Below are 113,521 nucleotides of genomic sequence, written 5' to 3'. Positions count from 1 at the left end.
CCCGCTCACTGACCGCGCACGTCGCCCCACCTGGCCGACAACTGTGCACAGATGTATCGCTCCGATATAGTGGAAAGTCGCATCTATCGGTTAGGTTCTGTACACAATCAGGAGGTGAAGCCCGTGCTGGAGCTGGCAATCCTCGGGCTGCTCCTGGACGCGCCCATGCACGGATACGAGCTGCGCAAGCGGCTGACGGGCCTGCTCGGGGCCTTTCGTGCCTTCTCCTACGGATCGCTCTACCCGACGCTGCGCCGCATGCAGGCCGACGGGTTGATCGCCGAGGAGATCCCAGCGGGCGCGACGACACGCCGCGCGCGCCGGGTCTACCAACTGACTCCGGCCGGGCGGGAGCGGTTCAGCGAGTTGCTCGCCGACACCGGACCGCAGAACTACACCGACGACGGCTTCGGCGTTCATCTGGCTTTCTTCAGCCGCACCCCCGCGGAAGCGCGGATGCGGATCCTGGAGGGCAGGCGGCGTCAGGTCGAGGAGCGCCGGGAGGGGCTCCGGGAGGCGATCAAGAAGGCCGGCGGGTCATTGGATCGCTACACCCGGCAGCTCCATCAACTCGGGCTCGAATCAAGCGAGCGCGAAGTGCGCTGGCTCAACGAGTTGATTGCGGCGGAGCAATCGACGAAGGCGGCACCACAGAAAGAGGGAAATATCGGCCATGAGTGACGTCAAGAAGGCGGACAACGCCACAGCGGTTCGCGTCGCCATCGTGGGTGTGGGAAACTGCGCCTCTTCGCTGGTCCAAGGCGTGCAGTACTACAAGGACGCGGACGAGTCCTCGACCGTTCCCGGCCTGATGCATGTCAAGTTCGGGCCGTACCACGTGCGCGACGTCAAGTTCGTCGCAGCGTTCGACGTGGACGCGAAGAAAGTCGGCTTCGACCTGGCCGAGGCGATCTTCGCCAGCGAGAACAACACGATCAAGATCTCCGACGTGCCGCCGAGCGACGTCGTCGTACAGCGCGGGCCGACCCTCGACGGCATCGGCAAGTACTACGCGGAGACCATCGAGCTGTCCGAGGCCGAGCCGGTCGACGTGGTGCGGGTCCTGAAGGACAACAACGTCGACGTGCTGGTGTCCTACCTGCCGGTGGGCTCGGAGGAGGCCGACAAGTTCTACGCGCAGTGCGCGATCGATGCGGGTGTCGCGTTCGTCAACGCGCTGCCGGTGTTCATCGCCTCCGACCCGGTGTGGGCGGAGAAGTTCACCAAGGCCGGTGTCCCCATCGTCGGTGACGACATCAAGAGCCAGGTCGGCGCGACCATCACCCACCGCGTGATGGCCAAGCTGTTCGAGGATCGCGGCGTGCAGCTCGATCGCACCATGCAGCTCAACGTCGGCGGCAACATGGACTTCAAGAACATGCTCGAGCGCGAGCGCCTGGAGTCGAAGAAGATCTCCAAGACCCAAGCCGTCACCAGCAACCTCAAGAAGGAGCTCGGTGCCAACGACGTGCACATCGGCCCGTCCGACCATGTCGGCTGGCTCGACGACCGCAAGTGGGCCTACGTCCGCCTGGAGGGCCGCGCCTTCGGTGACGTGCCGCTGAACCTGGAGTACAAGCTCGAGGTGTGGGATTCGCCGAACTCCGCGGGCATCATCATCGACGCGGTGCGCGCGGCGAAGATCGCCAAGGACCGCGGCATCGGCGGACCGGTCATTCCGGCCTCGGCCTACTTGATGAAGTCCCCGCCGAAGCAGCTCGCCGACGACATCGCGCGCGCCCAGTTGGAAGCTTTCATCATCGGCGCGGAGTAGGCACCGCACCGGCAGGAGGTCGGCCGACGGCGACATGCCCTCGGCCGACCTGCCCGGCGACTACCGACCCCGGTAGACGTCTCTCCGCCAGCCGCTTCACCACGAGGATCACCAATACGCCGTTGTCCAGCCGGTACGCGACCCGGTATCTGCCGACGCGCAGCCGGAACAGGTCGTCGTGGCCGGACAACTGTGGTTGCCCGGTCAGTCCAGCGAGACGTAGACCTCCACCGAGGCCGGGCCGGTGTAGCGCTCCACCTCGGCGGTGTGGGAGCGGGTGATGGTTCCGGTGTTCTCGGCCTTCGCCACCTGTGCCCAGGCGGTGCGCAGCAGGTCGTAGGGCTTGTCGGCGACGACGAACTTGGCGTAGCGGCCCTGCGGGATGATGGTGAGCACATCGCCGGGGTCCAACTCGTCCATCCCGCCGATCTCGTAGCCGAGCACGGCGACCGCGTGATCGTTCTGGCCGACGTAGGCCGCCACCCGCGGCACGTTCTTCTCCCGCGCCAGATAGCGATCCCACGTGAAGTTCACCAGGTCCAGGTCACGCGCGGTCACCTCGCGTCCGGCCAGCGGCACGGTCAGGCCCGCGACCATGCTCTGCGGCAATGTGACGATCTCGAAATCCACTGTCTGTTCCTACCCGTTGCCCTGATCGTCTGCCAATGCCACGAAAACTTCCGCTGTCCGCGCGTCCGGATAGTGTTCCCAGTCGCCGGTGTAAGCGCGTACGAGCCGCCCCGCGGCCTCCGCGTCCCATACCGCTCGCCAGATGCTCACAATGGTGTCGCCGAGATTGTCTCCGGCCGCGATGAACCGGGCGAAGCGCCCGGCGGGTACCCGGGCGAGCACGTCCCCGGGCTGCAGGTCGGCCAAGCTGTGGCAGCGATAGCCGACGATATGGGTCAGGTACGAATTGATCTCCGGCGCGTGGTCGACATAGGCCGTGGTCGGCGGCCCGGGCAGCGTGCGGGCGAGGTTGCGCTTCCACGCCTCTTCGACTTTCGCGCGACGCGGCCCCTCGACCGCGAGCGCGGGGCTGCGCAGCACTGTTCCCGCCACCAGCGTCTCGGGTTGGTCAACGACATTGAAATCCACCGGCGTAGCCCCTATGTCTCGTCTGTCCTCGATTTGCGTCGGCCCCGGTGCCCTCCATGGTGACGCAGGCTACCGCCTCCGGGCCCGTCGCTCGCGCCGCGCTGTCGTCGCTCGGGCGCATATCCTTCCGCATCGTTCTCGCGGTTTCGGCGTCGGCCCGTTCGACGCACTCGCTGTTCGCTCTCACTCTGGCAAACGATGCTGCCATGTCGTGCGTTCCTCCGGGCCACGGAAGGTCACAGCATCATCGCTATCCAGGAACCGGGATGCTCAGACCCGGGAAGATCTCCACCTCGCTGGGCGGTTGCGCGCTGGGCGGGATGGTGACGGCGGGTTCGCGCTGCGGTGACGGCTGCGGAGGATTCAGGATGTCGTAGGGACCGCCGGAGGGCGGCTTGCTCGTAGTCGGCCGGGCCGGGGCTTGCGTTCCCGGGGCCTGCGCGCCCGGGAACTGTTCGATCGGGGTGCCGTCGAGCGCGTCGTCCATGACCTGTTTCCAGATGTCGGCGGGCAGGCCCGAGCCGTAGATGTCGGCGCCGCGCGCGGTGCGGATCGGTTGCGGCTGATCGGTTCCGATCCACACCGCCGTGGACAGTGACGGGGTGAAGCCGATCATCCACGCGTCTTTGTTCAGCTCGCTCGCGCCGAACTGCGTGGTACCGGTCTTGGCGGCCGATGGGCGGTTGTTCATCAGCGCGTGCCCGTTGGAGTAGGCCGCGATCGGGAGCATCGCCTCGACGGTGTTCTCCGCGATTGTCTTGGAGATGCGCTGCTGACCCGCGGGCAGTTGCTCGCCGACCTTCTGCTCGCCACGGTCCAAAAGCACCCGTCCGTCACCGGTCACCACCCGCTGCACGAAATAGGGCCGGTGGTAGACACCCGACGCTCCGATCGTGGCGTACGCCGAGGCCATATCGATCGGCCGGACCGAATACTGTCCGAGGACAATCCCATTCAGTGGTTTGCCGCCGTCCTCGGTGAGGGTCTTGCCCGCTACGCCGGGCAGTTCCTCCGGAATTCCCGCCGCGTGCGCAGCGTCCGCGATGGCTTGCGGACCGTCGAACATCGTCATGGTCAGCCGGTAGAAGCTGGTGTTCAGCGAGCGTTTGAGCGCCTCGGCCAGGGTGCACTTGCCGCACGACTCGCCGTCCACATTGGTGATCCGGATGCCACGGTCGGTCACCGGGGAGCTGTCCAGCACCCGGGACAGCGGAATGCTCTGCTGTTGCGCGGCGATCGCCGCGAAGACCTTGAACGCCGAGCCGGTCTGCAACGGCGCCTGCGCGAAGTCGAAGCCGGTGCCGTCGTAGCCGCCGAAGTACGCGCGGACCGCGCCGGATCGCGGATCGATCGACACCACCGCCGTGCGCAGTTCCGGCGGCTGCGCACCGAGCCGGTCCCGCACCGCGCTCAGCACCGCGTGCTGTGCCTTGGCGTCGATGGTGGTGGTGATCCGCAGCGCGCCCTTGTTCAAGTCGCGCTCGCTGATACCGGAGTCACGCAACTCGCGCACCACCTGGTTGCGGATCAGGCCCTCCGGGCCGCGAGCCACGTTCTCGTCCGGGATCTGGGTGAGCGGGATGATCGGCGGAAAGGTGGTCGCGTCCCGGTCACCCGGCGCGAGCGCGCCCATCTCGACCATTCCGTCGAGCACGTATCGCCAGCGCGCCTTCAGGTCCGCCAGGTGGGTTTCGGGGTCCAGAATCGAGGGCGTCCGGATCAGCGCCGCGAGCACCGCCCCCTCCGCGAGGGTCAGCTGATTCACCTGCTTGTCGAAGTAGACCCGGGCCGCCGCGCCGATGCCGTACGACCCGCGGCCGTAGTAGATGGTGTTGAGGTAGGCGGCGAGGATGTCGTCTTTGCTCCACTGCCGCGCCATCTTCGCCGCGATGATCAGCTCGCGCATCTTACGGGTGACCGTGCGCTCGGAGCCCAGGAAGGCGTTCTTGACGTACTGCTGGGTGATCGTGGATCCGCCGCCCGCGTTGTCCTTGCCGAGCAGGTTGTCTCGCGCGGCGCGCAGGAAACCGGAAGTCGAATAACCGGGATTGGTGTAGAAATCGCGATCCTCCGCCGCGAGCACCGCGTCGCGCACCGGCCGCGGCACCTCGGACAACGGCACCGGCGTCCGATTCCCGTCCGGCGGGACGATTTTCGTGAGCACGGTGCTGCCGTCGGCGGCGAGGACGGTCGCGACCTGATTCGTCTGCACCGCAGTCGGATCCGGGATCTCGGCGCTCCAGTACGCCAGGACCGACAGCAGTGCGGGCAGCACGCCGAAGAGGATGAACAGGGCCAGCAGCAGGCGGCGAATGCGCTCGGCCCGGCTGCGCGGCGGTCGATCCGGCTGCGGCGGGCGCGCAGCGGGCGGTCGTGCTTTCCGGGGGGCCGCCTCGCGCTCGCGGCGCGCCCGCGCGTTTCGCTTCGCCGCACCCGGCCGCTCCGTCCAGCCCGCGATCGAGGCATACGGTGCGGTTCCAGGAGCCCCCTTGGCGCCACGCCTGCGTACACGCGGTTTGCGGAACGAGCTCACGATCATCTCCTCCCGGAGCGTCGGACGAACTCACCTGCACGAACGGAAAAGAGCGTCGAAAAACAGAGTTTACCCTGTTCGTTCCCTGCCCGGCTTTCCCCTTTTCGGGCGGGGCGCTGGAATGGTTTTCGCCCGCCGAGCCACCCGATCAGATGATCGCGTACTGCCGGGCAACGCTGCTGTCGATCCCTGCGGGCAGGCAGTTCTCGGTGTACGGCTGGTAGACAGTCGCCCGGCCGGGTACCGTGCGGCCGCATCAACCGCACTGGCGCGCGGCCCTGCAGCACCGCGCGTGGGCACGGCCCCCGCCGGCAAGACGGCGAAATCGTCTATCCACGGCGATCCCCCAACGCCACCACACCAGCTCAACCACAGGTTTCGAGCGAAGCGAGACCGAGCCTGTTCCGTTCGCGGCCCGGCTCGTGTTCGAGCGGCCGCCGCGTCCGCGACGAAGTCGCCAGCGGCGGTCGCTCGAACACGAGCCATAAAGGGGCCGCGAACACGCCGCGACGAAGTCGCGGCCAGACAACTCAGCTCTTGACGCCGCCCGCGGTGAGTCCGGAGATGATCCGGCGCTGGAAGATCAGCACCATGATGACCAGCGGGATGGTGACGATGGTGCCCGCCGCCATGATGGCCGCGTACGGCTGCACCAGCGGGTTGTTGCCGGAGAAGCGGGCGATGGCGACGGTGACCGGTTCGGTCTTGTCGCTGGAAAGCAAACGGGCGAGCAGGTATTCGTTGACCGCCGCGATGAAGGCGAGGATCGCGGTGGTGAATACGGCGGGAGCGGCCAGGGGCAGCATCACCAAGCGGAAGGCCTGCAGTTTGGTGGCGCCGTCGATCCGCGCGGCTTCTTCTAGTTCCCACGGCAGTTCGGTGAAGAAGGAGGCGAGGATGTAGACCGTCATCGGCAGCACGAACGAGATGTTCGGGATGATCATCGCCTGGTACTCGCCGATCCAGCCGAGGTTGGTGAACAGCTGGAACAGCGGTGTCACGAGGACGACCACCGGGAACATCGAGGCGCTGAGGATGAGTCCGGACACCACGTACTTACCGTGGAAGGTGAGCCGGGCCAGCGCGTACGCGGCCAGCACGCCGATCACCAGCGCGATCAACGTCGTGATCGAGCCGATGATGATGCTGTTGACCAGCGCCTTGCCGAAGTCGTTGCCGCGGCTGGTGTCGAACGCGTTGCGGAAGTTCTCCAGCGTGACGTGGGTCGGCCACGGGGTGTTGTCGAAGGTGTAGTCGGGATCGCGGAAGGCGGTGACCGCCATCCAGTAGAACGGCGCCAGCCCCCAGACCAGCACGATCAGCGCGCCCAGGTACAGCCGTACCGAGCCGATGCGCTTGGTCCACGGCACGGGCGCCGCGGCGGGCTTGCTGGTCGTGGCCTTCTCCGCTGTCTGCACGGACATCAGTGCGCCTCCCGCTGCTCTTCCTGGGTGCGAACCGCGTTGGCGCCCAAGATCTTCACCAGCACGAACGCTACGGCGAAGATCAAAAGGAAGGTGATCGTGGACAGCGCGGCCGCGCTGTTGGGGCCTTGCCGGACCTGATCGACCACCAGGATCGACACCGTGCGGGTGGCGGGGTTGCCCAGCGTCATGATCGCGGGCAGGTCGTACATCCGCAGCGCGTCCATGGTGCGGAACAGCACCGCGACCAGCAGGGCGGGCTTCAGCAGCGGCAGCGTGATCTGGGTGAATCGCTGCCAGGCCGAGGCGCCGTCGACGCGAGCCGCCTCGTACACGTCGGCCGGGATCACTTGCAGACCGGCCAGCAGCAGCAGCGCCATGAACGGCGTGGTCTTCCAGACGTCGGCCGCGATCACCGCGATCCGGGCGGGCCAGGGGTCCGAAGTCCACAGGATGTGCGTGCCGAGTACGCGGTTCACCACGCCGTCGTACTGGAACATGAACTCCCACAACCGCGCGGTGACGGCGGTCGGGATGGCCCACGGGATCAGCACGGCCGCGCGCAGCAGCGCCCGGCCGCGGAAGGTCTTGCCCATCACCATGGCCATGCCGAGACCGAGCGTGGCCTCCAGCGCGACGGTGACGACCGTGAAGAACAGTGTGACGCCGATGGCCAGCCAGAACTGCGAGCCGAGGTTGCCGGTGGGGCACGGCACCGTCTCGCCGGTCGCGACCTGGCACTGTTGCAGCAGCCAGTGCGTGTAGTTGGCGAACCCGGCGTTGCCGCCTTCGACGAACATGCCGGTCGCCGGGTCGAGCCCCGAGTCCTTCTGGAAGGACATCCACAGCGCGCGGATCACGGGATACCCGATGACGACCGCGAGCGCGATCAGTACGGGGGTGACGAACAGCCACGCTTTCCCGGAGCGGCGAAGCTCCAGGGCCGACCTGGCGGCGAAGCCGCGCCTGGCCGCGACGAATTCGTCTTTCGGCACGCTAGTCGCCGTTCCCGAAGGATCCGACACCGTTTCTCTCCTGCGGGTTCGTCGGGTCCGTTGCGTTCAACCGCTCACGATCCGGCGGTCTCGATACCCTTTTGCATACCGGTGATCGCGTCGTCGACGGACTTGGTTCCGTTCAACGCAGCATAGGCGTTGTCCTGGATGGCCTTGCTCACGGCGGGGTAGAACGGCGTCACCGGGCGCGGCACCGCGCTGGCGATGGAGTCCTTGAGCGCGGGCAGGTACGGCATCTTCGCGATCAGCGCCGGGTCGTCGTACATGGACGCGCGCACCGAGGGCAGTGCGCCCGCGGCGACGATGTGCTGGGCGTCCTCGCTGATCAGGAAGCGCAGGAAGTCCAGGGCGGTGGCCTTGTTCTTGGAGTACGCGCTGATCGCCGCGTTGTAGCCGCCGAGCGTGGAGGCGCCGACGCCGTTCTCTCCCGGCAGCGGGGCGACCGCGAACTTGTCCTTCACGGCGGAAGCCTCGCTGCCGACGTCACCGAAGGTGGACGGCCACGAGCGCAGGAACATCAGCTTGCCTTGCGCGAAGGCGTTGCTGGACTCGGGCTCCTTGAAGGTGATGGCCTCTTTGGGGATGTCGCCGTTGTTGTAGGCGTCCACCAGGACCTTCAGTCCGGCGCGGGACTGCGGGCTGTTCACCGTGGGGGTCTTGCCGTCGGCGCCGACGAAGCTGCCGCCGTAGGCGTTGATCACCTCGGCCGCGTTCACGGTCAGGCCCTCGTAGGGCGCGAACTGACCCGCGTAGCAGCCGATGTTCTGCTGGCGCGCGATGGGGCACTGGGCCAGCAGCTCGTTCCAGGTCTTGGGCGGGTTCGGCACCAGGTCCTTGCGGTAGAACAGCAGACCGCCGTTGGTGTTGCGGGGAGCGGCGTAGAGCGTGTTGTTGTAGGTGGCGCTGGCGACCGGCGGGGACAGCAGTGCGCTGGTGTCGATGGCGAAGGAGTCCTTCAGCGGCTGGATCCAGCCCTTGGCGGCGAACTCCGCGGTCCACGGCACGTCCAGGGCGACCACGTCGTAGTTGGACTGCTTGGAACGCATGTGCTCGACCAGGTCGTCGTACTGCTGGGAGGCGTCGTTCGACTGCTCCTTGAACGTCACCTGCTCGTCCGGGTGCGCGGCGTTCCAGCGCTCGATCAGCTGCTTGACCGCGCCGGTCTCGGTGGTGTCCTTGCCCTCGACGTAGGTGATCGGGCCGCGCCCGGTGAGGTTCTGGCTGATCGGGCTGCCACTGTTGTCGCTGGAACAGGCGCTGGTGAACGTCGCGGTCAGCAGTCCGACCGAGGCGAGGGCCACCGCGGCCCGCGGTACGAGCGACGAACGTAGGAACGTCACCTTCTTCACAGCCATCGCAAACACTCCAGGATCGTTCGTGAGCGGCAGCACACCCTGCCGGTGCACAAGGCAAGATACATGGTGTCGACCCGGCGTGCGGGACAGTGGCCGGAAGTCGCCCACTAGGCTGGGGCGCGATGTCTTCGCCGAACGCGGTTCCCGATCGGATGCTCACACGCATCGGTGGGCTGCTGCGCAAGGCCGAGTCCACGGACAACGAACACGAGGCCGAAGCGTTTCTCGCCGCGGCTCAACGGCTGGCCACGAAGTCGTCCATCGACCTCGCCGTGGCGCGGGCGCACATCGTGGGACGCGAGCGCAAGCCCACGCCGGTGCAGCGGATCATTCCGATCGGTGAGCCGGGCAAACGCGGGTTGCGCACCTATGTCCAGCTTTTCGTCGCGATCGCGGCGGCGAACGACGTGCGCTGTGACGTTGCCCGGACTTCGACGCAGGTCTACGCCTACGGGTTCGACTCCGATATCGATACCTGCGAGGCGCTCTACGCCAGTCTGCTCGTGCAGATGGTGCGCGCGTCCGATCAGTACATCAAGTCGGGCGCTTACCGATCGGCCACCGTCGAGAAGATCGTGGTGGAGAAGCGGTGGGGTCGGCAGGTGCGACGCCGGGTGCAGGCGCCGGTCGCGGGTGTGACGGCGCGGCTGAATTTCCAGATGGCGTTCGCGGCGCGGATCGGGCGGCGGCTGTCGGAGGTGAAGGCGGAGGTCGAAGCCGAAGTGTTGCCGCGGGACGCGGAGGCGGCCGGGACGGCGCTCGCGTTGCGGAACAAGGAGATCGAACTCACCGACTTCTACGCGAAGACGTCTGAGGCGCGCGGCACCTGGCGCGGGCCGCAGGCGTCGACGGGGCATTCGGCGGCGGCGAGGGCGGCGGGGGATCGCGCGGGCCGGGCCGCGCGGATCGGCACTTCTCCCGAACTGCCTGCGGCCCGTGGGAAGTTGACCTCATCCGAGGGCGGTTGACCAGCGTGAATGTCACGGGATGCCCTGGGCGAGCGTCTGCCCGGGTTCGGTCGGCGCTACTCGGCGACCAGCCGATGCCCACCGTCGGATCGGCCGCGCGGCGATGACCGCGCGCGACAGCCAGCGTGCCAAGGTCTACGACGCCGAGCAGTTGGTACGCGGGGTGTTCGATCGCGCGGACGAGCACGGTGTGCGCACCGTCGAGCTGTATGGTTCACAGCTCACGTTGCCGATCGAGCGCCGGTTCGCCTCGGTGGAATCGGTGCAGAGTTATACGGACAAGGTGCTCGCGCTCAATTGGGTACGGGCGCGCTGGGAGCAGGCCGCCGTGGCGGTGCGCGTTCGCTCACGCGCCGGAACAACGGCCGCGCATTACGAGGCGGCCGGGAACGTCCTTGCAGTACCCCTGCACACCGGCGGCACCGCTTGGGCCCTGCGGGAACTGGTGATCCTGCACGAACTGGCGCATCACCTGGGGTCCACGCCCGCGTCGGTGGCCGCGCACGGCCCGGAATTCTGCGACCGCTATGTGGAACTGGTCGACGGCGTCATCGGCCCCGAGGCGGCGTTGCTGCTGCGCACCACCATGCTCGGCTGCGGCGTGCGGATCGGGTGAGTCCGCCGCCGACGGTGTGAATCAGCGAGTGAGTCGCGCTATCGCGCCGGCCGGAGCAGGGCGGTGGCGCGGGCCAGGCGATCCTGCCACCACGCGGTGCGGTCGGCGTCGGGGTGGCGATGGCTTTCCAGCAGTTCCGGTTCCGGCTCGGGTGGCGTGCGCAAGACCGGGAGGTAGCCGTCCACCGCACGCAGGGATCCGCGCGTCACATCCCCGGTGAGCAGGCTCAATGTGCCCAGGCCGCAGGCGAAGTCGAGTTCGGGGAGCGCGCCGGCCAGGGCCAGCTGCGCGGCGAGGCCGACGCTGGTCTCCAGGGCGGAGGAGACCACGCAGGGCAGCCCGGCCGCCTCGGCCACCTGCAGGGCGCGGCGGACTCCGCCGAGCGGCGTGCATTTGAGGACAGCGATATCGGCGGCCCCGGCGACCGCGACTCGCATCGGGTCCTCGGCGCGGCGGATGGATTCGTCGGCGGCGATGCGCACGTCCACGCGGCGGCGCACGGCGGCGAGTTCCTCGATGGTCCGGCACGGCTGTTCGGCGTACTCCAGCCCGCCCGCGGCCTTGTCGATCAGCTGGATGTGGCGCACCGCGGTGTCGACGTCCCAGACCGCGTTGGCGTCGATCCGGATCGCGCCGTTCGGGCCGAGCGCGTCGCGCACCGCTTCCACTCTGGCCAGATCCTCGGCGAGCGATTCCGGGTGGTCGGCGATCTTCACCTTCGCGGTGCGGCAGCCGGATCGGGCCACGATCGCGTGCGCCTGTTGCGGGTCGACCGCGGGGACGGTGCAATTGATCGGAATGCGATCCCGCACCGGCTCGGGCCAGCCCGTCGTCACCTGCTCCATGGCGGTGGCCAGCCAGGCGGCTGCCTCTCGGTCGTCGTATTCGGGAAACGGACAGAACTCGCCCCAGCCGAGCGGCCCGTGGATCAGCATGCCCTCGCGCACCGTGATGCCACGGAAACGGGTGCGCATCGGAATGGCGTAGACGATGTTCTGTGCTGCGGAGTCGCTCATCGCCGACCAGCTTATTCGGCCACGGCGGCCGACCGGGGGATTGCGCAGGGGCACTCGAGTAGTTTCCCGGAGTCGGCGAGGCGCGCGAGACGGGATCGTTGGCGTCATGATCCACACCGGCACCCCGCCGCCCTGGCCTTACGGCGCGCCTCCCTTGCCGCCGGTAGGGCAGCGGCCGGTACGAACCTGGGATGTCGTACTCGCCATCGTGCTGTACTGCGTCGCGGTTGTCCTCGGTCTGGCCGCCGCCTATTGCACCGTCTTCTTCGCCTTCGCCGCCGATCCGTGCGGTCAGGACAACTGCCGCGCCGATTATCTCGGCTGGGCGTTCGTGGTGTCGTGGGGCGGGACGGCGCTCGCGATCGTCGGCGTCACCGCGATCCTTATTCTGGCCGCGATCAAGCGCTGGTACCTGTGGTATTGGCCGGTGCTGGCGATGGTGCTGATCGTCGCGTCCTTCGCCGGCGGCGTCGCGCTCGCGTCCCAGGTGTACACCGGCGTTTGAGATGCCGTGCCGCCGTGGAACGGTCATGCTGAAGCAATGGCGTGGCACATCCGGCGGCGAACGGCCGATGCCTTGCGCGTGGCGCTGGGTTCGCTGATCGTCCTCGGATTCGGCTGGGTGATGGCCGCTTTCGTCCCGCTCTACGAAGTGCTCGTGCGCGACGGACACGACGGCCGAGGCGTCGGGTACCTGCCGTGGGCGCAAGTGATCGCCTGGGCGGGCATCGTGGCGTCGGTGCTGGCGGCGGTCGTCTCGGCCCTGGAGAAAGTGCGCGATCGGAAGCCGATCGCCTGGACCCCGCTGATCGCGGTCCCGCTGATCCTCGAGTCCTGGCTGGTCGGCTTCCTGATCGCGGTGGTGCTCGTCTCCTGGTGACGCTGCGGGTCACAACCTTTCGACGATGGTGGCGTTGGCCAGGCCGCCTGCCTCGCACATGGTTTGCAGGCCGTAGCGGGCTCCGCGGTCCCGCATGGCGTGGACCAGCGTGGTCATCAGGCGTGCGCCGGACGCGCCGAGCGGGTGTCCGATCGCGATCGCGCCGCCGTTGACGTTGACCTTCGCCAGGTCCGCCCCGGTGTCGTGCGCCCAGGCCAGGACCACCGGCGAGAACGCCTCGTTGATCTCGATCAGGTCGATGTCGGATAGCTGCAAACCGGCCCGTTGCAGGACTTTTCTGGTTGCCGGGATCACCGCGGTGAGCATCAGCAGCGGGTCGTCACCGGCCACCGCGAAGCTGTGCAGCCGGGCGAGCGGCGTCAGCCCGAGTTCCTTCGCGCGCTCGCTGGTCATGATGAGCACCGCCGCGCTGCCGTCGCTGACCTGGCTGGCGTTCGCGGCCGTGATGTCCCAGCCGATCTGCGGGAAGCGGGCGGCCATGGCCGGGTCGTAATAGGCGGGACGGAGTGCGGCCAGCGTCGCCGGCGTGCTGCCGACCCGGATGCCCTCGTCGGCGGTGAGTCCGTTGATCGGCGCGAGTTCCCGCGCGAACAGGCCGTTCTTGGTGGCGAGCGCGGCCTTCTCGTGGCTGGCGAGCGCGAACTCGTCCAGTTGGGTGCGGGTGAGTCCCCACTTCGCCGCGATCAGTTCCGCGCTGATGCCCTGACTTACCAGCCCGTCCGGGTATCGCTCGGCGAAGCCGACGCCGGAGATGTCGTGCGAACCGACCAGATTGGCGCCCATGGGAATCCGGCCCATCGACTCCACGCCCGCGGCGACCACGATGTCGTAGGCGCCCGCGATCACGCCTTGCGCGGCGAAGTGGATCGCCTGCTGGCTGCTGCCGCACTGCCGGTCGACGGTGGTCGCCGGGACGGATTCGGGATATCCGGCGGCCAGCGCGGCTCGCCTGGTCATGTTCGCGCCTTGCTCGCCGAACTGGGTGACGACGCCGCCGATCACGTCGTCGATGAGTGCGGGATCGATGCCGCTGCGGTTCACCACCTCGCGCAGGCTGTGGGCCAGCAGATCAACCGCATTGACGTCGTGCAGCGCGCCGTTCGGCTTTCCTTTGCCGATCGGCGTGCGTACCGCTTCGACAATCACCGCGTCTCTCATGGTGCTTCCTTCCGGACCGAGAGCCGGGCCGCCATGCCTGGCTCTATCAACACATAGTCAGATTACGCCTGGCAATAGTTGACACAAGTCAGCATCGGTATGATGTTCGTCATGGCAGCAGTGATGGAAGGACCGTTGGCGGATCTCGGCGCGTGGAAGGCCGAGGAATGCTCGATCGCCAAGGCGATGGACATCGTCGGCACCCGCTCGGCGGTGCTGATCCTGCGCGAGGCGTACTACGGCACCCGGCGGTTCGACGGGTTCGCCAGCCGGGTCGGCATCACCGACGCGGCCGCGGCGGCTCAGTTGCGCAAGCTCACCGAGGCGGGCTTGCTCGCGAAACGGCCGTACCAGGAGGAGGGCAAGCGCACCCGGCACGAGTATGTGCTCACCCGGATGGGACGAGATCTACTGCCCGCCGTGCTGGCACTCATGCAGTGGGGCGACGCCTACTTGCAGCCGGGGCCCGCCCCCCTGCTCTTGGTCGAGGAGGCGAGCGGCGCTCCGGTGCGGGTGCAGGTGCGCAGCGAGTCCGGCCGCGAGATCGAGCTCGAGGAATTGGGCGTACGGCTCAACGAGGAGTATGTCCGGCAGCGGCGCGAACGTCGTCGATCGGATGTGACGGATTGATGCCGCCGCGCGGCGCCGAGCCGGACGGCCGGGCCGTCCACCGGCGACGACGCGACCACACGTGAGCCGGGGATGCCGGACGACCGAGCGGCGATGTCACGGTGATCGACCCGGCCGTGGATCGAGCGGAGAGCTGTGCGGCCGCTCGTCCGGGCGGCGATCCGCGCACCCCCGGCGGTGGGCTCAGTTCAGCCGGGCTCCGTCGGTGTGGAAGAAGTAGACGTGCTCCGGCGTGGTGGCCAGCCGCAGCCGGGTGCCCTTCGCGGGCGGATTGCGCCAGTCCGCCCGCGAGACGATGGTTTCGCCCGCGCCTTCGGCGACGGTGCGGCCGTAGATGTAGGCGTCGGAACCGAGTTCCTCCACCACGTCGACCTCCATCTCGATGCCGGAACCGTTACCCAGTTCGAAGTGCTCCGGGCGGATGCCGACCGTCACGGTGCCGCCCGCCTCGTCCGCGACCGTGCGCGGCAGCGCGATCGCGTGCCCGCCCAGTTCCACCCGGCCGTCGGTGACCGGAAGAGTGAACAGGTTCATGGCGGGCGAGCCCATGAACCCCGCGACGAACACGTTGGCCGGATCGCGATAGAGGTCGCGCGGAGTGGCGCACTGCTGCAACAGGCCGTCCTTCAGCACGGCGACCCGATCGCCCATCGTCATCGCCTCGACCTGGTCGTGGGTGACGTACACCGTGGTGGTGCCGAGCCTGCGCTGCAACTGCGCGATCTGGGTGCGGGTCTGCACGCGCAACTTGGCGTCCAGGTTGGACAGCGGCTCGTCCATCAGGAACACCCGCGGCTGGCGCACGATGGCGCGGCCCATCGCCACCCGCTGACGCTGCCCGCCGGACAGCGCCTTCGGCTTGCGTTCGAGGAAGGGCTCCAGGTCCAGCAGCTTGGCCGCCTCCAGAACCCGCTTCTCCTTCTCCGCTTTGGCCACCTTGGCCAGCTTCAGCGCGAAGCCCATGTTCTCCGCGACGGTCATGTGCGGGTAGAGCGCGTAGTTCTGGAACACCATGGCGATATCGCGTTCCTTCGGCTCGGCGTGCGTGACGTCGTCGTCGCCGATCAGGATGCGGCCCCCGTCGACCTCCTCCAGCCCGGCGAGCATGCGCAACGAGGTCGACTTCCCGCAGCCGGAGGGACCGACCAGGACGAGGAACTCGCCGTCCTCGATCTCCAGATTCAGCCGATCCACCGCGGGTTGGGCGGCACCGGGGTACAGCCGCGTCGCGTTGTCGAAGGTCACAGTGGCCATGACGAATTCACATCCCATCCCGGCAGGAACGTGCCGGACGATCCGAGTAAGGGTCCGGCGATCCTATCGGGCGGGTCGGCGACGAGCCACGTGCCACTGCGGCAGGCATCTGAGCTGCGCTTTCGCGCACATGCTGCGAACCGGCGGGCCGACCGTCATCGTCGGTGCCGAATCGAGCGCCTGCCTGCGGTGGAATCCTGCGACGAAGCGCGCGCGGGTAAGTCGGAAGCATCGTGTGGCAGCCTGCGGCAACCGCGGCGCGCCGGTAGCCTCGGGGCCGGGGTGGGGCGAGCGACGAGGAGAATGCCATGAGTCGGCCAGTTCGTATCGGAGTCCAGCTACAGCCGCAGCACGCGCCGGAGTACCGGCTCATCCGGGACGCGGTGTTGCGGTGCGAGGACGCGGGCGTCGACATCGTGTTCAACTGGGACCACTTCTACCCGCTCACCGGCGATCCCGACGGCGCGCATTTCGAGTGTTGGACAATGCTGGGCGCGTTCGCCGAACAGACCGAGCGGGTGGAGATCGGCGCGCTGGTCACCGGCGGCGGCTACCGCAATCCGGACCTGCTGGCCGACATGGCGCGCACCGTCGACCACATCAGCGGCGGGCGGCTCATCCTCGGCATCGGCGCGGGCTGGTTCGAGAAGGACTACGCCGAGTACGGCTACGAATTCGGCACCGCGGGCAGCAGGCTGGAACTGCTGAAGGAGACCTTGGCCCGGATCAGCGCCCGGCTGCCGAAGCTCAATCCGCGCCCGACCCGCGCCCTGCCGATTCTGATCGGCGGCGGTGGCGAGAAGAAGACCTTGCGGCTGGTCGCGCAGTACGCCGATATGTGGCACACCTTCGCCGACCTGGACGTGCTCGCGCACAAGAACAAGGTGCTCGCCGAGCATTGCGCCGCGGTCGGCACCGACCAGGCGCGCATCGAGCGCTCGGTGCAGTGGCCGGGATTGGAGAAGGCGCCCGCGTTCGTCGACGCGGGAGTGACCACCTTCACCATCGGGGCCAGTGGACCGGATTACGACCTGAGCGAGGTCGAGAAGGCCGTGCGATGGCGCGACGAGGTGAACCCGGAACCGGTGAGCGGATTGGCCTGAGCGCTGGTCGTTGCGCGACGGCGGTGTCCGCTCCGGCCATGGGGATGCCATCGGCGGACGATGTCCGACCGCGCCCACTAGGGTTGTCCGTCATGGCTGTTCTGCCCGCTGTGCGGTCTCGCGCGTTGATCGCCGTGATATTGCTTGCCGTCGGTCTCAGCGTGACGGCGTGCGGTTCCGGCTCCGACGACGCGGCCACGGCGCGCAATCTCTGCGCACCGCCCGGCCCGGCCGCCGCCTCGGCCGCGCCGACCAATCTGGCCTCCTCGGCCGCCGCGGGCAGCGACCGCTACACCACCGCGACCACCGCGCCGCTGACCTCGATCGACGTCTCGAAACTCGGCTTGATCACGCCGGGCAAGCTCAGCGTCGGCACGCTCTCCGACGCCCCGCCCAGCATCTGCGTCGACCGGCAGGGCACATTCACCGGCTTCGACAACGAGCTGTTGAAGGCGATCGGCGCGAAGCTCGGCCTCCAGGTGGAGTTCTCCGGCACCGAGTTCGCCGGGCTGCTCGCCCAGGTATCCGGGGGCCGTTTCGATGTGGGCTCATCCAACATCACCACCACCGATGCGCGCCGCGGGCTGGTCGGCTTCACCAACGGCTACGACTTCGGCTACTTCTCCCTGGTGGTGCCGACCGGCAGCGCGATCAAGGGGTTCGCCGACCTGAACCGGAACACGCGGATCGCGGTGGTGCAGGGCACCGTGCAGGACGAGTTCGTGGTGAACCAGCTGCATCTGGACCCGGTGAAGTTCCCGGACTACAACACCGCCTACGCCAACCTGAAGTCCGGCCAGGTGGACGCCTGGGTGGCTCCGTCCGCCCAAGCCGAAGGCGCGATCAAACCGGGTGACGGAACCTCGGTGTCACAGAACACCTTCAGCCTGGACAACTTCGTCGGCTACGCGGTCGCCAAGAACAACCAGCCGTTGATCGACGCGCTCAACAGCGGTCTGGACGCGGTGATCGCGGACGGCACCTACGCCAGGCTCTACACCGAGTGGGTGCCACGGGAGCTGCCGCCGGGCTGGAAGCCGGGCTCGCGGGCCGCGCCCGCGCCGCAGCTGCCGGACTTCGCCGCGCTCGCCGCGGGCAAGCACAAGGACGAGACGGAGCAGAACGCGCCGAAATCCACGCTGCGGCAATTGCGGGACACGTTCTTCGACTGGTCGTTGTACCGCAAGGCTTTTCCCGATCTGTTGACGACCGGCCTGCCCAATACGCTGATCCTCGCCGTGTTCTCGGGTGCGCTCGGCACCGTGATCGGCATGCTGCTCGCGGTCGCCGGTATTTCCCGGACCCGCTGGTTGCGCTGGCCCGCGCGGGTGTACACCGATATCTTCCGCGGCTTGCCCGCCGTGGTGATCATCCTGCTGATCGGTCTCGGCGTCGGTCCGGTGGTGCGCAACCTCACCGGCAACAACCCGTACTGGCTGGGTGCGGTCGCGCTGGCGTTGCTCGCCTCGGCCTACATCGGTGAGATCTTCCGCTCCGGCATCCAATCGGTCGAGGCCGGTCAGCTGGAGGCGGCGCGCGCCATCGGGTTCGGTTACCGCCGAGCGATGACGCTGGTGGTGATCCCGCAGGGCGTGCGCCGGGTGCTTCCCGCTTTGATGAACCAGTTCATCGCTTTGATCAAGGATTCCTCGCTGATCTACTTCCTCGGCTTGCTCGCCACCCAGCGCGAGCTGTTCGCCGTGGGCCGCGATCTCAACGCGCAGACCGGGAATCTCTCACCGCTGGTGGCCGCCGGGCTGGTCTATCTGCTGCTCACCATTCCGCTCACCCACCTGGTCAACTACATCGACCGCCGGATGCGGACCGGCCGACCCGACCGGCCGATCGACCAGGTCGAGGCGGCCACGATCACGGAAGGGCGCGGATAGATGAGTGCCTCTCTCACCGGTACCGGACTGCATCTGACGCTCGGGCACAACCACGTGCTGCGCGGAATCGACATCCACGTCGACGCGGGCAAGACCGTCACCGTCATCGGTCCGTCCGGGTCGGGCAAGTCGACGCTGTTGCGGGTGCTGAACCGGTTGTACGAGCCCGATCAGGGCGACGTGCTGTTGGACGGCAAGTCCGTGCTCACCGAGAATCCGGACCGGTTGCGTCAGCGCATCGGCATGGTGTTCCAGCATTTCAACCTGTTCCCGCACAAGACCGTCGCGGAGAACGTCGCGCTGGGTCCGCGCAAACTGCGCGGCCTGTCCAAGGACCAGGCGCGAGCGTTGGCCGTCGAACAGTTGGAGATCGTCGGTCTGGCCGACAAGGCCGATTCGCGTCCCGCGAACCTGTCCGGCGGGCAGCAGCAGCGCGTCGCCATCGCGCGGGCGCTGGCCATGCGGCCGGAGATCATGTTTTTCGACGAGGCCACCTCGGCGCTGGACCCCGAGCTGGTGAAGGGCGTGCTCGGCCTGATCACCGACCTCGCCTCCGGCGGTATGTCGATGGTCGTGGTGACCCACGAGATGGGTTTCGCCCGCACGGTGTCCGACAGCGTGGTGTTCATGGACCAGGGGCAGGTGGTGGAGACCGGCACGCCCGACGCCTTGTTCGACGACGCCCAGACCCCGCGCTTGCGGAGGTTCCTCGCCCAAGTGCTCTGAGGCGGTTCAGCACACTGACGGCAATCTGAATTGATGCGCAGCTGCTAATGTATTTGTCGTCAGGATTCCAGCTATCCGCGCAAGGAGAGAGAGGGGAATTCGATGACCACAGCACACGCCCAGCACACCGGCCACGATCATGTGCACGGCCCGGGCTGCGGGCACACGGCGTTCCAGCACGGCGATCACATCGACTACGCCCATGATGGTCATCTCCATCGCGAACACGCAGGTCACTACGACGAGTGCGAGCGCTCCGAGCACACCGAATGCCGCGATCACCCGCACCGGCACGGCCCCAACTGCGGCCACGAGGCCGTCCAGCACGGCGACCACGTCGATTACGTGCACGACGGCCACCGCCACGCCGCGCACGACGGCCACTTCGACGAGCACTGATTCGCGTCCCGCACTGCGCCGGATCTTCGAGCTGGTACGCGAACCTGCGGAAGGACCCGCACGTCACCGTCGAGGTGGACGTCGAGGTGGACACAGTGATCATCCGGCGCCGGCCACCCCGTTGACCGGCGACGGCCGCGCCCGCACCTGGGCGATGCTGAAGCACACATACCCGTTCTTCGCAGAACACGAGATGAGACGCCCCGGGTCATCCCGGTGGCCGCTCTCACGGGTGTGACGAGCCCGGGCTAGCGGCAGGCGCGCGTGTCGGTGCCGCCGGCCGTGGCATCGACGCGCCTGCCGGCGACCAGGTCGAGCAGCGCGGTCAGGTTGTCCGGGTCGGCGGGGTCCAGGGTCCCTTCCGGTAGCGACAGTTCGGTGAGCTGTTGCCCCCGGTGGAAGGCGGCGGGGCGCAGCGGCGGCGCGTCGTCGGGTTGTCCAAGGATGGTGGCGAGATTTCCGTCGTTGTCGTAGACGGCGTAGTAGCGCATTGTGATGAGCTCCTCAGAAGCCGGTCGAGGCGGGTGTCCGACTGGTGTTGCTACTTCTCCTGATCGCGAATCGTGATGGCTGACGGCGTTCGAGCTTATCCACACGGTCGAAGCTGGGTGTCGGTTTGCGCGCTAGTTGCGTTACCCGTTTTCGCGCGATCAGCGCGGAATCGGTGCACGTAGACCGCTATATGGAGACCATTCGGCATGGTTTGCCCGGTTCAGGCGCACACGGTGGCGAAGGCTGCCCAGAGCACGGGGGAATGCTCGATCCGGCCGGAATCGCGCCACGCGGCGAGACGGTCGCGCTGCCATGCGGAGATGGCGGTCACCGGGTCGGGTTGTTCGTGCGCGTCATCGATGGCACAGACGGCTTCTTGCAGCGGGAGGGCCCGCGCGGGTGCGCCCGCGATGCGCTGGAAGGCGAAATCGGTGGGCAGCGGCCACCGGCCGGCGGTGACCAGTTCCGCGCCGCCGGTGATCATCGCGGCGGTCAAGCCGAGCGCCTCGCTGAACCGCAGGTCGCCACCGCTCTCACAGGCGATCAGCGCGACCCGGCTCGGCATCGGCCACAGTCGCGGTCCGGCAACCGGTTCCGGATCGATGGTGTGCGTGCCCAGCAGCAGGTCTTTGGCCGAAAGCGGCCGGTGGGTGCGGGATGGTTCGGCGAAGCCGATGGTGTCGGCGGTACAGGCGAGGTGTAATTCGGCGTCCTCGCTGCGACCGGATTCGGGCGCCGCGGCGGTGACGTGCCCGACGTAGAGCAAGCGGCTCGCGCCCGCGCGCAGGACAGAGCCGAGCCACTCGCGATCGACATCCGTACGCCGGAAGGCTTCGACCGGGTTCGCTACCGCGGGCCGCAGGCGGTCGTTGCCTGCGTAACTCGCCATCCGCCGCGCGAGCGGGGCTTCGGGAGTCATCCGGCCCAGCACCGAGCCGAGCGTCGAATCGGCGCGGAAGCCGGGAATGCGCGGATCGAGCACCGCGACGACCGGATGCGCCGCGGTCTCCGTCCAGGTGCGCGCGATTCGTCCGGGCGCTTGCACGACGCTCGCCGGAGCGAGCAGGCTGACGTCGGCGATGTCGATCAGCCGGACATCGCGATCCGGCGCGATGAGTTCCCACGGCACCTGGGCGACACGCGGTGCGGGTTGTAGCCGGATATGCGGGCGCACGCCGCGCTGCCACAGTTCATACAGCTGTGCGGCCAGGCCGTAGGGCAGCAGGGCTCGGGAAAGCGCCTGTGCGACGGCATACTCCCGCTCGTAGTCGGCGAACGCGCCGGTGGTGAGCGCGCGCTCGAGGCCGCCGGGCTCGGCGGGACGCGGTAGCGCGGCGGCGAGCAGTCCGACCGCCCGCGTCGCCTCGTCCACCGGAAGCACTCCCACGCCGCGGGGAGCGCTTTCGTCGACCCATCGCCACGACACGTAGATGTCTCCCGCGTCCGCCATGCGGACCAGCACCGTCGGTCGCGTCATACCGTCAGCACCCGATCGTCGCGGATCACGCGGCCGTAGCGCTGCTCGGCCGCGGCGATGAACGGCTCGAGCGCGATCCGGCCTTCCGCGGCCAGGGCCAGCCGCGGCGGCGGAGCGACCGGCAGGCCCGCTCCGGCGGCGACCCCGGCCAGGGCGGCGCCCAGTTGCAGGGCGGCGCTGCCGGGATGATCGGTGAAGTCCTCCGGCGGGTCCGGCAGCTCGAGCGGAAGCCGGGTGGGAGTTACCCGTTCGGTGCGATCGAGCGCCAAACTCGTGCCGGCGCACTGTGTTTCGACCAAATCGGCGACGAGGACGCCGTTGCCGCAGAGGTAGGCGAAGCGGAACGCCAACCGCATCGCGGGGTCGGCGATCTGCCGGTTCCACTGCTCGCGCTGGGTGCCGTTCGGCAACGTGTGGCGCACGGCGTCGATAGCCAGGGCGGCGGGAACGGCGATCCCCACGGCGTGCGCGAGCAGCTGCGCGGGCGGCGAATCGGTCGCGTCGATCGCGCCCTCCAGCAGCGTCGCGTGCCAGAAATCGAGCTGGGCGCAGTGCAGGCCGAGGCCACGCTCGGCGTAGATCGTGAACGCCGCGGCGAGCAGCTGCTCGCATTCGCCGGATCGTCCGGACTTGAACGCCACGGTGGCGGAACGAATGCGCAGGTCGGCGGCGTCGAGTACGGCTCCGGACGCGACGAAATACGCCAGGCTCCGCTCGTAGAGTTCTCGGGCGCCCGCCAGATCGCCGCGGCCTTCGGCGAGAAATCCCATGGTCTTGAGGCCGACCCCGGCCCGGTGGCCCAGCCCGGCCTGCTCGAAATACGCCTGACTGGATCGCAACGGCGCCTGCGCCTCGTCGTACCGCTCGAGGCGAACGAGCATGATGGCGAGATTCTGTTCGGTCTCGGCGACCGCGTTGCGATCGCCCGCGGACTCGAACGCGGCCAGCGCTTGCCGCGCTAAATCGACGGCCAGGTCGTGGCGGCCGGTCTCGAAGTAGGTCGCGGCGAGATTCAGCAACGGATGACCGGCCAGCTGCGGCGCGAAACGCCGTGCGGCCGACAGCGATTCGGTGGCCAGATCGGCGGCGTAGGCCCAGTTCTGCCGGTGCAACGCGACGGCGGTCAGCGAGAGCAGGCACGCCACCCGCAGTACACCGAGATCGGTGTCGGTGTTGTCGGCGAGTAACGCGCGTGCCTGCTCCAGCGCCGCCTGCGCCGCGTCGAGATCGCCCAGATGCTGAAGCGCCTGCGACATGTTGACCAGGGCGTTCGGGCGCAATCGCGGTGCGTGCTCGGGCATCTCGGCCAGCGCCGAACGGTAGAGCGCGAGCGAGGCGGCGTGGTCGCCGAGTTCGTCGGCCATGCTCGCGGCGTTGATGATCGCGCCCAGCCGGATATCGCCGGTGGTTCGTTCGGCGGCGTCCTCGAACAGGCGTTTCGCCTCGGCCGGGTCGCCGCGGGTGTACGCGGCGGCGCCCGCGGCGAGCAGTTCCCGGCCGTCGTCCGGCGTGTCCTCGGCCATATCAGAAATCCGACTCCGAACCGGCGGCAGCGATTTCCGCCAGCAGGAGCGCGTCGACGGGATCGCCGGCGGTGTCGTCCGAGCGGTTCAGCCGCGCCGTGACGAGGTCGCGAATCCGCGTGCGCCGGGTGGCCGCGTCCGGCTCCTGCTCGTCCACGCCGACGCCCGGGACGTAGATGTGCACGGTCACGCCCGCTTCCGCACCGGCCGGGGCCGTGGTCTCGGCCCGCCAGAGCTCACCATCGCGCGTCAAGGGCACGTCGGCGGCGTCGGCCGGAGTGCGGATTCCGGCACGGGGATGCAGATGTGCGGGGATGTCCGCCGGTGCGAGTGGAGCGGCGACCGCGCTCACCCGCACGATCGTGGTCCCGGCCGCGCGCACCACTTCCCAGGACACGGCGCGTTCCGAGGCGTCCAGCAGGCCGGGTGGGCAGCGCTGCCAGTCCCAGCCTTCGGTGCCCCGGGCCAGGACGAGAGCGCCGGGCGCGACGACGGTGGCCGGTCCGGCGGCCAGCGCGTAGTCCTCCGCGCGGCCGAGTGTTGCGGTGGTCGAGCGTTCGTCGGCAGCCGCGTCGGCGCCGTCGACGATCAGGTCGCATTCCTCGCTCAGTGTGGCTATCTCGTCTTCCAGCAGGTCTTCGTCCAGCGGCGCGATGCCGTCCAGCGTCGACGCGGGCCACCAGCGTGCCGCCCAACGGGCGTAACCGAGCCGCCAGGCACGCGCGGTGAGCTCGGGCAGCGCTGGTTCGGCCGGATACTCCCCTTCGTCCGCCTCGTCGACAGCGACGGCCACCTCCGGGCCGTACACCGCCCAGATCCACTCCTGGGCGAGGACGAGGTCGTCGAGCACCGCCGCCGGGGTCACCTGCCCGCTGAGCAGGCTCCAGGTCAAGTGCCCGCCCGAAACCTCGAGCACCAGCACGTCCACCCCGGCCGCGTCGTCCACGACGGTCGGAGCGTCCTGCGGCGCGATGATCCACAGGCCGTCGCGGCGGCTGACGCGTACGGTGGTGCTCATCAGCTCGCCTTCGATTCCGCCGCGTCCGGCTCACCCGCGTTCGCCCGCACACTCAACGCCCGCTTGACCCGCGTGCGATGGTCCAGGATCACCGAACGCGCCACACCGTCGAGCAGATCCCACAGCTCGTCCGGATCGTGGACGGCGAACTCCCGGACATCCCTGCCGTGCAGACGGACCCACAAACGCCGCAGGTACGGCTGCCACGGCGTGCGCAGCTCGGCGGCGATGGCGGCCAATGGACCGGTCGGCGGCTCGGCCGGCACCACCACCAGCCGCCGCGCCTGCAACACGTAGGCTTCGCGTCGCCAACGGCTGTTGACTACCTGATGCGCCGTGGATCGTCTTGGCTCCGTAGCCGTTTCGGCCAGGTGCAGCTGCGGCCCGCCCGTCGCCGGTGCGCGGCGATGTTCGATGGGCGCCAAACCGGTCGCCAGCGCGGTCCCCGCCGTCGCTGTCACGCGCAGGGACTCCTCCAGCAGTGCCCACGGTGCGCAGCTGCGGGCGATCTCGGCGCCGACCAGCTCGGGGATCGGCGGCAACTCCGCGCGCTCGGTGGACGCCTGCAGCACGGTGAACACCCGCTCGTACACGGTCCGATCGAACGGAAGCCCGAGGGTCGATTTCGAGGCCGAAGAACCGATCGCGGGGCGCAGCGGCACCGGATGCTCGGTCAGTCCTAATTCTTGGGCGGATGCGTCCTGCCACAGCCGGATTCCCGTGTGCGTACCGGCATGGGCCGCGACCAGCCGGTCCAGGGTCTGCTGTCCGTCGGCGTCCGTGCCGCGCCGCGCCGCGGCGCACGCCTCCAGCAGCGCGTCCACCTCCGCGTCGTGGTCGCCGCCCGGCGGGCCGGTGAGCGGACGCCGCCGCCAGGCCAGCTCGAGCAGGCCGGCCAGCTCCCGTTCCCGGTCGTGATCGGTGAGGTATTCCTTCAGCGCCTGCGTGGTGCGTCCCGCGGTGTATTCGTGAATCTCGCGCAACGCGTCCTCAGCGACTGCGCGCGCTCGCGCCGGATTCGGCATACCCGAGGTGGTCGCCAGCTCGAAACAGCGTTGGAAGTACAGATCCTGCGGGTGCCCCTCGGTGATCCGCAGCGTCCGCCGCACCTGCTTGAGCACCGTGAACCAGGCCGCCGTCGCACGCAGCACGTCGGCCGCGGCCTGAATGCGCGCCTCCAGCAGCACCGCGCCGTCGGCCGTCAGGATCGGCCCCGCGCACAACGGATGCTGCACCGGCCGGATCACCAACGGGTCGAGCACGAGTTTCACCGTCCGGCGCAGCGGGCCTCCGTGCGGGCCGCTGAGCGGTTCGACGCCCTCGAACCTGCGCCACACCTCATCGAGCACCATGGCGCGCGGTCGTCGCATGCGTGCAGTGTATTTGCCGCGACTTCGTCCCGGCGTGTGTGGCGTACCACACACCCTTGCATTCGGCGCCTAAGGTCTGACTCGGTCCGCCCATCCGGGGCAGCTGAGTGGAGGGATTCGAAGAATGCAGTTCGAGAAAATCCGCGCTGCCGTTTTCCTGGCCGTCTCGGCCGTGGGTATCACCGCGGCAACCGCCCATGCGGAGCCGGTCGCCACGGAGCAGCCGACTGCGGTGACCGCGGGAGACACGATCTCCGGTGTGGATCACGGAATCACCTACCAGATCACCGTTTCGCCAGTCGACCGAGTCGTTACCACCACCGTCGAGAACGGTCGGTTCGAGCTCGCGCGCAACGGTGCGGTGGTGCTCGAGTCCGGCGACGGAGCGGCGGTGACCGAAGTGCCGCGACAGTACGCCGTCGACGGGCATTCCATCGCGATCGCGCAGCACATCGGTGCGGACGGCCACACCCTGACCTCGACACCGACCCCGACGGCAGAAGACAACACGCAACCGAAGGACATCAGCTCCTACGACCGGCTCAAGGAGCAGATCAACAAGAACCTCCCCGGCGTCGTCACCGGCGCCATCGTGGGCGGCCTCCTCGGGGCGTGTGTGATCCTGGTATGGGGAGTCAGCATCCCTCTGGGTGCGCTGATCGGTGGAACCATCGGCGGATACGCCATGGGCGGGCCGGAATTCCTCGACGCCGTACAGGGGTTCATCGCCAACCAGGGCAGGTGAAACAGCCGCCGGTTGGCCGGGGTTGAGGAGCATCCGCGCGAAATCGGGTAGTAATCGCTGATATCGGCCGCGTCGCCCTTCAATTTGGACTTTGCGAGAACGATTTCGGCCGGGCGGCGACTTGTCACAGCGACTGCGCTGACGGCCGCGTGCATCAGGCGCATCAACAGCTGCGGTCGGTATCTGGGGTTCGCCGTGCAACGCTTGGACCGTGGTCGAGCCACCGAGCGAGTGGCCGGACATCCCTACGTTCGTCATGTCCGAGGCAGGCGGCGAAATCCGGAGCCGGTGCCCCGTCGATCGCCACCGCCAGGCACACATCCAGCTGCTCCCGGTGCGACGACGCCTGCTCTCGGGTGTGGGCGAGTCGGTGATTGCGCCGCACGGAAGATTGCGTGCGGCTTGGACAATCACTCGCTGACCAAGACCTGTTGACGCCGAGGCGACTGGGTCAGTACGCGTTGGCGGTGCAGAGCACCTCGCTGATCTTCGTCCCCGACTTGTCCGCGGAACCGACCTTGGCCAAAAGCGCCGGCGGGTAGTAGTCGGCGAGGCTGCTGTAGGCACCGGACAGTGCGGCCGAGGGGGTGCGGCCCGATCCGGTGCCCACCGCGTTGTCGGTGTAGACGAGCGCGCCGCATCCGTTCGACCATTCGACCAGGATCTCGCAGTCGGAGACGCCGTCCTGACTGCACGTGGCGAGCGCCTCGTCGATGGCTTGGGCGCGGCTCGGCGCATCGATACTGGTGGCGTAGCTCCAGTCCTCGACACTGAACGCGATCGCGCCGTAGAGACCAGCCGCATTCGCCGCGCCGGCACCGATTACCGATCCGGCTACCGCAAGACCCATCGCCGCGACCGCTCCGACGGCCTTACCCATGAACTTCATCGAGCACTTTCCTCTGTCAACACATGTGGAACTAAACTTGACGCATCATGGCGGATCGCCGTCCGATTCGTCCAATTCAACCGGGCGGGTCACACTCCCGGAGGCCCTGCGTGTAACTCGCAGCGTTTGGTGGCGCTGCTCTCGTACTGTCGGATGGTGCGGAAGTAGTTGCCTGACAGCAGTGGCGACTCGTCATCGAGCCGGTTAGGTCGGCTACGGTCTGTCGCGAGACGAGGGGAGTTGCCTGTGCGGCGTTCGGTGGGGCCAGTGTCCCGGATATCTATTCTGGTTTTCGCGCTGAGTCTTTCGGGCGGGTACGCGGCCGCCGAAAGTGGCAGCTACAACCTCGAATTCGGTCCGACACCGCTGGCCCGCACAGCCGATCCGAGTGAATCCGCACCGGTGCCCGCGGCCATCGCGGATCAGAGTCTGGCCTGGAAGCCGTGTGGCGAAACAGGGCTTCAGGACTTCCTGGATGGCGAGGTATGGGCGGCGGCGCGTACGCCGCTGCTCGACGGGTTGCAGTGCGCGAGCGTGCAGACGCCGCTGGATTGGTCGGATCCCGCAGCAGGGCCGACCGTAAGTTTCGAGATTTCGCGGCTGCCGGGACGAGGCATGAGACGTCCCCTGCTGACGAGTCCTGGAGGCCCCGGAGCCGGCACCCTGCTCAATCCCATCCAGTGGGCCACCGCTATTCCGGAGCTACGTGACTCCTATGACCTCATCGGATTCGACCCGCGCGGCACAAGCCTGTCCAGCACCGCGGCCGACTGTGACGCGAACAGTTCCGGCGATCCGCAGCTGCTGGCGACCGGCCGCAACGACGACGCCGACATCCTCGATTTCTCGCCGGCTTCGGTACACCGACAGCTGTCGCAGGCCAAAGCATGGATCCAGTCTTGCGTGCAGCGGTCGGCGCGGACGCCGACCGGCAGCACTGTCCTCGGTGCTGTCGACTACTGGCAGACGGTGCGGGACCTGGATCTGGTGCGGTCACTGCTGGGCGCGCCGAAGTGGAGCTACCTCGGCGCCTCCCAGGGGACGGCGCTCGGGCTGGAGTTGGCGCGCACGTTCCCCGGCCATATCGACCGGCTGGTGCTCGACTCGAGCATCGATCCGGCCCGCTCCCTCGCCGACGCGCACCGAGACCGCGTCCTGCACCAGCAGCGGACGATCGAGGACGCGTTCGCCCCGTGGCTCGCCACCCGCGGCACACCTTTCGGAGAAAGTCCTGAGGCCGTCCTCGTCGCGATCACGCGGATGCGTGCCGACCTGACGGCCCACCCCCTCGCGCTGCCCCTCGATCGAACCTTCAGCGGAAACGACTTGAACACAGTCCTCTTCAGTGTCGGCAACGGACCGTATGAGGTATTGGAGCGGAAGTTACTCACCCTGCGCGCCGCGATGGATAGCCCGTCTCTCGCCGCACAGCTGAACACAGCCGTGACCTTTCGCCTACCGCCACTGACCGACGAGTTCAATGGAGATCTCGTCCAGGCCGGCTCCCGAGTCGGCTGGTGGACCGCACGCAACTGCAACGACGCTGGCTGGAGCCACGACCTCGACGAGGTCGTCGCCACCGCACAACAACTCGCGGCCCAAGCGCCGCTGACCTACCTCGGCATGGGTTTCACCGCGGCCTGCGCCTTCTGGCCCGAACCACACCACGACCCGAACCCAGCACCTCTCGATCACATCACATCCGCCCTGCTGATCAGCAACGAGAAGGATCCGGTAACACCGATCTCCGGAGCTCGAGCTGCACACGCCGCTATCCCTGATTCCCGGCTCGTCACAGTCCCCGGCACACAGCATCACCTGGTCCTGCCACAAACCATGCCCAATGGCTTACCAGGCTCGATCCCCACCACCAGCACCTGCGCCACCTCCGCAGTCATCGAATACCTCATGTACGGCCGACTTCCGGACACCGATACAGCCTGCCGACCCGACCGATAACGACTCGTTCATCGAGCGGCGCTGGAGACCCGCGCAGCGAATCAGGTTCACTGCGGACCGCAGTTCGCCTAGCTGCACAAATTCAGTATCCAGGCGCGGGAAGGACACCCTGAGTGGCCCGAGCTACTGCTCGATGCCATACGTTGCCGGGCACGGCGATTAGGGTGTGCCCGTGAGTGATACAGAGCTGGACGAAGCATTCGACACCGCTACCTGGGCGGCGATCGAATCGGCGTGGACGTCGTGGGGTCGCATCGATCAGGACGTCATCGCACCGTTGATCAACCCGGCCTTCATGGGTGGACCTGCCTGGCCCGCTCTGCGTCAGGCGCACTCGATCACTCGACGCACCGACGCGATCCTGCTGGCCAGCAGCGGTCTGGCCGACCCAACCGCATGGGACGACGACGAGCCCACCAACGGCTTCGAACTCGAGGTGTATGCGATCGCCGACGATCTGCCGGTCGACAGCGACACGATGACCGTCGCGGGGTCCTGGTTGGGCAGGCTGGTGATGGACGTGTCGAATCAGGCGGCCCACCTCGGATTCCAGTTCACCGACAGACTCACGCAATACGGTGTGGTCACCATGGCACTGCCACACGTGGAGCTGCCCGACGCGCCGGACACCTACATCGACAGCGAGCACGGGGCGGTGGTGATGATCGGGTTGACCGACGCCGAGATCCCGGACACGGTCACCGGCCCCCTGTCATCGATCCGGCTGGTCAACGTCAAACTGCTTACGCGCGCCGAAGGTCGCTTCTGCATAGATCACCCGGAAGGCGGCGCGTACGCCCGCAACGAGTTGGCGCGGCGGTTCGCCGAGCAGGGCCGTCCGCTCCACTCGAGCCTGGACCGTCCATCTGTCGTCTGAACCGCAACCAACCTGAGGTCCAGGTACACGTAAGTGGTTCACGGCCCGTCGTACAGTCTCTCGTTCGGCAACCGCCGTAAGCCGGTCGTGTCGCCGGGGATCACCTCTACGGAGTCGACGAATCGGCGCTGGTACTGCTCCTGGAGGAACCATAGTGCGGAGGTGAGGCAGGCCGCGAAGTCCAGCCGGTGTCCGTCGATCACCACCGCCAGGCGCACGTCCGGTTGCTCCGGGTGTGGTGACATCTGCTCTCGGGTGTGGGCCGGTTGGTGATCGCCCCGAATGGCAGAGCCATTGCGGGCGGAGGTACCGGCCGGTACACCCCCGGCACCCTCCGATTTCCGGATTTTGTAGGCGAGGACGTTGGTGTCGTAACACGGTTCGCTCGACTCGGCTTGGGTGTCGGCATCGCCGTCGGCCACCATCGTTTTCGAACACCTCCCACGAAACGGCGGCGCGGAGCCGCGGCAGAACTGCGGAGTTATATGTGTATTGCTGTCACGCTTCCGAGCGGCAGCGGCTGAGCCGGAATCAGCTCCGCGCGGACCCACGGATCGCGGCGAGGCTCGGTGAGGTCACACATGCGCTCGATATCGGAGTCGGATGGAAGCGGTCTGCTCGCCGCCCGCTCCAAATAGAGCTTTTCCGTGCGGGTGACGCGGTCCTCCAGGATCGCCGTGCTCACGGAGAAACAGAGCGCAAGCCATGAGAAGACCCCGAATGCGATGAGTACAGCCATCATCGCGCTACCGCGGACCATGCCCGCACGGCAGCGATGACAGCGAGACCGGACGGAAGGAAGGCATTGCGAGCCGGGACAATCCATTGCCGGATCGAGCCGTTCGGGCTGGGAGATGGAAGCGCGATCACGGCACCCTCTCGCGCGATGCTCACATCCCTACGGAACATCTCAGCGAACAACTTGACGTCGTCGTCTTCGATGTCGGGACGCACGAGGAATGTCCAGCGGTCCGAACGTGGGTGTCCGACAATAGGTCCGAGCGCGCCGCCGCTGCTCTGCAGGTGCGCTTTCACCGCTCGGCCCAGCCTGCTGGGCATCGTCACCGCCCACACCGATCCGGCGCGCAGCACGATCCGGCCGAGTTCCGGTGGGTCGATCACGGCGTTGAAGCCGCAATTCCTGCGATAGAACATGCAGCGGGACCGTGGTGTGTCCCCGAATGTTCCTTCATCCATCGTTAGACCTCAACTCACATCGACTGGCGGGTTGGGTGCGCCCGGCCCGGCCACCCCTGCTGGGAGGTGAACCGGCGTAGGGAACGTGAGCGCAAGATCGCCGTCACCTGCTCACGCCGCCGGGCGCACCACCAAGGAGACACCCAAAGACCGAGTCGCTGCGACGATTTCAGCACGAACGTTTCCAAAAATCTGGTGCTGTTTTAGTTGTTGGTGCATCCTTGTTCGAGTTGCAACACCCTCCGGAAGGTCGAGATGGCAACAGATTCCACAATCGCCCGGCGCATGCTGGGCATGCAGCTGGAGACGCTGCGCGAGCGTGCCGACATCACCAGAGAGGCCGCGGCTACCGCGATCGCCTCGGCTCGATCGACGATCTGGAAGATGGAGACCGGTCAACCCGTCCGCTTCAACCCGGTCCTGATCGAGCGACTGTGTCAGCTCTACAACGCCACTGAGAAGGAAACCCAGGTTGTCCTGGAACTGGTGAAGGAGACCAAGGGTGCGAAAGGTTGGTGGCAGGCATTCACCGACGACACGATCCCAAAGGACTTCAACCTGTTCGTCGGCCTAGAAGATGCCGCCAACCGGATCACGTCGTATCAGACCATTGTCTTGCCGGGCCTGCTTCTAACCGACGATTACCGGCGAGCGATCATCTGGGCCGAGTACCCGAACAAGCCCGCGGAAGACGTTGAGCGGCACTTGGAGGTCGGCCGGAAGCGCCAATCGCGGCTCACTTCCGAGAAGAACCCGCTCACTATGGATGTGTTCGTTGACGAGTCCGCCCTTCACCGCACTGCCGGAAGCGCCTCGGTCATGACTGCGCAGCTTCATCACCTCGCCGACATCGGTCAGCTGGCGAATATCGCGATACGCGTTGTGCCTGCATCGACCGGTATCTACCGCGCGCTGCTGATCGGTTCCTTCGTCCTGCTTGATTTCCCGCGGCACTCCACCGCAGACCTGACCATGCCCCCGGTGGTCTACCTCCAAGGCTTTCTCGGCGACCTGTACCTTGAGGGAAACGACGAGGTGCGGGAGTACCGTCAAGTCTCCGCCGAGCTGGACCGCCTGGCACTGGACCAGGCTGCTAGCCGAAATCTCGTCCTCCAGGTTGCAAAGGAGTATGAACGGTGAACGTTGATCTATCCGGCGCGGTGTGGTTCAAGAGCACCCGTAGCGGGACCAAGGATTGCGTCGAGGTCGCGCATCTTGGAGGCGGCATGGTCGGTGTGCGTGACTCGAAGAACCCGACCGGTCCGGCGCTGGTGTTCACCCCCGGTGAGTGGGACGCGTTCACCGCTGGCGTGCACGCTGGCGAGTTCAGGCGTCCGTAGCAGTTAGCCGCTGTCCCCGGCTGAAATCTCGTCTTTCAGGAAACGCCCTCTACCAGCGCAAATTGGTAAACCGTGGATCAGTTCTCCCAAGTGCTTCGTTCGTGGTTCCACGTCGCTTCGTGATCAGCAGCGGGGAGCGAGCTGAGGATTCGGCTGTAGCAGCAGCTCGCCGCAGCGAGTGCTACGTCGAAGTCGTGGTAGTCGGCAGCGAGCGGACTATTGCGCGCCGTAGCTGCCCACCGGGCCGGCCAGGTGGAGCCGGGGCTTTCGAGGGTGGTGGGCAGTGAAGGGATAGCGCGGAGGGCTCTTTCGTGCTCGAGGGCGGTGACAGTCGAGGACAGATCGATTGTGAGGAAGCCGCTGATCAACAGGAGATCCACCAGGTCGCGGTAGCGCCCTGACTCCGTACCGACCGCGCCGTAGATCTCATACATTGCGCAGATCTTGTCGGCGATCTGGTCGGCGAGCGGATAGAGCTGGGCTGTGGTCTCCTGCGAGAAATCGTCGGTGTCGACCAATCGGGGGATGGGACGGCGCTCGATTCGTCCGGCCAGGGTCCGCGTCGTGATGCTCGTTCTGACGGCATGGGGCGAGCGCGATGACGAGCTCATCGGTCGGTGCTACTCCTCTGATTGCGTTGCGCGCGGGTAACTTTCCAGGATATCCGGGTCAATCTTGCTCAGGCTTTCCGCTGCCTGCCGCAGGGATCTCGAGGTGTCGGGATCGATCTTGCGCAGTTGTGCGACGGCGGCTCGCAGGATGGATTCGAAAGCGGGAGCTTCTGAGTGGCGTCTCGCGATGTCCGCCATCGCCAGCGTGTTGACCGGTACTCCTGCTTGCACGATGAGTGCGTCGAGGAAGCCATGCCCGTCCAGCGCTCGATGCCCATAGCCGAAGGCGTGGGGCGCCAGTACCGCGACGACCTCTTCGATAGTCGTCAGGTTGCGAGTGAGCGCGTCCCGAACGATCGAAGCGAGATGGCCGGAATCGAGAGCCGCCGCGGCGAGGTCGCTGATAGTGCGGGTGGGGGTGGTTACTGGTAGCTCATCGACTATCTGCCAGTCATCGCGGGTGAGTTGGCCGCGATGGACAGTGATGTCGGGCAGCGACAGCCGGATTCGCCGGGTAGCGGTCAGTTCCACGACATCGGCGTCCAGATCGCCCAGTCGGTGCAGTGCGGCGGCTGTTCGATGGGACAGCACTCCGGTGGGCACGTCCTGTTCCAGGCGTTGCCACGCCACCAGGCCCGGATTCAGTGCCAGCCACGCCACTCGCATCTCCAGATGCTCGTCGTGCGGAACACGGGAGAGCCGATAGAGGCCATGATGAAGCCGCTCCAGTACCCCGGAGTCGGTGAGGCGCTTGAGCTGTTGCGGGGTCACTGATGCGACTTCCCGCGCCTGTCGACTGGTGACCAGGCCTCGCTGTTCTGCCGCCAGAGAAATCAGCTCAGCCACGAGAGTATCGGCAGCCATGTCACGATAATAGCCAAATTCGGCTACTTATTTGCCATATAAATTAATTATTGCGCCAAGCTTCATAACCTTGGTGCCATTCAGCATCTTGTTCCGGTCGTGCCCATCCCGCCCAGGTGTCGAGCCGGTTTTCCAGAGGGAAGATCCGGTCCGCCGGAGCTCGCCCGGTGCGGTCACACGTCCTCTACCAGCGCAAACGCGGAAAACCTGGGATCGGTAGGGCGCGAATCGTTCCTACCTTTTACTCAACGGCCCCACCGGAGGGCCGGAGGAACCGAAACCAGGGGCGCCGCCCCGCTGACGACAAGGACACACCATGAACACCACTTCGCTCCGCATCGCCGCCGCCGCTGTCGCAGCCACCGCCGCGGTGGTCGTGCTCACCGGATGCGGTGACAGCAAGGGCAGCTCGCCCGCCGCGCCCGCGCCGTCCTCGGCGCAGCCGGCCGCCCCGGCGGGGAAGTCGGTCGCTTCGGTCGACGGCAAGGCCTTCGACGCGAAGTTCACCACCACCTGCGCCAAGCAGGGCGGCACGCTGGCGCTCGCGCTGACCGACACCGCCAACGCCGCCTACGGCAACCTCTCGGTGAGCGCGACCATCACCGACGCGAACACCGTGCAGGCGGTCGCGATCGCGGGCAGCAAGGGCGGCGACAACGGCCTGCCCTACGCGGTGGGCTTCGGCAACGGCATGCCGGGCGGCTCCGCGAAGGTCGTCAAGGACGGCAACACCTACAAGGTCACCGGCGAGGGTGTGGGCGCCCCCGACCTGACCAACCCGCTGGCCGGGCCGAAGACGTCGAAGTTCGACATCACCTTCGCCTGCTCGTCCATCGTCGGCGCCTGATCGCCGCAGGTCCTGCTTCGCCCCGTCATCCCGGTCGGCTACGGGATGACGGGGCGGCGAATCCCGAAACTTCGCATCACCAGCATCACCAAAGGAAACGTCATGAAGAAGATCCGTCTGATCGCCCTCGCTCTCGGCGCCGCCGCGATCGGCTACTACGTCTACCACGCCGTCACCTACGTCCCGACCAGCGAATGGGAGCCCGCCGGAATGGGCTGGCTCGGCATCGAAATGGCGCTGCCGATCATCGCGCTCACCTTGGTCCCGATAGTTTTCGCGTTCACCGGTGAAGGCATCATGAGCGCGCTGACCGGCCGCAACAGCGCGGAGTTCCGCGAGGGCCTGACCGGGCTCGGCACCGTCCGATCGGTACGGCAGACCGGCGTCACCGTCAACGACCAGCCGCAGGTCCACGTCGAGTTCAGCGTCGAAGGGGCGGACGGCAAGATCTTCCACTCTTCCGCGAGGATGATCGTGCCGCTCACCGAACTGGCCCTGCTGCGCGCCGGGGTGGTGCTGCCCGTGCGCTACCTGCCCGGCCGGACCGACAAGGTCGAGGTCGACCTGTCCGGCGACGCCTCCGCCGCGCAGCACGCGATGAACGAGTCCCTGATCCGCAAGGGCATCACCACGCGGCACAAGCTCGACATCGCCGAGCGCGGCATCGCCACCCAGGCGGTGGTGCGGTCGCTGTCGGTCACCGGCACCATCCGCGACGGTCACTCCGAGGTCGAGCTCGGCCTGGTCGTCACCCGGCCCGACGGGACGAGCTTTTCCACCGAGGTGACGAAGTTCCTGGCACCGGCCAGCGTCGGCCAGGTGCAGGTGGGCCGCGTCCTGCGGGCGCACTACCTGCCCGAGAACGAGAGCGAGGTCGTCATCGCCCTTTCGGTGAACGCCTGATGGGTGCGCCGGACGAAGTCGCCGTCCGAGACCCCATGCCGCGTCGATTCGAGATCCTCGAGTCGGCGCGGCATTGCCGTTTCCAGCTCTGGTGGTCCGGCAATTTGAGGGTTACCTAATTGGGCGGTTGTTCATTTGGTCGTCTTTTCCGGATTGTCCGGATCGTCTACCGTGCGGCCATCGGCCCAACCCAGGAGTCACTGTGAGTCTTCAGCCACTCGCCCTTTTCGTGAAGCACGACGGACAGTCGTCGCGCGCTGCCGTGACCTGTGAATACAAGTGCGCGAACGCGTGCTTCCACGAGGCGCCCAACACCTCTTCGGGCGCCTACTTCGGCGACATCGTCAGCTCCCTGAACCGGCGCGGACTGATCAAGGGCGGTGCCGCCGCCGTGCTCGCGGTCGGTGCGGCCAGCGCGCTCGCCGCCTGCGGGGACGACAGTGAGCCGACCACCGCGGGGTCCACCACGCCCGCGGGCCCGCCCGGAACCGGCACCGACTTCACCGCCGTCGCGCCGAACAAGGAAGACGCCGTGGTGATCCCGGACGGCTACGAGCAGTCCGTCGTGATCCGCTGGGGCGATCCGCTGTTCCCGGACGCGCCCGCCTTCGATTTCGACAAGCAGACCGCCGCCGCGCAGGCCAAACAGTTCGGCTACAACAACGACTTCGCCGCCCTGCTGCCGATCGAGGGCCAGGCCAACGGCTACCTGCTGGTGGTGAATCACGAGTACACCACCAGCCCGCACATGTTCCGCGGCTACAACAAGGACGCGCCGACCGACGAGCAGATCGCGGTCACCATGGCCGCACACGGTTTGACCGTGGTGGAAGTGAAGGGCGAAGCCGGCTCCGGCAAGCTCGTTCCCACCTTCGGCAAGTACAACCGCAGGATCACCGCGAGCACCGAGTTCAAGCTGACCGGTCCCGCCGCGGGCAGCGACTTCGTCAAGACGTCGGCCGATCCGACCGGCACCAAGGTGCTGGGCACCTTCGCCAACTGCTCCGGCGGCCTGACGCCGTGGGGCACCGTGCTGTCCGGCGAGGAGAACTTCCACGGCTACTTCGCCAACGCGGACAAGGTGACCGAGCCGGCCGCCGCGGCGCGGCTGAAGCGCTACGGTTTCGCCGCGGGCAAGACCACCAACCAGTGGGAGCGTGCGGACAAGCGTTTCGATCTCGGGCAGGAACCCAACGAGGCCAACCGATTCGGGTACGTCATCGAAGTCGACCCGTGGGATCCGAACTCCACGCCGATCAAGCACAGCGCGATGGGCCGGGTGAAGCACGAGGCCGCCACCATCTATGTCACGAAGAACGGCGACGTCGTCTCCTACACCGGTGACGACGAGAAGTTCGACTACATGTACAAGTTCGTGTCCTCGCGCAAAATCCAGCCGGGCACCGGCGCGGCGAGCATGCGGCACAACCTGACCATCCTGGACGCGGGCACGCTGTATGTCGCCAAGCTCGCGGGCGATCACGCGGACAAGATCGACGGCACCGGCGCCAAGCCGTCCGACAAGGGCTTCACCGGCACCGGCCAGTGGATTCCGCTGCTGGAGACCGGTGCGGACGGCAAGGGCAAGTCGCTGGTCGAGGGCATGAGCGCGGAAGAGGTCGCGGTCTTCACCCGCCTGGCCGCCGACAAGGTGGGCGCCACCAAGATGGACCGCCCGGAGGACTTCGAGGCCAACCCCTACACCGGCAAGGTGTACGTCGCGCTGACCAACAACGACAACCGCGGCGCGGACGGCAAGCAGGGTCCCGACGAGGCGAACCCGCGCAAGCTGAACAAGAACGGCCAGATCCTGGAGATCGACGACAACCACACCGGCACCACGTTCACCTGGTCGCTGCTGCTGGTCTGCGGCGATCCCGTGGCGGCCGACACCTACTTCGCCGGTTACGACAAGTCCAAGGTCAGCCCGATCTCCTGCCCGGACAACCTGGCCTTCGATCCGTACGGCAACCTGTGGATCGCCACCGACGGCAACGCGCTGAAGTCGAACGACGGGCTGTTCTCCGTGGTGCTCGACGGCCCGAATCGCGGCCAGACCAAGCAGTTCCTCACCGTCCCGCGCGGTGCGGAGACCTGCGGTCCGGTGGTCAGCGAGGCGCGGGTCATGGTGTGCGTGCAGCATCCGGGCGAGGCCGACGACGCCACTCCGGAGAACCCGTTGTCGCACTGGCCCGATGGCGGCACGGCCCAGCCCCGCCCCTCGGTCGTGGCGGTCTGGAAGAAGGCCGGCGGCCGCATCGGGGTCTGATACCACAGCCGCGGCACCCCCGGCCCCCTGCGACCACGGCCACCCTCCGCGGCTGTTCCCATGAGTGGGGCCGCTACCCGACTGGGCGGGTAGCGGCCTCACTCTCACCCACTGCCGGTGCCACTTATATTGGCGTAACCGGCGAAATCGCCTTGGGCGCCGCTGTAGACGTTGAGGTCGACACGGCCCGCTATACCGGGGATGGTGCCGCTGTCGGTGGTCTGCCAGAACGTCCAGGTGGACCAGCCGCCGGGGACCTCGGGTTGGGGATTGCCGCGATAGTCGGCGATCCACAGCGGGTACTCGGCGAACTCGTGGGTGTCGGCCATCGCGGTGCGCCAGAACACGGGATAGGTGTAGACGATCGGGGCGCGGCCAGTGAGCGTTTCCACGGTGTTCAGGTAGCGGCGGGTCCAGTCGATCAGCGCCGCCGGGCCGAGACCGCCGGTGTTCTCCAGGTCGAGCACCGGCGGCAGATCGAGCGGGCCGTTCTGGCCCAGCACCACCGCCGCGTACAGCGCGGCTTGCGGTTCGGGCGGCAGGTTGGGCCTGGCGTAGTGGTAGGTGCCACGAGCCAGTCCGGCCGCGCGCATCAGCAGACTGTCGGGAACGAAGTACGGGTTGATGTAGTTGAGCCCCTCGGTGGCCTTGACCATCGCGAAGTTGTGGCCGGAACGCTTGACCGCGAACCAGTCGATCAGGGTTTCGTCGGTGTGCTGCCATGAGGAGACGTCCGGACCGGTCGGCGCGGCGGTCGCGGGTGGTGTGGCGACGAAGAAGCCGGACAGCGTGATCAGTGACAGCGCCGCGCTTCGGCGAGTGGTCGACCTCCAGATGTCCATGACGGAGGACGATAGCCATTCGCTCTGGCTGTTACCAGTGTGACAGCTGGGGTGTCAGACTTGTTTTGAGCTCTCACCCCAGCCAATCCAGCACCGACGCCGCCGTCCACGACTGCTGCATGCTGCCCAGCGGTTCGCCGGTGAACGGCTCGTAGTACTCGGCGAAGCTGCCGTCGCTGGCTTGGCGCAGGCCCTCGGCGCGCAGCATGAACGAGCGCTCGGCCCAGCCGCGCCGGGCGAAGACCCAGGAGAACAGCCAGCTCATCACCGGCCACACCGGTCCACGCCAATACTCGCGGGAACGGAAATCCTTGGACACCGGCGAAGTCGAGGGCGGCAGCGCGTAGCGCAGATCCGGGTGACCGCAGAAGCGTGGGCCCTCGAACAGGCGCAACAGAGCGCGCTCGGTGTCGCGGGGGAGGCCGCCGCACAGCAGCGGCGCGAACATCGACAGCGTCTCGGTGTTGATCCACCGCTGCAACCGCACGTCGAAGTCGCGGGCCGCGCCGGTGCGCGCGTCGGTCGTCGCCACGACTCCCGCACGGAACCGATCGGCCCACGCGTAGAGATCGCGCACGTCGGCGTGCGGCTGCTTGTACTCCTCGCCGATATTGGCCAGCACCTCGCAGGCCAGCGCGAAGATTCCGGTGACGAACACGTCCTCGACGGCGAAGCTCATGGTCGAGGCGAGCTGATAGTCGTCGTAGCCCGCTCGGCGCATCTGCTCGACCAGCCATAGATAGCGGTCGTACTCGCGGTCGGTGGGGCGCTGGGTCGGATCGGAGACCACCAGCACGTCCTCGCGGCGATAGGGCGGCAGGTCGCCGGGGACCACGTGCTCGTAGGCGCGATCCCAGCGCGGCGAGTTGTCCATCCCGGACTCCCAGCCGTGATACAGCGTGATGCGGCCGGTCTCCTTGGGATCGCGGGCGTGCGCCAGCCACCGGTGCCAGCGCACCAGATCCGGCCAGCGCCGGTTGAGGAACTCCTCGGCCACGGACCTGGTGCTGCGGCCGTGCCTGCGGGAATGGTCCAGGATCCGCTGCACCGCGATGGCGTGCACAGGCGGCTGGGTGATCCCCGAGGTGTCCGGTCCGTCGGGCGCGTTGGCCGCCAGCTTGCGGCACTCCCAGCGGGCCGGGCCGGGAAAGTAACCGTCCACGCCGTTGGCGAAGACGATGTGCGGGATCATGCCGTTCTTCCACTGCGCGGACAGCAGAGTGTCCAGCTCGACCACGGCCCGCTCCACGCTCAGCGGCGCGAGCCCGACCGCGACGAACGCGGCGTCCCAGCTCCACATGTGTGGGTACAGCCGGGGCGCCGCGCTGGTCATCGTGCCCAGGTCGTTGCCGCGCAGCAGGTAGCTGGCGCGGGCCGCGAGCTGCGTGGGAGTGAAACCCGGATGTGCCATCTTCCTATTCTGCGATGTCACCGGCAGATATGCCCGCTCAGCGGTGTCCGTTTCATTCCCCTCCGATCGGTCCGTGGCCGGTTCGTGTTTCACCCAGCCGGTTACGGTGGGCCCATGACTTCCGCCGCGATCACGAAACCCACCGCGTTGATCACCGGCGCCGGCCGCGGCCTCGGCGCCGCGATCGCGCGGGAACTCGCGCCGACCCACGACCTGCTCCTCGGCGCGCGATCGGCGCAATCGCTGCGCGGCATCCTGGCGGAGTTGCCCGCCGCGCAGGGCTGGCCGGTCGAGTTGACCGATTACGCCGCCCTCGCCGACGCGGTCGCGCCGATCCGGAACCTCAATGTGCTGGTGCACAACGCGGGCATCGCCGATCTCGGCACGATCGCGGAATCCACCGTCGAGCAGTGGCGAAACACGTTGGAAGCCAACCTTATCGCGGTCGCCGAACTCACCCGGCTGCTGCTGCCCGCGCTGCGGGCGGGCCAGGGGCACGTGGTGCTGATCAACTCGGGTGCGGGCCTGCGCGCCAACGCGGGCTGGGCCTCCTACGCGGCGAGCAAGTTCGGATTGCGCGCCTTCGGTGACGCGTTGCGCCAGGAGGAGCCGCGACTGCGGGTGACCTCGATCCATCCGGGTCGTATCGACACCGACATGCAGCGGGCGATCATCGCGGGCGAGGGGCGCGAGTACCGGGCCGAGGACTTCCTCACGCCGGAGACCGTGGCGTACACGGTGCGTACTGCCATCGACACCCCGCGTGACGCGCATCCCACCGAGGTCGTGCTCCGGCCGTACTGATTCCGGACTTTCTACCGTCGCTCGCGCGGCCGAAGCGTTCGCTCGACTGTCTGCGCCCGCCGAGGCCGTGTGCCGGTCGTACTGATCCGGACGCACCCGGCGGCGCTCTCCCAGCCGAAGCGTGCCTTCGGCGGTCGGCGTGCACGTCGCCGATCGGATTGCGCCCGTAGCGCCTCGAGCTGGTCGGCCGGCTGCGCCCGAGCCTGCGTGCAGCTTGCCGCCGAGGAAGACGGGCGCGCCGATGACCCTCACCGCCGCGCTCTCGCACCTGTCATTCGCCCGGCCGACGATGCGGGTTCAGGTTCCCGTCAAGTTCGCTCGTTAGCGTCCGGCCCGCCCCCGAGGGTTGGTCGCGGGGAGGTTCGAGCGAGCAAGAGGGATCGGGTTGTGGATAGACGTCGCATGCTGGCGTTGCTGACAGCGGGCGCGGCGGTCGCGCTGACCGGATGCGCGGTGGCCGAGGGCGACCCGATCGAAAGCGGTTCGGCGGGCGGCGTTCCGGCGCCGCCCGCGCCCCCAGCGGCGCCGTTGCTGCCGCCCCCGCCCGGCGGGCCGAAGACGCCGATCCCGGCGAGTACGATCACCGCGCTGCCCGGGCCGGGTCGCAGCATGGCGCTCACCGTGGACGACGGAGCCAGCCCCGAGGTGGTCGGCGCCTACATCCGATTCGCCAAGGACACCGGCGCACGGTTCACCTTCTTCGTGACCGCCTACTACGACTCCTGGGCGATCCATCGGAACGCGTTGCGGCCCTTGGTGGAATCCGGGCAGATCCAGCTCGGTAACCACACCTGGGATCACCCGGACCTGACCAGCCTCTCCGCGTCGGCGGTCGCCGCGCAACTACAGCAGGCGAAGACCTACCTGCGTCAGAACTTCGGGGTGGACGGCACCCCGTACTTTCGGCCGCCGTTCGGCAGGCACAACGCCACGGTCGACCGGGTGGCCGCCGACCTCGGCTACACCGTGCCCACCATGTGGTACGGCTCACTGTCCGATTCCGGTGTGATCACCGAGGAGTACCTGATCGAATGCGCGCGGCAGTACTTCCAGCCGCAGACGATCGTCATCGGGCACGCCAACGCGCCCGCCGTCACCCACTGCTACGGACAGCTGGTCGACATCATCAAGGAGCGCAACCTGTCCATGGTCACGCTCGACGACGTGTTGCTCCCGCCGCGCTGATCCGCCGTCAGGCGACGATGTTCACCAGGCGCCCCGGCACCACGATCAGCTTGCGCGGCGGCTTTCCGTCCAGCAGCGCGGCGATCTTCTCGTCGGCCAGCGCCGCCGCCTCGATCGCCGCGTTGTCCGCGTCGGCCGCCACCTGAATCCGGCTGCGTACCTTGCCGTTCACCTGGATCGGGTACTCCACCGACTCCTGTACCAGCAGTGCCGGATCGGCGACGGGGAAGGGGCCGTGCGCCAGCGAGGCGGTGTGGCCCAAGCGGTCCCACAGTTCCTCGGCGATGTGCGGGGCCAGCGGCGCCAGCATCAGCACCAGCGGCTCCACCACCGAGCGCGGCGCGCCGTCCGGGTAGCTCTTGGTCAGGTGGTTGGTCAGCTCGATCAGTTTGGCGCCCGCCGTGTTGTCGCGCAGCGCGGCGAAATCCTCGTCCACGCCCGCGATCGTCCGGTGCAGCAGGCGCAGCGTCTCCTCGCTCGCGGCGGCATCGGTGACCCGCACCGCGCCGGTCTCCTCGTTCACCACCAGACGCCAGACGCGCTGCAGGAACCGGTGCGCGCCGACGACGTCCTTGGTCGCCCACGGCCGCGAGGTGTCCAGCGGACCCATCGCCATCTCGTAGAAGCGGAAGGTGTCGGCGCCGTACAGATCGCACATCTCGTCCGGGGAGATGGCGTTCTTCAGCGATTTGCCGATCTTGCCGTACTCTTGGCGCACCTCGATCTCGGCGCCGGTGGCGTCGGTCCAGAAGAACTTGCCGTCACGCTCGACCACCTCGGCGGCGGGCACGTACGCGCCGCGCGGGTCGGTGTAGGCGTGCGCCTGGATGTAGCCCTGGTTGAACAGCCGCCGGTACGGCTCGCTCGCGGACACGTCACCCAAGTCGAACAGCACCTTCTGCCAGAACCGGGCATACAGCAGGTGCAGGACCGCGTGCTCGACCCCGCCGACGTACAGGTCGACGCCGCCCGGATCGCTCGGCCCGCCGATCTCGGCGCGCGGGCCCAGCCAGTACGCCTCGTTCTCCTTCGCGCAGAACGTCTCGGTGTTCGTCGGGTCGGCGTAGCGGAGCTCGTACCAGGAACTGCCCGCCCACTGCGGCATCACGTTGGTGTCGCGGCGGTAGCGCTTGCGCCCGTCGCCGAGATCCAGTTCCACTTCCACCCAGTCGGTCGCCTTGGCCAGCGGCGGGGAGGGTTCGGAATTCGCGTCGTCCGGATCGAACGTCACCGGGGCGAAGTCGTCCAGCTCCGGCAGCAACACCGGCAGCATGGATTCCGGCAGCGCGTGCGGCGCGCCCTGCTCGTCGTACACGATCGGGAACGGCTCGCCCCAATAGCGCTGACGTGCGAACAACCAGTCCCGCAGCTTGTACTGGATGGTGCCCTTGCCGTGGCCGTCGGCCTCCAGCCGGGCGATCATCGCCGCTTTGGCCTCCTCGACGGACATACCGTCGAGGTAATCGGAGTTCACCAGCGCGCCTTCGCCCGCGTGCGCGCCCTGCTCCAGATCGCCGCCGCTGATCACCTCGACGATCGGCAGCCCGAGGACGGACGCGAATTCCCAGTCGCGATGGTCGTGCCCGGGGACGGCCATGATGGCGCCGGTGCCGTAGCCGCTGAGCACATAGTCGGCGATGAAGATCGGCACGGCCGCGCCATTGGCCGGGTTGATCGCGTAATTGCCCAGGAAGACGCCGGTCTTCTCCTTGCTCTCCTGACGCTCCAGATCCGATTTGGCCGCGATCGACTTGCGGTAGGCCGCCACGGCCTCGGCCGGTGTCGCGGCACCCTCGTTGGTCCACCTGGGATCGGTGCCGGCCGGCCACGCGGCGGCGGTCAGCTTGTCGACCAGTTCGTGTTCCGGCGCGAGCACCACGTAGGTGGCGCCGAACAGCGTGTCGGGCCGGGTGGTGAAGACCTCGATCTGCTCGCCGTCGGCGTCGAACTTCACCTGCGCGCCCCGGGATCGTCCGATCCAGTTGCGCTGCATGGCCTTGACGTTCTCCGGCCAGTCCAACCGATCCAGGTCGTCGACCAGCCGATCGGAGTAGGCGGTGATGCGCATCATCCACTGCCGCAAGTGCTTACGGAATACCGGGAAGTTGCCGCGTTCGCTGCGGCCGTCGGCGGTGACTTCCTCGTTGGCCAGCACGGTGCCGAGACCGGGGCACCAGTTGACCATCGAATCGGTCTGGTACACCAGGCGATACGAGTCCAGCAGCGTGTTCCGCTCGGCGGGCGGCATCGCGTCCCAGGACTTGCCGTCCGGCACGGCCCGTGCGCCGGACGCGAACTCGGCCGCCAGCTCGGCGATCGGGCGGGCCCGGTTCACCTGCGTGTCGTACCAGGCGTTGTAGATCCGCAGGAAGATCCACTGCGTCCAGCGGTAGTACTCCGGATCGGTGGTCGAGAACGAGCGGCGCCGGTCGTGGCCGAGACCGAGGCGGTCCAGCTGGCGCTGCATCGTGGCGATGTTCGACTCGGTGGTGTCGCGCGGGTGCGCGCCGGTCTGCACCGCGTACTGCTCGGCGGGCAGGCCGAACGCGTCGTAGCCCAGGGCGTGCAGCACGTTGCGCCCGTGCATGCGGTGGTAGCGGGCGAAGACATCCGTGGCGATGTAGCCGAGCGGATGCCCGACGTGCAGGCCCGCGCCCGACGGGTACGGGAACATGTCCTGGATGAACAGCTTGTCGGCCGGCGTAGGACCGGCGAGCGGCCCCACCGGGTTCGGTGCGTGGAAGGTTCCGCGTTCGGCCCACGTCCGCTGCCACCGGCGCTCGATGCGGCCGGCAAGCTCCGCGTTGTACCGGTGCTCAGGTACATCGCTGTCGGTTGCACGTGTGTCTTGCACGGTCCTGCCTTCTTGTGGTCGCCGATCCCCGACAAACTTCGTCTATCAGGGTAGAACGTCGCATCGGCTGGACCGAGAATCGGGCCCGCCCGCGGTTGCAGTCGGGTTCCCCGGGCACCGCCCGTCGGCGGGCGCGCGGCGCCGATGCGCTAGCCTGCATGGGTGTTCGTCGTCGCTCTCGTCCTGTTCGTGCCGGCTGTGGTCGCCGTCGCAACCGGAGCACTCGGGCTGGCCGGTCGGTTGCCCCGCAATCGCTTCTTCGGGGTCCACACCGAGGCCGCACTGTCCACGGACGAGACCTTCCGCGTCGCCAACCGGGTCGCCGCTCCCACCTCGATCGCGGCCGGGGCGCTGCTGTTCGCCGGTGGTCTGGTCGGGTTGGCCGCGGGTGGTGTGATCGCCTTCGTCGTCGCGGCCTGCGCCGCCCTTGTCGCGCTGTTCACCCTCGGTGCCGGTGCGAATGCCGCCGCGCAGGCGGCCGAAGCCATCGCTCCGCCGCCGCCGACCGGTGGTTGCGGCAGCTCCTGCGGCGCCTGCTCCCTCCGCGACGCCTGCCAGCCCGCTGGGTGAGCTCGATCACCCCGCGTCCGCGCACTCCGGCGGCGGGATGCTGCGGGACAACGGACTGTCGACCGGCGTGAAGTAGAGCACGCACAGCAATACCGGCACAGTTCCGAGATTGCGCGCCACATGCGGGTAGCGCGCCCCGCTCGGTTCCCGGAATATCCGCCAACGCCGGTAGGTGAACGGCACGCAGTCCGCACCGGGATGATCCAGCGTCCCCCGTGCGACCAAAACGAACAATGTCCCGTCGTGGTAGTGCCACCCGCTGCTGCCGCCCGGCTCGATGAGCGTCTGGCGTAGCACCAACGCCCACCGTCGGAAAGCGAGCCGGAACAGGACCCGACTGGCCGTCCCTCGGGCGGGCGGCGCGTTCACCTCGAATTCGGACCACACGCTTCGATCGAACCATCCGCCGCGCCTGGCACGGGTCCTGCGTACTGCACGGCTGCCCGCGCCGACACTTCGATTACGTCGGTCGACGACTGCTGGGTGTGGCGACCGCACTCGCACCCAGCCGCGCGGCGGCGAGTTCGGCGCTGCCGCAGACGGCCTCGGACGGTGGCTGTGGGCCACCGGAGGTGAGGTCGATACGTGCGGAGCCGACCGGCCTGCCGGGGAACCGGCAACCGCGGACCCCGTCGGCAACGAGCGCCCGGCGGCATATTCGACGCAGGCCCGGTCTGCGGTTATGGCATCGCTTGTGGCGGACCGGCGGTCAGGGCCCGCAGCACCGCATCGTCGGACGACGGGTCGCCGACAGCGATGCGGGCGCTGCCATCGGAGTAGGACTTCGCGGCTATGCCCGCGCGGCGCAGCGCTGTGGTCGCACCGGGGCCGGGAATGTACAGAAAGTTCGCATGGCTTTCCGGTATCGCGAATCCGCGGGCCAGGAGCGCGCAGCGCAGTGCGTCGCGCTGCTCGGCGATGCGCAAGGTGCGGGCGGCGAGTTCGGGTTCGGCGGCGTAGGAGGCGGCGACCGCGGCGACCGCCGCGGCACTCATCCCGAAGGGCAATTGCAGTGTGCCGATCCGCGCGATCAACTCGGGTCGGCCGAAGGCGTAGCCGACGCGCAGCCCCGCCAAGCCGTACGCCTTCGAAAAGGTGCGCAGGACGATCAGATTGGGATGCTTCGCGATCAGCGCCCGCGGGTCGACGGATGCGGTGGCGCCGAGGAATTCGACGTACGCCTCGTCCAGCACGACCGGAACCCGGCTGGGCACATCGGACAGGAACGCCTTCAGCTCGTCGGCCGGGACGACCGTCCCGGTGGGATTGTGCGGACGGCACACCACGAGCAGTGCGGTGCGCCGGTCGACGGCCCGCCGCATTGCCCGCAGATCCTGGTTCCCCGCCGAATCCAGCGGCACCGGCACCGCGGTGACGCCGGTCATCTCGGCCATGATCGGATACCCGTCGAACGTCGGCGCGCTGTAGACGATCTCCGCCCCCGGCGTGGTCAGGGTTTGCAGGATCTGTAGTGCCACGCCGGTCGCCCCCGCTCCGACCACGACTTGGTCGGCCCGCACACCGAGGTGCTCGGCGATCAGCGCCGGCAGGCGCCGCGGCAGGAACTCCGGGTACCGATTGATCTGAGCCAGCGTCAGGTGCACCGCCCGCAGCACCGAGGGCAGCGGCGGGAACGGATTTTCGCTCAGGGCGAGGTCGAAGCGGGTCGGTACCCGATGCGTCCGATACCGGTGCGAGGGCCGGGTACCGTCGACGACGCGTACGCTCATCGCGCGGCTCCCCAGCGGACGGCGGCCGCGCCGGCGAAGTCGCCCGCGTGCGCGAACGCCGCCAGCAGGACCAGCGATCCGTTGGGCAACCGTCCCGCCCGGTTCTCCACGTCCAGGGTCACCGGGATGCCGGCGGCAAACAGGTTTCCGCAGGAGTCGAAGGTATCGGGGTGGCGATGCGGCGGAAGCTCCAGCGCATCGTGCCAGTTGCGCAGGAACAACCGGTTCGGCTGATTGGTGACGAACGTGTCGACGTCGCGTCCGGCCACACCGATCCGATCGCACACCGCGAGGGCGACTTCCGGAACGAGCCGATTGCCCCTGGCGAACACCTTGGCGACCTTGGACTCGGTGAAGCTGACGCATCCCTGGCCCTCGCCCGGCTCCCAGTACTTGCGCTCGCCGTTGGTGGAGAACGCCATGTCTCCGGCGAATTCGGGATAGGTCCGGCATTCGATGTCGAGAATCGGCGCGCTGTCGTCCTTGCGGAGCAGTCCGACACCGCAGCCGTCGCCTGGCACCGGAGCCTGCGCCAGCTTGCGGATCTCGGTCTGGGTGAACACCGGCCCGGCACAGTTCTGGGTCGCGGCGATCAGCGCGGTACGGGCGGGCGTGGTCTGCAAGACCATGCGGGCCATCGCCATCATGTGCACGAACGCCGCGCACCCGCCGTTGTGCACGTCGTAGACGTAGGAGGGCTGGATGCCGAGCCGTCGCGCCACCTCGGGCCCGCAGCCGAGCACGGGGTTGTCCGGCAGCTGGGTGTGGGTGATCAGGACGTCGACTTCGGCGATCGCGTCGGCGCCGTTGCGTTCGATCAGCGGTGCGACGGCGCGCTCCACCATGTCCACCGCGGTCTCGTCGCGCGCGACGTGGTGGCGGCCCTTGGGTGCGCGGAACATGACGTTCTTCGCCATCCGGTCCGAGCGCGCGAACTGGGTGAAGTACTCGGTGCCGACCGGCTCGCCGGGCAGATACGAGGCCACGTCGACGAGACTGACCTGCGGCAGATGTTGTTGCGTGGGGCTCACTTGCGTCTCACTTCATCCAGTCGGGCTTGATGGGTAGGCCGTGCGCGGCCCGGTACTCGCAGATGGCTTTGAGGTTGTCCATCTCCAGCTGATGCCCCGCCGAGAACATCTCCCAGAAGTCGCCGACCCACACCGGCCGGTTCGGCGGGGCGGCCTCCGGGTACGGGTTGGCGTCGTAGAAGGGGTGCTTGCAGTTCACCCACAACACCACCGAGCCCGGCTTGTGGAACACCAGTTGCGCGTCGACCACGCGCAGCAGGTAGATCATCCACAGGTGTTGTCCCTGGTCCCAGGCGCAGTGGTAGTCGACGGTCATGGCGTCGGGGTTGGCGACGGTGCGGGTGAAGATCTCGGTCTCCTCGCCCAGCCGGTCGTAGGCCAGCCAGAGTCCGGGTTCGTCGGTCTCCACGAACCCGCGCAGGCTGTAGGACCACTCCTCCAGCGACCGGGTGTCGGCGAGGTATTCGTAGACCTCGCGCGGCGGCGCGTCGATGTACGCCTGCACCGGGCAGTATTCGCCGTAGATCTGGTCGTGCGGATACACCGACCGCAGCATGTCCATGATGATCGGTGTGGTCGCGTCCTTGTCGGAGTTCTCGATGCGGAGCACGCCGGGCACGGCCTGTTCTGGGATGTCGCTGAGGGCGGGGAGGGAACTGGTGGTCACGGCGATACTCCTTCGGGTGGGCGTCGGCGGGCGCCGCCGCGGGGTGTCATCGACAATCGCGGGATTGCTCCGCGGCGTTGATGAAGGGCAGGAACGGTGGAATCTCGTCGGGATCGCATTCGATCGAAAGGAACGACGGCCCTTCGGCTTCCAGGCAGCGGTGGAGCGCGGCGGCGAGATCGCCGATGGTGTCGACCGAGAACGCGGGCAGGCCGGGGAACATCGCCGCGACGCCCGCGCCCAGGTCGGCCGGACGGAAACGGTTGAAACCGCGGCGGTCCCGGTAATACAGCTGCTCCCTGGTCACGCACATGGCGTGCGCGTTGTTGTTCAGTACGACGAAGGTGACCGGCAGGGCGTGCTCGATCGCGGTGTGCAACTCCATGCCGTGCATGTAGAACGAGCCGTCACCGGCGATGACCACTGTCCGCCGGACGCCGTCGCCTCGTGCGTGCCGCGCGAACGCGGACCCGATGCCCGCGCCGAAGGAGTAACCCATCCCGCCCATGCCGAGGGCGACCACGAACCGCCCGTCGCGCGGCACCCGCAGATGGTGCACCACCGACGCGCCGGTGTTCCCCGCGTCGGCGAACACGTCGGTGCCTTCCGGTAGTGCGGCGTCGATCGTCTCGATCACATCCCGATACCGCACACCGGGCCCCGAGGAGGCGGGCACCCGTAGCGAACTCAGCGGTTGCGCCGCGCGCACACGTTCGGATCCGGTACTGCCGTCGTCCAGTTCGTCGGCGAGTTCGGCGAGCGTGTGCGACAGATCGGTACTGGTCGCGTGGACGGCGGGCAGGTACGGCGGCGCCACGCCGATGCTCGCGACCGTTTTCTCGGCGAGCGCGGTCTCCGAGCCGGCGCGGGCGGTGACCGGCAATCGGGTGCCGACCAGCAGGCACAGGGCCGAGGACCGGATGGCTGCCGCCAATTCCGGGTGGCCCATGGTGCCCGCGACGCCGCAGAAGGCCGGATCGGTGTTGTCGAAGACGTCCTTCGCGTCCGGCGCGACGCCCACGGCGGCCTCCAAGGCGGTGGCCAGGCGGGCCAGCTCGGCGCGCGCGTCGTCGCGCGCGACCTGATCACCCGCGATGATCACGACCTTTCCGGTGTGCCGGGCCGTGGCGAGGGCGGCGCGAACGCGAGCGAGCCCGGCCCGGTCGGATCGATGCGCCCTGGGGGCCGGACAGAGCGGCGCGATCGGGCCCGCGTCGGCCTGCTGCACGTCTTTGGGCAGCAGCAGCACCGCCGGGCCGCCCCGGCGGGCGGCCTGCACCGCTCTGTCCAGTCGATCCGCCAGGTCGGCGGCGGTTTCCACCCGCGCGCAATAGGTGCTGACCGCGCCGAAGAGACGGACCGCATCGATGGCGCCCGCGCGCCCGCTGGTGTCCTGGAAGGCGCCGTTGCCCTCCAGTGCGGTCGGGGGCTGCCCGACCAGCGCGAGTACCGGTACCCGCGACGTGAACGACTCGGCCAGTCCGGCAACGAGATTCATCGCGCCACCACCGGAGGTCGCGGCGACGACGCCGAATCCGCCTGTGCCGCGGGCATATCCGTCGGCCATGGTGGCCGCCGAGAACTCGTGTTTCGCGACCACCCCGGTGATCTGGTCCGGCGCGTCGAAGATCGCGTCGTAGAGATCCTCGATATTGGCGCCGTCCACCCCGAAGATGTGGCGCACGCCGAGCGCCGAAATCGAGTGCACCAGATGGTCCACGACCCGAGTCCGCATCCGCGCTCCCTTCCGCTGACGAAATCCGACTGCGTACACGAGTGATACGGGGCCGGTCGCCGAACGGTTCAATGTCGGATCAGATGAGGCGGCGGCCCACCTTGCGTGTACGTATACATCTACGTATAGTTGGAGCATGCCCAACAAGACGATCTACGTTGCCGATGACGACCTCCCACTCTTCCAGCGCGCGCAGGAGTTGGTCGGCGGCAACCTGTCGGGTGCGGTGGTCACGGCGCTGCGCCGGTTCATCGAACTCGAAGAAGGCCGGCTGGAGGGCTATGACGAAATCGTGCTCAAGGTCGGTCGCGATGGTGTGCGACAGGTCCGCTTCTCCGGCACTCTGCTCGGAGAGTGGCACGAGGTGAACGATACGCGGATCGAGCACGTTCAGGTGTATCGCAGCCGTAAGGGCAAATTCGTGATGCACGCCCAATATTCGAATTGGGACGAATATCCCACCGAGGTGGGCACGAATTGGCTCAAGGACTGGCGGGACCCGAAAAGCTGGCGTCGCCTGCTCGGCGTCGGGCAGCAGGACTGGGGTGACTTCATCTTCGTCGTGGTGGATTCGCTCGACGAACTGAAGGACCGGCTGCCGGACAAACTCTACCGGCGGGTGGTCGACGTGGCCGAAGGGCCGAAGATCGAGGATCTGGACATCTAGCCGCCGCAACTGAATCGACCGGCACCGCGCCCCCACGGGGGAGCGGTGTGGGTAAAACATGCCCACATGCGCATAGTGAAATCTATTTCAGAAGGGAAAAACTATGGTGTACGGCCATCGCACGCCCGCCGTCTCGGTGCGCGGCCTGCGGAAATCGTTCGGTGAGCAGGTAGTGCTCGACGGGATAGACCTCACCGTCCCGGAAGGCACCGTCTTCTCGCTGCTCGGGCCGAACGGCGCGGGCAAGACCACCACCGTGCAGATCCTGACCACCCTGATCCGCCCGGACGCGGGCGAAATCCGGGTCGGCGGCCACGATCTCGGCGCCGAGCGCAAGCAGGTGCGCGCGCGAATCGGCGTGACCGGGCAGTTCTCGGCGGTCGACGAACTGCTCACCGGCCGGGAGAACCTGCTGCTGATGGGCGACCTGCACCATCTGCCGCGGCGGGACAACCGCAGGCTGGCGGCGGATCTGCTGGAGCGCTTCGACTTGGTCGACGCGGCGGACAAGACGGTGTCCACCTACTCCGGCGGCATGACCAGGCGCCTCGATCTGGCCATGACGCTGGTCGGCGATCCGCGCATCATCTTCCTCGACGAGCCGACCACCGGGCTCGACCCGCGCAGCAGGCGGGCGATCTGGGACATCATCCGCGGACTGGTCGACGAGTACCACGTCACGGTCTTCCTCACCACCCAGTACCTGGAGGAGGCCGACCAGCTCGCCGACCGCATCGCGGTGCTCGACCGCGGCAAGCTGGTCGCCGAGGGCACCGCGGCCGAGTTGAAGCGACTGGTGCCGGGCGGCCACATCCGGCTGGAATTCGCCGATCGAGCCGCCCTGACCGCCGCGGCCGATGCGCTGGGAGCCGTGGCTCCGCCGCAGGACGACGAGGAGGACCTCACCCTCGCGGTGCCCAGCGACGGCGGCGTGAAATCGCTGCGTGCCGTGCTGGACCGGCTCGACCACGAGCAGATCGAGGTCGAGGGTCTCGCCGTGCACACCCCCAACCTCGACGACGTCTTCCTCACCCTCACCGGCCACGCCTCGACCGAAAAGGAACCCGTGCGATGAGCATGTCCTACGCCCTCGCCGATTCGGCGACCATGCTGCGGCGCAATCTCCTGCGAGCCAAGCGTTATCCGAGCATGACCTTCGGTGTCATCGTGATGCCGACGGTGCTGCTGCTGGTGTTCGATTTCGTCTTCGGCGGCGCGCTGGAGAAGTCCTCCGGCGGAAACTACATCGACTATCTCGCTCCGGGCATGCTGCTGATGATTCCGGCGTACATGACGGTATCGGTCGCGGTGTCGGTCGCCACCGACACGACGAAGGGCATCGTGAACCGGTTCCGCACCATGGACATCGCGCAGTCGGCCATGCTGACCGGTCACGTGGTCGGCGCGCTGATCCAGGCGCTGATCGGCATCGCCGCGATGGTGGGCGTCGCACTGCTGATCGGCTTCCGTCCCAACGCGAACCCGGTCGAGTGGCTCGCCGTGTTCGCGCTGCTCGCGTCGGTGATGTTCGCGCTCACCTGGCTTTCGGTGGCGCTCGGCCTGCTCGCGCCGAACCCCGAAAGCGCCAGCAACTCGCCCTTCCCGCTGGTGATGCTGCCGTTCCTCGGCAGCGGCTTGGTCGCCACCGACACCATGCCCGCCGGGCTGCGTCAGTTCGCCGAGTATCAGCCCTTCACGCCGTTCACCGAGACCATCCGCGGTCTGCTGATGGGCACCGAGATCGGCGACAACGGGATCATCTCGCTCGCTTGGTGTGTCGGACTCGCCGCGGTCGGGTACCTGTGGTCGTCCTCGATCTTCCGTCGGCAGACGCGCTGAACCGGTCGCCGGCGCAGACGATCCCCCGCGGGCGGTGCCCGGCGGGGGATCGTCCCATCGCTCAGACGGTGCCGGCGAGCAGCACGGTCCCGGTGTTCGCCGCGCGGATCTCCACCGAGCGGACCTGGTCGGGCGCGCCGTCGATGGTCCGGTCGATGGTCAGCTCGGTGCCGGGGCTCGCGGGCCACTGGTCGAGTTGCTGCTGCTGTCCGTTGGTGCGGATGACGTAGAGCGCGAGATTCCAGCTGTAGCGCGGCTGCTCGCCCGGGGGATAGCTGCACGACATCACGAGTCGCGTCTGGTTGCCCGCCGGGATGAGCTTGAAGTTCGCCGAGACCGGCGTCGGCGCCACCGGCGTCATCTGGCGTTCGGCGAACGCCTGTTCGCTGGTGCCCGGCTGCGGCGCGTTGGTCGGTCCGGACACCGTGACGGCGATCGGAACCGCGATCGCCACCGCGGCCGCGGCCGAGGCCAGCGCGATACCGACCGATGTCCACCCGCTGCGCCTGCGGCGCCGCTCGGCCGCGTCGGCCAGCCGGGATGGCGGCGGGAGCTGGGGCATCGGTGGCGGCGGAAGCTCCGGCATCGGCGGTGGCTCCCCCGCGGCTGCGGCGGGCGGCTCGATCATCGCGGTCGCGATGTCGGCATCCACGAGGGCGAGCATGCCCGGCAAGCCCGCCAGCTGGGCCACGGCCGCTCGGCAGTCGCGACAGCTCGACAGGTGGCTCTCGTACTGCAGGCGCTCGTCGCGGGTCAGGGAGCCGAGCACATACGGGGCGTCCCATGTGCTGAAATCGTCGGTGATGTCCGTCACTGGTTTGTCACCCCCATCTCCTGTAATGCCAGGCGCAATGCGCGCATGCCGTAGTGCATCCGGGACTTCACCGTGCCCGGCGGGACGTCGAGTTCCTCGGCGATCTGGTGGGTCGACAGTCCCCGGTAGTAGGCCCGCACGATCACCTCACGATGATCGGCGCTGAGCCGGCCGAGGGCGTCGGCGACCAGCCAGCCGTCCAGCGCGCGGTCGGACTGGTCCGGGGTCGTCTGTTCGGGCGGATTGTCGGTGCGGAACTCGCGCCTGCTGCGGGCGCTGCGATGCTCATCCACGGCGAGATTGCGCGCCACGGTGAACAACCACGCTCGCGCCGACGTGGTGGACTGGTCCAAGACGTTCGGGCGTTGCCATGCCCGTAGCAATGTTTCCTGCACGATGTCCTCGGCCCGTCCCGGATCCCGAACCAGGCCGAGCGTGTACCGCCACAAAGGGGTGGCGTGTTCGCGATAGAGAGCCCGCATCAATTCGGACTGATCGTCGGGCTGGCCCGTTTCGCCACTTGTCTTGGGCACAACTGGATACCTCTCCGCTCGAGTTGCGGGGCCGGTGGGTGGGCGCACCCGATGAGTCACCCATGCTGTCGCCGGTTCAGTTGTCGTGTCTCATACCGTGTCTCCTTCGGTCCTGTCGAGGAGTACACGTGCTCAGTTGCGTTCGAGTTCAATCGGGTGTGTCGCGAGCAGGGACAGCGGGAGCGGCTGGCGGCGCAGCACGTGCGCCCACAGATCGGGGCGGCCCGTGCTGATCGGGTCGGATGGCAGGGCCGACACCACGATCCAGTCGTTGTTCTCCAGCTCGCCCTCCAGTTGGCCGAAGGTCCAGCCCGCGTAACCCGCGAAGATCCGGACGCCCTCGACCAGCGGGCCGACCCGCTCGGGATCGGCGTCCAAGTCGACCAGGACGACGCGTCCGTCGACGCGGCGTAGCCCGGGGACGCCGTCGATCCGCGCGCCCACCCGGACCGTGCCCAGGCACAGGGCGGTGTCCCGTTTCACCGGGCCGCCGATGAACAGCGTGCGTGGCGCCGCGACCGCGTCGGTCCAACGCGGCAGCACCTCGTGCACGGCCGTATCGCTCGGGCGGTTCAGTACGACGCCGAGACTGCCCGCGTCGTTGTGCTCGATGATGTAGACGACGGTGCGCCGGAAGGTCGGCTCGACCAGTTCGGTGGCCGACACCAGCAGTGTCCCGGCACGAACCACCTGCTCGCCGTGCTGGGAATCGCGTCGCCTGCGGTCGCCGTGCCCGCCGCGAGTCTTCCGATCGTCCGGGTCTTCTGCGCGTGCCACTCCGACATCATCGCAGCTGTGCGCCCACAATGCGCCTTCTCCGGCCCACTTCTGCCTCCGGATTTGCCGAACCGGTCGCAGGACGCCACGTTGCGCCACCGCCGCCACCTCGTAGAGTCCAGATCATGGAACTGCCCGAGGTGCGCCTCGAGAACACCGACACTGTGTACGACTTCTATCGCGAGCATCGTCAGAACCGTCTGAAGGCCTGGGGGGCTTACGCCATTCTCGGCCGCCGCTACCATCCGCGCGTCGCCTACGCCGACGGCGCGCGCGAAGCTCTCCGCGCGGTGATCAGGCAGAACAGGCCGCTGCTGATCGCGATCAACCACCTCTCCGAGAGCGACCCCTACACGGTGGCCGCCGCGGCGTGGCGCAGCGGGCTACGGCGGGTGATCGGCCGGGTGCGCGTGTTGGCCAAGGACGAGTTGTTCGCCGATCCCGATCAGCGGCGCAAGATCGACATGATGGGCGGCATCCCGGTGTTCCGCGGCAAGGACCACGGCATCCGCGCGGTGAACGCCGCGGGCCAGCGGATGATGGACATCTGCGCCGAGCGGATGGCCCGCGGCGACGGCATCGCGGTGTTCCCCGAGGGCACCTGCAACGACGTGGACCCGTCCCGTGTGCAGGCGGTGGGCAGCGGCATCGGGCACATCGCGTTCCGGGCGATGAAGCTCGGTGCCCAGCCCGCCTTGGTGTCCATGGCACTGAGCTACGGTCCGCGCACGGACCCGGCGGTGCCGCCGACGAAGGAGGAGGCCAAGGGGGCCAGCTTCTACTTCAATGTCCCGGTGCTCGATCTGCCGCCCCGGCCCGGCGACATCGCCCGGCTGGTGCGTACCGATCTACAGCAGGCGCTCGACGGCGCCGTCGCGGCCTACTGAGGCAGGTTCAGCCGGTCGCGCGCCCAGTGCGGCACCATCACGAGGTATTCGGGGCGGGTCTCGATGAAGTGGTGGACCGCCCGGCACATGGGCAGCGCGCCGAGCTTGTCGTCGCGGGTGCTGTCGAGGGCGGTCTCGATCAACAGCCGCGCGTAGCCCTGCCCCTCGTAGCGCGGATAGATCTCGGTGTGCACGAACGCGCGCTCGGAGGCCGTGTCCTGGTATTCGGCATAGCCGGCGATCGCACCGTCGACGTAGATCTCGAAACGGTCCAGTGCGGTGTTGTTGTTGACCTCGGTCGACATGGCTCGACGCTACTCTGTGCGCCGGTGTCCCGGTAAATCACGCGGCCGGCGGGGCGTAATCCCGCCACCGACTTGTCTGTTCGATCGAGTCTGCGCAGAATGCTCGTGATCGGGTCCGTCATCGCGCGCGAGCGGGCAGGCTCGGGGAGGTACCGGAATATGATGAGGCCACAGCGGGTTTCGCGGGTCGCGGCCGTCGTCGTCGCGGGCCTGCTCGGGGGATCGATCGGCACCGGCGTCGCCGATGCCGCACCGGGCGTCGCATTCGGCACGTGTCCGGTAGGTTCCGTGCCGGCTGATCGGGGCGTGCAGTGCGCTGTGGTCAGTGTGCCGATGAACTACGCCGATCCGGACAGCGCGCGGATCGAGCTGACGGTCAGCCGCATCGCGGCCACGGGCGAGCGCGAAGGTGTCCTGTTCGCCAATCCCGGTGGGCCCGGCGCGGATGCGCTGGACTATTGGGCGCGCCGGTCGGAGGTGTTCCCCGCGGCGCTCGCCGAGCACTACGACCGGATCGCCGTCCAGCCGCGCGGATTGCGCTGGGCGACACCGTTGCAATGCGGCACGAACACGAAGAACGAAGGCGGTCAGCGAGTCTCGCTCGGCGGCGGCGACCGCGACGAGATCAAGCAGGCCTGTGACGCGGCGCAGCCCGGTTACCTGGACACCATCACCACCGAGAGCACCGCGCGCGACCTCGACGCGGTGCGCGCCGCGCTCGGCCTGGAGCGGATCAGCTACCTGGGCACGTCCTACGGCACCTACCTCGGCGCGGTGTACGCGGCGCTGTTCGGCGACCGCGTGGATCGGATGATCCTGGACTCCAACGTCAATCCCGACTGGGTGTGGACCGAGGAGTTCGCCCAGCAGCAGGTCGCGGGCAAACAGCGCCTCGACGACCTGTTCGCCTGGATCGCCGAACACAACGGCGAATACCACCTCGGCGACACGGCGTTGCAGGTCTACCGCACCTGGGTCCGGCTGGTGGCCGCGCAGGGCGGCGGCTGGTACGCCAACCTGACCCCGCCGCCCGCGAGCATCGCCGACCTGCCCGGCGCGCTGCCGGAGCCGTTGGCCGAGATCGCGCGGGACGGGTACACCGGCAGCGTCGAGCAACTCGGCAAGCTCCAGAACTTGGTGCGCACTGTGGTGAGCGGTGGTGTGTCCGCGCAGGTGCCGTTGCTCGGCGCCACCACCGTGGCCACCTATACCCGTACCTTCTGGCCGAGTTTCGCCCGCGCGATGGCCGACGCCGCCGCCGACCCGGCTGACGTGCGGCGCCTGCGGGCCATCGAGGGCGCGACCTCGACCGACCCCACCGGGCGGTTCGTGTTCAGCGCGATCACCTGCAACGAGAACGCGGTGGCAGGCAGGCCGGAGCTGCTCGGCGCGGCGGTCGGCACCATAGCGTCCGGCGGTAACGCCATGGACGCGCGCGCCGACCTGGTGCGCTCGGGAATGGCCTGTGGCACCTGGAAACCCGTGACGAAACCGGTGCCGATCACCGGCGCGGGCCTGCGCATCCCGCCGCTGGTGTTGCAGAGCCGCCACGACGCGCTGACCAAGTACGAAGGTGGGCCCGCCATGGCCGCGGCCTTGGGCGGCGCGCTGGTCGTCGTGGACGGCGGCGACCACGGCACATTCGGTCGCGGCAATCCGGCGGTGGACGAGGCCGTGATCGCCTACTTGCGCACCGGGAAGGTCGACGTCACCCGGGCCGACGAGGCTCCGCTGCCCGCGCGCTGAGCGTTTCCGTTCGGCGGAAGTGGGCGCGACCAGCGCTCGGCCGCCGACTCGTGACGACCCGTCCTCGGCACGCTCTCGATCCGGTCGGCTGGTGCCGACCGAGGTTGCGACCGGCGTGCAGGTCCGGATGCTCGTTCCCCGTCCGCTGTCGGTGAAATCCGCAGCGGTCGGTCGGCGGTACTCGGCCTCTCGCCCCCGCGCTCTGGCGTGCGAATCCGCCGGTCGGGGGCGCGGGCCACCACTTCCACGTGCGGGATGCGGCCTCGTCGGAGATCAGCGACGCACGCGACGACGGTGTCATGTCGTGCGACGCGTGCGGTCGCGTCCGAGAATGTGGGAATGGCATCGGCATCCGCCCCGCGAGTGATCCTCGCTCCGGACAAGTTCAAAGGGTCGCTCGCCGCGCCGGAGGTGGCGGCGGCGCTGGCTGCTGGGCTGCGGGGGAGCGCCCCGGACGCCGAGATCCGGCAGGTGCCGGTCGCCGACGGCGGTGACGGCACGGTCGAAGCGTTCGTCGCGGCGGGTTGGACGCGGGTGGAGTTGACAGCGCCGGGACCGACCGGGGTGCCGCGGCGGACGATCTATGCCCGGAGCGGGACGACCGCTGTCGTCGAACTGGCGGCTGTGGTGGGTCTGGCGGACTTGCCCGCTGGGCGGCCGGACCCATTGGGTGCGAGCACTTTCGGGCTGGGAGTGGTCTTGGCGCATGCCATCGAGCACGGTGCGACCGATATCGTGCTCGGTCTCGGTGGCAGCGCTTCGACCGACGGCGGTGCGGGGATGCTGCGGGCGCTCGGTGTCCGCGTCCTGGATGCCGAAGGAAGGGAATTGCCGCGCGGCGGAGTGGCTCTCACCCGTGCCGCGCGACTGGACCGTTCCGGCTTGCACCCCGGTGTCGCGGGCACGAGGTTCACGCTGGCCTGCGATGTCGACAACCCGCTGCTCGGGCCGACCGGCGCGGCGGCGGTGTACGGGCCGCAGAAGGGCGCCGGGCCCGCCGAGGTCGATGTCCTCGAATCCGCCCTCGCTACATGGGCGCGACTTGTGGGCCCGGAGTTCGCGCGGCTGCCCGGCGCGGGCGCGGCGGGCGGTACCGGTTTCGGCGCGCTCGCCGTACTGGGCGCGCGGGTACGCAGCGGTATCGAGGTCGTGCTCGACTTGCTCGATTTCCCCGCCCTGCTCGCTACCGCCACGCTCGTGGTCACCGGTGAGGGTTCGCTCGATCAGCAGAGTTTGCACGGCAAGGCGCCGGTCGGCGTGTGTGCGGCCGCGGACAAGGCGGACGTCCCGGTGGTCGTCGTGGCGGGCCGCACGCTGCTCGCGCCCGACGAGATCGAGGCCGCGGGCTTCGCGGACTGCTACGCGCTCGCCGATCTGGAACCAGATCCGGAACGCTCGATGGCGGAGGCGGCGGCGCTGCTCGAGCGCGTCGGCACGCGGATCGCCGACGAGTGGCTGGATTAGCTCGCCAGAGAGCAGTGCTCTTGACTTTGCTGCGGGTCACGTGGAACACTTCTCGCTATAGAGAGCAGTGCTCACAAAAGGAGTGGTCATGGACCTCAGCACCCGCTACATCGGCCCCGCTGGATTCGACGCGGTCTTCAACCGGATCGCCAATCTGCTGCCCAAGCTGGGTATCAGCGTGATGGGGTCGCGGCTGCTCGCGGTGCGCGGGCGCAAGAGCGGGGAATGGCGCACGACGATGGTCAACCTGATGGTGCGGGAGGACGGCGAGCGCTTCCTCGTCGCGCCGCGCGGGCACACGCAGTGGGTGCGCAACCTGCGCGTGGCGGGCGGGGGCGAGTTGCGGCTCGGCCGCAAGGTCGAGGTGTTCACCGCCACCGAGGTCGCCGATGCCGACAAGGTGCCCCTGCTGCGCCTCTACCTGCGCAAGTGGGGCTGGGAGGTCGGAAAGTTCTTCGAGGGCGTGACCAAGGACGCCACCGATGCGGAACTCGCCGCCATCGCGCCGGGATTCCCGGTCTTCCAGCTGAAGTGAGCTCAGGACGAGCGGGCCAGGAATTCGATGGCGGCGGCGTAACCCTGGATGCCCATTCCGGCGACCACGGCCGTCGCGATGGGAGAGATGTAGGAGTGGTGGCGGAACTCCTCGCGCGCGTGCACATTGCTGATGTGCACCTCGACGATCGGAAGTTCCGGGATCACCAGCGCGTCGCGTAGCGCCACCGAGGTGTGCGTGAGGCCGCCCGGATTGATCACGATGCCCGACTCGGCGCCGCGTGCCCGGTGGATGCGATCGATCAGCGCACCTTCGGAATTGGACTGGAAGGCGACGATCTCCCGGCCGAACTTCGCCGCGGTCCGCTTGCACAGCTCCACGACGTCGTCCAGCGTCGCCGACCCGTAGACCTCCGGCTGCCTGGTGCCGAGCATGTTGAGGTTCGGGCCGTTCAGAACCAGGATCGGGCCCGGCGTCGCGTCCGCGGTCACAGCCATGCTCGGCAAGATACCGCGTCGCCCGGACCGGGCCCGACCGGGCTACAGCCCCTGCGGGCCTTCCGAGCGCAGGTCGTCGACCTTGCGCATAGCTTCGCGCAGTTCCTCCAGCCATGTCTCCGCGTGCTTGCCCGCCAGCTTCACCGTCCAGGCCAGCGCGTCGGCGCGGGAACGGGCGACGCCCGCGTCGACCAAGGTGTCGAGCACCTTGCGCTCGGGCTGGCGCAACCGGGTCATCACGGGCACGGCCAGATGGGTGAACAGGATCCGCTCCCCGTCCACCGAGACGCCCCAGGCCACGTTGCGCCGGTAGCGGTGCTGCGCTTCGTTCGCGATCTGCATCCGGGCGGGCCGGGTGGACTCGCGGAACCGGGCGATCGCGCCCTCCTTGGTCGCGCGGGGCACTTCTTCGGCCGAGACCTCGGAATCGTCGGCGTCCGGCTTCTTCTCCGGTTGGGCGATCGGCAGCTCACCGATCACGACGATCTCGTCCCGGTCGATCTCGATCACCGGCGGACCGGCGAACCAGTCGCTCGGCAATCTTCCGGCGAACCAATCGGGCACGTCCGACGGATCAGGCAGGTCGGCTTGCTGCCAGCCGCCCGTTCGGCCGAAACCCCGGCCGCGGTGCGCGTTTCTCATGACGGGTCACCTACTTACTGTGGTGCGGTGCTTTCAGTGATTACAAGATTACTGCGCAAATCACATTGTGGGCTTCCGCTCTGCGCGAACGAGGGTCCGGTTGCTTCGTTCCGCACCCTTCGGGGTATTTATTGATGCGAAACGTCGAGTTCGGTGGTAACCGCGCGACTTTTCGGGAAGGCCGGTACGGTAGCGGCGCCGGTTGCCGCCGACCGGCTGGACGACGATCATGAAAGGCCCCCCGAGATGCGAGATCCCGGGGCAGAATTGGGATGCTGAGCATGGGTAACGTCCGCGCTACGGAGGCATCGCGGTCTGGTCTTTTTCGGGTACGGTGGTCTTGTTACTGGAGTGACAAGAGTGAAGAGTGGGCGACATGGACGTGTGGGGATCCCGCCGCTTTCGTGTTCGCGGCGCAATGGCACTCATGGGGGTGGCGGCGCTCGCGCTCGGAATCGGGTCGTGCGGGATACACGAGAAGCAGAATGAGGCGGAAGCGGTCGTCGAGCGCTTCACCGACCTGCTCGACGATCAGGACTACACCAAAGCGGCAGACCTGACGTCGTACCCCACCGCGGCCACAGCAACTCTGAAGCAAATGTTCGAGGGGTTGCACGGCGCCACGGTCGACTACCGCAAGACCCAGTTCATCGGGCTGGACGCGCAGTCCGCGATCTTCAGCATGGACGTCGAGTGGAACTTCGGCGAGCGCAAGAGCTGGAATTACAGTCTCGAGGGCAACGTGCGCAAGCTGGCCATCGGCTGGCGGATCTCCTGGGAGCCCGCGATCGTGATGCCGCAGCTGGCGCACAACCGGACAGTGCGGCTGGTGCGCACCTACCCGACCCCTGCGCCTCGGGTCAACGACATCGCCGGTGAGCCGCTGATGACCGAGCAGACGATCAACGTCGTCAAGCTCGATCCCACCAAGATGCCCGACCCGGTCGCGTCGACCGACGCGCTGGCCAAGGCCATCGAGCCGGTCGCGCCGCTGATCACCGGGCCGTCGCTGATGCAGCAGCTGGCCACCTCACAGGGCAAGCCGGTCGTCGCGGTGAACCTGCGCGAGGGGGACTTCGCCATCCTGGAGCCGCGGATGGCGCCGATTCCCGGTGTGGTGATGGAGAAGCAGCCACGGCTGATCTCCGCCGACCGCCGGGTCTGGTCGCCGATGCTGGACGCGCTGCGCAAGGTGCAGCAGGACAGTCAAGAAGCGCATTCCGGGTGGGGTGTGCAGTTGTTCGAACAGGACGGACGGTTCATCACCCAGCTTGCCGGTCAGCAGGGGCCGCCGGGACCGGACATCGCGGGCACGATGGACCAGCGCTTGCAGCGTGCTGCCGAGGACGCGGTGGTCAGCGTGCCGACGCAGGCTTCGATCGTGGCGATCCAGCCGTCCACCGGGGCGGTGGTCGCGGTCGCGCAGAACAGCCAGGCCAGTGAGCACGGCTCGGTGGCGTTCACCGGACTGTATCCGGTCGGCGGCAACATGGATCTGTTCCGCGTCGTCGCGGCGTCGGCGAAGAACAAGGCACCGCAAGAGGTCTCGGTGCAGGACGCGGCCGAGGCGGCGACCGCGCTCGGGGTCGGCATCGACTTCAAGGTACCCGGCCTCGACGAGGTGACCGGTCGCCTGGCCATCGCGGGGCGCAGCGCCGAACAGGTGTCGCAAGGCGGCGGTTCGGACGCCGTGCTGGCCAGTCCGTTCGGCATGGCCATCGCCGCGGCCGCGATCGCGCGCGGGTCGGTGCCGCCGCCGATGATCGAGGCCGGACGCCCGAGCACCACCGATGCCAAACTCGACCCGCTGCCACCGCAGACCGCCGACCGGCTGCGCGGCATGCTTCGCGACGCCACCAACGCGCCTGAGCTGGCGAGCGTGCGCCGCTACCGCGACGTCGCCGCGTTCGCCGCGACCGCTGGCCCGGATGGCTGGCTGATCGGATCGATGGGCGATCTGGTCTTCGCGATCCACATCAACGACGTGGACAGCAAGGACGCGACCGCGCGGATGGCGGCCAGGATGCTACAGGCGCTGGCGACGCCGGAGCCGTGATCGCCGCACGACTGGGTACAGCGCGCGCCAGCCGAGCAGGAAAACCGCGAGCACCACGCCGGCGACCAGCACGAAGCTGACCGCCGTGCCCTGACCGCTGACCACGCGCAGCAGCATGCCCCCGACCAGGGTGCACGCCCAGATCACGACTCCGGCGGGCCACAGCGGGGTGATGTCGAAACGCGTGTCCCCGGTGGCGGCGCGCCACCGGAGCGACACGACGACCAGCCAGCCCACGACCAACCCGGTCGCGAACGGCCACACGGTGCGCAGCAGCCCGGCGAGCACCGCTTCGTCGTGGCTGCGCCTGCCGATCGCGCAGAAGACGACGACGAGCAGCGCATCCATCACGAAGGGCACAAGTTTCCGCACGCGGGCCAGCGTAACGGGAGCCCATGGCGCGACGGCCGTCACAGCCGCCGCTGCTCGAACTCCTTCTCGAACTCCGCGTCGTCTGCCTGCGGTGTGCGGAACAGGAACAGGAACACGATCCACCCGACGATCGCGACCAGGATGAAGCTCACCATCCGATAGACGAACGCCGCGGCGACCGCCTGGGCGGCGGTCAGGCCCGCGGCGGCGGTGAGACCGTAGATCAGCGTCGCGTCGACGTAGACGATGCCGCCCGGTGCGAACGGAATGGACCCGACCGCCTTGCCCACGGCGAAGGCGAGCAGCAGACCGGCGGTGCGCGGGTCGGCGCCCACCGCGTAACAGGCCGCACCGAGACAGGCCACGTCGGCGAAGCGGTGCACCAGCGCCCAGAGCGTGACCAGGACGCCGTCGCGCTTACCGAGTTCCACCGATTCCAACTGGCCGAGCACGTCCTCGAGCTTCGCGGCGCCGTGCTCGGGCGGGCGTTTGCGCAGCCGGTTGACCAGCGCGAGCAGTGTGCGCAGCAGCGCATCGAGCGAACCGGGATTGCGCGAGACATGATTGCCCGCCCACACCAGCGCGACGACGGCGGCCAGCGAGAGGATCAGCTTCAGCGGGCCGATCCGCCCGCCGGCCAGCAGCGTGCCGCCGACGCCGAGCAACGCCAGCCCCACCGCCGCCACCACGCCGGAGAACACCAGCTGCCAGGAGGCCACGATCGGACTGGCGCCCCAGCGCCTGGTCTGCCGATAGGTGAACGCGGTGGAGAACACCTGGCCCGCGGGCAAGGTCACCGACATCGCCGTCGCGCCGTAGACCACGGCGACGGAGTTCCGCTGACTCACCGCGACGCCGCCCGCGTTGAGCAGCTGCTTCTGCACCCGGCCGAATCCGCTCATCGACAGCGCTTGCAGCCAGATCGCCGCCGTCAGCCAACCCCAGTGGATCTCGGTGAGCTTGCGCCAGGACTCGTGCAGCCGCGGCCAGAGGTACACGCCCTCGGCGACCAGCAGGGCCAGCAGAGCGGCCCCGATCACCCATTTCAGCCAGCGAAAACTGCCACGGCGCGAACCCGCCGTGGGCGGCGGCGCAGGACCCCCTGCCTGTTCCCCGTCGGCCGTCACGCCGTCAGCCTAATGGGTGCGGCCGGACGTAGTCCGTCCTCAGTCCGCGCATGGCCGGAGCGGAGGCGGAGGTACGCCTCACGAACGCGCCGTTTCGGCCTCGGTATCGTCGGGCGCGTCGGCTTGTTCGCGCGGCCAGGCCAACAGCGTTTTCCTGCGTCGGCCGCGCAGTTGCACCTCGTCGCCGGTTTCCCACTGGTCCTGCTCGCTCTCCTCGGCGAAATACAGCGCGCTGCCCGAGGCCAGCGTTCGGCCGGGGCGTTCCTTGGCCAGCTCGGTGAGCCGGGACGCCTCGTTGACCGGATCACCGATCACCGTGTACTCGAAACGGTTGGCCGCGCCGATATTCCCCGCGACGGCCAGGCCGGCCGAGACACCGATCCCGATGTCCAGGCCGGGAACCTCCAGCAGGGTCTCGCGTAGTTCGCGTGCGGCGGCGAGCGCGGCGGTCGGTGCGTCCGGGCGGTCCAGCGGCGCGCCGAAGATGGCCAGCGCCGCGTCCCCGACGAATTTGTTGACGAAGCCGTTGTGGCGGTCGATCACGTCGACCACGATGCGGAAGAACTCGTTGAGCAGGCTCACCACCTCGGTGGGCGGGCGTTCGGCCGCGGCGGCGGTGGAGCCGACCATGTCGACGAACAGCACCGCGACGAACCGGGTCTCGCCGCCGAGTTCGGTGCCGTAGTCCAGTGCCCGCTGCGCCACCTCTTCTCCGACGTGCTGACCGAACAGTTCCTGCAACTGACGGCGCTTCGCCGCCTCCTCCATCATCCGGTTGAAGCCGACCTGCAGCAGTCCGATCTCACTGCCGTCGAAGACCTCGACCTGCACGTCCCGCGCGCCCGCCTGGACCCGGTCGATGGCTTGGCTGAGCTGGCGCACCGGGTCGGAGATGCTCGAACCGGTGAGCATGGACAGCGCGAGAGCCTGCATGATCACCACGCCGCACAGCAGCAGGATGGAGATGGCCAGCGATTGCGCGGAGAACTTCACGTCCGAGGAGATCTGGGTGACGCACAGCAGGACGATGGCGATGGTGGGGGCGAAGGTGCCCATGCCCCAGGTCATCGCCATCCTGGTGCCGACGCCGGGGGTGAGGGTGTGGTCGAAGGTGCCCTCGGTCAGCGCCTGGGCCGCCACCGGGCGCAGGATGCGCTCACCCAGCATGTAGGTGAAGCCGAACACGATGGTCGCCGCCATGCATTCGGTGACGATGACCGCGCCTGCCAGCGCGGGAGTGTCCCTGATGATCAACACGGCCAGCACGGCCCCGCCGATCAGCCACAGCGCGAGGTGCAGGATCGCCTGGCGCAGCGGCGCGTGCAGCGCGGCCATCTGCTCCTGGCGGCTCGGCGGTCCGCCGCGCATCTGCCAGCGCATCACCGGGCGCAGCATCAGCGCGGCCGCGGCCATGCTGAGCAGGCCGCCCGCCACGAACACGACGGCCGGGATCAGCAGGCCGGTGCTCCTGGCACCGGATGGCTCGCCCTCGGGGACGGGTAGTCCGTACTGGATGAAGGCCCACACCAGGACCGCGCCGAAAGCGTTCGCCAGCAGCATCGATGTCAGGTACAGCGGCCAGCGCGTTCGCATGGTCTGTTTGACCGCTTCCAGAGGCGCCGACACGGGTCCAATCTAGCGTTCCGGTCGGGTCGGCCTTCCGCGGCGCCGGGCGCCGGTGAACCGGACAGCATACGGCCCGGCCGGTTAGACATACCTCCGCCTTCGCTCCGGCCATGCGCGGGCTGAAGACCGACTACGTCCGACAGCAGACATTAGGCGTACCTCCGCCTTCGCTGCGGCCATGCGCGGGCTGAGGACGGACTACGTCCGACGGCAGATATTAGGCTCACGGAGGTGACCGACCCGAAGCCAAGTCCAGAGCGGAAAATCACGCTGTCGCGGCCCGCCGCGGAGACAGTGCATCCGATCGTCCGGGTGTCGGCGGAATGGGGCTGGCGACTACTGGTGTTGTTCGCGCTGGGGATCGCGGTCACGGCGATCGTGCAGAAATTGGCGACCGTGGTCATTCCGCTCGCCATCGCGCTGCTGGCGGCGGCCCTGCTGGCGCCGCTGGTGGACTGGATGCAGCGATTGGGCGTGCCCCGTTCGGTGGGCGTCTTCGTGGCGCTGGTCGGGTCGATCGGCGTGGTCGCGGGCATCATGACCTTCGTCGTGGAACAGTTCGTCGCCGGTGTGCCGCAGCTGTCGAACAAGTTCACCGACAGCATCCATCAGATTCAGGACTGGCTGATCAACGGCAGGCTGCATCTGAGCAACGAGCAGATCCGCAACGCGGGTGACGCGATCGTCAAGGCGATCCAGTCCAATCAGGACAGCGTGACCAGTGGGGCGCTCACCACCGCGACCGTGATCGGCGAATTGCTCACCGGCACCTTCCTGACGCTGTTCATCCTGATCTTCTTTCTCTACAGCGGCGACCAGATCTGGGAGTTCGTCACCAGGATCGTGCCCACCGACCATCGCGAGCGGGTCCGCACCGCAGGGCGGCTCGGGTTCGGCACACTCGTCGGATTCGTTCGCGCGACCGTCGTCGTCGCCGCGGTGGACGCCATCGGCATCGGCGCCGGGCTGGCCATTCTCGGTGTGCCCTTGGCGCTGCCGCTGGCCTCGCTGGTGTTCATCGGCGCGTTCATCCCGATCATCGGTGCCTTCCTGGCGGGGTCCATCGCGGTGTTCATCGCACTCGTCACCAAAGGGCTCGTCACCGCCCTGATCGTGCTCGGCATCATCATCGCGGTGATGCAGCTCGAGGGCCATGTGCTGCAGCCACTGCTGCTGGGGCGGGCGGTCAGCATCCATCCCCTGGCCGTGGTGCTGGCGATCACGGCGGGCGTGGTGATCGGCGGGATAGCGGGCGGTCTGCTGGCGGTGCCGTTCGTGGCGGTGATGAACACGGCGATCCGGTCGTTGCTGGAAGGTCCCGAGGAACTCTACGAAGAACTGCATACCGTGGAGCAGCATCGCGGGCTGTATACGGCCGAACCGGATCGGCCCGAGCCGGGCCGGTTCGACCTGGCCGCGACGCTCATCGAGGCGACCAAGAAGCGGGCCACGGAGGCGGCGCAGCGGAAGGCGGAATCCGATGACGGCGCGCAAGCCGACGACGGCACGGCGAAGGGCTGAGCTGCGCTCGGCCGACGTGGCGACGACCCCGCTGTGGCGGGCCGCGCAGGCGCTGCGGCTGGTCACGCTGCTGTACGCGGTCGGTCAGCAGATCGCCTCGGTGCCGAACTACACCAACCAGCGGTTGAGCTGGGTGCTCGTCGCGCTGATGGCGGTGTGGTCGGGCGCGTCGGCGATCATGCTGTCGCAGTGGCACTTCCCCGGGGTGGCCCGGTTGCGCACCTGGGTGGTGATCGGCGATCACGTGGTCGTGATCGGGCTGATGGCCGCCACCCGCCTGGTCGCCGACTACGGCTGGTACCACGGGCACCAGACACTGCCGACCACGCTGTGGGCCACCAACGCCGTGATCGGGGCGGCGATCCTGCGCGGACCGTTGGCCGGCGTGCTGTCCGGAGCCTTGATCGCCGCGGTCGCACTGACGGTGCGCGATCAATGGGGTGCGGATGTGTGGGCGGATGCGACGGTGCCGGTGCTCGTATCGGTGGGTCTCGCACTCGGCTTGGCCGCCGACACCGCGCGCCGCGCCCAGGACCAGTTGGAGCAAGCGGTGCGGCTGACCGCGGCGGCCGAGGAGCGCGAACGGCTGTCGCGGGAGGTGCACGACGGGGTGTTGCAGGTGCTCAGCTACATCAAGCGCCGCGGCACCGAAATCGGCGGTCCCACTCAGGAATTGGCCCTCCGCGCCGGTGAGCAGGAGGTGGCGCTGCGCGTGCTGATCACCGAGCAGGCCGATCACCCGGACGCGGGTGGCGCCGAGGTCGACCTACGGCCGCTGCTGACCGCGCAATCCACGCCGACGGTGTCGGTGTCCACGCCCGGCGATCCGGTGCGGGTCGGCCGCTGGATGGCGAACGAGATCGCCTCGGCCGTGGCCACGGCGTTGTCCAATGTGGAACTGCACGCCGGGCCGGATGCGAGAGCGTATGTGTTGCTGGAGGACACCGGTGAGGAACTGGTGATCAGTGTGCGCGACGACGGCGTCGGCATCCCGCCCGGACGGCTGGCCGAGGCGGAAGCCGAAGGGCGCATGGGGGTTTCCCGGTCCATCGTGGGGCGGATCGCCGCCCTCGGCGGCAGCGCGGATCTGCTCACCGAGATCGACGGTGGGGTCGGATTCGGCACAGAATGGGAATTCCGGGTGCCCAGATGAGAGACGGGGAGGCGCGGATGGCGGATCAGGCGGACGGCTCCATTTCGGTGATGGTGGTGGACGACCACCCGATGTGGCGGGACGGCGTCTCCCGCGACCTCACCGAGGCCGGATTCCGGGTGACGGCCACAGCCGACGGTGTCGCCGCGGCGAGCAGGCGCGCCGGGGCGGTGTGTCCGGATGTAGTGCTGATGGACATGCAGTTGCCCGACGGCAACGGAGCCCAGGCGACGGCCGAGGTGCTGCGGGTGTCGCCGCGGAGCCGGGTGCTGGTGCTCTCGGCATCGGCCGAGCGCGACGACGTGCTCGACGCGATCAAGGCAGGCGCATCGGGTTACCTGGTCAAGAGCGCGTCGGCGGCCGAACTCATCGACGCGGTGCGCGCCACCGCGGCCGGTCAAGCGGTGTTCACGCCGGGGCTGGCCGGACTCGTGCTCGGCGAGTACCGGCGGATCGCGACCACGCCCGCGCGACCCGACGAGCCGCACTGGCCCGCCCTGACCGAGCGCGAGACCGAGGTCCTGCGGATGGTGGCGAAAGGGCTGTCCGCCAAGCAGATCGCGACCGCCTGGGACTGAGTCACCGCACCGTGGAGAACCACGTGCAGGCGACGCTGCGCAAACTCCAGCTGGCGAACCGGGTGGAATTGACCCGCTACGCCATCGAACAAGGGCTCGGGTGATCCGGGCCGATGCTGTGTACTCAGGGATCTCAGGGATCGCCCTGATGCGGCCGTGGCCGCCGGCTCGGTAATCTCGAGTGCATGGGCGGGCTCGAATCGGTATCGAATACGGTCGGCTCCGGCGGCGCGGTGGGCGACCGGGAACTGCGCGTGTCGGACGCCGAGCGGGAGCACGTGGGTCAACTGTTGCAGCGCGCGGTCGGCCTCGGCATGCTCTCGCTCGGTGAGTTCACCGAGCGGATGGACACCGCGCTGGCCGCCAAGACCCGCGGCGAACTGAACGCCGTTCTCATCGATCTGCCCGGCGTCCGCCTGGTCGGGCAGCCCGCCGCGCCCGCGTCGACCTTCGTCAACTCCTCGCCGGCTTTCACCAGGCAGGCGACCGGGTCGAACGGCGCGGGCAACGTGATCCGTTCGCGGTTGTCCGGGGTGAGCCGCCGCGGCCCGTGGCAGGTGCCGCCCACGCTGTACCTGAACAACTGGCTGTCCGGGGTCACCTTGGACTTCACCGAGGCGATCATGTCGACCCAGGTGGTCGAATTGCGCGTTGACGACTTCGCCGGTTCGATCACCCTGATCGTGCCCGCGGAGGCCACCGTCGATCTGAACGGGCTGGAGCTGATCGGTTCCAGCGTGAACAACAAGGTCCGCACCGGGCCGCCGCTGGGCCCCCTGCACCTGGTGGTGCACGGCAAGATCCGATTTGGCTCGGTCACCGCGAAGCAGCCGTTCATGGCGCAGTGGCGTCGGCTGATGGGTCGCTGAGCGGTGAGCTTCAAGCCGAACGCGAAGGCCAGGTGACGGATGCGGATCGGGGAACTCGCCGAGCGCACCGGTGTGAGCGAACGGTCGCTGCGCTACTACGAGGAGCAGGGCATGCTGGCCTGCGCCCGCACGCCGGGCGGTCATCGCGACTATCCGGAGCGGGCCGTGGACCGGGTCATCCACATTCAGGAGTTGCTCGCGGCGGGACTCACCAGCAAGAAGATCGCGCGGATCCTGCCCTGTATGCGCGACGCGGACGGCGGTCCCAGCGAGTGCGCCACGCCCGCCCTGGCCGCCGAGTTGCACACCGAGCGCGAGCGGATCACCCGCACCATCAAGGATCTCCTGCGCTCACGGGAGGTGCTGGACGAAGTGATCGAACGAGCCGGGCAACGACCGGCGACCTAACTGGTCACGGCGGCCGCACTGGCCGAACTGTTCCTCTTCGACTCATTCACGGTCGCGGCGGCGCAGCAGTTCGTTCACGCTCACCGTGCGGCCGTCGCCGCCGTGGTGCCTGCCCTGTTCGGCGACCCGGCCGATGTGGCGGCGGGAGGAGCGAAGTTCGGCCATCCAGCTCTCGATGCTGCTGCGGTTGGTGGTGTCCGGTCCGTTGTACGGCTCCGCGGGCTCGGGTGCGCGGTGCGCGGGACCGTCGGAAGCGGCCGGATCCTCGGGCGGCAGGTGACGCGCGGGACGGGAAGCGCCGGGCTCCTGTTGGGGCAGGTCGATGGCCGAATCCTGCGAGAGGTTCGACAGCAGGTGCGGTTCCGGTGCGGGCGTCGGACGCGGTGCGGGTGGCGCGATCGGCGAGACAGTGGGACGCGGACTCGGCTCGGGCAGGATCACCGACGGCACATCGGCGTGCGATGCGTTCGGGTCCTGCGGCCGGCCGGTGGGCGGTGCCGGTCGCGGCGGGTTCACGGGCGGCGCCGACGGCCGTTGCTCCGCCTGGTCGGGCGTCGCACGAGGATCGTTCGGGACCTGCGAGATGCGCCGCGGACGAATCGGCTCACCCTGCGGGGGCGTGGAGTGTCGCGGCGGTTCCGGCCGCTGCCTGGCCGGATCGAGCGGCGGCGGCGACGCGGGCGGCGATTGCGGTGCGGGCGCGGAGGGTACCCGGTCCAGCCGCCTGGTCGGCGCCTCGGCCTCGATTTCGGCGACCGTGCGCGGTTTGCGCCTGCGCGGCACCTTGTTGGCGGCGGCGACCGCGGGGATCTGCATGGTCACCGGATCGGTGATCGGCGTGGTCTTCACCAGGTCGACGACATCGCTGCCGCCGACGCGCTCGTCGTCGAGAATGGGCTCCCCGAGCCCGACCTTCTCCTGCACCTTCTTCATCCAGGCCGGAGCCCACCAGCAGTCGTCGCCGAGCAGCTTCATAATGGCCGGGACGAGCAGCATGCGCAGCACGGTCGCGTCGATGAACAGCGCGGCGATCATGCCGTAGGCGATGTACTGCATCATCACCAGGTCGGAGAAGGCGAACGCACCGGTGACGACGAGCAGGATCAGCGCGGCCGCGGTGATGATCCGGCCGGTCTGCGCGGTGCCGATCCGCACCGCCTCGGTGGTGCTCGCGCCCTGGGCGCGCGCCTCGACCATGCGCGACATCAGGAAGACTTCGTAGTCGGTCGACAGGCCGTAGATGATCGCGATGATCAGCACCAGCACCGGCGACATGATCGGCTGCGGAGTGAAATTCAACAGCCCGGCGCCGTGGCCATCGATGAAGATCCAGGTCAGAATGCCGAGCGTGGACCCGAGACCGAGGGCGCTCATCAGCGCGGCCTTGATCGGCAGCACCAGCGAGCCGAAGGTCAGGAACATCAGCAGCGTCGTCACGAACAAGACGAGCGCGATCATCAGCGGCATCCGGCTCAGCAGCGCGTCGATGCTGTCCTTCTGAATCGTCGGCTGACCGCCCACGAGCATGGTGACGCCGTCGGGCAATTCGATCGAGCGAAGGTAATCGATGGTCGGATCGGCGTCCTCCGAATTGGTCAACGTGACGGAGGTTTTGTAAATGGTCTTGTCGTTGGGAGCCGTGCTGGGGGGGTAAGCGAATTCGCCCGCCAGCCCGGGCGCTTTGCTCGCCTCCTTCACCACTTTGCCCACCTCGGTAGCGAGGCTGGGATTATCGACCACGAAGACCAGTTCGATCGGATCCGATTTGCGCAACGGGAAGATCGTGTCGAACTGTTTCTGCGCCAACCGGGTCGGATTGTCCGGCGGCAGATACCGCTCGTTGATGCCTCCGAAAGTGAGGTTCTTGACCGGGATGATCAACAGCAGCAGGACGATGCACAGTGGGATCGCGATCTTGAGCGGATGCTTCATCACCCAGCGGGTGGAACGCCCCCAGATGCCGTTCTCCACCTCGTCGGCGGTTTTCGTCTTACGGAACCGCTTGAGGCCCAGCATGTCGACGCGCTTACCGAGCACCGCCAGCATGGCGGGCAAGACGGTGATCGAGGCCAGCGCCGCCAGCGAGACCGTCGCGATGGCGCCGTAAGCGACCGATTTCAAGAAACCCTGTGGGAACAGCAGCATGCCGCCGAGGCTGGCGACGATCATCGTCGCGGAGAACACCACGGTGCGGCCCGCCGTCATCACCGATCGGCGCACCGCGACCGGGGTGTCGTACCCCTCGGCGAGTTCCTCGCGGAATCGGCTGACGATGAACAGGCCGTAGTCGATGGCCAAGCCGAGGCCGATCATCGAGACGACCGGCGAGACGAACGAGTTCACGTCGGCGAACAGGGTGATGAAGCGGACGATCCCCCAAGCGCCGATCACGGTGAGACCACCGACGATCAGCGGCAATCCGGCGGCGACGATGCCGCCGAAGATGAAGAAGAGCAGGAGGGCCACCGCCGGGATGGCGAGGATCTCCATGCGCTTCTGGTCGTCGGCCATGGTGTCGTTCAGCGTGCCCGCCACGGCCTGTAGACCCGTCACCTGCACGTCTACCCCTGGGATGAAGAACACGTTCTTCACCTTGCGGTAGTTGCGCACCATATCGGTGTCGTTGTCGCCCTTGATGGCGATGGAGGCGAAGGCGTACTTCTTGTCCTTGGAACCGAAAACGGAGGCCTGGACCGGAATGTTCGCGTCGTTGCGCCAGTAGATGCCGTTGATCTTGGTGATCTCGTCCGGATGCTCGCGGGGCAGACCGGAGAGATTCTCGATGATCTTGCCGCTGAATTCCGGATCGTCGATGGTCTTACCCGCCGGCGCCGTGTACAACACGATCACGTCGGAGGTGTGATCCCGTTCGAAGGCACCGTCTTTGATCCGCGCCGCGCGCGCCGACTCCGAGGTCGGATCATCCCACCCGCTGGAGCTGAGATGGTCCTCCAACCCGAGGCCGTAGCCACCGAGAGCCAGAAGACCGGCCACGACCACGCCGATGACGGCGAAACGCAGCCGGTATACCAGATCGCCCCAGCGTGTGAACACTAAGCGACTCCTTGCGCGGGGCGAGAGGTGAGCAGTGCCGACAGCGGCCGGAACGGCTGCAGCCAGGCACCCTCGTCGGGCAGCGAGTCGAGGCTCACCCGGGGCAGCGGTTCACGGAACACGCCCGGGATGTCCTCGAGGTCGATGAATTCGAGAGTATCGGATGTGACGGCCCAACTCGCGTGCTCGCGGAAGCCGAGCACCTGAACCGGCACTCCTTTGGCGGCGAGCGCCTCCAGCGGCTCGCGAAACGCCTGCCCGTCGGCGGAGGCGACCATGATGCCCGCCAGACCGGCGCCGCGGCTGCGCAGGGCGATGTGCGCCAGCATGTCGGCGTCGACATCGGAGTCCTCGTCGATCTTCGGTTTGGCGAAGACCGCGTACCCGACGTTGCGCAGCGCCTCCACCCAGGGCCGCACGACGTCGGCGGTGCCGGGCGCGATGTTGGTGAAGACGGTGGCCTCCGGCTCCACCCGATGCATCGCCCCCACCGACAGTTCGGCGGTCCGGGCCAGCAGCCAGCGGCCGAGCGCGTCGAAGCGCGGACGGTAGGCGGCGGTCGGCCGACCGCCCAGGATGGCGCCGAGGCCCATGTCGAGGTTCGGGGCGTCCCACACCAGCAGGACGCGGCGCACATCCGGCCCCGAGCTGCCCAGACCTTCCGCTCCGCCGCCGTGCACCTCCCCGGCAACATCGACCACTTCGTGGGCCATTTCACTGACGCTCATCGGTCGATCTTCCCCCATATGAGCTCCGTGATGGCGCTACCGGCGCGATGTGCCTTGCCCTCGAACTTCGTGACGGGCCGCTCGAATCCGATCGGCGCGGTGGCGCGATGCTCCGCGCTCACCCCGCCCGTGTTCTCGTTCAGCCCTTTGAGCAGGGGTTCCGCCATGCCAACCGCGTGAATGTGTTCGGCGTAGCCGGCATGGTCGGTGGCGACGTGCAGCACGCCGCCCGGCTTCAGACGGCTGGCGATCAGCGCGACCGTCGCGGGTTGCAGCAGCCTCCGTTTGTGATGGCGAGCCTTCGGCCACGGGTCGGGAAAGAACACCCGGACGCCGGTCAGCGACTCTTCAGCAATCATGTTTTCCAGCACGTCGACCGCGTCTCCGCGCAGCAGGCGGATGTTCGCTATCCCTTCGCGCTCGACGCGCTGCACCAACTGCGCGAGGCCGGGCTGGTAGACCTCGATGCCGATCAGGTTCAGGTGCGGTTCGGCCTGCGCCATGGCGGCCGTCGCGGTGCCGGTGCCGCAGCCGATCTCGATGACCAGCGGCGCTTCGCGGCCGAACCAGGCGGCCGCGTCCAGCTGCTCGTCGGCGACCTCGCGGCCGATCGAGGGCCACATCCGGTCCCAGGATTGCTGCTGGGTCGCGGTCAGCGCGCCCCTGCGCGACCGGAAGCTGGTGACTCGTGGGTACAGGCGGGAGCCGGTCTTGTGCCTGGGCCCGCTCTCGGCCGGAGCCGACGTTGTGGACGGCGGGCCCGGAACTGACTCGGCAGTATGGTTCGCGGCGTCGTTCACGGCGTCCATTGTCCAGCATCCGGCGATCAGTGCGGCAAGTGGTTGCGCACAGGCCGCTGAGCAGGAGGTCAGGCGGCGCGTGCCGACGAGATCCTGGCCTCGGTCGGCCGTTGCTGACGCAGTGGCCTTCCGAGCGCGACCTTGACCGCGGTCACCGCCATCTCCAGCAGGCCGCGCACGCCGGAGGGCGAGGCCGCGACCGACCAGACGGTGCTGTCGCCGCCCGCGCTGACCGGTTGCCCGGCGAACCGGTCGGCCAGCCAGTCGAGGCTGATCGGCGTGGACAGCGGCAGCAGCGACAAGTGCTCGCTCAGCCGATCGCGGACGTAGGTCACCGCGGCGCCGCCGCGGCGGTAGCGGGCCACCTGGCCGTCGATGCCCTCGATGTGGATGACCTGGTCGTGAACGGGTTGCACCACCAGCAGCGGGCAGGCGGGCGTCGTGTTGCCGAGCCGCAGATCGTCGAACATCGCCCGCAATTCCGGGGTGTCGAGGACCTCGGCGAGCGGGCGGTCGAGGAAGTCGTCGACCTTCTTGCCCGCCAGCCCGAGGATCGCGCCGACCGGCGTCGCGTTCTCCGCACGGACGACGAACCGGTGGCCCTCCGGACTCAGTTCGTTGTCGATCAGCGAGCTCAACGCGGGATACAGCCTGCGCAGGGCGGCGATAACGATGGCGGGCAGGCCCGCGTAGGGCGTGCCGTTGAGCCGGTCGAAGACTTGGCGCGGATCGCCGACCGGTGCGCCGAGCACCGCGCCGACGATGTCGAGTTCCGGCGCGTAGGTCGGCGCCATCTCGACCGCCCACGAGCTGGCCATGCCGCCGCCGGAGTAGCCCCACACCGCGACGCGGGTGTGGGTGCCGAGCCCGAGGGGGCAGAAGCGCAGGGCGGCGCGGATGCCGTCGAGCGCGCGGTAGCCGGGCTCGCGCGGCGCGCCGAAGTTCCCGTGCGGTCCCTCGTGGTCGGCGATGCTCACCGCCCAGCCGCGCCGCAGCGCGTTCGCGACCAGGAGCCATTCGAACTGGGTGACCGCACCGAGTGCCCGCGCGCCGCGGCGCAGGGCGTAGGACGGGGAGCACTTCTCGGTCACCGCGTCCATCGCGGTCTGGAAGGCCAGCAGCGGGCGATCCGCGTCCGGTTCCGCACCGAGCGGCAGCAGGACCGTGGTGATCGCCGCTTCCGGCGCCCCGTGCAGATCACTGCTGCGGTAGAGCAACTGCCAGGCCGAGACCTGTTGTGGGACAATCCCGAACAGCGCCACTTCGATCTTCCTGCTGCGCAGGACGGTGCCGGGCGCCTTGGCCGCGAACCCTTTCGGCGGTCGATGAAACGGGTCTGTGCTGGGCAGCAAAGGCTTGCGGTCCGCAGGACAGGCGGGCTCCGGGTCGACAGCGCCGATGACATTCGCGGTCATCGCAACCTCCTCATCGTCGAGGTCGGTTTGCCGCATGCGAAAGTTCAAGCTGCGCACCGGTTGTGGTGCCGACCACTTCAGCAGGGTAAGTGACCGACCGGGCGTCTGGGAACCCCGTGGTACACGGCATTCCCGGCACTAGACTCCCCGGCATGAGCAGACCGACAGTATTCATCACCGGCGCGGCGGCCGGTATCGGGCGGGCCACGGCCTTGCTTTTCGCTGCGCAGGGATACCGGGTCGGGGCTTACGACATCGATGAAGTCGGGCTGACCAGGCTTTACGGTGATATCACAGCCGACGGCGGCATGGTGTACCCCGGGGTACTCGATGTGACGAAACACACGCAGTGGGCCGAGCGGCTGGCGGAGTTCCACGCGGCGACCGGACGGTTGGACATCCTGGTCAACAACGCGGGCATGCTGCGCGCGGGACCGTTCGAGGAGATCGACCTCGCCGCCCACCGCGCGATCGTGGATGTCAACGTGATGGGTGTGCTCACGGGCACGCACAGCGCGTTCCGTTACCTGCGCGACACCCCGGGCGCGCAGGTGGTCAACCTCTGCTCGGCCTCGGCGATCTACGGTCAGGCCGAACTGGCCAGCTACGGTGCGACCAAATCCGCGGTGAAGAGTTTCACCGAGGCGCTGGACCTCGAATGGGAGCGCTATGACATCCGGGTGCTCGCGATCTGGCCGCTGTTCGTGGCCACGGCCATGGTGGACGGCGTGACGACCGGGACGACGAAGTCGCTGGGCGTGCGGTTGACCGCCGACGACGTCGCCGCCGGGATCTGGGCGGCCACCCGCAAGCGCGCCCGGCTGCCGAAGGTGCACTACGAGATCGGTACCCAGGCGAAGGTGCTGGCTACGGTGGGGAAATACGCGCCGAACTGGGTGGTGCGCACCGCCAACAAGTACTTCAGTGGCAGCTGAGCCGTCGCCGTCGACCCTGCCCCGCGAGCCGACTTCTGACAGAATTGCGCACCGTACAAGGGGGTGTGTGCCGCATGCCGACAGCCACTGATTCCAACGGGCCGCTGCGGGAGCGCGGCGTGCCCACCTCCGCGCGCGATCAGCTCGACAAGCTGCTCGCCGAGCTCCGCTTCGGCACGGGCCGGGATCCGCAGATCGGGTACGCCGCGGCGGCGGCCGTGAGCGCGTGGCGCAAACCGCCGCGCATCCAGGTGACCGGGCGCGCGCACGCGGGACGGACAACGGTGCTGCACGCGCTCGCGCTGCTATCGGCGGTGGAGACCGATCCGGTGGACCGGCCCGGGGCGCCCGATCCGGAACTCGACGCCGACATCGTCGTCTACGTACTGTCGGCCGCGCCGACGCCCGCCGATCGCAGGGTCCTGGCCACGCTGCCGCCGCAGCGCACGATCGCGGTGCTGAACAAGGCCGACGCGATCGGCTCCCGCTGGGGCGATGCGGTGGCCGCGGCCCAGCAGTACGGCACGCAGCTGCGGATTCCGGTGGTTCCGGTGGTCGCGTCGCTGGCGGTGCGCACCAGGGCGGGCGCGCTGACCGGCGCCGAGCTCGACCTACTGCGCAAGCTCGCCACCGAAGCCGACCCCGCACTGCTGCTCGCGCCGGACCTGTTCGTCGCGCCGGGGCCGGACGCCGCCGAGCGCACGGAACTGCTGCGACGCTGGGACCTGTACGGCGTGGCCTGCGCGTGCACGGCCCTGCGGCACGATCCGGATCTGGCTCCGCGGGCGCTGCTGCAGATCCTGCACGCGGCCAGCGGCATCGACGCGCTCCACCAGTTGCTGCATCGCCGGTACGACCAGGTGTCCGCGCAGCGCGGCGGTGAACTGCTCGACGAGCTGGCCCGACTGGCCGGCCGCGCGGTGCCGGAGGACGGTGGCCGCGCGCGCGATCTCCTCGAGTCCTATCTCTACAGCGACGACGCCGTCTGGCTCGGGCTGTGCGCCGGTCTCGCCGGGCCCGAAGTGGCCCATCTCGCCGCGGGATACTCCGGCCCGGCTCCGTCCGACGCCGACGATGCGCTGGCTCGCGCCACGCGCTGGCACGCCGTCGTCACCAGCGATATGCCCCCGGCCGCCCGCCGTGCCGCGTTGCGGGTGCACAACGGGTACGTCCGACTATGGGAACGGATGAGCAGTGCCGGTCTCTGAGCCCGTGGAATCGGCGTCGGCGGGTACATCCGCCATGGTGTATCCACCGGGGGGCGACCGCACCGGCGAAGCCGAGCGCCCCGGCCCCGCCGCCGCGCTCGTCCCCGAGCTCGCGGCCGTGGTGGAGCGCTGGAATCCGCAGGGTATGGCGCTGCTGCGTGCGGTGTCCGACTCCGGTGCCGCGGGTGCGATCACGGTGATCGGTCCCGCCGACGTCAACACGACCTTGTTGCGAACCGAGCTGGCGCGGTTCGAGCCGCGCCTCACACTGTCAGAGCCACACGGCGACGCCGTCTCGGCGACCACCCAGCCCGCCGTGGCATTGATCCTGCTCGACGCGGGCACCATCATCGGCGCGGAGACGCTCGAGGTGATCGACCGGTTGCGCGCGGACGGCGCCCGATTGCTGCTCGCCATGAACGGCATCCACGCCCACCAGGACTGGCGTGCGGTACGGGACCGCGACCTGGAGTTGCTCGCCACACTGGGCGCGGGCGATCTGGACATCCTGCCGGTCTCGGCGCGGCTCGCGGCCGCCGCGCGCACCGCGGGCGACGCCGGACTGCTCGATCGCTCCGGTGTCGGCGCACTGCACGCGCGGCTCACCGCGGCTGCCGCCGCAGGCGGTGACCGGCCGGGCGCGGTCACCCGGCGGGTCCTGGCCGACACCCGTCAACGGGTGGCCGAGCAGGTGGCGTTGCTGCGCTCCGGCGCCGAACCGGCCCGGCTGCGCGAGGAACGCGCCGTCCTGCTGGCCGGTCGTGACGGCGGGCGAGCCACGGCGATGTCCGCCCTGCGCGGGCAGTTGCACTTGGCCCGGGTGGATCTGATGACCGAGATCGGCGCGAGCGTCCGGGCGCTGCACACCACCGTGCGCGCCGAGCTGGATCGGCTGCGGCCCGCCGAGTTCGGCGGCTACCCGGCCCGGCTACAGCAGTCGGTCACCGAACTGACCGGCGTGCTCGACCACGTCATCGACCAGCGCATCGCCGCGCTGAGCGCCCGGATCGAGAACGCGGATCGGAGTTCGCCGGCCCGGCGGCGCGACCCGGCCCCTCGGGTCGGCCCGGACCCCGACCCGCGCCATCGGGGTGTCGAAGATCACCTCATGATCGCGCTCGGCGCGTCGGCCGGTGTCGGTCTGGGCCGCTTGCTGGTTGCTCCGTTCTCGCTCGTCCCGGCTTTGGACGTCGCGAGCGTGCCGGTAACGCTGCTGCTCGGCGGTGGTGCGGCGGCGTGGGTGGTTCGGGCCCGTCGCCAGCTGGCCGATCGAGCGCATGTCCGGCAATGGGTCGCCGACGCGCTGGTCAATGTGAAAGCGCAGCTCGAGCAGCGTGTTGTCACCGCACTCGTCGAGGCGGAGACCGTTCTGGCAGATCACGTGGTCCAGGCGAGCACCACGCGAATGGTGCAGACGGATCGCCGGGTGGCCCAGCTCGAGGCCGAATTGCGCCGGATGGCGGCCGAGCAGCCGGGGCAGCTCGCCGCATGCGAACGTGACGTCCGGATCCTCGATCGCTGGATCTCACCTGTTGAAACGAACGACCAATTGGGTACTCAGTGAGGAACCCGATACCGTACCGGCCGTCACATCGCGTTAACCTCTATGCAGGAACTTGGGCGTCCGCTAAGTCCTGATCTGCCGCCCGCCTGGGTTGCGCGTTCGACCGGTCGGAGCGGGTGCCTTCCCGCCAACGGTGGCGCTCGGTGCATTAGCGCTGGTCATGGGCCTAGGGCCAGGCGGCGAAGCATCGAACAGCCGCCCATCTCAGGAGAGTTTTCATGACGTCAGCGACCATTCCTGGTCTTCGTGGATCCGACGGCAAGGCGCCGACCGAGCACAGCGAACTACTCGCCTGGGTACAAGAAGTCGCCGAACTCACCCAGCCGGAGCGAGTGGTGTGGGCGGACGGCTCCGACGCGGAATGGGAGCGTCTCACCGAGCAGCTCGTCGCGGCGGGGACGTTCAAGCGCTTGGACGAGAAGAAGAAGCCGAACTCCTTCCTCGCCCTCTCCGATCCCTCCGACGTGGCCCGGGTGGAGTCCCGCACGTTCATCTGTTCGAAGACCGAGGCCGACGCGGGCCCGACCAACAACTGGGTCGACCCGGCCGAGATGCGCGCCACGATGACCGAGCTGTACCGGGGCTCGATGAAGGGCCGCACCATGTACGTGGTGCCGTTCTGTATGGGTCCGCTCGGCGCCGAGGACCCGAAGCTGGGCGTCGAGATCACCGACTCCGAGTACGTCGTCGTGTCGATGCGCGTGATGACCCGCATGGGCACCGCCGCCCTGGAGAAGCTCGGCGCCGACCGGCCGTTCGTGAAGGCGCTGCACTCCGTGGGCGCGCCGCTGGCCGACGGTCAGGCCGACGTGCCCTGGCCGTGCAACGACACCAAGTACATCACCCACTTCCCCGAGGACCGGGAGATCTGGAGTTACGGCTCCGGCTACGGCGGCAACGCGCTGCTCGGCAAGAAGTGCTACTCGCTGCGGATCGCCTCGGCGATGGCCCACGACGAGGGCTGGCTGGCCGAGCACATGCTGATCCTGAAGCTGATCTCTCCGGAGAACAAGGCGTACTACATCGCCGCCGCGTTCCCCAGCGCCTGCGGCAAGACCAACCTCGCGATGATCCAGCCGACCGTGCCGGGCTGGCGCGCGGAGACCCTGGGCGACGACATCGCCTGGATGCGCTTCGGCAAGGACGGCCGCCTCTACGCGGTGAACCCCGAGTTCGGTTTCTTCGGCGTCGCGCCGGGCACCAACCGCAGCTCCAACCCCAACGCCATGGCCACCATGGAGGCGGGCAACACGGTCTACACCAACGTCGCGCTGACCGACGACAACGACGTCTGGTGGGAGGGCCTGGAAGGCGAGCCCGATCACCTGATCGACTGGAAGGGCAACGACTGGTACCAGCGGGAGACCGAGACGCTGGCCGCGCACCCGAACTCCCGCTACTGCACGCCGATGGCGCAGTGCCCGATCCTGGCGCCGGAGTGGGACGACCCGCAGGGCGTGCCGATCTCGGCGATCCTGTTCGGTGGCCGCCGCAAGACCACCGTCCCGCTGGTCACCGAGTCGTTCGACTGGCAGCACGGCGTGTTCATGGGCGCGACGCTGTCCTCCGAGCAGACCGCGGCCGCCGAGGGCAAGGTCGGCACCGTGCGTCGCGACCCGATGGCCATGCTGCCGTTCCTGGGTTACCACGTCGGCGACTACCTGGGCCACTGGATCAACATCGGCAAGAACGCCGACGCGGCCAAGCTGCCCAAGATCTTCTACGTGAACTGGTTCCGCCGTGGCGACGACGGCCGCTTCCTGTGGCCCGGCTTCGGTGAGAACTCCCGCGTGCTGGAGTGGATCATCGGCCGCATCGAGGGTTCCGCCGAGGCCGAGGCGACCGCCATCGGCAACGTGCCGACCGCCGCGCAGCTCGACCTGGACGGGCTGGACGTCGACGCCAAGGACGTCGACGAGGCGCTCGCCGTGAACGCCGACGAGTGGCGCAAGGAGATCCCGCTCATCGAAGAGTGGTTCGAGTTCATCGGCGACAAGCTGCCTTCCGGCGTGCGCGACGAGTTCGAGGCGCTCAGGCAGCGTCTGGGCTGACACTTCACCCAAAGTAGCATTCGCCCGCACCATCCGGCAGATGGTGCGGGCGATTTGTGTTGCGCGACAAGCCTTTTGCGTGGTGCGCAGGGCCAACCGGCCGGGCCCGGTTCGGCGAAGTCGTCTCCGCGCGGGGAGCGTTGTAGACGTCTTGGGCGATCCGTCGCGGCGGCGTTGCGGGAATACGCCTCGGCGATTACGGCAGTCCGGCGGATTCGAGTTGATCCAGAATTTCCGACACTCGTGTGTGAATCAGTTTCATGCCGGGCACGAGCGGCACATCGTCATCTGTGTCCGGAACATCGACGACGACGGTCGGCTCGATCCGGTTGTTGTAGGTGAGCTGCGACTGTGTGAAGCCAGGGCGAAGGCGCAAACGGAAATGTTTGAAAACGGCTCCCGGCACGAGTTCGTGAATTGCCAGGCTCGGCGTGTCCACGACTTCGTAGTTATCCGACGGTGCGAAAATCAGCTCGGTCCTGAAATAATTGGTGACTAGTAGACGGCGGTGTTTGTCGCGGTCGACGAGTGTGCGGAGAAGGCCGAGGGGGTGATGCGTCGGCCGCGGGTCGTGATAAGGCTGATGGCGGAGAATTACGGCCGTCGTCACGGGGTCGAATATCTCCTGAACGAATATCTCCTCACCTTCGCTGTTGGTACTGCTCAGCAATATCGGGAAATGCTCGGCGTGCGGATGAACCGCGTGGTCGAGCGCGGCCCGCAGGTTGGTGAGCGCGTCACCGGTGGTGAGTGCCCAGTCGTCGGGCACCTCGGATACGCTTACCGCCGCTACCTGGCAGTCGATCTCGTTCGCGTATTCGATGCTCGGGGAAAAGTCGACCCGGACCTGAACGGGGTTCGCGTTCTGGTATTCCGCGATCATGCGTTCGAGGTCGTTGATGTGGTGCCCCGCGCGAGCAAGCTTCTGTCGCGCGCTTGCGATGCCGGTGACACCGTTCATAGCATCGAGCATACGCACCGGGCCGTGGTTTCTGTGCCGACGGCCGGCGCCGGCGTGCAGTTCCGCAAGGCAACCGCGTAGCGCGGCTTCATTATTCGGCGAACGGGGACATACGGACCATGGCCAGGAATCCCGCGCTGTTCAGCCAGTGAATCCGGCCCTTCGGCACAGCCTTCGCTTCCGCTCGGAAGGCGGCGACGACGTGTCGTGTGAATTCCAGTCGCGGATGTCGGCGCAGCAGTTCGGCGACCCAATCCCGGTCCAGCTCCGCCAGTCGTGTTCCGAGCACGTCGACCGCCGCTCCTGCGGAGACGAAGCCGCCGGCGTCGCCGAGATCGTCGGCGACGCCGGGAGTGATGTGGGCGGCGATGGCCGCGCCGATCGCTTCGGCCCGTTCCGGCGGCGCGCCGGCATCGAGTGCCACAGCGGCGGCCCGCTCGCCGCCGACCACGGCGAAACACCTTCCGGGCGTGGGTTGTTCGAGGTGCAGGTCGTGCAGCAGGCACGAGACGTAGACGAGTTCGTCGTCGTAGGCAGCGTCGTCCAGGGCGGCCAGGACCCGTCCGAAGTAATAGGTCCGCAGCGAATGATTCAGCACGTGCGGCGACAGCGACTCCCTGGCCTCGGTCTCCGCCGCGACCGCCAGCTTGGAATCGGGTAGCCGCAGACCGGCGAACTCCAGTTTTCCGCGTCCCCGCCTGCCCAGTGCCAGCCGGACCCGGTCGACCGCCATGGTGGGCAGCGTGCGGGTGGTCGCGACGGCCAATCCAACGCGTTGTCCCTTCGACAAAGTGCCCCCGGCGCGGGTGGCCCAGGCCCAGTCGAGGCCCCTCGGTGCGGCCACGATGCCTTCCTTTCTGCTCGGAACTCGGTGTGCACTGAAAGTCAAGCGTGTGTCGAGATCCGCGACGAGTGGCGGAACGGACAGTATTACTCGGATTCATGCCGAACTGGCGCCGATGAAGCAAGTGGTGGCGCTGGCGCTGGAAAGGCGGAAGTCGGCAGCACGCCGCGGCGTCGGCTGGATGCCCAGCGCACCGCCCACGCCCGCGAACTTCTGGAAACCATCCGTTTGCCAGCGGAAGACGTCGCGGCGAAGGCCGGATTCGGCAGCGTCACCGCGCTTCAGGTGCACCTGCGTGCGGCGACGGGTGCGACATCGGCCGTGTATCGGCGTTCGTCGGTCCGGTGAGCGCCGGGATGTATTGCCCGGTTCGACGAATGACGTTGTGGGGGAGTTGATTCGGGCGTTCTTGCTTCCGTGCCGGAGAGGGGCGCGGCTGTGATGATGTCGCGTGTCACACTCGAGGTCTCGAACTTCCCGCGGATTGACCCGTTTAGCCGGATGGCGAAGGGGGTAATGATCTTGTCGAGAGATTTCGTGTATTCGTAACCTATGCTTGGCGTGTTCTTCCTTCCGCACCACCCAGTCGGATTACTGGCAGTTAACTGATCGACTGAACGACTTCCCTACCGATATCGGACCCGCGATGCCGCGGCGAGATCGACGCGAGAGGTGGATGGAGCATGGCCGATCTGGAGACGACGTCGTCGTCGGTTGCCCCCATGGTGGCCGAATTCGAGTCGGCGACCGTGAGTACCCCGCTGCGCCGGGCCGCGGCACGGCTGCGCGCGGTGCTGCCGCCCGGGTGGTGCGTCGAGATCGTCGACGCACCACCCCGGCGTTACGGCAACCGCTCGCCGCTGCTGCGGGTGGTCATGGCACCGGAGTGATCACCCGGTCCAGCCGAGCGGCATGAGCAGCGACTTCTGCTCGCAGAACGAATCGAGACCCTCCGGGCCGTTCTCGCGTCCGAGTCCGGAGGCCTTGTAGCCGCCGAACGGCGAAGTCGGATCGAACGCATACCAATTGATCGCGTAGGTGCCGGTGCGCACCCGCGCCGCGATCGCGGCGCCGTGCTCGATGTCGGTGGTCCACACCGAGCCCGCGAGACCGTAGACCGAGTCGTTGGCGATGGCCACGGCCTCGTCCTCGGTCTCGTACGGGATGACCGACAGCACCGGCCCGAAGATCTCCTCCTGGGCGATGGTCGACTTGTTGTCCACGTCGGCGAAGATCGTCGGCTCGACGAACCAGCCCCGGTCCAGCCCTTCCGGACGGCCACCGCCGAGCACGAGTCGCGCGCCCTCGGCCTTGCCCTTGGCGATATAGCCCTCGACCCGGTCGCGCTGGCGCTCGGAGATCAGCGGGCCCAGCTGCACGCTCGGGTCGTTCGGGTCGCCCACCTTCATCGTCTTCACGTGTTCCACCAGTGCGTCGAGGATTTCGTCGTACCGGCGGCGCGGGGCCAGGATGCGGGTCTGCGCGACACAGCCCTGCCCGCTGTTCATCAGGCCGGAGAACGCCAGCACCGGAATGCCGGCCGCGACGTCCATGTCGGGCAGCAGGATCGCCGCCGATTTGCCACCGAGTTCGAGCGACACGCTCTTGAGCTGACCGGTGGCGATGGCGCCGATCTTGCGCCCGACCGCGGTGCTTCCGGTGAAGGTCACTTTGTCCACGCCGGGATGCGAGACGAGGTACTCGGCCGTGTCGGGCTCGGCGGGCAGCACCGAGAGCACGCCTTCGGGCAGACCGGCGTCGGTGCAGATGTCGGCGACCAGGTTCGCCGTGAGCGGAGTCAGCGGGGCGGGTTTGAGCACCATGGTGCAGCCGGCCAGCAGGGCGGGCGCGAGCTTGTTGACCGCGAGAAACAGGGGGACGTTCCACGCGGTCACCGCCGCGACGACGCCGCGGGGCTCGCGGGTGACGCGCGTGGTGCCGAATCCGCCGACCCGGGTCTGCGACCACGGGAAGGACTCCGCCAAGGCCGCGTAGGCGTCGAGCGCGGCGACCGCGGGAAGCTGGTTCAGCGTCATGGCGATCATGCGCGGCGCGCCGACCTCGGCGATCAGCGCGGCGAGCAGGTCGGCGGAGCGCTGTTCGATCAGTCGGGCGGCGCGGGTGAGTACCTCGGCTCGCTCCTTCGGGGGCGTGCCGGGCCACGGGCCGTGGTCGAAGGCGTGCCTGGCCGCGGCGACCGCGGCGTCGACATCGGCCCGGCTCACCGCGGGAACGCTGCCCACCGGCTCGACCGTGGCCGGCGAGATGACCCGGATACGCTCGGCGGTGGCCGGCGCGGTCCAGCGGCCGCCGATGAACAAGCTGTCGTAGTCCATGAGAACACGTTACAGTTTTGCCCCGGTTATGTCTGCAACCTGTTCCAATTCTACGGCGTGGCGACGCCCTGGCCGGTGGGAATTCCGACCTCTCGGTTCGCTTTTCGCAGAACGCACTATTGCGTTCTGTTGCTGTAAGGAGGATGCTGTATCGACATATCAGCTCGCTCCATTACCGAATCGTTACCGCAAACTGGGGAGTTCGAGTCATGGCGGTGCAAGTGATCGGCCGGTCGCTGATGACCAGTGACCAAACCGAGCATCAGGCCAAGTGTGTGGGCAGCGGCGGGTGGGTGGTCTCCTTCCTGCCCGGACGCACCCTGACGATCGAGCAGGCGACGGCGGCTATGCAGGCCGCGGAGGCGGTCGCCGCGGTAAGGACGCTGGCCCGCCAGGTCGGCCTCACCGCGCTCGAGACCGTCGGGTTGGCGATGCGCGAATCGCCCTGGAGCGAGCCCGTGCACGCTCCCTGCGGAAAGCGGCACTGGCGTCGCGGATGGCTGGAGCCTTACTTCGGCTAACTTTTGGTTGCCACCACAATCAGGTTGCTAACAAGTAACTCACGCACCATCGGTACCCAGACCAGCCACCACGCCCAGCGGGGGTGGTAGCGCGGGAAGACCGTGTGCACCTCCGCCGGAGTGCCTGCCGCCCAGCGCAATCCGTCCGCCGCTCGCACGGCGAACAGTGACGTGCCGAACCTGTTCTTGGGCTCGCGCCCGTGCTTGCGTCGATACCGCCGGGCGGCGTACTCGCCACCGAGGTAGTGCCACGGTCCGGTCTCGTGGCCGCCGAACGGACCGTGCCACACCGTGTAGGAGAGCACGATCAACCCGCCCGGCCTGGTTACCCGGACCATCTCGTCGGCCATCACCCACGGCTTCGAGACATGCTCGGCGACGTTCGACGAGAAACAGATGTCGACCGCGTCGTCGCGGAACGGCAGCGCCATCCCGGACCCGCGGACCGCGCCCGCCACCGAGAGGCCGGCGGCGTGCATCTCCGTGGGGTCGGGCTCCACCGGAATGTAGCGAGCCCCCGTACGGGCGAACTCGTCCGCGAAGTAGCCTGGACCGCCCCCGACGTCGACGATCGTCGCTCCGTCCAGGGACCGGCCGGTGAGATCGGCGTAGAAGTCGGCGAGCAGCGCCGCGCTGTCGGCGGCCAGACCCCCGTAGAACAGGGCCGGCTCGGTCTGCTCGAACCGGAAACTACCGAGCAGGCGCAGCGACCGGCGCAGGGTCGCCCGGCGGGCGAACCGGGGCGGGCTGCTGCGTGTCGGCGTCTTTGCGGCTTTGAGCACGGCGCCGAGTCTCGCACAATCCCGATGCCGGGCTGCTCGGGCGGGTGCTCGGGATAGGGTGTATCGCGACAACTGACGTTCCCACCTGGACCCACTGACCGAGAGAAGCTCCACTGTGCGCGAAGTCCTCCTGCTCTGCTGGCGTGACACCGGGCACCCGCAGGGCGGTGGCAGCGAGCGGTACCTCGAGCAGGTCGGCGCGCAGCTCGCGGCACGTGGCGTCAAAGTCACCCTGCGTACCGCCCGCTACCCCGGGGCGGCGCGGCGCGAACGCGTCGACGGCATCGATATCAGCAGGGCAGGCGGACGCTACACGGTGTACCCGCGCGCGCTCGCCGCGCTCCTGCTCGGCAGGATCGGGCTCGGCCCGCTGCGCGGCATGCGGCCGGACGCGGTGATCGACACCCAGAACGGCATACCTTTCTTCGCCACCGCCGTCACCGCGGCCCCGTCGGTGGTGCTGGTGCACCACGGCCACCGGGAGCAGTGGCCGGTCGCGGGCAGGCTGGTCGGCCGTGTCGGCTGGTGGATCGAGTCTCGGCTGTCGCCCCGCGTGCACCGCCGCAACCAATATCTGACCGTTTCGCTCCCGTCGGCGGAAGAATTGGCCACGCTCGGTGTGGATCGTTCCCGCATCGCGGTGGTTCGTAACGGAGCCGAACCTGTTCCAGCGGGTGCGCCCACCGGCGCCAGCGAAACTCGCAGTGCCGCACCGACTGTCGTGGTGCTCTCCCGTCTGGTGCCGCACAAGCAGATCGAGGACGCGCTCGCGGCCGTGGCCCGGCTGCGCGACCGCATCCCCGCTCTGCGCCTCGACGTGATCGGCGACGGCTGGTGGGCGGACAACCTGCGGGACAACGCCGTCGAACTCGGCATCGCCGACGCCGTCACCTTCCACGGGCACGTGGACGAGCGGCGCAAACACGAACTTCTCGCCCGCGCATGGGTGCACGTGCTGCCTTCCCGGAAGGAGGGGTGGGGGCTCGCGGTGATCGAGGCTGCCCAGCACGGTGTTCCGACGGTCGGCTACCGCGGTTCGCGCGGACTCACCGACTCCATCGTGGACGGAGCCACCGGAATTCTGGTCGACGACGTCGCCCAGCTGGCCGACGCCGTCGGCGACCTGCTCGACGATCCGGGCGCACGCACGGTCATGGGGGAGAAGGCCCGCGCCCGCGCCCGCGAATTCTCTTGGGAGCAAACCGGAAACGGAGTCTACGAAGTGCTGGCGGCGGCTACCCGAGGGGAGCGCACGAGCGGGTTGATCGCGCCACGGACAGTCGGCTGAACCTCGGCCGGAGGCAGCGACCGGTATCCGGGATGCGCGCCCTCGCCGGGTCATACGACCGAGAACCCCCCGGGAGCGGGCCTCTGCCGGTCAACGCCGTCAACAAGGTGGAGCCGTCGCCGATGGCGACCGCGATCCTCGCTGCCGGCACGGTCGTCTCTTCGAGCACCTCGCCGGGCAGGGCGAAGGCAACGTCGGCCGCGGCGGCGATGTCGAGACTGTGCACTGCGAGTTCGAACGTGCGCGTAGGCAGGTATGCCGACAAGCGGATACCGAGTCCGCCGATCACGGCGATCAGCGGATCGTCCGCGCTGTGGAGCTGAGCGAGCACATCACGAACGAGGGCCGCGACGGCCTTCATGGATCGCATAGTGGCACTTGCCCGAGGCGTCGAAACCGCCAGTTCCGGCCTCACGGTGATGGGGTCGGTTCCGTGGTCTCGAGCGGACTCGTGCGCCGAGGGCGGCTAGTGGGCCTGCGATGAGCAATGTGGCCCAGAGCATGTGGGCCGCGATGGCGATGGAGCGTTGCGTGGTTGTCGATGTACCGCGCTCGATGACATCGGGGACGCGATACAGCGTGAGGTCCGCGTCCTCGTAGACCTGTTCGACCTGGGCGAGAGTGGACGCCGATGCGCCGAGCGGGCCGGGGGTGGTCCGTTCGACGAGAATCCAGCCCACTCCGAGGCGGGCCAGGTCGGCTGGCGCGCCACCGTGGAGCAGCAGGTTCTCCACTTCTCTCGCGCGAGTGCCTTCACCGGAGACCGTACGCCCGCGCACCGGTAACTCGCCGGTCTGCAGGACGTCGTTGGGCAGCATGCGCGGGGCGGGGTCGAGTACAGGGGACGCGCCGCTGTAGCGGAACTTGCGGAACATCCCGCCCGGCAGCACCGCGACGTCGCCCGGACCGTCTATTCGTTCGGCGACCTGTTGCCAACCTGCGGGAAAGTGCACCGGTCGCACGGCTCCACCGACGCCCCAGGCCAGGTCGTAGAGCGGCAATACGATCAGCGCTGCGAAGACCGCTGCGACGGTTGCCATCGTGGCCGCAGATACGGTGGCATGCTGGTCCGTCGCCGAGTCCGCGTCCGGGCGGTGCAGACGCCGGGCCGTCGCCGCGCAACCAGCCGCCGCGCACAAGGCGAAAGCGGGCATGGCTAGGGCCGCATACTTCTGGGTGTCGCGCAGCAGACCCGCGCCGGGCACGTGGGTGACCAGCCACTCCATTGCGTGCATGCCCCACGCGGTCGCGCCGAGCGCGGGAAACAGGATCGCGACCGCAGCGAGCACCAGCAATGCCCGGCGGACGTGGCGGTTGTCGGGGTCGGCCCCGCCGGTGGCCACGGAGCGAACGCCCAGCGCGACGATCGCCAGCAGCACCAGGGTGGCGACCGCCGCCAGCGGCGTGGTGCGTGAGTCCGGTACCGCATCGGCGTTCCAGATCCCGCCGAGACCGGCCAGGCTGCCGACCGTGCCGAGACCGGGTTCGGCCCGTGCGGCGAAGGCGGCGATGCCCGCCGGATCGGAACGTTCCGCGCCCGCACCCGACAGCGCGGTCGCGACCAGCCATGGCGCGGAGGCGGCGAGCCAGAGCACGAGCGTCCCGAGCAGTTGACGTCGATGGACCAGGGCGATCGCGGTCGCGCCCGCCAGCAGTGCTCCAGTCGGGGTGAGCCCGGCCGCGGCGAGCGATCCGGCGAGGGCCGCCCATGCGGATGCCGTTCGGATGGTCGCGCGCCGGGCCGCCTGGCCGTCGGGCCGGCGTCGCTTCGCGGTGGCCGCTGATCGGAGGTGATAGGCGGCCAGCGCTGTCCACGGCAACGCCGCGTAGCCGGCCAGCAGGCTCCAGTGCCCCTGGAGCAGGCGCTCGGCCACGTACGGATTCCACAACGCGACCGTCGCGGCGACCAGTTGCGGGCCGAGCGACGCGCGCAGCATTTCGCGCGCGAGCGTCGCCGCTCCGTAGGCGGCGGCCCAGAGTGCGACCACCAGAATCGCCTTGACCAGCAGTCCGCCGTCGACGAACGTCGATAGCACGGCCAGCAGCGCGTCCTGCGGCACGGCTCGCGGCGCCGTGGCGCCGAGTCCGAGCGCCGAGTCGGTGGGATAGCTGCGCGGCGTGCTCACCGCGTCCCGCACGAGCAGGTATCCCGGCGCCAGCAGCGGCCCGGCCACGAGCAGCGCCCCGGCCGCGCTGTATCCCGCGGCCGCCGCTCGGTCGCGCCCGATCCCGCTCACGCCTGAGCACTGTACGTACCGGTCACCGCCGCCGCCGAGCCAGCGGGTACAACCTCACAGCCACGACGGTGCCCGAGGTCGACTCCGAACGACGCCGCCCCGGCGGATACACCAGCTCGGCACTTCCGGTCCGGCGGTGGTCGGGAGAAGGCCGAAATCGGGGTCGGCCCCGGCAGTATGGGCGGTGCGCGCCAGTATTCGACTCGGTCCCAGTCTCCGGAAAACTGCGGGGAGCGGTGCTCCGGTGGGGCGCGCCGGGTGGCGGGCCGTGTGGGTGCGACGATGGGCGCGTGTCTGCTCTCCGTCGGTTTCCCGTGGTGGCGGATCTGACGTGGGTGACGGCGGGTGCGATGACCGCGAACGTCGCCGGATATCTGCTGCAACTGCTGGCCGGGCGGTGGCTCGGGGTCACCGGGTACAGCGAGTTCGCGAGTCTGCTCGCGGTGCAACTGCTGTGCGCGGTGCCCGCGCTCGCATTGCAGAACGTCGTGGCCAGGGAACTCGTTCGTGGCGCGGGAACGGCGGCGCTGCGGGGGCTCGAGTGGCGCTGCGCCGTGATCGTCGCCGTGGTGGGTGCGGTGCTGGTGCCGTTGGTCGCCGTCGCGCTGCACGTCGGGGTGGCCGCCACCGCGGCGGCGCTGGGTGCGGCGCCCGCGCTGGTGCTGTTGTCCGGTGAGCAGGGCGTGCTCCAGGGCAGCAAGCGGTTTCGAGCGTTGGCGGCCGTGCTCGGCGGCGCCGGGATCGCCCGGGTCGCGCCCGCGCTGATGGTCCTCGCCCTCGGCGGCGGGGCGACGCTCGCGCTGGCCGCGGCGACCTGCGGCATCGCGACGGCGGCGCTGCTGGCCAGGCTCGTCGCCGGTGCGGAGGCGCGCGCCGACCCCGAGCGCGCAGGCGCCCCCGGCGTGCTGCCCGTTCTGCGGGCCGCTCAAGTGCAGGCGGCGATGATGGCGCTCTCGTCGGCGGACCTGATCGTGGTCCGGCTCGTGCTCGACGATGTGGACGCCAGCCGCTACGCACTCGGCACCATCGCCACGAAGATCGCCTTCTGGCTGCCGCAGGCGGTCGGTGTGGTGCTCTATCCGCGGATGGCGCAGCCGACGCACTCGGCGAGCGCGGTCCGGGCGGCGCTGGCGGTGCTCAGCGGGATCGGACTGGTCGCCGTGCTCGGGGCGGCACTGGCCGCGCCGCTGGCTCCGCTGCTGGCGGGCGCGGACTACGCCCCGATCCAGGGCCTGCTGTGGATGTTCGCGCTGCACGGCGCGCTGCTGGCCGTGCTGCAAGGCGCGGTGCTCTCGGCGATCGCCGTCGATCGCACTTCTCTCGCACTGGTCACCTGGCTGGGCCTGGTCGTCGAAGTCACCCTGATGCTGGCACTGGCCCGTTCGGTTCCGGCGCTGATCACCACGGCGGTGTCGGTCGCGGCCACCACCACCGTCGTGGTCGCCGTCATGGTCCTGCGCGCGGCCGACCACACGGCGCGCCCCGAACCGCTGCGCCCGGTGGGCTGACCACGCCTACGATCGGTCCATGATCACCGCGGTGCACACCCTGGTCTACGCGAACGATCCCGACGCGGCCCGCGCGTTCTTCCGCGATGTCCTGCGGCTGCCGAACCTCGACGCCCATGACGGCTGGCTGATGTTCGCGACCGGGCCGAGCGAACTCGCCGTTCATCCCACCGAAGATCGGCCGCGCCACGAGATCTCCCTGATGTGCGACGACTTGGACCGGACGATGACCGAGTTGGCCGCGCGGGGAGCACGATTCGAGGGCGAGATCGCCGAGCGCGGCTTCGGACGCTGCGTGGATCTGCGTGTGCCGGGTGCGGGCACGATGCTGCTGTATCAGCCGCGTCATCCGGTCGCCTATCCGCTGGCGCCCACCGACGGATAAGTGCCCCGGAAACGACCTCGGCTCCCCGGCCGGGAGGCGGGGGAGCCGAAGTCGAGACGTTCAGCCGGTCAGGGCTGCTTATCGATCCGAATCTGTTCGGTCGGCGCATCGTCGGCACCGTGGTTCACGCGCGGAGCGGGCCTGGTGGGAGCCGAACCGCTCGGACGCTGGACCGGGGCGCGGCCCGCCCGGCGCGCGGGCGTCGGAGCCGAGCCGCCGCGAAGGCCGAGAACCACACCGGCGATCAGTGCGATCACGCCGAGGACGCCGAGGACGATCGGCAGGATCCGGCCGTAGAGCGAGAGCTTGTCGATGTTGTCCTTGGCCACCGAGAGCTGCGACTCGATCGTGTTCTCGTCGAACACGAGATGCGACTTCAGTGCGGTGACCTCCGGCTTGCCCGGGGTGCGCGAGTAGTAGATGTGCAGCGCCTCGCCGCCCTTGACGACCGTGCCGGTCTGCGGCTCCACCCACAGGTCGCGGGTGTTGGTGTAGTAACGGGTCATGGTCACCGGGGCGTCGCCGCCCTCGACGCCCCACTTGGCGGCGGGCAGGCTGATCCGGTTGGTCGGGGCCTGCACGACGTCCCACAGGCTGGTGGCCGGCACCGACATCTGGAAGTGGTAGACCTTCGTGTTGTTGATCTCGGTCTCTTCGACGAAGTTGGCGTCGAAGGACTTGCGGACGTTGAGATCGAAGTACGGGTAGGTCTTCTTCTCGGTGCCGATCGGGAACCGGTATTGCAGACCGGTGTGCTGCACCGGCTCGGCGATGCTCTGGCCCTGCGGGTTCGCGGTCACCGCGATCGAGCCGTTGGGCTCGGTGCCGACGGGCTCACCGGTCACCCGGTCGATGGTCACCCGGTCGACGGTCGCGGTGAGCAGGCCGGTGTCGCCCTGCTTGTCGATGCGCCGCAGCGTCTGGCCCGCCTGCACCGTCATCTTCTCGGCGTCGGCCGGCTCCTCGACGGTGAGGAAGCGCTGCGAGACCAGCGGGACGTTGGTGTCGACCTTCGCCGAGCCTTCCGGAGCGGTCAGTGACTTGGAGTCGAGCACCAGGCTGTCTTCACCCTGCTGGTTCGTCGCGATGGTGGTGATCTCCAGGTCGAGGGGAGTTTTCGCCAGCTTGTCGACGGTGTAGGTCGGGATCATGATCGCCGCGACGATCAGCAACGCGCCGAGACCCACGAGCAGGCAGGCCACCATCCTTCTGGTACCGGCACTCAGTGCCATGCAAACTCTCCTCGTCGTAGAACACAACTCGTTCCGGCGGGCCCGGCGGGCACGCCGCGGGCACTCGTGAGCCCCGACACTAACAGTCCGACGTCGTACGCTGCGGTGTCGAGGCCGGAAACGGCCGAGAAATCGGAGGAGTGTAGTGCGAAGTCTGAAACGTCGGGTATCAACCGGGATCCGCCGAGGCAGACTGGAAGCCGATGACCGCGACACTGCCCACCGCCGCGCCCGCCACCGAACGGGTGCGCCCCCGCGCGTTCGTGCCCGCCTTGGAAGGCATGCGCGGCATGGCCGCACTCGGCGTGCTGCTGACCCACGTCGCCTTCCAGACCGGCGCCGCGGGCACGCCGGTCATCGGACGGGTGTGGGGCCGGTTCGACATGGCGGTGGCGGTGTTCTTCGCACTCTCCGGCTTCCTGCTCTGGCGCCCGCACGCGGCTGCGGCGCGCGGGCTCGACAGCGCCCCGCCCGTCGGCTACTACCTCCGGCATCGTGCCGCGCGCATCCTGCCCGCGTACTGGGTGGTGGTGTGCGCGGTCCTGATATTGCTGCCCGGCGCGGCCGGGACCGCGGGTCTGCGGGTATGGGTGTCGAACCTGGCGCTGTTGCAGGTATTCGTGCCGCTGACGCTCACCGACGGCCTCACCCAGATGTGGAGTCTCTCGGTGGAGGTGGCCTTCTACCTGGTGCTGCCGGTGCTGGCGTTCGCGCTGGTGCGCTTGCGCGGACCGGCGGCCCGGCGGCGGGTGCCGGTGCTGGTCGCGCTCACGCTCGTCAGCCTCGGCTGGAACTTCATTCCGGTGCCGACGCCCGACGCGATCCACTCGGACAACTGGCTGCCGGGCTATCTGCCCTGGTTCGCCGCGGGCATGCTCCTGGCGGAGTTCGCCGAACATAGCGTCCGGCGATCACGCTGGTGGAAAGTCGGGGCGAATCAACCACTGATGTGGACCGTCGCGGCGGCGGCCTTCCTGCTCGCGGCGACCGATCTGGCCGGTCCCGCCGGGCTGACCCGCGCCGAACCCTGGCAGTACGCGGTGAAAATGGGCTCGGGCGCGATCATCGGGTTCACGCTGCTCGCGCCGCTGGTGCTGCGGGACCCGGCGGCGCGTGGGCATCGCCTGCTGGAGTCGCCGGTGGCCGCGACGCTCGGACGCTGGTCCTACGGCATCTTCATCTGGCACCTCGCGGTGTTGTCGATCGTGTTCCCGGTGTTCGGCATCCTGCCCTTCCAGGGCGACTTCGGTTACGTCCTGGTTCTCACCGTCGCCATCACCCTTCCGGTCGCCGCCGCCAGTTACGCGCTGGTGGAGGAGCCGGTGCGGCGCTGGGTCCGCCGCCGGGACCGGGTGCGGCGGACCCCCGAACCGGAGCCCGCGCCCTGATCGGCGGCTCGCGCGAGGTCAGCCGTCGAGCTGGTGGTGGATGTCGAGCAGGTGGTGGCGCAGCTCGTGCAGGGTGTGCACGGCCAGCCAGCGCAGGGAGCGATCGGCGGGTTCGGGATAGGGGAAACCGAGGGTCCGCTCCCAGTCGTCGTCGCCGAGCCGCTCCAGCACGTTGGCGAACAGCAGGGCGGCGTCGCGGATCTGGCGGGCCACGTCCGCGGGGTTCTGGTCGGCGTAGCCGTCGTGTTCGACTCGCTCGTCCCGGCCCATCGGGACCGCGAGCGGATGGTCCGAGCGGCGCGCGGCCAGCACGCGTTCGCGCTGGGCCAGCAGCACGTCTCGGACATGGCAGGCGTATTCCAGCGGTGACCACACATCGGGCTTGCCGCGCTCGCGCAACTTGACGCTGTCGGCGCCGAGCAGGTCGGCGTATTCCACGGCGTGCTCCCGCGCCAGCGACGGCACGTCGGCCGCCGAAGCCAACTCGTAGGCGAAACCGCATTCGGCACAGGTGTTCACGCGTGGCACGTTAGCAACGGGTGCCGTTGCGGCGCACGGCGAATGCGCGTCTCGTCCGGCGGTGCCGCCCCGCGTGCGCGGGCCGCGATCGTCGGCCGGCGCGCGGTCAGTGCTTCCCGGTCGACGGATCGGCTTCGTCCGACCGGATCGCACCGGGCCGATCGGCGTGTTTCGCCGGGGGCAGCGCCGCGATACCCACCGCGATGATCGCGAGCACTGCCGGCAGTTGCACCAGCACGGATCCGCCCATATAACTGTCGGGCGAGCGCCACGGGCCGGTGGACAGCGCGGCGGCGGACAGCGCGGTCCCGGCACCCGCCACGACGACCAGCACGCGAGGCGTGACATACCGGGTGAAACGCGTTGCGGCCAAGGCGATCACCGTAGCGGCACCGCCCACCGGGCCTGCGATCACGGTGGCCGCGGCGGTGAGCCCGACCGCGCCCATCCAGCGGCGGCCCCAGGTGCCGGGCGCATCGGCGCCCGAATCCACCTGGCCGGCGGCCTCCGCCCGCGCGCGGCGGGGAACGGCCAGAATCGCGAGCGGCAGGAGCAGCAGCAATCCGCCGAAGATGGCGAGTCGATACCACCGGTCGACCGGGAAGGCGATCGTCACCGGACCGGTGGCACCGGCCGGCAGCAGCCACGCTTGCTGCCAGCCGTCGACCACCACGGGTTCGAGCGCGCGGCCGTCCGCACTGGTCGCCCGCCAGCCGACATTGGTGCTCAGCGGCAGCACGAGCAGGCGGTCACCCGTCTCCGGTGCGGGCGCGGAGGTCGGCACCTCGGTTCGGTTCAGGCGCAGTCGATCCACGAAGAACAGATCGGTCGGGCCGACCACCACGTCGGCCCGGCCCCGCGGCAGTGCGAGTTCGTTCGACGAGTCCGGCCCGTCCGGGCACGGCCGAGCGGGAACCGGTGCGCCGGAGCGCAATTCGCCGACAGTGGCGGTGACGGTTGTGCGCAGCGTCCGCCCGCCCGCGTCGATCGTCGGTCCCAGCGCGCACGGGACGGTGATCTCGCGGTCCAGCGCGGCGGCCGCCGGGTAGTCCGGTCCGAGGACCGTCACCTCCGCCAGTCCGGGCGGCTGGGTCTGCACGAAACCGAGCGCGGTCTTGTCCAGCACCGGCCGCCAGGTTCGCATGCTCAGCTCGATGCGATCGGTCACGGTGGGGTGCAGGGCGATCCGCGTCGGCGTGCCCGGATCCTCGTCGTCCAACTCGCGCACCTGCGGGCCGTCACCCAGATTCACCGTCACCGACGTGGGCGCCGCGGGCAGACCGCCGAGCGAGGGGGCCAGTTCCAGGCCGGTCACCAGCGTGGGTTCGGGCAGTTCAAGGGTGAGCGTCGGCCTGCCCGCGGTCGGCTCGCGCACCGAGTCCTCCGGCGCGGTCCAGCTCGTGCGGGGATCGCCGTCGGTCGCGGCGAACGCGGCCCCGCGCAAATCGCCGACATCGGCTTTGCCCCGGGCCACCGGCCGAGCGTGGTCGGTGAGCAGCGCCTCCAGTGCCGGACCCGGCCTGGTGCGAACAGTCAGTTCCGGGACGACCGGCATCGGTTCTGGAACGGTCAGCGTGCGCTGAAACGTTCCCGGTTCCTCCGGGGCCAAGGCGAGGCCTTTACTGCACCGCACCCGATCGGGCGCGTCGAAACAAGCACTGCGGCCGGGGAATTCCTGACCGAGATCCCATCCGCGCACCGGTGTTCCGGCGGGCGGCGATGGCACCACGGTGCGATGCCGGATGTCGACGCGGACGGGCGCGTTGCGCGTCGAGTAGTCGTCCAGCGAGAGTTCACTGATGCCGAATTGCCCTCCCGACGAGCCGTTCTCGGTGCGAATCGCGGTGATCGTCAGCCACTCGGTGCGGCCGGCGGGCAGCGAAACGGAGACCGGCGCACCAGGTTCGGACACCCGCACCGAGACGGTGCCGTTCGCGGTGCGCACCTCGATCCATTTGATCGGGTCGCCGATGGCGGCCGCACTGGTGGTCAGGTTCAGCTGCCCGGCCGTGATCGGGTGATCGAGATCGAGCCGCAGCCATTGGCCGAGGGCGTGTTCGGTGCCGTTGCTGATCCACGCGGTGGACGGATCGCCGTCGACGACGGCCGCGGTGGAACTTCCCGGCGCCGCACCGCCGAGCTGAGTGGCGTCGGAGGCCGAACTCGACGCGGTGACGGTGGCACCCGACCATTCGCCGCGCACCGGTTCGGCGCCGGGCACCGGGTAGTCGGGGACCAGGTTGTAGGTGCGGCGCGCGTCGTCGGGCGCGCGCAACGCGGAGTTGTGGTTGTCCACGCGACCGAAATCGGCTTCGCGATCCATCGGCGTATCCGTGACGGTCACCGCGCCCATCGGCAACCCGGCCCGCGCCGCGTCGGCGGCGAGCACGGCGGGCGTTCCGGCGGCGTCGGGATCGCGGCGCATCCGCTCGAGCACTTCGGGTCCGCCCTGGATGACCGGGACCGCTCCGAGTGGGACGGTGTACGCGCCGGGGAACGCCTCCGGCGCGCCGGTGCCGCTGCGCACCTGCGCGGGTGTTCCACGCCCCGGCGTGTCCACCCGGTAGATCTCGATCGCCGGATACGGCGGGCGCAGGTCACCGTCGGCGACCAGGTCGTCGGCGATCACCACCGATTCGATGGGGTTGCCGAACTCGGCCACCTTGCGCAGACCGGGCGACCGGTCGAGCGCCTCGTGCGCCAGCATCGGCCGGGTCGAGCGGGAGGTCTCCGGATCGAGGTCGTTGCGCAGGACCACGACGCCGATACCCTGGGCGCTCAGCGTCGCGGCCAGTCCCGCCGATGGCCTGCCGTCAGCGATGAGCCGCTGCACCGAATCCATCGCGCGGATGGTGCCGGGCGGGTTCAGGGGCACCGCGTCGCGGATCGCCCACGGTGTCCGGGCCAGCGCTTGCAGCGGTTCGTCGCGCGTGAGGCCCCACACCTGGCTGCCGAAGGGCGCGCCGGGCACCATCAGGGCGCGCGTGTCGGCTGCGTTGTGTTCGAGCCAGTCGGCGGTCTGCTGCCAGTACTCGGGTACCCGGTCGTAGGCGCCGCGCGGCGCGAGTTTGCCGGTCCAGGCCAGCGAGGTGGACAGGGCCAGCGCGGTGAGGATCAACGCCGCGATCGCGACCGCGCGGTCCCGCTCGGGGTGCGCGAACGCGCTCCGCCAAGTCTTCAGCGGTACCGAGGCGGGCAGCGGGACCCGGGCGAGCAACTGCGCCAGTCCCAGCACGAGCGGGATGCGGATCAGCGGCTCCAGCTTGTGCACGTTGCGCAGCGGAGCGCCGCCGGAGTCCAGGAAGACCCGCACCGAGTCCGCGAACGGTCCGCTCAGCTCACCGACGAACCCGGCGCAGATGCCGACCAGCCCGATCCCCAGGATCAGGACGAGCCTGCCCCGGTACGGCATCGACCGCAGGGCCAGGCCCGCCATGCCCGCCGCCGCGACCAGCCCGGTGGCCAGCACCGCCGCGGGCTGGGTGACCAGCACCGCACCCGCGATGCGTTCCGGCGAGACGAACGGCGTCCAGCTGTCGGTGCCACGCAGCACCTCGCCGAGCGAGGCCCACTGGGTGGTCACGCCGGAGGACTCGATGTAGTCCAGGAACGGCGGGCTCACCTTGCCCAGCAGCAGCAACGGCACCGCCCACCAGAACGTGGCGAGCACCAGCAGCGGAATCCAGGCGGCGGTGAAACGCCACCAGCGCCGGTCGAGCCGATAGGAACGCCATCGAGCGCTGCCCGACGCGGTGGGGCGGCGGCCGCGCACCGGCGAGTCGGTCGCCCACCACAGGAAGGCGGGCAGGAAGGCGGCCACCGTGGCGATCGCGTTGACCGAGCCCATCAGCGCCAGCGCCAGCGCACTGCCCGCGGGCGACTCCGCCCCGCCCCGCCGCCGTCGGCGCCCGGCGACACCGAGCGCGGCGGGCGCGAGCAGTACCCACGGCGCCAGCATCATTGGCAGCGTCTCCGAGGAGATCGACCCGATGGTGGTCAGCACCCGCGGCGACAGCGCGAAGGCGAGCGCGGCGACGACGCGCGACCCGCGGGTGCCGATGCCCAGCGCCTCGCACAGGCGCACGATCCCCCAGAACCCGGCGAGCAGTAGCAGCGCCCACCAGATCCGCTGCGTCATCCAGGCGGGTACGCCCAGCAGATGGCCGAGCGAGAAGAACGCGCCGTGCGGGAAGAAGTAGCCGTAGGCCTGGTTCTGCACCTGGCCCATCGGCGCCTGGCTGCTCCACAGATGGCTCGCGCGGGCGAGGAAACCGAGCGGATTCTGCGCCAGGTCGTATTTCGTGTCGGCGACCGTGAGTCCGGGCGCCTGCGCGAAGGTCAGCAGCAACGCCACGACGACGGTCGCGGCGAACCAGCGTCTGCCCAGCGGCGCGGTGCTGTGCTGCCCCGGCGCCGCGGACGATCCGAGCGAGTCGGCGGGTGAAGGGGTGGTCAGCGGGTCAGCGGCTGCCGTACTCAACGTTGTTCAGCAGCGAGGAGTCCTTGTCGCCGCTGCGGTCGATCTCCGGACGCGAGTTCTGCTGGACCGCCATGGTGATGAGGAAGACGCCGAGCACGCCCAGCACGGCGCCCGCGACAGCACTCGCCACACCCGGGACAGCAAACTTCATCGCGGTACTCCAATACGTCGAGGCCGGCACGTTCCCGGCCAACCTAGCAGGGCGTCCGGTGTTCGTATGCGTTCAGGCCGCCGACTCTGCGCCGGGGGACTCTCGAGCGCTCGAGGACTGTCCGGAGAGCGGCCGCGTCAGCGTGCGGGGAGAGCGCAGTGCAGTGCGCCGAGCAGGGTGCGCAGTTTCGCGGTGGTCTCGTCGAGTTCCGCCTGCGGGTCGGAGGCCGCGACGATGCCGCCGCCCGCGTACGCCCGCACGGTGCGACCGTCGGCCGAGAGTTCCGCGCAGCGGATCGCGACCACCCAGACGCCGTCACCGTCGGCGTCGCACCAGCCGACCGCGCCGCCATAGAAGCCGCGGTCGTCCTCGATGCGCGCGATCGTGTCCAATGCCAGATCGGTGGGGGTGCCGCAGACCGCGGGCGTGGGGTGCAGCAGCAGCGCCAGGTCGAGGGCGGTGATCGAGCTGTCGCGCAGGCGCCCGGTGATGGGCGTCGCCAGATGCCACACCTCCTGGGTGCTGATCAGATCCGGGCCCTGCGGAATCGACAGTTCGGCGCACACCGGCCCGAGCCGCTGCCTGATCCAGTCGATCACGAAGGCGTGCTCGTCGCGATTCTTGGTGCTGGCCAGCAACTCACCGGCCTGCGCGGCATCGGCTTCCGGATCGGCTCGCCGGGGCGCGGTGCCCGCCAGCGGGCGCAGCGTCACCGTGTCGCCCTGCCGGGCGATCAGCACTTCGGGCGTCGCGCCCACCAGCGTGGCACCGGGCCGTCCGGCGGGGGTGAGGTCGACCGCGAAGACATTCGCGTGCGGATGCCGGGTCAGCAGGTGCGCGGCGACGACTTCCGGGTCGAGCGCGGAGTGCGCCTCGGCCAGCACCGAACGCGCCGCGACCACCTTGCGCAGCGGTTGCGCGGGATCGTTGAGCTGCTCGACCAGCTTCGTCACCCGCGCCACATGCTCTGCCGGGCTCGGTAGCTCGGCCACTACGCGCACCGGCGGCAGATCGGGTAGCGCGGCGGGCCGCCATGGGCCCGCGGTGTGCACGGCGTGCTCCGGCACGCTCAACGCGGCGGGTTGACGTGGATCGAAGGGCAGCGCGCCGACCACCAGCCCCGCGCGGCCATCCCGCAGCGCCGCTGCCGCTCGTCGCGCGTCATCGAAGAACACCCGGCTCCCGTGACTCCGTACAACCCCGTCGGCCCGAGCAAGCAGGAACCCATCCATGAACCCAACTTAATGCGCGCAGCCGGACTCGGTCCGCCCTCAGTCCCGCGCATGGCCGCAGCGAAGGCGGAGGATCCCGCCCCGCCCCGCGCCGGCGATCCAGGTCTCACGCGAGTGCGGTCACGAGTCCTTGCCGGGTGGGACGAGCAGGACGGGGCGGTGGCAATGCTTGAGGACAGCGTCGGCGACGCTGCTGTGCAGAAGCGCGCGGATGCCGGTGGCGCCACGGGTGCCCGCCACGATGATGTCGGCGTCCAGTTCGTCGGCGCAGTCGACGATGGCGTTCCAGATGGTGGTGGCGCATTCGGCGGTGCGCGCCTCGGCGTTGAGGCCCACCAGTTCGGCCAGCCGCACCCCCTCGGCGTTGACGGCGCGCGCGTCGACGTAGGCGATGTCCTCGATCTCGTCGTCCGGCACCCAGTCCGGTTGCAGGACACCCGACAGCCCGGACAGGCGAGCGGCTTGCCGCACCATGGGCTCCCAGGCGGTGAGCACGATGGCCCGGTCGGCGCTGAGGAATCGACCGGCGTATTCGACGGCCCGCTTGGCGTTCTCGGAGCCGTCGTAGGCGATGAGGACCAGATCGCAAGTCACGATGACCTCCTGGAGGGGACGCACGGCGACACCTCGAAGACTACCCCGCGCAGGGCCGCGAGAATCGGCTTATTCCTCGGTATGACCTGCGCAAACACCGGCCGATCGCCGACGGCCGGGTAGGGCGGTCGCGCGAGTTGTCCGCTCGGTAGGGATGTAGCGACTGCGGTCACGCACGTCGCGGCGAGTACGGTTGACCTTTATGCGAAAGACGCCGCTGCTCGTCCTCGCCCTACTCGCCGCCATCGCGACCGCCTGCTCGAACGGCGGCTCCACCGAGCCGGTCTCGTCGAGCACGACTACGACGGACGCGACCACCGCCGCGGTTCCCGTCACCAGTTCGGCGCCGCCGGACTGCAACGCGGGCTACCTCGCGCAGTTCACCACCCGAGAGAAGCTCGCCCAGTTGCTGACGGTCGGCGTCACCGGCGCGGCCGACGCCACGAACGTGGTGCGCAACGAGCAGATCGGCGGCATCTTCGTGGGCGGCTGGACCGACCAGGCGCTGCTCGCCTCCGGACAGATCGCGCAGGTGAAGCAGGCTGCGAAGGTGCCGCTGATGGTGACCATCGATGAGGAGGGCGGCCGGGTCTCGCGGGTGCGCGACCTGATCGGCGCCGCGCCCTCGGCCCGGGTGACAGCGCAGACCATGAGTCCCGAGGAGTTCTACAACGCGACGCTGACCAGAGGCCGCGCGCTGAAGAATCTCGGCGTGACCGTGGACTTCGCCCCCGACGTCGACGTCAGCTCCCAGCCGGACGACTCCGTCATCGGCGACCGTTCCTTCTCCGACGACCCGGAGGTGGTCACCCGCTACGCGGATGCCTACATCCGCGCCATGCACGAAGTCGGCGTCGGTACCGTGATGAAGCACTTCCCCGGCCACGGATCCGGGTCGGGCGACTCGCACACCGGCGCGGTGCGCACTCCGCCACTGGACCAGATGCAGAACACGGACCTGGTCCCGTTCCGCAACCTGATCGGCTCGGGCGCGGCGGTGATGGTCGGTCACCTCGACGTGCCCGGATTGACCACCCCCAACGTCCCGGCCAGCATCAGCCCGGAAGCGATGCGGTTGCTGCGCGAGGGCACCGGCTACGGAGCCGCGCCGTTCCAAGGACCGATCTTCACCGATGATCTCGGTGGCATGGCGGCGATCACCAGCCGGATGTCGATCGAGGATGCCGTCGAGGCAGCGTTGGTCGCCGGCGCGGACAGCGCCTTGTGGATCACCACCGACGCGGTGCCCCAGGTGCTCGACCGGCTGGAGCAGGCGGTGTCGAGCGGGCGACTGCCGATGGCCCAGGTGGATGCGTCGGTGTTGCGGCTGGCCGCGTACAAAGGTGCGTTGCCGCGCTGCTGAGACGCGCCGCACGGTCGGCTCGGGCAACTGGTGAGCACTCGGACCGCCGGAACTTACCTTGGAGTAATATGTGAGATTCACCGGTGGTAGGAGTGTGGATGGCGGGCGGTACGAAGCGGCTTCCGCGGGCGGTACGCGAGCAGCAGATGCTCGACGCCGCCGTGGAGGTCTTTTCGCGTAAAGGCTTCCACGACACCTCGATGGACGCGATCGCCGCCGAGGCGAAGATTTCGAAGCCGATGCTGTATCTGTACTACGGCTCGAAGGACGAACTGTTCCGCGCCTGCATCCAACGGGAGGGGATGCGGTTCATCGAATCCGTCGCGCCCGCGGGCAACCCGCTGCTCACGCCACACGAACAGGTGCGCACCGCGCTGGAGGGCTTCCTCGGCTTCGTCGACCGCAACCGGCGCTCCTGGCAGGTGCTCTACCGGCAGGCCATCGGCCAGCAGGCGTTCGCCTCGGAGATCGAGAACGCGCGTGAACGCGTCATCGAGCTGACCGCGAAACTGCTGGAGTCCAGCGCCAAGCACGCCGAGCCGGGCACGAACTTCGACGTCGTCGCGGTCGCGGTGATCGGCGCGGGCGAGGCCATCGCCGACCGGCTCGCCAGTGGCCGGATCGAGGTCGCGGAGGCCGTCGACCTGCTCGACGATCTGGCTTGGCGCGGTCTGGCGGGCAAGAAGACCGAGTAGGCCGTCTTTGGCCCGGATCGCTTTGGCCCGGATCGCTTCGGCCCGGATCGGTTGCTTCCGTGCCGCCCTCCTGCCACAGTGCGTGAGTTCGCACAGCGCGGACCGGCTCGTTCGAAGAGCCGGGGAGAAACGGGGCGGAAGTGTTCGGGTTGCTCAGGCCGTGTGCGCACGGCGCTCAGAAGTATGGAATAGACGCGGCCGAATGGCAGGCGCATCTGTGTGGTTTGTGTCTCGGCTTGCGTGACGGACACGGTCAGCTCGCCCGCGTGACCACCAACAAGGACGCGCTGGTGCTGAGCATGCTCACCGAGGCGCAGTCCGGATCGGCCGCGCGCACCATCGCGGCCCCCTGCCCGCTGCGCGGGATGCGCCGCGCGTCGGTGGTCACCGCGGACGCGCCCGGCGTTCAGCTCGCCACGACGGCGTCGCTGTTGTTGGCCGCGGCCAAGATTCGCGATCACGTGGACGACGGTGAGGTCGCCGCGCTCGCGCGCGGGCCGCTGGCGAAAGCCGCGACGCGATGGAACCGGCAGGCTCGCGCGGGCGCGGCGCGGATCGGTTTGGACGTCGAACCCCTCGTCGCGGCGCTCGACGCGCAAGTACGCCTGGAGCAGGAGGCGAAAGAGCTGGTGGCCGTCGGGGCTTCGCGCAGCGCGGCAGCTGTGCCGGAATCGCTCGCCGATTCTCCGTATTGGCGTTCGGCGATGTCGCCGTCGGCCGACCCGCTCGACCGGCTGACCGCACCCACTCAGCTGTGCGCATCGGAGTTCTTCGCGCACACAGCCCTTCTGGCCGACCGTCCGGACAATGTCGACGCGCTGCGTGAAGCGGGCTGGCAGTTCGGCCGGATCGCGCATCTGGCCGACGCCGTCACCGACCACGACGACGACGGCACCCACCACCGCTTCAACCCGCTCGCGGCCACCGGGACCAGCGTGCCGGAGGCCTACGACCTGATGCGGCAATCGAACTCGCGTCTGCGCGCGGCGGTCGCGGCGGCCGAGCTCAGTCGAGTTCCCACCGTCCGCTGGATGTTGCTCGACCCGCTGACCGCCGTGCTGCGGCGGCTCGGCGGCGGGCTCGGCGCGTTCGCCACCCACACCTGCTCGGTATCGCCGGAAGCCGAGGGATCGCCGCGTGCCGATGTCCGCGCCCACTCCCGCGGAACCCGTCACCGTCCGCCGATCCGTCGCCCGGGTATCGGAGAATCCCTCGCACTCATCCTGGGCGGCTACTGCACCGGCTACGCGTGCTGCGCCGACCATACGCAACCGTGCACGGGCGAGCGCAAGGACGCGTGGATCAAGAATTGCGACTGCGGTGATTGTGATTGCGACGGCTGTGATTGCGGCTGCTGCGATTGCGGGGACTGCGACTGCTGCGACTGCGGTTGCGACTGCTGAGAAATCCGGAAAAGCACGAAGCCGCATCCCGATTCGGAAAACGGGATGCGGCTCGCGGATCGTTCAGCGCAGCGTCGCCGTCAGATGCAGGTACCCCTTTTTCGGATGCAGCAGCGCCAGATCCCAACCGCCTTCGGCCTGGTCGGCATACAGGTTGACAGTGGAGGGCAGCAGAATCGGCTTGCCGAACTTGACCGAGTACGTGGTCTGGTCCGGAATCCGGCCCTCGACCGCGGCGAGAATCGTCGCCGCCGACCACATGCCGTGGGCGATCGATCGCGAGAAGCCGAATGCCTTGGCGCCCAATGTCGAAATGTGGATCGGATTGTGGTCACCGGACGCGGCCGCGTACCGGGTGATCGTCGGCTGATCCACCCGCAGTGTGCGCAGCGGCGGCGGCGGAACCTCCTCCGGCTTCGGCTCGGGCTTCGGCCCGCCCGACAGCGAGGTGCGCTGCTGGTGCAGGAACGTGGTGACCTGGTGCCACACCTGCTCCCGGCCCACCTTCACGTCGCTGATCGCGTCCACGAGCAGGCCCTTCGGGTGCTCGCGCAGGTTCTCGATGTGGGTGCGGATGTCCAGCGGCTCGCTCACCGAGATCTCGCGGGTGCGCTCGATGACGTTCTGCGCGTGCACCGCACCCACCGCGACGAACGGGAAGTCTCGCGCCACCACCAACTGCATGGCCAGCGGGAAGGTGAGGATGAACGGATAGGTCAGGGGCAGCGCGTCGCCGAAGCGCAAACCGGTCGCGCGGCAGTAGGCGGCCAAACGATCCGAGTCGACCCGCAGCCCCTCGACCCGCACGGCGCGGTCGGGCAGCGTCGGTTTGCGCGCCGACAGCAGTGGCACCGCGCCGAGCGCCGCCTTGACGAACAGGCGGCTGTTCTTCGGCGGTTCGGTGAGGGTGCGCACCTGGGTCTTTTCCTTGCCTGCCGGAGCCTCGGCCATCATGCTCCGATCAGACTCTGCCCGCAGACCCGCACGATGTTGCCGGTCACCGCGTTCGACGCCGGGCTCGCGAAGTAGGCGATGGTCTCGGCGACGTCGATGGTCTGTCCGCCCTGCGACAGCGAGCTCATCAGCCGGCCCGCCTCCCGGGTGGCCAGGGGGATGGCGGCGGTCATCGCGGTTTCGATGAAACCGGGCGCGACGGCGTTGATGGTGATGTTCTTCTCCGCCAGCTTCGGCGCCTCGGCGTGCACCATGCCGATGACGCCCGCCTTCGATGCGCCGTAGTTGGTCTGCCCACGGTTGCCCGCGATGCCCGCGATCGAGGACACGTCGATCACGCGGCCGCCCTCCTGCAACGCGCCCCGGGCCACCAGGCCCTCGGTGATCCGGTGCGGCGCGGCCAGGTTGACGTTGATGACCGCGTTCCAGCGGTCCTCGTCCATGTTCGCCAGCAGCTTGTCCCTGGTGATACCCGCGTTGTGCACGATGATGTCGATGCCGCCGAAACGTTCGGTGGCGAACTCGGCCAGCTTCTGCGCCGCGTCGGGCGCGGTCACGTCCAGCGCGAGCGCGGTGCCGCCCACCTTGTTCGCGGTCTGCGACAGCGCCTCGCCCGCCGCCGGGATGTCGGCCACGATCACCCGGGCGCCGTCGCGAGCGAACACCTCGGCGATGGTCGCGCCGATGCCGCGCGCCGCGCCGGTCACCACAGCGACCTTGCCGTCGAGTGGGCGGTCCCAGTCGGCGGGGGCGCTCGCGTCGTCCTTGCCGACCCGGATGACCTGGCCGTCGACGAACGCCGACTTGGCCGAGAGCAGGAAGCGCAGGGTCGACTCCAGGCCGGTCGCCGCGGCGGACGCCTCCGGGTGCAGGTAGACCAGCTGGGCGGTGGAGCCGCGCAGCAGTTCCTTGGCCACCGATCGGGTGAAGCCCTCCAGCGCGCGCTGCGCGATCTGCTCGTCCACACTCGAAGCCAGCTCGGGAGTGGTGCCGATCACCACGATGCGCCCACACGGGGTGAGGCTGCGCATGGCGGGTTGGAAGAACTCGAACAGCTGCGAGAGGTCCTCGACGGTGCCGACGCCGGTGGCGTCGAACACCAGGGCGCCGTACTTGGTGCCCTGGCTCAGCGCGTCGGCGAAGGTGTAGTCCGACAGCAGGGCGCGCACCGGCTCGGCGACCCGGCCCTTACCGCCGATGAGCACCGGACCCGACAACGGCGGCTCGCCCTTGACGTAGCGGCGCAGCTTCTCGGGCTTCGGGAGGCCGAGCTTGCCGGCCAGGAATGCGCCCGGCGCGGAGTGTACGAACGATCCGTAGAGGTTGGGAGCACCCTTGCTCTTGCTGGCTGCCACTATTCCTACCTTTTCTGAGTTCTGTCTCTCGGGTCTGGGGTATTGCCCCGGCGTGGTCTGCGAGCGCACTGTGCGGGGTAGGTGTCGACATTGAACTTACTCCAGAGTAAGTTCAATGTAAACAACCGCGACGGGGCGCCGATCAGCGCGGAATATCCGCGCTCCACCGGGCCGCCGGGACACCCATCCACGAGACCTTGGAGACTCGAGTGACTAGCACAGCCAGTTCGGCGACAAGCGCCGCCAAGACCGGCAAGACCACCCGTCCGGTCGCGATCGTCGGTGGCAACCGGATTCCGTTCGCTCGCTCCGACAAGGCGTACGCGCACGCCTCCAACCAGGACATGTTCACCGCCGTGCTGGACGGACTGGTCAGCCGTTTCGGCCTGCAGGGCGAGCGGCTGGGCATGGTCGTCGGCGGCGCCGTGCTCAAGCGGGTCGGTGAGCACGGCCTGATCCGGGAAAGCGTGCTCGGCAGCAAGCTCAGCCCTTACACCCCGGCGCACGACCTGCAACTGGCCTGCGGCACCGGCCTCCAGGCGATCGTCACCGTCGGTGACGCGATCGCCGCGGGCCGGATCGAAGCCGGTGTCGGCGGTGGCGCCGACACCACCTCCGACGCCCCGATCGGCGTGAGCGAGGGCATGCGCGAGTGGATGCTCGACGCCAACCGCGCCAAGACGAACTCCGCGCGCCTCAAGCTGGTCGGCCAGTTGCGCCCGAGCATGCTCGGCATCGAGATCCCGCGCAACGCCGAGCCGCGCACCGGGCTGTCCATGGGTGAGCACGCCGCCATCACCGCCAAGGAATTCGGCATCCCGCGCGAGGCGCAGGACGAGCTGGCCTACCTGTCGCACCGGAACATGGCCGCCGCCTACGATCGCGGTTTCTTCGACGATCTGATCACGCCGTTCCTCGGCCTGACCCGCGACGACAATCTGCGGCCGAACTCCTCGATCGAGAAACTGGCGACGCTGAAGCCGGTCTTCGGAGTCAAAGCGGGCGGCGCGACCATGACCGCGGGTAACTCCACCCCGCTGACCGACGGCGCCTCCGCGGTGCTGCTGTCCAGCGAGGAGTGGGCCGCCGAGCGCAAGCTGCCGGTGCTGGCGCACTTGGTGGACAGCGAGGTCGCCGCGGTCGACTACATCCACGGCCCCGACGGCCTGCTGATGGCCCCGACCTACGCGGTGCCGCGCCTGCTCGCTCGCAACGGCCTGACGCTGCAGGACTTCGACTACTACGAGATCCACGAGGCGTTCGCCTCGGTGGTGCTGGCCACTCTGGCCGCGTGGGAGTCCGACGCCTACTGCAAGGAGCGCCTCGGCCTCGACGGCGCGCTCGGCTCGATCGATCGCGACAAGCTGAACGTCAACGGTTCGTCGCTGGCCGCGGGCCACCCGTTCGCGGCGACCGGCGGCCGCATCGTCGCCTCCACCGCGAAGTTGCTGGCCGAAAAGGGCTCCGGCCGCGCGCTGATCTCCATCTGCGCCGCAGGCGGTCAGGGCGTCGTCGCCATCCTCGAGCGCTGACCGGTCGCACACCAGGGGTGGTCCGATCGGAATTCCGGTCGGACCACCTTTGCGTCAAGCACCGGGCAGCTCGAGGTGCCCGCCGAAAGCTTTGCGCATCGCCGAAAGCACTTTGTCCGCGTACACCGCTTCGCCTCGCGAGGAGAACCGCGCGAACAAGGCGGAAGCCAGCACGGGGACGGGCACACCGGTGTCGATCGCGGCATCGATCGTCCAGCGGCCTTCACCCGAGTCGGACACCCGGCCGCTGTAGGAATCCAGGTTCGGGTCCGCGTGCAGCGCGGCCGCGGTGAGATCCAGCAGCCAGGACGCCACCACCGACCCCCGGCGCCACACCTCGGTGATCTCGGGGATGTCCAGGTCGTACCGGTAGTACTCGGGGTGCTCCAGCGGGGTCTCCTCCGCGGAGAACTCGCCCGTGTGCTCCGCGCCGTAGTTGGCCCGACGCAGGACGTTCAGCCCTTCGGCGTAGGCGGCCATCGCCCCGTACTCGATGCCGTTGTGCACCATCTTCACGAAGTGGCCCGCCCCTACCGGCCCGCAGTGCAGGTAACCCAGCTCGGCCGTGGACGGCTCGCCGCCGCGTCCCGGTGTCCGTTCCGCCGCCCCGAGGCCCGGCGCGATGGATTTCAGCAGCGGGTCCAGGTGCTTCACCGGTTCGGACTCGCCGCCGATCATCAGGCAGAAGCCGCGGGTGCGGCCGAACACCCCGCCCGAGGTGCCGATGTCGACGTAGTGGATGCCCTTGGGTCGCAACCGTTCGGCGCGCGCGAGGTCCTCGTGGTACCGGCTGTTGCCGCCGTCGATGACGATGTCGCCGGGTTCGAGCAGCTCGGCGACCTGCTCGAGCACCGCCCCGGTGGCCCCGGCGGGGATCATCACCCACACCACGCGCGGCGTCTCGAGCATTCCGACGAACTCGGTGAGGTCGGTGGTACCACGGAAGCCGTCACCGAGTTCGGTCCGCAGTTGCTCGATGTTCGAGGAGTGACGTTCGTATCCGACGGCGGTGTGTCCGTCCTCGACGACGCGGCGCACGATGTTCGCGCCCATCCGGCCGAGGCCGATCATTCCCAGCTGCATGCCATCCATCTCCATCTCATGTCTGCGAAGTCTTGCGGCGGGGGTTCGTCTCGATTCTCCCGCGTGGGATCGGTCACGGTTCGGTTCGTGGGGTGTAACGCCGCCCGCGACAGCCCGATAAACCAATCGGCTCCGCGCAGTTGCCTGACCCCCGACCCGGCAACTGCGCGGGCCGCTTTGTGTGGTCTACCCGGTTCCGCGCGGGATGTGCGTTATGCCCGAACTGTGCCGACCGCTGTCGGTGCCGACCACTATCGTTGGTGCGGACACGCAGCGGTGCGGGTCCACAATTCGATCGAACGGGGAGGACGGTTCGTGGCGAGCCAGCCGAGCACCGGAAGACGCGGCCCTGAGGCTGGTGGCGAAGTCGGATTGCGCCGGCTGCTCGGGTCGGATCGATCCCGGGCAGCGGACTCGGTCGCCTGGACCGGCGACGATCAGCTCACCCAGCCTCTGCACGCTACTCGGCGGCGGCCGGTGCCGCCCGCACCCCGCCGTGCGCCCGCGCGTCGCCCGATCTCCACCCCGCCACCGAAACGCCTGGACAGCGCCGTCGTGCGCCGGGTGGGTATCGCGGTAGGCGTTGTGCTGGCGGTCGCCGGTCTCGGCTATCTGGTGGACTGGGTGATGTCCTCGGGCGAGGTCGCGCGCGGCACCGTCGTCGCCGGTGTCGACGTCGGTGGCATGGATAAAGCCGTCGCCGACGCGAAACTGCGCGCCGAACTGGACCCGCGGGCGGGCCGCGAACTGCCGCTGCGCATCGGCGACGTGCGGACCAGCATCGTGCCGAGCGCCGCCGGCTTGGCCGTGGACTGGGACGCCACCTGGTCGCGGATCGGCTCCCAGCCGCTCAACCCGTTCACCCGGCTCGCCTCCTTCTTCACCACCCATGAGGTGCCGATCGTCAGCGCGATCGACGAACCGGCCCTGGATCGCCGGCTCACCGAGCTGCGGGTGCACGACCGGCCCTCGGTGGAGGGCACCATCACCTTCGACAAAGCCGAACCTGTCGCCGTACCGCCGGTTGCGGGCCGGGTGCTCGACGTCGCTGCCGCGCGCACGGAACTGGCCGCGCGGTGGGTCACCGGCACCACCGTGGATCTTCCCGTTGTTCCCGCGCCGCTACAGGTGCGTCCGGAGGCCGTGGACAAGGCCCTGCGCGAGATCGCCCGGCCCGCGGTGCGCGCGCCGATCTCGTTCGCGGGCAAGGGCGCCTCCGGCAGGCTCGATCCGGAGCAGATCGCGTCCGTGCTGGTGTTCGGGCCGGACGGGCAGGGTGGTCTCGCCGCGTCGGTGAATCAGGACGCCGCGATCGGTCTGCTCGGGCCGCAACTGGCTACCACTGAGGTCGAGCCGAAGGACGCGACGTTCGCGGTGTCGGGTGGCAGGGCGTCGGTTGTCCCGGCGGTGGTCGGTGACAAGATCAACTGGCTCAAGACCTTCGAACAGTTCACCGCGTTGCTGACCGCGCCGGGC

The 113,521-nt window shown here is 68.7% G+C and carries 105 protein-coding genes and 1 pseudogene (1 of these 106 cut by a window edge); 52 read left to right on the top strand and 54 right to left on the bottom strand.

The features are described from left to right. The 3 genes from ACT89H_RS25315 to ACT89H_RS25305 all read left to right on the top strand — a co-directional run. Window positions 1-12: the 3' end of a DUF1707 SHOCT-like domain-containing protein gene (locus tag ACT89H_RS25315; protein ID WP_445111153.1), read on the top strand. Its footprint begins 786 nt before the window's first position; only the last 12 of its 798 coding nucleotides appear in the window; its start codon lies off the left edge, out of view; the stop codon is at window positions 10-12. Between the two features lie 111 nt (window positions 13-123). Continuing rightward, window positions 124-681, top strand: a complete 558-nt coding sequence (locus ACT89H_RS25310; RefSeq protein WP_445111208.1) for a PadR family transcriptional regulator — start codon at window positions 124-126, stop codon at window positions 679-681. Beyond that, complete coding sequence (locus ACT89H_RS25305) at window positions 674-1,774, top strand: inositol-3-phosphate synthase (protein WP_445111152.1); 1,101 nt, start codon at window positions 674-676, stop codon at window positions 1,772-1,774. Before ACT89H_RS25310 ends, ACT89H_RS25305 begins: the two co-directional genes overlap by 8 nt. A 204-nt stretch (window positions 1,775-1,978) precedes the next feature. Here the strand turns inward: ACT89H_RS25305 and ACT89H_RS25300 are convergent, their stop codons facing one another. The 6 genes from ACT89H_RS25300 to ACT89H_RS25275 all read right to left on the bottom strand — a co-directional run bounded on the left by ACT89H_RS25300 (window position 1,979) and on the right by ACT89H_RS25275 (window position 9,200). After that, complete coding sequence (locus ACT89H_RS25300; RefSeq protein ID WP_445111151.1) at window positions 1,979-2,404, bottom strand: GyrI-like domain-containing protein; 426 nt, start codon at window positions 2,402-2,404, stop codon at window positions 1,979-1,981. Window positions 2,405-2,413: 9 nt separating this feature from the next. Further along, on the bottom strand, window positions 2,414-2,872 hold the full coding sequence (locus ACT89H_RS25295; protein ID WP_445111150.1) for a GyrI-like domain-containing protein: 459 nt from the start codon (window positions 2,870-2,872) through the stop codon (window positions 2,414-2,416). A 250-nt stretch (window positions 2,873-3,122) separates the two neighbouring features. Then, window positions 3,123-5,411, bottom strand: a complete 2,289-nt coding sequence (locus tag ACT89H_RS25290) for a transglycosylase domain-containing protein (RefSeq protein ID WP_445111149.1) — start codon at window positions 5,409-5,411, stop codon at window positions 3,123-3,125. 524 nt (window positions 5,412-5,935) lie between these two features. Next, window positions 5,936-6,829 (bottom strand): carbohydrate ABC transporter permease, encoded by an 894-nt coding sequence (locus ACT89H_RS25285; RefSeq protein ID WP_445111148.1) that lies wholly within the window; start codon window positions 6,827-6,829, stop codon window positions 5,936-5,938. After that, complete coding sequence (locus ACT89H_RS25280) at window positions 6,829-7,824, bottom strand: carbohydrate ABC transporter permease (protein WP_445111147.1); 996 nt, start codon at window positions 7,822-7,824, stop codon at window positions 6,829-6,831. The genes ACT89H_RS25285 and ACT89H_RS25280 overlap by 1 nt, the downstream gene beginning before the upstream one ends. Before the next feature lie 74 nt (window positions 7,825-7,898). Beyond that, entirely contained in the window at window positions 7,899-9,200 is a 1,302-nt protein-coding gene (locus tag ACT89H_RS25275) for an ABC transporter substrate-binding protein (protein WP_445111146.1), read from the bottom strand. Between the two features lie 122 nt (window positions 9,201-9,322). On the opposite strand from ACT89H_RS25275, the gene ACT89H_RS25270 reads away from it, so the two are divergent. Continuing rightward, window positions 9,323-10,168, top strand: coding sequence for a DUF2786 domain-containing protein (locus tag ACT89H_RS25270; RefSeq protein ID WP_445111145.1), 846 nt, complete (start codon window positions 9,323-9,325; stop codon window positions 10,166-10,168). A 103-nt stretch (window positions 10,169-10,271) separates the two neighbouring features. Then, the gene (locus ACT89H_RS25265; RefSeq protein ID WP_445111144.1) at window positions 10,272-10,784 is read left to right on the top strand and encodes a TIGR04338 family metallohydrolase; all 513 of its coding nucleotides are present in this window, start codon (window positions 10,272-10,274) and stop codon (window positions 10,782-10,784) included. Between the two features lie 38 nt (window positions 10,785-10,822). Here the strand turns inward: ACT89H_RS25265 and ACT89H_RS25260 are convergent, their stop codons facing one another. Then, complete coding sequence (locus tag ACT89H_RS25260) at window positions 10,823-11,800, bottom strand: o-succinylbenzoate synthase (RefSeq protein WP_445111143.1); 978 nt, start codon at window positions 11,798-11,800, stop codon at window positions 10,823-10,825. Between the two features lie 106 nt (window positions 11,801-11,906). On the opposite strand from ACT89H_RS25260, the gene ACT89H_RS25255 reads away from it, so the two are divergent. Together ACT89H_RS25255 and ACT89H_RS25250 are read left to right on the top strand one after the other, a co-directional pair. Next, complete coding sequence (locus ACT89H_RS25255) at window positions 11,907-12,305, top strand: hypothetical protein (protein WP_445111142.1); 399 nt, start codon at window positions 11,907-11,909, stop codon at window positions 12,303-12,305. A gap of 36 nt (window positions 12,306-12,341) precedes the next feature. Further along, window positions 12,342-12,680, top strand: coding sequence for a hypothetical protein (locus ACT89H_RS25250; RefSeq protein WP_445111141.1), 339 nt, complete (start codon window positions 12,342-12,344; stop codon window positions 12,678-12,680). A gap of 9 nt (window positions 12,681-12,689) precedes the next feature. Here ACT89H_RS25250 and ACT89H_RS25245 read toward each other — a convergent pair whose 3' ends face one another. Continuing rightward, window positions 12,690-13,859: a thiolase family protein gene (locus ACT89H_RS25245; RefSeq protein WP_445111140.1), complete on the bottom strand. Its 1,170-nt coding sequence runs from the start codon at window positions 13,857-13,859 to the stop codon at window positions 12,690-12,692. A gap of 99 nt (window positions 13,860-13,958) precedes the next feature. On the opposite strand from ACT89H_RS25245, the gene ACT89H_RS25240 reads away from it, so the two are divergent. Continuing rightward, window positions 13,959-14,489, top strand: coding sequence for a winged helix-turn-helix transcriptional regulator (locus ACT89H_RS25240; protein WP_445111139.1), 531 nt, complete (start codon window positions 13,959-13,961; stop codon window positions 14,487-14,489). Window positions 14,490-14,672: 183 nt separating this feature from the next. Here ACT89H_RS25240 and ACT89H_RS25235 read toward each other — a convergent pair whose 3' ends face one another. Then, the gene (locus tag ACT89H_RS25235) at window positions 14,673-15,743 is read right to left on the bottom strand and encodes an ABC transporter ATP-binding protein (protein WP_445111138.1); all 1,071 of its coding nucleotides are present in this window, start codon (window positions 15,741-15,743) and stop codon (window positions 14,673-14,675) included. 308 nt (window positions 15,744-16,051) lie between these two features. On the opposite strand from ACT89H_RS25235, the gene ACT89H_RS25230 reads away from it, so the two are divergent. The 4 genes from ACT89H_RS25230 to ACT89H_RS25215 all read left to right on the top strand — a co-directional run bounded on the left by ACT89H_RS25230 (window position 16,052) and on the right by ACT89H_RS25215 (window position 19,860). Further along, entirely contained in the window at window positions 16,052-16,846 is a 795-nt protein-coding gene (locus ACT89H_RS25230; RefSeq protein ID WP_445111137.1) for an LLM class F420-dependent oxidoreductase, read from the top strand. A gap of 92 nt (window positions 16,847-16,938) precedes the next feature. Beyond that, window positions 16,939-18,735 (top strand): ABC transporter substrate-binding protein/permease, encoded by a 1,797-nt coding sequence (locus ACT89H_RS25225; RefSeq protein ID WP_445111136.1) that lies wholly within the window; start codon window positions 16,939-16,941, stop codon window positions 18,733-18,735. Continuing rightward, on the top strand, window positions 18,736-19,461 hold the full coding sequence (locus ACT89H_RS25220; RefSeq protein WP_445111135.1) for an amino acid ABC transporter ATP-binding protein: 726 nt from the start codon (window positions 18,736-18,738) through the stop codon (window positions 19,459-19,461). A gap of 102 nt (window positions 19,462-19,563) precedes the next feature. Further along, window positions 19,564-19,860, top strand: coding sequence for a hypothetical protein (locus ACT89H_RS25215; protein ID WP_445111134.1), 297 nt, complete (start codon window positions 19,564-19,566; stop codon window positions 19,858-19,860). Between the two features lie 248 nt (window positions 19,861-20,108). Here ACT89H_RS25215 and ACT89H_RS25210 read toward each other — a convergent pair whose 3' ends face one another. The 5 genes from ACT89H_RS25210 to ACT89H_RS25190 form a co-directional block, all read right to left on the bottom strand. Then, on the bottom strand, window positions 20,109-20,351 hold the full coding sequence (locus tag ACT89H_RS25210; protein WP_445111133.1) for a hypothetical protein: 243 nt from the start codon (window positions 20,349-20,351) through the stop codon (window positions 20,109-20,111). Between the two features lie 221 nt (window positions 20,352-20,572). Next, window positions 20,573-21,829: a CHAT domain-containing protein gene (locus ACT89H_RS25205; protein WP_445111132.1), complete on the bottom strand. Its 1,257-nt coding sequence runs from the start codon at window positions 21,827-21,829 to the stop codon at window positions 20,573-20,575. Further along, the gene (locus ACT89H_RS25200) at window positions 21,826-23,352 is read right to left on the bottom strand and encodes a tetratricopeptide repeat protein (protein ID WP_445111131.1); all 1,527 of its coding nucleotides are present in this window, start codon (window positions 23,350-23,352) and stop codon (window positions 21,826-21,828) included. The genes ACT89H_RS25205 and ACT89H_RS25200 overlap by 4 nt, the downstream gene beginning before the upstream one ends. A 1-nt stretch (window position 23,353) precedes the next feature. After that, entirely contained in the window at window positions 23,354-24,370 is a 1,017-nt protein-coding gene (locus ACT89H_RS25195; RefSeq protein ID WP_445111130.1) for a hypothetical protein, read from the bottom strand. Next, window positions 24,370-25,722 carry a hypothetical protein gene (locus ACT89H_RS25190; RefSeq protein WP_445111207.1) on the bottom strand — a complete coding sequence of 451 codons (1,353 nt, stop codon included), beginning with the start codon at window positions 25,720-25,722 and terminating at the stop codon, window positions 24,370-24,372. Before ACT89H_RS25190 ends, ACT89H_RS25195 begins: the two co-directional genes overlap by 1 nt. Before the next feature lie 142 nt (window positions 25,723-25,864). On the opposite strand from ACT89H_RS25190, the gene ACT89H_RS25185 reads away from it, so the two are divergent. Continuing rightward, window positions 25,865-26,485, top strand: a complete 621-nt coding sequence (locus ACT89H_RS25185; protein ID WP_445111129.1) for a DUF8020 domain-containing protein — start codon at window positions 25,865-25,867, stop codon at window positions 26,483-26,485. Between the two features lie 451 nt (window positions 26,486-26,936). Here ACT89H_RS25185 and ACT89H_RS25180 read toward each other — a convergent pair whose 3' ends face one another. Continuing rightward, the gene (locus ACT89H_RS25180; protein ID WP_445111128.1) at window positions 26,937-27,374 is read right to left on the bottom strand and encodes a DUF4189 domain-containing protein; all 438 of its coding nucleotides are present in this window, start codon (window positions 27,372-27,374) and stop codon (window positions 26,937-26,939) included. Window positions 27,375-27,641: 267 nt separating this feature from the next. Between ACT89H_RS25180 and ACT89H_RS25175 the strand changes: the two genes are divergently transcribed. Beyond that, on the top strand, window positions 27,642-29,333 hold the full coding sequence (locus tag ACT89H_RS25175; protein WP_445111127.1) for an alpha/beta fold hydrolase: 1,692 nt from the start codon (window positions 27,642-27,644) through the stop codon (window positions 29,331-29,333). A gap of 172 nt (window positions 29,334-29,505) precedes the next feature. Beyond that, on the top strand, window positions 29,506-30,210 hold the full coding sequence (locus tag ACT89H_RS25170; RefSeq protein WP_445111126.1) for a hypothetical protein: 705 nt from the start codon (window positions 29,506-29,508) through the stop codon (window positions 30,208-30,210). A gap of 38 nt (window positions 30,211-30,248) precedes the next feature. Here the strand turns inward: ACT89H_RS25170 and ACT89H_RS25165 are convergent, their stop codons facing one another. After that, window positions 30,249-30,635 carry a hypothetical protein gene (locus tag ACT89H_RS25165; protein ID WP_445111125.1) on the bottom strand — a complete coding sequence of 129 codons (387 nt, stop codon included), beginning with the start codon at window positions 30,633-30,635 and terminating at the stop codon, window positions 30,249-30,251. A 313-nt stretch (window positions 30,636-30,948) separates the two neighbouring features. Continuing rightward, entirely contained in the window at window positions 30,949-31,365 is a 417-nt protein-coding gene (locus tag ACT89H_RS25160) for a DNA-directed RNA polymerase subunit beta (RefSeq protein ID WP_445111124.1), read from the bottom strand. A 297-nt stretch (window positions 31,366-31,662) separates the two neighbouring features. Here ACT89H_RS25160 and ACT89H_RS25155 point away from each other — a divergent pair, with 297 nt between their 5' ends. Together ACT89H_RS25155 and ACT89H_RS25150 are read left to right on the top strand one after the other, a co-directional pair. Beyond that, entirely contained in the window at window positions 31,663-32,547 is an 885-nt protein-coding gene (locus ACT89H_RS25155; protein ID WP_445111123.1) for a helix-turn-helix domain-containing protein, read from the top strand. Next, the gene (locus ACT89H_RS25150; RefSeq protein ID WP_445111122.1) at window positions 32,544-32,747 is read left to right on the top strand and encodes a DUF397 domain-containing protein; all 204 of its coding nucleotides are present in this window, start codon (window positions 32,544-32,546) and stop codon (window positions 32,745-32,747) included. Before ACT89H_RS25155 ends, ACT89H_RS25150 begins: the two co-directional genes overlap by 4 nt. Window positions 32,748-32,824: 77 nt before the next feature. Here ACT89H_RS25150 and ACT89H_RS25145 read toward each other — a convergent pair whose 3' ends face one another. Both ACT89H_RS25145 and ACT89H_RS25140 read right to left on the bottom strand, forming a co-directional pair. Next, the gene (locus ACT89H_RS25145) at window positions 32,825-33,358 is read right to left on the bottom strand and encodes a nucleotidyl transferase AbiEii/AbiGii toxin family protein (protein ID WP_445111121.1); all 534 of its coding nucleotides are present in this window, start codon (window positions 33,356-33,358) and stop codon (window positions 32,825-32,827) included. A 9-nt stretch (window positions 33,359-33,367) separates the two neighbouring features. Continuing rightward, window positions 33,368-34,222: a type IV toxin-antitoxin system AbiEi family antitoxin domain-containing protein gene (locus ACT89H_RS25140; RefSeq protein WP_445111120.1), complete on the bottom strand. Its 855-nt coding sequence runs from the start codon at window positions 34,220-34,222 to the stop codon at window positions 33,368-33,370. 316 nt (window positions 34,223-34,538) lie between these two features. Between ACT89H_RS25140 and ACT89H_RS25135 the strand changes: the two genes are divergently transcribed. The 3 genes from ACT89H_RS25135 (at window position 34,539) to ACT89H_RS25125 (ending at window position 38,241) form a co-directional block, all read left to right on the top strand. Continuing rightward, window positions 34,539-35,069 (top strand): lipoprotein LpqH, encoded by a 531-nt coding sequence (locus tag ACT89H_RS25135; RefSeq protein ID WP_445111119.1) that lies wholly within the window; start codon window positions 34,539-34,541, stop codon window positions 35,067-35,069. A 102-nt stretch (window positions 35,070-35,171) separates the two neighbouring features. Beyond that, the gene (locus tag ACT89H_RS25130) at window positions 35,172-35,972 is read left to right on the top strand and encodes a hypothetical protein (RefSeq protein ID WP_445111118.1); all 801 of its coding nucleotides are present in this window, start codon (window positions 35,172-35,174) and stop codon (window positions 35,970-35,972) included. A 202-nt stretch (window positions 35,973-36,174) separates the two neighbouring features. Continuing rightward, window positions 36,175-38,241 carry a PhoX family protein gene (locus ACT89H_RS25125; RefSeq protein ID WP_445111117.1) on the top strand — a complete coding sequence of 689 codons (2,067 nt, stop codon included), beginning with the start codon at window positions 36,175-36,177 and terminating at the stop codon, window positions 38,239-38,241. 104 nt (window positions 38,242-38,345) lie between these two features. Here ACT89H_RS25125 and ACT89H_RS25120 read toward each other — a convergent pair whose 3' ends face one another. Both ACT89H_RS25120 and ggh read right to left on the bottom strand, forming a co-directional pair. Beyond that, entirely contained in the window at window positions 38,346-39,083 is a 738-nt protein-coding gene (locus tag ACT89H_RS25120) for a glycoside hydrolase family 25 protein (RefSeq protein WP_445111116.1), read from the bottom strand. Window positions 39,084-39,156: 73 nt separating this feature from the next. After that, window positions 39,157-40,494 (bottom strand): glucosylglycerate hydrolase, encoded by a 1,338-nt coding sequence (ggh, locus tag ACT89H_RS25115; RefSeq protein ID WP_445111115.1) that lies wholly within the window; start codon window positions 40,492-40,494, stop codon window positions 39,157-39,159. A 114-nt stretch (window positions 40,495-40,608) separates the two neighbouring features. Here ggh and ACT89H_RS25110 point away from each other — a divergent pair, with 114 nt between their 5' ends. Further along, complete coding sequence (locus ACT89H_RS25110) at window positions 40,609-41,298, top strand: SDR family oxidoreductase (protein ID WP_445111114.1); 690 nt, start codon at window positions 40,609-40,611, stop codon at window positions 41,296-41,298. Window positions 41,299-41,700: 402 nt separating this feature from the next. Continuing rightward, entirely contained in the window at window positions 41,701-42,483 is a 783-nt protein-coding gene (locus tag ACT89H_RS25105) for a polysaccharide deacetylase family protein (RefSeq protein WP_445111206.1), read from the top strand. Between the two features lie 7 nt (window positions 42,484-42,490). Here the strand turns inward: ACT89H_RS25105 and leuS are convergent, their stop codons facing one another. Next, window positions 42,491-45,337, bottom strand: coding sequence for a leucine--tRNA ligase (gene leuS / locus ACT89H_RS25100; protein WP_445111113.1), 2,847 nt, complete (start codon window positions 45,335-45,337; stop codon window positions 42,491-42,493). A gap of 162 nt (window positions 45,338-45,499) precedes the next feature. Between leuS and ACT89H_RS25095 the strand changes: the two genes are divergently transcribed. Next, a complete protein-coding gene (locus ACT89H_RS25095; RefSeq protein ID WP_445111112.1) occupies window positions 45,500-45,907 on the top strand; it encodes an SdpI family protein in 408 nt (135 codons plus the stop codon). Window positions 45,908-45,913: 6 nt separating this feature from the next. Here ACT89H_RS25095 and ACT89H_RS25090 read toward each other — a convergent pair whose 3' ends face one another. From ACT89H_RS25090 to ACT89H_RS25070, 5 genes are all read right to left on the bottom strand, one after another. Continuing rightward, entirely contained in the window at window positions 45,914-46,294 is a 381-nt protein-coding gene (locus ACT89H_RS25090; protein ID WP_445111111.1) for a cupin domain-containing protein, read from the bottom strand. Between the two features lie 293 nt (window positions 46,295-46,587). Next, entirely contained in the window at window positions 46,588-47,637 is a 1,050-nt protein-coding gene (locus tag ACT89H_RS25085) for an aminotransferase class I/II-fold pyridoxal phosphate-dependent enzyme (protein WP_445111110.1), read from the bottom strand. Next, a complete protein-coding gene (locus tag ACT89H_RS25080) occupies window positions 47,634-48,647 on the bottom strand; it encodes a 3-oxoacyl-ACP synthase III family protein (protein ID WP_445111205.1) in 1,014 nt (337 codons plus the stop codon). The genes ACT89H_RS25085 and ACT89H_RS25080 overlap by 4 nt, the downstream gene beginning before the upstream one ends. Before the next feature lie 28 nt (window positions 48,648-48,675). Next, entirely contained in the window at window positions 48,676-49,335 is a 660-nt protein-coding gene (locus ACT89H_RS25075) for an SRPBCC family protein (protein WP_445111109.1), read from the bottom strand. Between the two features lie 46 nt (window positions 49,336-49,381). Further along, entirely contained in the window at window positions 49,382-51,070 is a 1,689-nt protein-coding gene (locus ACT89H_RS25070) for a thiamine pyrophosphate-binding protein (protein ID WP_445111108.1), read from the bottom strand. 136 nt (window positions 51,071-51,206) lie between these two features. Here ACT89H_RS25070 and ACT89H_RS25065 point away from each other — a divergent pair, with 136 nt between their 5' ends. The 3 genes from ACT89H_RS25065 (at window position 51,207) to ACT89H_RS25055 (ending at window position 53,576) form a co-directional block, all read left to right on the top strand. Then, window positions 51,207-51,737, top strand: a complete 531-nt coding sequence (locus ACT89H_RS25065; RefSeq protein ID WP_445111107.1) for an EXLDI protein — start codon at window positions 51,207-51,209, stop codon at window positions 51,735-51,737. 103 nt (window positions 51,738-51,840) lie between these two features. Further along, window positions 51,841-52,812, top strand: a complete 972-nt coding sequence (locus tag ACT89H_RS25060; RefSeq protein ID WP_445111106.1) for an ATP-binding cassette domain-containing protein — start codon at window positions 51,841-51,843, stop codon at window positions 52,810-52,812. Next, window positions 52,809-53,576, top strand: coding sequence for an ABC transporter permease (locus ACT89H_RS25055; RefSeq protein ID WP_445111105.1), 768 nt, complete (start codon window positions 52,809-52,811; stop codon window positions 53,574-53,576). The genes ACT89H_RS25060 and ACT89H_RS25055 overlap by 4 nt, the downstream gene beginning before the upstream one ends. Window positions 53,577-53,637: 61 nt before the next feature. Here ACT89H_RS25055 and ACT89H_RS25050 read toward each other — a convergent pair whose 3' ends face one another. The 3 genes from ACT89H_RS25050 to ACT89H_RS25040 all read right to left on the bottom strand — a co-directional run bounded on the left by ACT89H_RS25050 (window position 53,638) and on the right by ACT89H_RS25040 (window position 55,700). Beyond that, window positions 53,638-54,390 (bottom strand): anti-sigma factor family protein, encoded by a 753-nt coding sequence (locus ACT89H_RS25050; protein WP_445111104.1) that lies wholly within the window; start codon window positions 54,388-54,390, stop codon window positions 53,638-53,640. Further along, a complete protein-coding gene (locus ACT89H_RS25045; protein ID WP_445111204.1) occupies window positions 54,387-54,872 on the bottom strand; it encodes a sigma-70 family RNA polymerase sigma factor in 486 nt (161 codons plus the stop codon). The genes ACT89H_RS25050 and ACT89H_RS25045 overlap by 4 nt, the downstream gene beginning before the upstream one ends. 183 nt (window positions 54,873-55,055) lie before the next feature. Next, the gene (locus ACT89H_RS25040) at window positions 55,056-55,700 is read right to left on the bottom strand and encodes a YqgE/AlgH family protein (RefSeq protein ID WP_445111103.1); all 645 of its coding nucleotides are present in this window, start codon (window positions 55,698-55,700) and stop codon (window positions 55,056-55,058) included. Window positions 55,701-55,825: 125 nt separating this feature from the next. On the opposite strand from ACT89H_RS25040, the gene ACT89H_RS25035 reads away from it, so the two are divergent. Then, window positions 55,826-56,587, top strand: a complete 762-nt coding sequence (locus ACT89H_RS25035; RefSeq protein WP_445111102.1) for a lysophospholipid acyltransferase family protein — start codon at window positions 55,826-55,828, stop codon at window positions 56,585-56,587. Here ACT89H_RS25035 and ACT89H_RS25030 read toward each other — a convergent pair. Next, window positions 56,581-56,892: a GNAT family N-acetyltransferase gene (locus ACT89H_RS25030; RefSeq protein WP_039803009.1), complete on the bottom strand. Its 312-nt coding sequence runs from the start codon at window positions 56,890-56,892 to the stop codon at window positions 56,581-56,583. The two genes, ACT89H_RS25035 and ACT89H_RS25030, sit on opposite strands and share 7 nt — an antisense overlap. 159 nt (window positions 56,893-57,051) lie before the next feature. Between ACT89H_RS25030 and ACT89H_RS25025 the strand changes: the two genes are divergently transcribed. The 3 genes from ACT89H_RS25025 (at window position 57,052) to ACT89H_RS25015 (ending at window position 60,637) form a co-directional block, all read left to right on the top strand. Next, window positions 57,052-58,638: an alpha/beta fold hydrolase gene (locus ACT89H_RS25025; RefSeq protein ID WP_445111101.1), complete on the top strand. Its 1,587-nt coding sequence runs from the start codon at window positions 57,052-57,054 to the stop codon at window positions 58,636-58,638. A gap of 339 nt (window positions 58,639-58,977) precedes the next feature. Next, window positions 58,978-60,102: a glycerate kinase gene (locus ACT89H_RS25020; protein ID WP_445111100.1), complete on the top strand. Its 1,125-nt coding sequence runs from the start codon at window positions 58,978-58,980 to the stop codon at window positions 60,100-60,102. A gap of 88 nt (window positions 60,103-60,190) precedes the next feature. Further along, window positions 60,191-60,637: a nitroreductase family deazaflavin-dependent oxidoreductase gene (locus tag ACT89H_RS25015; RefSeq protein WP_039803001.1), complete on the top strand. Its 447-nt coding sequence runs from the start codon at window positions 60,191-60,193 to the stop codon at window positions 60,635-60,637. A gap of 2 nt (window positions 60,638-60,639) precedes the next feature. Here the strand turns inward: ACT89H_RS25015 and aroQ are convergent, their stop codons facing one another. Both aroQ and abmR read right to left on the bottom strand, forming a co-directional pair. Beyond that, window positions 60,640-61,095, bottom strand: a complete 456-nt coding sequence (gene aroQ / locus ACT89H_RS25010) for a type II 3-dehydroquinate dehydratase (protein ID WP_445111099.1) — start codon at window positions 61,093-61,095, stop codon at window positions 60,640-60,642. A 42-nt stretch (window positions 61,096-61,137) separates the two neighbouring features. Continuing rightward, the gene (gene abmR / locus ACT89H_RS25005; protein ID WP_445111098.1) at window positions 61,138-61,737 is read right to left on the bottom strand and encodes an ATP-binding transcription factor AbmR; all 600 of its coding nucleotides are present in this window, start codon (window positions 61,735-61,737) and stop codon (window positions 61,138-61,140) included. Window positions 61,738-62,113: 376 nt separating this feature from the next. Between abmR and ACT89H_RS25000 the strand changes: the two genes are divergently transcribed. Then, a complete protein-coding gene (locus ACT89H_RS25000; protein WP_445111097.1) occupies window positions 62,114-63,793 on the top strand; it encodes an NTF2-like N-terminal transpeptidase domain-containing protein in 1,680 nt (559 codons plus the stop codon). On the opposite strand, the gene ACT89H_RS24995 is transcribed toward ACT89H_RS25000, so the two are convergent. From ACT89H_RS24995 to ACT89H_RS24985, 3 genes are all read right to left on the bottom strand, one after another. Beyond that, complete coding sequence (locus ACT89H_RS24995; RefSeq protein WP_445111096.1) at window positions 63,764-64,165, bottom strand: DUF3054 domain-containing protein; 402 nt, start codon at window positions 64,163-64,165, stop codon at window positions 63,764-63,766. The genes ACT89H_RS25000 and ACT89H_RS24995 overlap by 30 nt on opposite strands. Window positions 64,166-64,203: 38 nt before the next feature. Then, the gene (locus ACT89H_RS24990) at window positions 64,204-65,292 is read right to left on the bottom strand and encodes a lysylphosphatidylglycerol synthase transmembrane domain-containing protein (RefSeq protein WP_445111095.1); all 1,089 of its coding nucleotides are present in this window, start codon (window positions 65,290-65,292) and stop codon (window positions 64,204-64,206) included. A gap of 78 nt (window positions 65,293-65,370) precedes the next feature. Beyond that, complete coding sequence (locus ACT89H_RS24985) at window positions 65,371-66,885, bottom strand: adenylate/guanylate cyclase domain-containing protein (protein ID WP_445111203.1); 1,515 nt, start codon at window positions 66,883-66,885, stop codon at window positions 65,371-65,373. A gap of 264 nt (window positions 66,886-67,149) precedes the next feature. Here ACT89H_RS24985 and ACT89H_RS24980 point away from each other — a divergent pair, with 264 nt between their 5' ends. The 5 genes and pseudogenes from ACT89H_RS24980 to ACT89H_RS24960 all read left to right on the top strand — a co-directional run bounded on the left by ACT89H_RS24980 (window position 67,150) and on the right by ACT89H_RS24960 (window position 71,447). Continuing rightward, entirely contained in the window at window positions 67,150-68,439 is a 1,290-nt protein-coding gene (locus ACT89H_RS24980) for an AI-2E family transporter (protein ID WP_445111094.1), read from the top strand. Continuing rightward, window positions 68,399-69,592, top strand: a complete 1,194-nt coding sequence (gene macS / locus ACT89H_RS24975; RefSeq protein ID WP_445111093.1) for a MacS family sensor histidine kinase — start codon at window positions 68,399-68,401, stop codon at window positions 69,590-69,592. The genes ACT89H_RS24980 and macS overlap by 41 nt, the downstream gene beginning before the upstream one ends. 17 nt (window positions 69,593-69,609) lie before the next feature. Then, window positions 69,610-70,274: pseudogene (locus ACT89H_RS24970) on the top strand (response regulator). Window positions 70,275-70,403: 129 nt separating this feature from the next. Beyond that, window positions 70,404-71,039: a DUF1707 SHOCT-like domain-containing protein gene (locus ACT89H_RS24965; protein ID WP_445111202.1), complete on the top strand. Its 636-nt coding sequence runs from the start codon at window positions 70,404-70,406 to the stop codon at window positions 71,037-71,039. 39 nt (window positions 71,040-71,078) lie between these two features. Next, entirely contained in the window at window positions 71,079-71,447 is a 369-nt protein-coding gene (locus ACT89H_RS24960; protein WP_445111092.1) for a MerR family transcriptional regulator, read from the top strand. Between the two features lie 42 nt (window positions 71,448-71,489). On the opposite strand, the gene ACT89H_RS24955 is transcribed toward ACT89H_RS24960, so the two are convergent. The 4 genes from ACT89H_RS24955 to ACT89H_RS24940 are packed head-to-tail and all read right to left on the bottom strand — an operon-like array spanning window position 71,490 to window position 77,444. Further along, window positions 71,490-74,501 carry an MMPL family transporter gene (locus ACT89H_RS24955; protein ID WP_445111091.1) on the bottom strand — a complete coding sequence of 1,004 codons (3,012 nt, stop codon included), beginning with the start codon at window positions 74,499-74,501 and terminating at the stop codon, window positions 71,490-71,492. Further along, window positions 74,501-75,229, bottom strand: a complete 729-nt coding sequence (locus ACT89H_RS24950) for an NYN domain-containing protein (protein WP_039802982.1) — start codon at window positions 75,227-75,229, stop codon at window positions 74,501-74,503. The genes ACT89H_RS24955 and ACT89H_RS24950 overlap by 1 nt, the downstream gene beginning before the upstream one ends. Beyond that, window positions 75,226-76,038 carry a tRNA (guanosine(46)-N7)-methyltransferase TrmB gene (trmB, locus tag ACT89H_RS24945; RefSeq protein ID WP_445111090.1) on the bottom strand — a complete coding sequence of 271 codons (813 nt, stop codon included), beginning with the start codon at window positions 76,036-76,038 and terminating at the stop codon, window positions 75,226-75,228. The genes ACT89H_RS24950 and trmB overlap by 4 nt, the downstream gene beginning before the upstream one ends. Window positions 76,039-76,097: 59 nt before the next feature. Continuing rightward, the gene (locus ACT89H_RS24940) at window positions 76,098-77,444 is read right to left on the bottom strand and encodes a lipase family protein (RefSeq protein WP_445111089.1); all 1,347 of its coding nucleotides are present in this window, start codon (window positions 77,442-77,444) and stop codon (window positions 76,098-76,100) included. A 152-nt stretch (window positions 77,445-77,596) separates the two neighbouring features. Here ACT89H_RS24940 and ACT89H_RS24935 point away from each other — a divergent pair, with 152 nt between their 5' ends. From ACT89H_RS24935 to ACT89H_RS24920, 4 genes are all read left to right on the top strand, one after another. Then, window positions 77,597-78,379, top strand: a complete 783-nt coding sequence (locus ACT89H_RS24935; protein WP_445111088.1) for an SDR family oxidoreductase — start codon at window positions 77,597-77,599, stop codon at window positions 78,377-78,379. A 74-nt stretch (window positions 78,380-78,453) separates the two neighbouring features. Next, window positions 78,454-79,587 carry a P-loop NTPase family protein gene (locus tag ACT89H_RS24930; RefSeq protein ID WP_445111087.1) on the top strand — a complete coding sequence of 378 codons (1,134 nt, stop codon included), beginning with the start codon at window positions 78,454-78,456 and terminating at the stop codon, window positions 79,585-79,587. A 34-nt stretch (window positions 79,588-79,621) separates the two neighbouring features. Then, window positions 79,622-81,151 (top strand): hypothetical protein, encoded by a 1,530-nt coding sequence (locus tag ACT89H_RS24925; protein ID WP_445111086.1) that lies wholly within the window; start codon window positions 79,622-79,624, stop codon window positions 81,149-81,151. A 218-nt stretch (window positions 81,152-81,369) separates the two neighbouring features. Then, entirely contained in the window at window positions 81,370-83,202 is a 1,833-nt protein-coding gene (locus ACT89H_RS24920; protein WP_445111085.1) for a phosphoenolpyruvate carboxykinase (GTP), read from the top strand. 196 nt (window positions 83,203-83,398) lie between these two features. Here the strand turns inward: ACT89H_RS24920 and ACT89H_RS24915 are convergent, their stop codons facing one another. Next, window positions 83,399-84,163, bottom strand: a complete 765-nt coding sequence (locus ACT89H_RS24915) for a hypothetical protein (RefSeq protein WP_445111084.1) — start codon at window positions 84,161-84,163, stop codon at window positions 83,399-83,401. Between the two features lie 91 nt (window positions 84,164-84,254). Then, window positions 84,255-85,007 carry an HD domain-containing protein gene (locus ACT89H_RS24910; protein ID WP_445111083.1) on the bottom strand — a complete coding sequence of 251 codons (753 nt, stop codon included), beginning with the start codon at window positions 85,005-85,007 and terminating at the stop codon, window positions 84,255-84,257. A gap of 27 nt (window positions 85,008-85,034) precedes the next feature. Here ACT89H_RS24910 and ACT89H_RS24905 point away from each other — a divergent pair, with 27 nt between their 5' ends. Then, entirely contained in the window at window positions 85,035-85,355 is a 321-nt protein-coding gene (locus tag ACT89H_RS24905; RefSeq protein ID WP_445111082.1) for a helix-turn-helix domain-containing protein, read from the top strand. 335 nt (window positions 85,356-85,690) lie between these two features. After that, on the top strand, window positions 85,691-85,897 hold the full coding sequence (locus ACT89H_RS24900; RefSeq protein ID WP_445111081.1) for a hypothetical protein: 207 nt from the start codon (window positions 85,691-85,693) through the stop codon (window positions 85,895-85,897). Here the strand turns inward: ACT89H_RS24900 and ACT89H_RS24895 are convergent, their stop codons facing one another. Continuing rightward, window positions 85,898-87,343 carry an aldehyde dehydrogenase gene (locus tag ACT89H_RS24895; protein ID WP_445111080.1) on the bottom strand — a complete coding sequence of 482 codons (1,446 nt, stop codon included), beginning with the start codon at window positions 87,341-87,343 and terminating at the stop codon, window positions 85,898-85,900. 209 nt (window positions 87,344-87,552) lie between these two features. Between ACT89H_RS24895 and ACT89H_RS24890 the strand changes: the two genes are divergently transcribed. Beyond that, entirely contained in the window at window positions 87,553-87,864 is a 312-nt protein-coding gene (locus ACT89H_RS24890) for a hypothetical protein (protein WP_445111079.1), read from the top strand. Here ACT89H_RS24890 and ACT89H_RS24885 read toward each other — a convergent pair. Then, window positions 87,861-88,646: a class I SAM-dependent methyltransferase gene (locus ACT89H_RS24885; RefSeq protein WP_445111078.1), complete on the bottom strand. Its 786-nt coding sequence runs from the start codon at window positions 88,644-88,646 to the stop codon at window positions 87,861-87,863. The genes ACT89H_RS24890 and ACT89H_RS24885 overlap by 4 nt on opposite strands. Window positions 88,647-88,761: 115 nt before the next feature. On the opposite strand from ACT89H_RS24885, the gene ACT89H_RS24880 reads away from it, so the two are divergent. Continuing rightward, window positions 88,762-89,934, top strand: a complete 1,173-nt coding sequence (locus tag ACT89H_RS24880; RefSeq protein ID WP_445111077.1) for a glycosyltransferase family 4 protein — start codon at window positions 88,762-88,764, stop codon at window positions 89,932-89,934. A gap of 332 nt (window positions 89,935-90,266) precedes the next feature. Here the strand turns inward: ACT89H_RS24880 and ACT89H_RS24875 are convergent, their stop codons facing one another. Further along, a complete protein-coding gene (locus ACT89H_RS24875) occupies window positions 90,267-92,171 on the bottom strand; it encodes an MmpA family trehalose lipid delivery protein (RefSeq protein WP_445111076.1) in 1,905 nt (634 codons plus the stop codon). Between the two features lie 350 nt (window positions 92,172-92,521). Here ACT89H_RS24875 and ACT89H_RS24870 point away from each other — a divergent pair, with 350 nt between their 5' ends. After that, on the top strand, window positions 92,522-93,679 hold the full coding sequence (locus ACT89H_RS24870; RefSeq protein ID WP_445111201.1) for a polysaccharide biosynthesis protein: 1,158 nt from the start codon (window positions 92,522-92,524) through the stop codon (window positions 93,677-93,679). A gap of 19 nt (window positions 93,680-93,698) precedes the next feature. Further along, window positions 93,699-94,064: a VOC family protein gene (locus tag ACT89H_RS24865; RefSeq protein ID WP_445111075.1), complete on the top strand. Its 366-nt coding sequence runs from the start codon at window positions 93,699-93,701 to the stop codon at window positions 94,062-94,064. 68 nt (window positions 94,065-94,132) lie between these two features. On the opposite strand, the gene pgfA is transcribed toward ACT89H_RS24865, so the two are convergent. Next, window positions 94,133-95,296 (bottom strand): cell envelope lipid trafficking protein PgfA, encoded by a 1,164-nt coding sequence (gene pgfA, locus ACT89H_RS24860; RefSeq protein ID WP_445111074.1) that lies wholly within the window; start codon window positions 95,294-95,296, stop codon window positions 94,133-94,135. A 203-nt stretch (window positions 95,297-95,499) separates the two neighbouring features. Between pgfA and ACT89H_RS24855 the strand changes: the two genes are divergently transcribed. Next, window positions 95,500-96,684, top strand: coding sequence for an acyltransferase family protein (locus ACT89H_RS24855; protein ID WP_445111073.1), 1,185 nt, complete (start codon window positions 95,500-95,502; stop codon window positions 96,682-96,684). An 18-nt stretch (window positions 96,685-96,702) separates the two neighbouring features. Here ACT89H_RS24855 and ACT89H_RS24850 read toward each other — a convergent pair whose 3' ends face one another. The 5 genes from ACT89H_RS24850 to ACT89H_RS24830 all read right to left on the bottom strand — a co-directional run bounded on the left by ACT89H_RS24850 (window position 96,703) and on the right by ACT89H_RS24830 (window position 103,660). Then, on the bottom strand, window positions 96,703-97,122 hold the full coding sequence (locus ACT89H_RS24850; RefSeq protein WP_445111200.1) for a DinB family protein: 420 nt from the start codon (window positions 97,120-97,122) through the stop codon (window positions 96,703-96,705). Between the two features lie 187 nt (window positions 97,123-97,309). Next, on the bottom strand, window positions 97,310-101,683 hold the full coding sequence (locus ACT89H_RS24845) for an alpha-(1->3)-arabinofuranosyltransferase (RefSeq protein ID WP_445111072.1): 4,374 nt from the start codon (window positions 101,681-101,683) through the stop codon (window positions 97,310-97,312). Continuing rightward, window positions 101,664-101,834 (bottom strand): DUF2613 domain-containing protein, encoded by a 171-nt coding sequence (locus ACT89H_RS24840; RefSeq protein ID WP_445111071.1) that lies wholly within the window; start codon window positions 101,832-101,834, stop codon window positions 101,664-101,666. The genes ACT89H_RS24845 and ACT89H_RS24840 overlap by 20 nt, the downstream gene beginning before the upstream one ends. 137 nt (window positions 101,835-101,971) lie before the next feature. Continuing rightward, entirely contained in the window at window positions 101,972-103,066 is a 1,095-nt protein-coding gene (locus ACT89H_RS24835; RefSeq protein ID WP_445111070.1) for an isochorismate synthase, read from the bottom strand. 120 nt (window positions 103,067-103,186) lie between these two features. Next, window positions 103,187-103,660, bottom strand: coding sequence for a universal stress protein (locus ACT89H_RS24830; RefSeq protein ID WP_445111199.1), 474 nt, complete (start codon window positions 103,658-103,660; stop codon window positions 103,187-103,189). A 202-nt stretch (window positions 103,661-103,862) separates the two neighbouring features. Here ACT89H_RS24830 and ACT89H_RS24825 point away from each other — a divergent pair, with 202 nt between their 5' ends. From ACT89H_RS24825 to ACT89H_RS24815, 3 genes are all read left to right on the top strand, one after another. Next, the gene (locus tag ACT89H_RS24825) at window positions 103,863-105,023 is read left to right on the top strand and encodes a glycoside hydrolase family 3 N-terminal domain-containing protein (RefSeq protein WP_445111069.1); all 1,161 of its coding nucleotides are present in this window, start codon (window positions 103,863-103,865) and stop codon (window positions 105,021-105,023) included. Window positions 105,024-105,121: 98 nt separating this feature from the next. After that, window positions 105,122-105,718 (top strand): TetR/AcrR family transcriptional regulator, encoded by a 597-nt coding sequence (locus tag ACT89H_RS24820; protein WP_445111068.1) that lies wholly within the window; start codon window positions 105,122-105,124, stop codon window positions 105,716-105,718. 140 nt (window positions 105,719-105,858) lie between these two features. Beyond that, window positions 105,859-107,121, top strand: coding sequence for a DUF5685 family protein (locus tag ACT89H_RS24815; protein ID WP_445111067.1), 1,263 nt, complete (start codon window positions 105,859-105,861; stop codon window positions 107,119-107,121). A gap of 63 nt (window positions 107,122-107,184) precedes the next feature. Here the strand turns inward: ACT89H_RS24815 and ACT89H_RS24810 are convergent, their stop codons facing one another. Next, window positions 107,185-108,075 carry a MaoC/PaaZ C-terminal domain-containing protein gene (locus ACT89H_RS24810; RefSeq protein ID WP_445111066.1) on the bottom strand — a complete coding sequence of 297 codons (891 nt, stop codon included), beginning with the start codon at window positions 108,073-108,075 and terminating at the stop codon, window positions 107,185-107,187. Continuing rightward, window positions 108,072-109,430 (bottom strand): 3-oxoacyl-ACP reductase, encoded by a 1,359-nt coding sequence (locus ACT89H_RS24805; protein WP_445111065.1) that lies wholly within the window; start codon window positions 109,428-109,430, stop codon window positions 108,072-108,074. Before ACT89H_RS24805 ends, ACT89H_RS24810 begins: the two co-directional genes overlap by 4 nt. Window positions 109,431-109,639: 209 nt before the next feature. Here ACT89H_RS24805 and ACT89H_RS24800 point away from each other — a divergent pair, with 209 nt between their 5' ends. Next, on the top strand, window positions 109,640-110,962 hold the full coding sequence (locus ACT89H_RS24800) for an acetyl-CoA C-acetyltransferase (RefSeq protein WP_445111064.1): 1,323 nt from the start codon (window positions 109,640-109,642) through the stop codon (window positions 110,960-110,962). A 54-nt stretch (window positions 110,963-111,016) separates the two neighbouring features. On the opposite strand, the gene gnd is transcribed toward ACT89H_RS24800, so the two are convergent. Next, on the bottom strand, window positions 111,017-112,045 hold the full coding sequence (gnd, locus tag ACT89H_RS24795; RefSeq protein WP_445111063.1) for a phosphogluconate dehydrogenase (NAD(+)-dependent, decarboxylating): 1,029 nt from the start codon (window positions 112,043-112,045) through the stop codon (window positions 111,017-111,019). Between the two features lie 315 nt (window positions 112,046-112,360). Here gnd and ACT89H_RS24790 point away from each other — a divergent pair. Beyond that, the coding region (locus ACT89H_RS24790; RefSeq protein WP_445111062.1) for a peptidoglycan binding domain-containing protein at window positions 112,361-113,521 on the top strand (1,161 nt) is incomplete at its 3' end.

This window comes from Nocardia aegles, from assembly GCF_052545135.1.
Note: the sequence above shows the minus strand (reverse complement) of the source record. Positions and strands in the feature narration are given on the sequence as shown.

Excerpts from the sequence above, each read along its gene's own strand:
- ACT89H_RS24810 (WP_445111066.1), bottom strand. The coding sequence starts at position 108,075 with ATGATGGCCGAGGCTCCGGCAGGCAAGGAAAAGACCCAGGTGCGCACC.
- ACT89H_RS25200 (WP_445111131.1), bottom strand. The coding sequence starts at position 23,352 with ATGGCCGAGGACACGCCGGACGACGGCCGGGAACTGCTCGCCGCGGGC.
- ACT89H_RS24865 (WP_445111075.1), top strand. The coding sequence starts at position 93,699 with ATGATCACCGCGGTGCACACCCTGGTCTACGCGAACGATCCCGACGCG.
- ACT89H_RS24925 (WP_445111086.1), top strand. The coding sequence starts at position 79,622 with ATGGTGTATCCACCGGGGGGCGACCGCACCGGCGAAGCCGAGCGCCCC.
- ACT89H_RS25035 (WP_445111102.1), top strand. The coding sequence starts at position 55,826 with ATGGAACTGCCCGAGGTGCGCCTCGAGAACACCGACACTGTGTACGAC.
- ACT89H_RS25105 (WP_445111206.1), top strand. The coding sequence starts at position 41,701 with ATGCTGGCGTTGCTGACAGCGGGCGCGGCGGTCGCGCTGACCGGATGC.
- ACT89H_RS25160 (WP_445111124.1), bottom strand. The coding sequence starts at position 31,365 with ATGTTCTATCGCAGGAATTGCGGCTTCAACGCCGTGATCGACCCACCG.
- ACT89H_RS25140 (WP_445111120.1), bottom strand. The coding sequence starts at position 34,222 with ATGGCTGCCGATACTCTCGTGGCTGAGCTGATTTCTCTGGCGGCAGAA.
- pgfA (WP_445111074.1), bottom strand. The coding sequence starts at position 95,296 with ATGGCACTGAGTGCCGGTACCAGAAGGATGGTGGCCTGCCTGCTCGTG.
- ACT89H_RS25180 (WP_445111128.1), bottom strand. The coding sequence starts at position 27,374 with ATGAAGTTCATGGGTAAGGCCGTCGGAGCGGTCGCGGCGATGGGTCTT.
- ACT89H_RS25240 (WP_445111139.1), top strand. The coding sequence starts at position 13,959 with ATGATGTTCGTCATGGCAGCAGTGATGGAAGGACCGTTGGCGGATCTC.
- ACT89H_RS24895 (WP_445111080.1), bottom strand. The coding sequence starts at position 87,343 with ATGGACTACGACAGCTTGTTCATCGGCGGCCGCTGGACCGCGCCGGCC.
- abmR (WP_445111098.1), bottom strand. The coding sequence starts at position 61,737 with ATGAGAAACGCGCACCGCGGCCGGGGTTTCGGCCGAACGGGCGGCTGG.
- ACT89H_RS25055 (WP_445111105.1), top strand. The coding sequence starts at position 52,809 with ATGAGCATGTCCTACGCCCTCGCCGATTCGGCGACCATGCTGCGGCGC.
- trmB (WP_445111090.1), bottom strand. The coding sequence starts at position 76,038 with ATGGACGCCGTGAACGACGCCGCGAACCATACTGCCGAGTCAGTTCCG.
- ACT89H_RS25065 (WP_445111107.1), top strand. The coding sequence starts at position 51,207 with ATGCCCAACAAGACGATCTACGTTGCCGATGACGACCTCCCACTCTTC.
- ACT89H_RS25020 (WP_445111100.1), top strand. The coding sequence starts at position 58,978 with ATGGCATCGGCATCCGCCCCGCGAGTGATCCTCGCTCCGGACAAGTTC.
- ACT89H_RS25255 (WP_445111142.1), top strand. The coding sequence starts at position 11,907 with ATGATCCACACCGGCACCCCGCCGCCCTGGCCTTACGGCGCGCCTCCC.
- ACT89H_RS24840 (WP_445111071.1), bottom strand. The coding sequence starts at position 101,834 with ATGAAGTTTGCTGTCCCGGGTGTGGCGAGTGCTGTCGCGGGCGCCGTG.
- ACT89H_RS24835 (WP_445111070.1), bottom strand. The coding sequence starts at position 103,066 with ATGGATGGGTTCCTGCTTGCTCGGGCCGACGGGGTTGTACGGAGTCAC.
- ACT89H_RS25030 (WP_039803009.1), bottom strand. The coding sequence starts at position 56,892 with ATGTCGACCGAGGTCAACAACAACACCGCACTGGACCGTTTCGAGATC.
- ACT89H_RS25230 (WP_445111137.1), top strand. The coding sequence starts at position 16,052 with ATGAGTCGGCCAGTTCGTATCGGAGTCCAGCTACAGCCGCAGCACGCG.
- ACT89H_RS24825 (WP_445111069.1), top strand. The coding sequence starts at position 103,863 with ATGCGAAAGACGCCGCTGCTCGTCCTCGCCCTACTCGCCGCCATCGCG.
- ACT89H_RS25135 (WP_445111119.1), top strand. The coding sequence starts at position 34,539 with ATGAACACCACTTCGCTCCGCATCGCCGCCGCCGCTGTCGCAGCCACC.
- ACT89H_RS25070 (WP_445111108.1), bottom strand. The coding sequence starts at position 51,070 with ATGCGGACTCGGGTCGTGGACCATCTGGTGCACTCGATTTCGGCGCTC.
- ACT89H_RS24920 (WP_445111085.1), top strand. The coding sequence starts at position 81,370 with ATGACGTCAGCGACCATTCCTGGTCTTCGTGGATCCGACGGCAAGGCG.
- ACT89H_RS25085 (WP_445111110.1), bottom strand. The coding sequence starts at position 47,637 with ATGAGCGTACGCGTCGTCGACGGTACCCGGCCCTCGCACCGGTATCGG.
- ACT89H_RS25220 (WP_445111135.1), top strand. The coding sequence starts at position 18,736 with ATGAGTGCCTCTCTCACCGGTACCGGACTGCATCTGACGCTCGGGCAC.
- ACT89H_RS25270 (WP_445111145.1), top strand. The coding sequence starts at position 9,323 with ATGTCTTCGCCGAACGCGGTTCCCGATCGGATGCTCACACGCATCGGT.
- ACT89H_RS25015 (WP_039803001.1), top strand. The coding sequence starts at position 60,191 with ATGGACCTCAGCACCCGCTACATCGGCCCCGCTGGATTCGACGCGGTC.
- ACT89H_RS25025 (WP_445111101.1), top strand. The coding sequence starts at position 57,052 with ATGATGAGGCCACAGCGGGTTTCGCGGGTCGCGGCCGTCGTCGTCGCG.
- ACT89H_RS25190 (WP_445111207.1), bottom strand. The coding sequence starts at position 25,722 with ATGGTGCTCGATGAGGTGTGGCGCAGGTTCGAGGGCGTCGAACCGCTC.
- ACT89H_RS24890 (WP_445111079.1), top strand. The coding sequence starts at position 87,553 with ATGGCGGTGCAAGTGATCGGCCGGTCGCTGATGACCAGTGACCAAACC.
- ACT89H_RS25130 (WP_445111118.1), top strand. The coding sequence starts at position 35,172 with ATGAAGAAGATCCGTCTGATCGCCCTCGCTCTCGGCGCCGCCGCGATC.
- ACT89H_RS25000 (WP_445111097.1), top strand. The coding sequence starts at position 62,114 with ATGGACGTGTGGGGATCCCGCCGCTTTCGTGTTCGCGGCGCAATGGCA.
- ACT89H_RS25155 (WP_445111123.1), top strand. The coding sequence starts at position 31,663 with ATGGCAACAGATTCCACAATCGCCCGGCGCATGCTGGGCATGCAGCTG.
- ggh (WP_445111115.1), bottom strand. The coding sequence starts at position 40,494 with ATGGCACATCCGGGTTTCACTCCCACGCAGCTCGCGGCCCGCGCCAGC.
- ACT89H_RS24935 (WP_445111088.1), top strand. The coding sequence starts at position 77,597 with ATGAGCAGACCGACAGTATTCATCACCGGCGCGGCGGCCGGTATCGGG.
- ACT89H_RS25215 (WP_445111134.1), top strand. The coding sequence starts at position 19,564 with ATGACCACAGCACACGCCCAGCACACCGGCCACGATCATGTGCACGGC.
- ACT89H_RS25185 (WP_445111129.1), top strand. The coding sequence starts at position 25,865 with ATGCAGTTCGAGAAAATCCGCGCTGCCGTTTTCCTGGCCGTCTCGGCC.
- ACT89H_RS25285 (WP_445111148.1), bottom strand. The coding sequence starts at position 6,829 with ATGTCCGTGCAGACAGCGGAGAAGGCCACGACCAGCAAGCCCGCCGCG.
- gnd (WP_445111063.1), bottom strand. The coding sequence starts at position 112,045 with ATGCAGCTGGGAATGATCGGCCTCGGCCGGATGGGCGCGAACATCGTG.
- ACT89H_RS24870 (WP_445111201.1), top strand. The coding sequence starts at position 92,522 with ATGACCGCGAACGTCGCCGGATATCTGCTGCAACTGCTGGCCGGGCGG.
- ACT89H_RS25045 (WP_445111204.1), bottom strand. The coding sequence starts at position 54,872 with ATGCGGGCTCTCTATCGCGAACACGCCACCCCTTTGTGGCGGTACACG.
- ACT89H_RS24985 (WP_445111203.1), bottom strand. The coding sequence starts at position 66,885 with ATGCGAACGCGCTGGCCGCTGTACCTGACATCGATGCTGCTGGCGAAC.
- ACT89H_RS24900 (WP_445111081.1), top strand. The coding sequence starts at position 85,691 with ATGGCCGATCTGGAGACGACGTCGTCGTCGGTTGCCCCCATGGTGGCC.
- ACT89H_RS24915 (WP_445111084.1), bottom strand. The coding sequence starts at position 84,163 with ATGAACGGTGTCACCGGCATCGCAAGCGCGCGACAGAAGCTTGCTCGC.
- ACT89H_RS25305 (WP_445111152.1), top strand. The coding sequence starts at position 674 with ATGAGTGACGTCAAGAAGGCGGACAACGCCACAGCGGTTCGCGTCGCC.
- ACT89H_RS25110 (WP_445111114.1), top strand. The coding sequence starts at position 40,609 with ATGACTTCCGCCGCGATCACGAAACCCACCGCGTTGATCACCGGCGCC.
- ACT89H_RS25210 (WP_445111133.1), bottom strand. The coding sequence starts at position 20,351 with ATGCGCTACTACGCCGTCTACGACAACGACGGAAATCTCGCCACCATC.
- ACT89H_RS25245 (WP_445111140.1), bottom strand. The coding sequence starts at position 13,859 with ATGAGAGACGCGGTGATTGTCGAAGCGGTACGCACGCCGATCGGCAAA.
- ACT89H_RS25265 (WP_445111144.1), top strand. The coding sequence starts at position 10,272 with ATGACCGCGCGCGACAGCCAGCGTGCCAAGGTCTACGACGCCGAGCAG.
- ACT89H_RS25225 (WP_445111136.1), top strand. The coding sequence starts at position 16,939 with ATGGCTGTTCTGCCCGCTGTGCGGTCTCGCGCGTTGATCGCCGTGATA.
- ACT89H_RS24855 (WP_445111073.1), top strand. The coding sequence starts at position 95,500 with ATGACCGCGACACTGCCCACCGCCGCGCCCGCCACCGAACGGGTGCGC.
- ACT89H_RS25165 (WP_445111125.1), bottom strand. The coding sequence starts at position 30,635 with ATGGTGGCCGACGGCGATGCCGACACCCAAGCCGAGTCGAGCGAACCG.
- ACT89H_RS24930 (WP_445111087.1), top strand. The coding sequence starts at position 78,454 with ATGCCGACAGCCACTGATTCCAACGGGCCGCTGCGGGAGCGCGGCGTG.
- ACT89H_RS25120 (WP_445111116.1), bottom strand. The coding sequence starts at position 39,083 with ATGGACATCTGGAGGTCGACCACTCGCCGAAGCGCGGCGCTGTCACTG.
- ACT89H_RS25250 (WP_445111141.1), top strand. The coding sequence starts at position 12,342 with ATGGCGTGGCACATCCGGCGGCGAACGGCCGATGCCTTGCGCGTGGCG.
- ACT89H_RS24960 (WP_445111092.1), top strand. The coding sequence starts at position 71,079 with ATGCGGATCGGGGAACTCGCCGAGCGCACCGGTGTGAGCGAACGGTCG.
- ACT89H_RS24940 (WP_445111089.1), bottom strand. The coding sequence starts at position 77,444 with ATGACCGCGAATGTCATCGGCGCTGTCGACCCGGAGCCCGCCTGTCCT.
- ACT89H_RS25290 (WP_445111149.1), bottom strand. The coding sequence starts at position 5,411 with ATGATCGTGAGCTCGTTCCGCAAACCGCGTGTACGCAGGCGTGGCGCC.
- ACT89H_RS25145 (WP_445111121.1), bottom strand. The coding sequence starts at position 33,358 with ATGAGCTCGTCATCGCGCTCGCCCCATGCCGTCAGAACGAGCATCACG.
- ACT89H_RS25260 (WP_445111143.1), bottom strand. The coding sequence starts at position 11,800 with ATGAGCGACTCCGCAGCACAGAACATCGTCTACGCCATTCCGATGCGC.
- ACT89H_RS25060 (WP_445111106.1), top strand. The coding sequence starts at position 51,841 with ATGGTGTACGGCCATCGCACGCCCGCCGTCTCGGTGCGCGGCCTGCGG.
- ACT89H_RS24950 (WP_039802982.1), bottom strand. The coding sequence starts at position 75,229 with ATGAGCGTCAGTGAAATGGCCCACGAAGTGGTCGATGTTGCCGGGGAG.
- ACT89H_RS25195 (WP_445111130.1), bottom strand. The coding sequence starts at position 24,370 with ATGAGCACCACCGTACGCGTCAGCCGCCGCGACGGCCTGTGGATCATC.
- ACT89H_RS25235 (WP_445111138.1), bottom strand. The coding sequence starts at position 15,743 with ATGGCCACTGTGACCTTCGACAACGCGACGCGGCTGTACCCCGGTGCC.
- macS (WP_445111093.1), top strand. The coding sequence starts at position 68,399 with ATGACGGCGCGCAAGCCGACGACGGCACGGCGAAGGGCTGAGCTGCGC.
- ACT89H_RS24820 (WP_445111068.1), top strand. The coding sequence starts at position 105,122 with ATGGCGGGCGGTACGAAGCGGCTTCCGCGGGCGGTACGCGAGCAGCAG.
- aroQ (WP_445111099.1), bottom strand. The coding sequence starts at position 61,095 with ATGGCTGTGACCGCGGACGCGACGCCGGGCCCGATCCTGGTTCTGAAC.
- ACT89H_RS25205 (WP_445111132.1), bottom strand. The coding sequence starts at position 21,829 with ATGACGCGACCGACGGTGCTGGTCCGCATGGCGGACGCGGGAGACATC.
- ACT89H_RS25275 (WP_445111146.1), bottom strand. The coding sequence starts at position 9,200 with ATGGCTGTGAAGAAGGTGACGTTCCTACGTTCGTCGCTCGTACCGCGG.